The organism is Hyphomonas sp. L-53-1-40 (assembly GCF_000682775.1).
Taxonomy (GTDB): domain Bacteria; phylum Pseudomonadota; class Alphaproteobacteria; order Caulobacterales; family Hyphomonadaceae; genus Hyphomonas.
The window spans coordinates 342,468-455,119 of the sequence record NZ_AWFI01000001.1 but is presented as its reverse complement, the minus strand read 5'-3'; the positions used below and the strand labels follow the sequence as shown (position 1 = coordinate 455,119).

116 protein-coding genes, 3 tRNA genes and 1 pseudogene (2 of these 120 cut by a window edge) are annotated in these 112,652 nt (G+C 59.5%); 57 read left to right on the top strand and 63 right to left on the bottom strand.

Translation table 11 applies throughout. From position 1 onward, the window contains the following. The 3 genes from L53_RS02215 to L53_RS02200 all read right to left on the bottom strand — a co-directional run. Nucleotides 1-623, bottom strand: the 5' portion of a protein-coding gene (locus L53_RS02215) for an integrase arm-type DNA-binding domain-containing protein (protein ID WP_034811120.1). Its footprint begins 574 nt before the window's first position; the window shows 623 of its 1,197 coding nt (coding positions 1-623); the start codon lies at nt 621-623; its stop codon lies off the left edge, out of view. A 512-nt stretch (nt 624-1,135) separates the two neighbouring features. Beyond that, nucleotides 1,136-1,209: transfer RNA gene (locus L53_RS02205), tRNA-Gly, on the bottom strand. A 44-nt stretch (nt 1,210-1,253) separates the two neighbouring features. Beyond that, nucleotides 1,254-1,338, bottom strand: a tRNA-Tyr gene (locus tag L53_RS02200). 107 nt (nt 1,339-1,445) lie between these two features. Between L53_RS02200 and L53_RS02195 the strand changes: the two genes are divergently transcribed. The 3 genes from L53_RS02195 (at nt 1,446) to L53_RS02185 (ending at nt 6,125) form a co-directional block, all read left to right on the top strand. Continuing rightward, nucleotides 1,446-2,279 carry an RNA methyltransferase gene (locus L53_RS02195; protein ID WP_034811118.1) on the top strand — a complete coding sequence of 278 codons (834 nt, stop codon included), beginning with the start codon at nt 1,446-1,448 and terminating at the stop codon, nt 2,277-2,279. Nucleotides 2,280-2,334: 55 nt separating this feature from the next. After that, nucleotides 2,335-3,237, top strand: a complete 903-nt coding sequence (locus L53_RS02190; protein ID WP_034811116.1) for a hypothetical protein — start codon at nt 2,335-2,337, stop codon at nt 3,235-3,237. Between the two features lie 86 nt (nt 3,238-3,323). Then, nucleotides 3,324-6,125, top strand: coding sequence for a phosphoenolpyruvate carboxylase (locus L53_RS02185; protein WP_034811114.1), 2,802 nt, complete (start codon nt 3,324-3,326; stop codon nt 6,123-6,125). Between the two features lie 7 nt (nt 6,126-6,132). On the opposite strand, the gene L53_RS02180 is transcribed toward L53_RS02185, so the two are convergent. The 3 genes from L53_RS02180 to L53_RS02170 form a co-directional block, all read right to left on the bottom strand. After that, nucleotides 6,133-7,125 (bottom strand): aspartyl protease family protein, encoded by a 993-nt coding sequence (locus tag L53_RS02180; RefSeq protein ID WP_034811112.1) that lies wholly within the window; start codon nt 7,123-7,125, stop codon nt 6,133-6,135. 73 nt (nt 7,126-7,198) lie between these two features. After that, complete coding sequence (locus tag L53_RS02175; RefSeq protein ID WP_233347491.1) at nt 7,199-8,002, bottom strand: hypothetical protein; 804 nt, start codon at nt 8,000-8,002, stop codon at nt 7,199-7,201. Next, on the bottom strand, nt 7,999-9,135 hold the full coding sequence (locus tag L53_RS02170; protein ID WP_034811107.1) for a hypothetical protein: 1,137 nt from the start codon (nt 9,133-9,135) through the stop codon (nt 7,999-8,001). Before L53_RS02170 ends, L53_RS02175 begins: the two co-directional genes overlap by 4 nt. Nucleotides 9,136-9,302: 167 nt before the next feature. Between L53_RS02170 and L53_RS02165 the strand changes: the two genes are divergently transcribed. Both L53_RS02165 and L53_RS02160 read left to right on the top strand, forming a co-directional pair. Continuing rightward, nucleotides 9,303-10,547 (top strand): acetyl-CoA C-acetyltransferase, encoded by a 1,245-nt coding sequence (locus L53_RS02165; protein WP_034811105.1) that lies wholly within the window; start codon nt 9,303-9,305, stop codon nt 10,545-10,547. A gap of 160 nt (nt 10,548-10,707) precedes the next feature. Then, nucleotides 10,708-11,100 (top strand): STAS/SEC14 domain-containing protein, encoded by a 393-nt coding sequence (locus L53_RS02160; RefSeq protein ID WP_034811103.1) that lies wholly within the window; start codon nt 10,708-10,710, stop codon nt 11,098-11,100. Between the two features lie 2 nt (nt 11,101-11,102). Here the strand turns inward: L53_RS02160 and arsC are convergent, their stop codons facing one another. Continuing rightward, on the bottom strand, nt 11,103-11,510 hold the full coding sequence (arsC, locus tag L53_RS02155; RefSeq protein ID WP_034811101.1) for an arsenate reductase (glutaredoxin): 408 nt from the start codon (nt 11,508-11,510) through the stop codon (nt 11,103-11,105). A gap of 152 nt (nt 11,511-11,662) precedes the next feature. On the opposite strand from arsC, the gene L53_RS02150 reads away from it, so the two are divergent. Then, the gene (locus tag L53_RS02150) at nt 11,663-12,715 is read left to right on the top strand and encodes a YHYH protein (protein WP_051607468.1); all 1,053 of its coding nucleotides are present in this window, start codon (nt 11,663-11,665) and stop codon (nt 12,713-12,715) included. Between the two features lie 32 nt (nt 12,716-12,747). Here the strand turns inward: L53_RS02150 and L53_RS02145 are convergent, their stop codons facing one another. The 3 genes from L53_RS02145 to L53_RS02135 all read right to left on the bottom strand — a co-directional run bounded on the left by L53_RS02145 (nt 12,748) and on the right by L53_RS02135 (nt 16,081). Continuing rightward, nucleotides 12,748-13,905 (bottom strand): winged helix-turn-helix domain-containing protein, encoded by a 1,158-nt coding sequence (locus L53_RS02145; RefSeq protein ID WP_051607563.1) that lies wholly within the window; start codon nt 13,903-13,905, stop codon nt 12,748-12,750. 21 nt (nt 13,906-13,926) lie between these two features. After that, entirely contained in the window at nt 13,927-15,006 is a 1,080-nt protein-coding gene (locus tag L53_RS02140; protein WP_034811097.1) for a PLP-dependent cysteine synthase family protein, read from the bottom strand. A 79-nt stretch (nt 15,007-15,085) separates the two neighbouring features. Next, nucleotides 15,086-16,081 (bottom strand): DNA topoisomerase IB, encoded by a 996-nt coding sequence (locus L53_RS02135; protein ID WP_051607467.1) that lies wholly within the window; start codon nt 16,079-16,081, stop codon nt 15,086-15,088. 118 nt (nt 16,082-16,199) lie between these two features. Here L53_RS02135 and L53_RS16140 point away from each other — a divergent pair, with 118 nt between their 5' ends. Together L53_RS16140 and L53_RS16135 are read left to right on the top strand one after the other, a co-directional pair. Then, nucleotides 16,200-16,649 (top strand): S9 family peptidase, encoded by a 450-nt coding sequence (locus L53_RS16140; protein ID WP_156947786.1) that lies wholly within the window; start codon nt 16,200-16,202, stop codon nt 16,647-16,649. Continuing rightward, the gene (locus L53_RS16135) at nt 16,618-17,058 is read left to right on the top strand and encodes a hypothetical protein (protein WP_051607465.1); all 441 of its coding nucleotides are present in this window, start codon (nt 16,618-16,620) and stop codon (nt 17,056-17,058) included. Before L53_RS16140 ends, L53_RS16135 begins: the two co-directional genes overlap by 32 nt. On the opposite strand, the gene dnaJ is transcribed toward L53_RS16135, so the two are convergent. Together dnaJ and L53_RS02120 are read right to left on the bottom strand one after the other, a co-directional pair. Further along, the gene (gene dnaJ / locus L53_RS02125) at nt 17,055-18,215 is read right to left on the bottom strand and encodes a molecular chaperone DnaJ (RefSeq protein WP_034811095.1); all 1,161 of its coding nucleotides are present in this window, start codon (nt 18,213-18,215) and stop codon (nt 17,055-17,057) included. The genes L53_RS16135 and dnaJ overlap by 4 nt on opposite strands. A 107-nt stretch (nt 18,216-18,322) precedes the next feature. Next, nucleotides 18,323-19,651 carry a penicillin-binding protein activator gene (locus tag L53_RS02120; RefSeq protein ID WP_084332980.1) on the bottom strand — a complete coding sequence of 443 codons (1,329 nt, stop codon included), beginning with the start codon at nt 19,649-19,651 and terminating at the stop codon, nt 18,323-18,325. 101 nt (nt 19,652-19,752) lie between these two features. On the opposite strand from L53_RS02120, the gene rsmI reads away from it, so the two are divergent. Then, nucleotides 19,753-20,565 (top strand): 16S rRNA (cytidine(1402)-2'-O)-methyltransferase, encoded by an 813-nt coding sequence (rsmI, locus tag L53_RS02115; RefSeq protein WP_233347489.1) that lies wholly within the window; start codon nt 19,753-19,755, stop codon nt 20,563-20,565. After that, nucleotides 20,558-20,944, top strand: a complete 387-nt coding sequence (locus L53_RS02110; protein WP_034811091.1) for a YraN family protein — start codon at nt 20,558-20,560, stop codon at nt 20,942-20,944. The genes rsmI and L53_RS02110 overlap by 8 nt, the downstream gene beginning before the upstream one ends. On the opposite strand, the gene L53_RS02105 is transcribed toward L53_RS02110, so the two are convergent. Both L53_RS02105 and L53_RS02100 read right to left on the bottom strand, forming a co-directional pair. Further along, nucleotides 20,941-22,176 (bottom strand): MFS transporter, encoded by a 1,236-nt coding sequence (locus L53_RS02105; RefSeq protein ID WP_034811089.1) that lies wholly within the window; start codon nt 22,174-22,176, stop codon nt 20,941-20,943. The two genes, L53_RS02110 and L53_RS02105, sit on opposite strands and share 4 nt — an antisense overlap. A 155-nt stretch (nt 22,177-22,331) precedes the next feature. Further along, on the bottom strand, nt 22,332-24,425 hold the full coding sequence (locus L53_RS02100) for an amidohydrolase family protein (protein ID WP_084332978.1): 2,094 nt from the start codon (nt 24,423-24,425) through the stop codon (nt 22,332-22,334). 60 nt (nt 24,426-24,485) lie between these two features. Here L53_RS02100 and L53_RS02095 point away from each other — a divergent pair, with 60 nt between their 5' ends. Next, entirely contained in the window at nt 24,486-25,700 is a 1,215-nt protein-coding gene (locus L53_RS02095) for an acyl-CoA dehydrogenase family protein (protein WP_084332976.1), read from the top strand. Here the strand turns inward: L53_RS02095 and L53_RS16130 are convergent. Both L53_RS16130 and L53_RS02085 read right to left on the bottom strand, forming a co-directional pair. Beyond that, on the bottom strand, nt 25,697-26,182 hold the full coding sequence (locus L53_RS16130; protein WP_051607463.1) for a heme-binding protein: 486 nt from the start codon (nt 26,180-26,182) through the stop codon (nt 25,697-25,699). The two genes, L53_RS02095 and L53_RS16130, sit on opposite strands and share 4 nt — an antisense overlap. A gap of 64 nt (nt 26,183-26,246) precedes the next feature. Beyond that, on the bottom strand, nt 26,247-27,776 hold the full coding sequence (locus L53_RS02085) for an NAD(P)/FAD-dependent oxidoreductase (RefSeq protein WP_034811087.1): 1,530 nt from the start codon (nt 27,774-27,776) through the stop codon (nt 26,247-26,249). Between the two features lie 209 nt (nt 27,777-27,985). Here L53_RS02085 and L53_RS02080 point away from each other — a divergent pair, with 209 nt between their 5' ends. From L53_RS02080 to L53_RS02070, 3 genes are read left to right on the top strand one after another with little or no spacing between them, the layout of a single operon-like run. After that, complete coding sequence (locus L53_RS02080; RefSeq protein WP_051607462.1) at nt 27,986-30,079, top strand: transglycosylase domain-containing protein; 2,094 nt, start codon at nt 27,986-27,988, stop codon at nt 30,077-30,079. Then, nucleotides 30,049-31,089 (top strand): class I SAM-dependent methyltransferase, encoded by a 1,041-nt coding sequence (locus L53_RS02075; protein WP_034811085.1) that lies wholly within the window; start codon nt 30,049-30,051, stop codon nt 31,087-31,089. Before L53_RS02080 ends, L53_RS02075 begins: the two co-directional genes overlap by 31 nt. Beyond that, entirely contained in the window at nt 31,086-31,760 is a 675-nt protein-coding gene (locus L53_RS02070; RefSeq protein ID WP_034811083.1) for a pseudouridine synthase, read from the top strand. The genes L53_RS02075 and L53_RS02070 overlap by 4 nt, the downstream gene beginning before the upstream one ends. Nucleotides 31,761-31,811: 51 nt before the next feature. On the opposite strand, the gene L53_RS02065 is transcribed toward L53_RS02070, so the two are convergent. Further along, nucleotides 31,812-32,774 carry a peptidoglycan-binding protein gene (locus L53_RS02065; protein WP_233347487.1) on the bottom strand — a complete coding sequence of 321 codons (963 nt, stop codon included), beginning with the start codon at nt 32,772-32,774 and terminating at the stop codon, nt 31,812-31,814. 406 nt (nt 32,775-33,180) lie between these two features. Here L53_RS02065 and L53_RS02060 point away from each other — a divergent pair, with 406 nt between their 5' ends. After that, nucleotides 33,181-35,010: an ABC-F family ATP-binding cassette domain-containing protein gene (locus L53_RS02060; protein WP_034811933.1), complete on the top strand. Its 1,830-nt coding sequence runs from the start codon at nt 33,181-33,183 to the stop codon at nt 35,008-35,010. A gap of 60 nt (nt 35,011-35,070) precedes the next feature. Continuing rightward, on the top strand, nt 35,071-35,511 hold the full coding sequence (locus L53_RS02055) for a PAN domain-containing protein (RefSeq protein ID WP_034811081.1): 441 nt from the start codon (nt 35,071-35,073) through the stop codon (nt 35,509-35,511). On the opposite strand, the gene L53_RS02050 is transcribed toward L53_RS02055, so the two are convergent. The 6 genes from L53_RS02050 to L53_RS02030 all read right to left on the bottom strand — a co-directional run bounded on the left by L53_RS02050 (nt 35,508) and on the right by L53_RS02030 (nt 39,690). Beyond that, nucleotides 35,508-37,106, bottom strand: coding sequence for a peptide chain release factor 3 (locus L53_RS02050; RefSeq protein ID WP_034811078.1), 1,599 nt, complete (start codon nt 37,104-37,106; stop codon nt 35,508-35,510). The genes L53_RS02055 and L53_RS02050 overlap by 4 nt on opposite strands. A gap of 68 nt (nt 37,107-37,174) precedes the next feature. Further along, complete coding sequence (locus L53_RS02045; RefSeq protein ID WP_034811071.1) at nt 37,175-37,549, bottom strand: hypothetical protein; 375 nt, start codon at nt 37,547-37,549, stop codon at nt 37,175-37,177. Between the two features lie 107 nt (nt 37,550-37,656). Next, nucleotides 37,657-38,007, bottom strand: coding sequence for a DUF1491 family protein (locus L53_RS02040; protein WP_233347485.1), 351 nt, complete (start codon nt 38,005-38,007; stop codon nt 37,657-37,659). Nucleotides 38,008-38,097: 90 nt separating this feature from the next. After that, nucleotides 38,098-38,454, bottom strand: coding sequence for a HAMP domain-containing sensor histidine kinase (locus tag L53_RS16125; protein WP_198019714.1), 357 nt, complete (start codon nt 38,452-38,454; stop codon nt 38,098-38,100). A gap of 67 nt (nt 38,455-38,521) precedes the next feature. Continuing rightward, nucleotides 38,522-39,304, bottom strand: a complete 783-nt coding sequence (locus L53_RS16120) for a histidine kinase dimerization/phospho-acceptor domain-containing protein (RefSeq protein WP_051607460.1) — start codon at nt 39,302-39,304, stop codon at nt 38,522-38,524. Next, nucleotides 39,301-39,690 (bottom strand): hypothetical protein, encoded by a 390-nt coding sequence (locus L53_RS02030; protein ID WP_034811069.1) that lies wholly within the window; start codon nt 39,688-39,690, stop codon nt 39,301-39,303. The genes L53_RS16120 and L53_RS02030 overlap by 4 nt, the downstream gene beginning before the upstream one ends. Before the next feature lie 119 nt (nt 39,691-39,809). Between L53_RS02030 and L53_RS02025 the strand changes: the two genes are divergently transcribed. Together L53_RS02025 and L53_RS02020 are read left to right on the top strand one after the other, a co-directional pair. Beyond that, complete coding sequence (locus L53_RS02025) at nt 39,810-40,787, top strand: hypothetical protein (protein WP_034811067.1); 978 nt, start codon at nt 39,810-39,812, stop codon at nt 40,785-40,787. Nucleotides 40,788-40,858: 71 nt separating this feature from the next. Further along, nucleotides 40,859-41,311, top strand: coding sequence for a SufE family protein (locus L53_RS02020; RefSeq protein ID WP_233347484.1), 453 nt, complete (start codon nt 40,859-40,861; stop codon nt 41,309-41,311). Here the strand turns inward: L53_RS02020 and L53_RS02015 are convergent. Together L53_RS02015 and L53_RS02010 are read right to left on the bottom strand one after the other, a co-directional pair. Beyond that, on the bottom strand, nt 41,275-41,934 hold the full coding sequence (locus L53_RS02015) for a hypothetical protein (protein ID WP_034811065.1): 660 nt from the start codon (nt 41,932-41,934) through the stop codon (nt 41,275-41,277). The genes L53_RS02020 and L53_RS02015 overlap by 37 nt on opposite strands. Before the next feature lie 3 nt (nt 41,935-41,937). Continuing rightward, nucleotides 41,938-42,282, bottom strand: a complete 345-nt coding sequence (locus L53_RS02010; RefSeq protein ID WP_051607459.1) for a helix-turn-helix domain-containing protein — start codon at nt 42,280-42,282, stop codon at nt 41,938-41,940. A gap of 122 nt (nt 42,283-42,404) precedes the next feature. Between L53_RS02010 and L53_RS02005 the strand changes: the two genes are divergently transcribed. The 3 genes from L53_RS02005 to L53_RS16935 all read left to right on the top strand — a co-directional run bounded on the left by L53_RS02005 (nt 42,405) and on the right by L53_RS16935 (nt 44,121). Continuing rightward, the gene (locus tag L53_RS02005) at nt 42,405-43,403 is read left to right on the top strand and encodes an IS1595 family transposase (RefSeq protein WP_034811063.1); all 999 of its coding nucleotides are present in this window, start codon (nt 42,405-42,407) and stop codon (nt 43,401-43,403) included. 264 nt (nt 43,404-43,667) lie between these two features. Further along, nucleotides 43,668-43,799 carry a hypothetical protein gene (locus L53_RS17500; protein ID WP_255341989.1) on the top strand — a complete coding sequence of 44 codons (132 nt, stop codon included), beginning with the start codon at nt 43,668-43,670 and terminating at the stop codon, nt 43,797-43,799. A 58-nt stretch (nt 43,800-43,857) separates the two neighbouring features. Continuing rightward, complete coding sequence (locus tag L53_RS16935; protein ID WP_156947785.1) at nt 43,858-44,121, top strand: hypothetical protein; 264 nt, start codon at nt 43,858-43,860, stop codon at nt 44,119-44,121. Between the two features lie 11 nt (nt 44,122-44,132). Here L53_RS16935 and L53_RS16930 read toward each other — a convergent pair whose 3' ends face one another. Then, on the bottom strand, nt 44,133-44,291 hold the full coding sequence (locus tag L53_RS16930) for a hypothetical protein (protein WP_156947784.1): 159 nt from the start codon (nt 44,289-44,291) through the stop codon (nt 44,133-44,135). Between L53_RS16930 and L53_RS02000 the strand changes: the two genes are divergently transcribed. Next, the gene (locus tag L53_RS02000; protein WP_034811061.1) at nt 44,290-44,937 is read left to right on the top strand and encodes a hypothetical protein; all 648 of its coding nucleotides are present in this window, start codon (nt 44,290-44,292) and stop codon (nt 44,935-44,937) included. The genes L53_RS16930 and L53_RS02000 overlap by 2 nt on opposite strands. A gap of 262 nt (nt 44,938-45,199) precedes the next feature. Here the strand turns inward: L53_RS02000 and L53_RS01995 are convergent, their stop codons facing one another. The 14 genes from L53_RS01995 to L53_RS01930 form a co-directional block, all read right to left on the bottom strand. Next, a complete protein-coding gene (locus L53_RS01995) occupies nt 45,200-45,703 on the bottom strand; it encodes a PAS domain-containing protein (RefSeq protein ID WP_034811060.1) in 504 nt (167 codons plus the stop codon). A 142-nt stretch (nt 45,704-45,845) separates the two neighbouring features. Further along, the gene (locus L53_RS01990) at nt 45,846-46,262 is read right to left on the bottom strand and encodes a MucR family transcriptional regulator (RefSeq protein WP_051607458.1); all 417 of its coding nucleotides are present in this window, start codon (nt 46,260-46,262) and stop codon (nt 45,846-45,848) included. Nucleotides 46,263-46,402: 140 nt separating this feature from the next. Continuing rightward, a complete protein-coding gene (locus tag L53_RS01985) occupies nt 46,403-48,166 on the bottom strand; it encodes a Na(+)/H(+) antiporter subunit D (RefSeq protein ID WP_034811058.1) in 1,764 nt (587 codons plus the stop codon). Beyond that, nucleotides 48,166-48,612, bottom strand: a complete 447-nt coding sequence (locus tag L53_RS16115) for a hypothetical protein (RefSeq protein ID WP_051607457.1) — start codon at nt 48,610-48,612, stop codon at nt 48,166-48,168. Before L53_RS16115 ends, L53_RS01985 begins: the two co-directional genes overlap by 1 nt. After that, nucleotides 48,609-50,117 carry a proton-conducting transporter membrane subunit gene (locus L53_RS01975; RefSeq protein WP_034811056.1) on the bottom strand — a complete coding sequence of 503 codons (1,509 nt, stop codon included), beginning with the start codon at nt 50,115-50,117 and terminating at the stop codon, nt 48,609-48,611. Before L53_RS01975 ends, L53_RS16115 begins: the two co-directional genes overlap by 4 nt. Then, nucleotides 50,117-51,646, bottom strand: coding sequence for a monovalent cation/H+ antiporter subunit D family protein (locus L53_RS01970; protein WP_051607456.1), 1,530 nt, complete (start codon nt 51,644-51,646; stop codon nt 50,117-50,119). The genes L53_RS01975 and L53_RS01970 overlap by 1 nt, the downstream gene beginning before the upstream one ends. Next, nucleotides 51,643-52,158 carry a cation:proton antiporter subunit C gene (locus L53_RS01965; protein WP_034811054.1) on the bottom strand — a complete coding sequence of 172 codons (516 nt, stop codon included), beginning with the start codon at nt 52,156-52,158 and terminating at the stop codon, nt 51,643-51,645. Before L53_RS01965 ends, L53_RS01970 begins: the two co-directional genes overlap by 4 nt. 4 nt (nt 52,159-52,162) lie before the next feature. Continuing rightward, nucleotides 52,163-52,615, bottom strand: a complete 453-nt coding sequence (locus tag L53_RS01960; protein ID WP_034811052.1) for a Na(+)/H(+) antiporter subunit B — start codon at nt 52,613-52,615, stop codon at nt 52,163-52,165. Beyond that, nucleotides 52,612-53,244, bottom strand: a complete 633-nt coding sequence (locus tag L53_RS01955; protein WP_034811916.1) for a DUF4040 domain-containing protein — start codon at nt 53,242-53,244, stop codon at nt 52,612-52,614. The genes L53_RS01960 and L53_RS01955 overlap by 4 nt, the downstream gene beginning before the upstream one ends. 5 nt (nt 53,245-53,249) lie before the next feature. Further along, on the bottom strand, nt 53,250-53,621 hold the full coding sequence (mnhG, locus tag L53_RS01950; protein ID WP_034811051.1) for a monovalent cation/H(+) antiporter subunit G: 372 nt from the start codon (nt 53,619-53,621) through the stop codon (nt 53,250-53,252). Continuing rightward, nucleotides 53,614-53,907: a monovalent cation/H+ antiporter complex subunit F gene (locus L53_RS01945; protein WP_034811049.1), complete on the bottom strand. Its 294-nt coding sequence runs from the start codon at nt 53,905-53,907 to the stop codon at nt 53,614-53,616. The genes mnhG and L53_RS01945 overlap by 8 nt, the downstream gene beginning before the upstream one ends. Continuing rightward, on the bottom strand, nt 53,904-54,407 hold the full coding sequence (locus L53_RS01940; protein WP_034811047.1) for a Na+/H+ antiporter subunit E: 504 nt from the start codon (nt 54,405-54,407) through the stop codon (nt 53,904-53,906). The genes L53_RS01945 and L53_RS01940 overlap by 4 nt, the downstream gene beginning before the upstream one ends. A gap of 80 nt (nt 54,408-54,487) precedes the next feature. After that, a complete protein-coding gene (locus L53_RS01935; protein ID WP_034811046.1) occupies nt 54,488-55,687 on the bottom strand; it encodes a DUF2336 domain-containing protein in 1,200 nt (399 codons plus the stop codon). A 74-nt stretch (nt 55,688-55,761) separates the two neighbouring features. Then, nucleotides 55,762-56,223, bottom strand: a complete 462-nt coding sequence (locus tag L53_RS01930; RefSeq protein WP_034811043.1) for a hypothetical protein — start codon at nt 56,221-56,223, stop codon at nt 55,762-55,764. A 297-nt stretch (nt 56,224-56,520) separates the two neighbouring features. Here L53_RS01930 and L53_RS01925 point away from each other — a divergent pair, with 297 nt between their 5' ends. The 5 genes from L53_RS01925 (at nt 56,521) to L53_RS01905 (ending at nt 61,306) form a co-directional block, all read left to right on the top strand. Then, nucleotides 56,521-57,972 (top strand): MFS transporter, encoded by a 1,452-nt coding sequence (locus tag L53_RS01925; protein ID WP_034811041.1) that lies wholly within the window; start codon nt 56,521-56,523, stop codon nt 57,970-57,972. A gap of 49 nt (nt 57,973-58,021) precedes the next feature. Further along, on the top strand, nt 58,022-59,077 hold the full coding sequence (alr, locus tag L53_RS01920) for an alanine racemase (protein ID WP_198019712.1): 1,056 nt from the start codon (nt 58,022-58,024) through the stop codon (nt 59,075-59,077). After that, a complete protein-coding gene (locus L53_RS01915) occupies nt 59,055-59,867 on the top strand; it encodes an ABC transporter permease (protein WP_233347482.1) in 813 nt (270 codons plus the stop codon). Before alr ends, L53_RS01915 begins: the two co-directional genes overlap by 23 nt. Then, nucleotides 59,864-60,628, top strand: a complete 765-nt coding sequence (locus tag L53_RS01910) for an ABC transporter ATP-binding protein (protein WP_034811035.1) — start codon at nt 59,864-59,866, stop codon at nt 60,626-60,628. The genes L53_RS01915 and L53_RS01910 overlap by 4 nt, the downstream gene beginning before the upstream one ends. 72 nt (nt 60,629-60,700) lie before the next feature. After that, complete coding sequence (locus tag L53_RS01905; protein ID WP_034811033.1) at nt 60,701-61,306, top strand: hypothetical protein; 606 nt, start codon at nt 60,701-60,703, stop codon at nt 61,304-61,306. A gap of 10 nt (nt 61,307-61,316) precedes the next feature. On the opposite strand, the gene L53_RS01900 is transcribed toward L53_RS01905, so the two are convergent. Beyond that, nucleotides 61,317-62,930, bottom strand: coding sequence for a sulfotransferase (locus tag L53_RS01900; RefSeq protein WP_198019711.1), 1,614 nt, complete (start codon nt 62,928-62,930; stop codon nt 61,317-61,319). A gap of 155 nt (nt 62,931-63,085) precedes the next feature. Here L53_RS01900 and radA point away from each other — a divergent pair, with 155 nt between their 5' ends. From radA to L53_RS01875, 5 genes are read left to right on the top strand one after another with little or no spacing between them, the layout of a single operon-like run. Beyond that, on the top strand, nt 63,086-64,468 hold the full coding sequence (gene radA, locus L53_RS01895) for a DNA repair protein RadA (RefSeq protein WP_034811031.1): 1,383 nt from the start codon (nt 63,086-63,088) through the stop codon (nt 64,466-64,468). Further along, on the top strand, nt 64,461-65,006 hold the full coding sequence (locus tag L53_RS01890; protein ID WP_034811029.1) for a CvpA family protein: 546 nt from the start codon (nt 64,461-64,463) through the stop codon (nt 65,004-65,006). The genes radA and L53_RS01890 overlap by 8 nt, the downstream gene beginning before the upstream one ends. Before the next feature lie 40 nt (nt 65,007-65,046). Further along, complete coding sequence (gene purF / locus L53_RS01885) at nt 65,047-66,498, top strand: amidophosphoribosyltransferase (RefSeq protein WP_034811027.1); 1,452 nt, start codon at nt 65,047-65,049, stop codon at nt 66,496-66,498. 21 nt (nt 66,499-66,519) lie between these two features. After that, the gene (locus L53_RS01880; protein ID WP_034811025.1) at nt 66,520-67,254 is read left to right on the top strand and encodes an SDR family NAD(P)-dependent oxidoreductase; all 735 of its coding nucleotides are present in this window, start codon (nt 66,520-66,522) and stop codon (nt 67,252-67,254) included. Nucleotides 67,255-67,258: 4 nt separating this feature from the next. After that, the gene (locus L53_RS01875; protein WP_034811023.1) at nt 67,259-67,732 is read left to right on the top strand and encodes a GNAT family N-acetyltransferase; all 474 of its coding nucleotides are present in this window, start codon (nt 67,259-67,261) and stop codon (nt 67,730-67,732) included. Between the two features lie 2 nt (nt 67,733-67,734). On the opposite strand, the gene L53_RS01870 is transcribed toward L53_RS01875, so the two are convergent. Beyond that, nucleotides 67,735-68,337 (bottom strand): glutathione S-transferase N-terminal domain-containing protein, encoded by a 603-nt coding sequence (locus tag L53_RS01870; RefSeq protein ID WP_034811020.1) that lies wholly within the window; start codon nt 68,335-68,337, stop codon nt 67,735-67,737. 11 nt (nt 68,338-68,348) lie between these two features. Then, nucleotides 68,349-69,365 carry a 2'-deoxycytidine 5'-triphosphate deaminase gene (locus tag L53_RS01865; RefSeq protein WP_034811018.1) on the bottom strand — a complete coding sequence of 339 codons (1,017 nt, stop codon included), beginning with the start codon at nt 69,363-69,365 and terminating at the stop codon, nt 68,349-68,351. 65 nt (nt 69,366-69,430) lie between these two features. Between L53_RS01865 and metZ the strand changes: the two genes are divergently transcribed. Then, on the top strand, nt 69,431-70,633 hold the full coding sequence (gene metZ, locus L53_RS01860; RefSeq protein ID WP_034811016.1) for an O-succinylhomoserine sulfhydrylase: 1,203 nt from the start codon (nt 69,431-69,433) through the stop codon (nt 70,631-70,633). Between the two features lie 21 nt (nt 70,634-70,654). Beyond that, on the top strand, nt 70,655-71,074 hold the full coding sequence (apaG, locus tag L53_RS01855; protein WP_233347478.1) for a Co2+/Mg2+ efflux protein ApaG: 420 nt from the start codon (nt 70,655-70,657) through the stop codon (nt 71,072-71,074). Between the two features lie 17 nt (nt 71,075-71,091). Here apaG and L53_RS01850 read toward each other — a convergent pair whose 3' ends face one another. The 5 genes from L53_RS01850 to L53_RS01830 all read right to left on the bottom strand — a co-directional run bounded on the left by L53_RS01850 (nt 71,092) and on the right by L53_RS01830 (nt 77,103). Next, nucleotides 71,092-71,838 carry a DsbA family protein gene (locus tag L53_RS01850; RefSeq protein ID WP_051607453.1) on the bottom strand — a complete coding sequence of 249 codons (747 nt, stop codon included), beginning with the start codon at nt 71,836-71,838 and terminating at the stop codon, nt 71,092-71,094. Between the two features lie 98 nt (nt 71,839-71,936). Beyond that, nucleotides 71,937-73,319: a M48 family metalloprotease gene (locus tag L53_RS01845; protein WP_034811014.1), complete on the bottom strand. Its 1,383-nt coding sequence runs from the start codon at nt 73,317-73,319 to the stop codon at nt 71,937-71,939. Between the two features lie 92 nt (nt 73,320-73,411). After that, nucleotides 73,412-74,422, bottom strand: a complete 1,011-nt coding sequence (locus L53_RS01840; protein ID WP_034811012.1) for an ABC transporter ATP-binding protein — start codon at nt 74,420-74,422, stop codon at nt 73,412-73,414. After that, nucleotides 74,419-75,963, bottom strand: coding sequence for an iron ABC transporter permease (locus tag L53_RS01835; protein ID WP_233347476.1), 1,545 nt, complete (start codon nt 75,961-75,963; stop codon nt 74,419-74,421). The genes L53_RS01840 and L53_RS01835 overlap by 4 nt, the downstream gene beginning before the upstream one ends. 75 nt (nt 75,964-76,038) lie before the next feature. Continuing rightward, nucleotides 76,039-77,103: an extracellular solute-binding protein gene (locus L53_RS01830; protein WP_034811006.1), complete on the bottom strand. Its 1,065-nt coding sequence runs from the start codon at nt 77,101-77,103 to the stop codon at nt 76,039-76,041. 228 nt (nt 77,104-77,331) lie between these two features. Here L53_RS01830 and L53_RS16925 point away from each other — a divergent pair, with 228 nt between their 5' ends. The 5 genes from L53_RS16925 (at nt 77,332) to L53_RS01805 (ending at nt 82,225) form a co-directional block, all read left to right on the top strand. Continuing rightward, complete coding sequence (locus L53_RS16925) at nt 77,332-77,580, top strand: hypothetical protein (protein WP_156947783.1); 249 nt, start codon at nt 77,332-77,334, stop codon at nt 77,578-77,580. 38 nt (nt 77,581-77,618) lie between these two features. After that, the gene (gene thiO, locus L53_RS01820) at nt 77,619-78,779 is read left to right on the top strand and encodes a glycine oxidase ThiO (RefSeq protein ID WP_034811002.1); all 1,161 of its coding nucleotides are present in this window, start codon (nt 77,619-77,621) and stop codon (nt 78,777-78,779) included. Between the two features lie 132 nt (nt 78,780-78,911). Continuing rightward, entirely contained in the window at nt 78,912-80,489 is a 1,578-nt protein-coding gene (locus L53_RS01815; protein ID WP_034811000.1) for an ABC-F family ATP-binding cassette domain-containing protein, read from the top strand. A gap of 67 nt (nt 80,490-80,556) precedes the next feature. Then, the gene (locus L53_RS01810) at nt 80,557-81,729 is read left to right on the top strand and encodes an acyl-CoA dehydrogenase family protein (RefSeq protein ID WP_156947782.1); all 1,173 of its coding nucleotides are present in this window, start codon (nt 80,557-80,559) and stop codon (nt 81,727-81,729) included. A gap of 127 nt (nt 81,730-81,856) precedes the next feature. Then, nucleotides 81,857-82,225, top strand: a complete 369-nt coding sequence (locus L53_RS01805) for a hypothetical protein (protein ID WP_034810998.1) — start codon at nt 81,857-81,859, stop codon at nt 82,223-82,225. 75 nt (nt 82,226-82,300) lie between these two features. Here the strand turns inward: L53_RS01805 and L53_RS01800 are convergent, their stop codons facing one another. Then, complete coding sequence (locus tag L53_RS01800) at nt 82,301-82,927, bottom strand: sulfotransferase family protein (RefSeq protein ID WP_034810995.1); 627 nt, start codon at nt 82,925-82,927, stop codon at nt 82,301-82,303. Between the two features lie 147 nt (nt 82,928-83,074). Continuing rightward, nucleotides 83,075-85,087: a bifunctional diguanylate cyclase/phosphodiesterase gene (locus L53_RS01795; RefSeq protein ID WP_034810993.1), complete on the bottom strand. Its 2,013-nt coding sequence runs from the start codon at nt 85,085-85,087 to the stop codon at nt 83,075-83,077. 169 nt (nt 85,088-85,256) lie between these two features. Here L53_RS01795 and L53_RS01790 point away from each other — a divergent pair, with 169 nt between their 5' ends. From L53_RS01790 to der, 8 genes are all read left to right on the top strand, one after another. Next, nucleotides 85,257-85,505, top strand: a complete 249-nt coding sequence (locus tag L53_RS01790; RefSeq protein ID WP_034810991.1) for a DUF3297 family protein — start codon at nt 85,257-85,259, stop codon at nt 85,503-85,505. A gap of 71 nt (nt 85,506-85,576) precedes the next feature. Then, nucleotides 85,577-86,161, top strand: a complete 585-nt coding sequence (locus L53_RS01785) for an NnrU family protein (RefSeq protein ID WP_034810989.1) — start codon at nt 85,577-85,579, stop codon at nt 86,159-86,161. 4 nt (nt 86,162-86,165) lie between these two features. Next, entirely contained in the window at nt 86,166-86,567 is a 402-nt protein-coding gene (locus L53_RS17690; RefSeq protein WP_034810987.1) for a GFA family protein, read from the top strand. Between the two features lie 69 nt (nt 86,568-86,636). Then, nucleotides 86,637-87,473: a 3-methyl-2-oxobutanoate hydroxymethyltransferase gene (panB, locus tag L53_RS01775; RefSeq protein WP_034810985.1), complete on the top strand. Its 837-nt coding sequence runs from the start codon at nt 86,637-86,639 to the stop codon at nt 87,471-87,473. A 69-nt stretch (nt 87,474-87,542) separates the two neighbouring features. Next, on the top strand, nt 87,543-87,965 hold the full coding sequence (locus L53_RS16110; RefSeq protein ID WP_051607451.1) for a hypothetical protein: 423 nt from the start codon (nt 87,543-87,545) through the stop codon (nt 87,963-87,965). Next, the gene (locus tag L53_RS01765; RefSeq protein WP_034810982.1) at nt 87,952-88,254 is read left to right on the top strand and encodes a hypothetical protein; all 303 of its coding nucleotides are present in this window, start codon (nt 87,952-87,954) and stop codon (nt 88,252-88,254) included. Before L53_RS16110 ends, L53_RS01765 begins: the two co-directional genes overlap by 14 nt. Further along, on the top strand, nt 88,251-89,600 hold the full coding sequence (locus L53_RS01760) for a PQQ-like beta-propeller repeat protein (RefSeq protein WP_034810981.1): 1,350 nt from the start codon (nt 88,251-88,253) through the stop codon (nt 89,598-89,600). Before L53_RS01765 ends, L53_RS01760 begins: the two co-directional genes overlap by 4 nt. A 54-nt stretch (nt 89,601-89,654) precedes the next feature. Beyond that, the gene (der, locus tag L53_RS01755) at nt 89,655-91,202 is read left to right on the top strand and encodes a ribosome biogenesis GTPase Der (RefSeq protein WP_051607450.1); all 1,548 of its coding nucleotides are present in this window, start codon (nt 89,655-89,657) and stop codon (nt 91,200-91,202) included. A gap of 12 nt (nt 91,203-91,214) precedes the next feature. On the opposite strand, the gene arfB is transcribed toward der, so the two are convergent. Beyond that, nucleotides 91,215-91,649: an alternative ribosome rescue aminoacyl-tRNA hydrolase ArfB gene (gene arfB / locus L53_RS01750; RefSeq protein WP_034810979.1), complete on the bottom strand. Its 435-nt coding sequence runs from the start codon at nt 91,647-91,649 to the stop codon at nt 91,215-91,217. Between the two features lie 137 nt (nt 91,650-91,786). On the opposite strand from arfB, the gene L53_RS16105 reads away from it, so the two are divergent. The 5 genes from L53_RS16105 (at nt 91,787) to L53_RS01725 (ending at nt 96,039) form a co-directional block, all read left to right on the top strand. Further along, complete coding sequence (locus L53_RS16105; RefSeq protein ID WP_051607449.1) at nt 91,787-92,389, top strand: RcnB family protein; 603 nt, start codon at nt 91,787-91,789, stop codon at nt 92,387-92,389. A gap of 445 nt (nt 92,390-92,834) precedes the next feature. Next, nucleotides 92,835-93,683, top strand: coding sequence for a 3-deoxy-8-phosphooctulonate synthase (gene kdsA / locus L53_RS01740; RefSeq protein WP_034811886.1), 849 nt, complete (start codon nt 92,835-92,837; stop codon nt 93,681-93,683). Then, nucleotides 93,680-94,150, top strand: coding sequence for a GNAT family N-acetyltransferase (locus tag L53_RS16100; protein WP_051607448.1), 471 nt, complete (start codon nt 93,680-93,682; stop codon nt 94,148-94,150). Before kdsA ends, L53_RS16100 begins: the two co-directional genes overlap by 4 nt. Then, nucleotides 94,147-94,701, top strand: a complete 555-nt coding sequence (locus L53_RS01730) for a pseudouridine synthase (RefSeq protein ID WP_034810976.1) — start codon at nt 94,147-94,149, stop codon at nt 94,699-94,701. The genes L53_RS16100 and L53_RS01730 overlap by 4 nt, the downstream gene beginning before the upstream one ends. Nucleotides 94,702-94,791: 90 nt before the next feature. Next, on the top strand, nt 94,792-96,039 hold the full coding sequence (locus tag L53_RS01725; protein WP_051607556.1) for a mechanosensitive ion channel family protein: 1,248 nt from the start codon (nt 94,792-94,794) through the stop codon (nt 96,037-96,039). 12 nt (nt 96,040-96,051) lie between these two features. Here L53_RS01725 and L53_RS01720 read toward each other — a convergent pair whose 3' ends face one another. From L53_RS01720 to L53_RS01695, 6 genes are all read right to left on the bottom strand, one after another. Continuing rightward, nucleotides 96,052-97,254: a serine hydrolase domain-containing protein gene (locus L53_RS01720; RefSeq protein ID WP_034810973.1), complete on the bottom strand. Its 1,203-nt coding sequence runs from the start codon at nt 97,252-97,254 to the stop codon at nt 96,052-96,054. A gap of 64 nt (nt 97,255-97,318) precedes the next feature. Further along, nucleotides 97,319-98,524, bottom strand: coding sequence for an OpgC domain-containing protein (gene opgC / locus L53_RS01715; protein ID WP_034810970.1), 1,206 nt, complete (start codon nt 98,522-98,524; stop codon nt 97,319-97,321). A 204-nt stretch (nt 98,525-98,728) separates the two neighbouring features. Further along, nucleotides 98,729-101,047, bottom strand: a complete 2,319-nt coding sequence (gene clpA, locus L53_RS01710; RefSeq protein ID WP_034810967.1) for an ATP-dependent Clp protease ATP-binding subunit ClpA — start codon at nt 101,045-101,047, stop codon at nt 98,729-98,731. A gap of 27 nt (nt 101,048-101,074) precedes the next feature. After that, entirely contained in the window at nt 101,075-101,473 is a 399-nt protein-coding gene (clpS, locus tag L53_RS01705) for an ATP-dependent Clp protease adapter ClpS (protein ID WP_084332968.1), read from the bottom strand. A 71-nt stretch (nt 101,474-101,544) separates the two neighbouring features. Next, nucleotides 101,545-101,937 carry a DUF1499 domain-containing protein gene (locus L53_RS16095; RefSeq protein WP_198019710.1) on the bottom strand — a complete coding sequence of 131 codons (393 nt, stop codon included), beginning with the start codon at nt 101,935-101,937 and terminating at the stop codon, nt 101,545-101,547. A 162-nt stretch (nt 101,938-102,099) separates the two neighbouring features. Then, a complete protein-coding gene (locus L53_RS01695; RefSeq protein ID WP_034810963.1) occupies nt 102,100-102,528 on the bottom strand; it encodes a phasin family protein in 429 nt (142 codons plus the stop codon). Nucleotides 102,529-102,752: 224 nt separating this feature from the next. Between L53_RS01695 and L53_RS01690 the strand changes: the two genes are divergently transcribed. Together L53_RS01690 and L53_RS01685 are read left to right on the top strand one after the other, a co-directional pair. Continuing rightward, nucleotides 102,753-103,868, top strand: a complete 1,116-nt coding sequence (locus L53_RS01690) for a D-alanyl-D-alanine carboxypeptidase family protein (protein ID WP_233347474.1) — start codon at nt 102,753-102,755, stop codon at nt 103,866-103,868. A 93-nt stretch (nt 103,869-103,961) separates the two neighbouring features. Continuing rightward, on the top strand, nt 103,962-104,924 hold the full coding sequence (locus L53_RS01685) for an SIS domain-containing protein (RefSeq protein WP_034810960.1): 963 nt from the start codon (nt 103,962-103,964) through the stop codon (nt 104,922-104,924). A gap of 5 nt (nt 104,925-104,929) precedes the next feature. Here the strand turns inward: L53_RS01685 and L53_RS01680 are convergent, their stop codons facing one another. After that, a complete protein-coding gene (locus tag L53_RS01680) occupies nt 104,930-105,727 on the bottom strand; it encodes an SIMPL domain-containing protein (RefSeq protein WP_034810958.1) in 798 nt (265 codons plus the stop codon). A 61-nt stretch (nt 105,728-105,788) separates the two neighbouring features. Next, nucleotides 105,789-106,805 (bottom strand): annotated as a pseudogene (gene galE, locus L53_RS01675) (UDP-glucose 4-epimerase GalE); the annotation flags it as partial. A gap of 187 nt (nt 106,806-106,992) precedes the next feature. Here galE and L53_RS01670 point away from each other — a divergent pair. Next, nucleotides 106,993-107,069: transfer RNA gene (locus L53_RS01670), tRNA-Ile, on the top strand. An 87-nt stretch (nt 107,070-107,156) separates the two neighbouring features. Here the strand turns inward: L53_RS01670 and L53_RS01665 are convergent. Beyond that, nucleotides 107,157-108,113 carry a UDP-glucuronic acid decarboxylase family protein gene (locus L53_RS01665; RefSeq protein ID WP_034810955.1) on the bottom strand — a complete coding sequence of 319 codons (957 nt, stop codon included), beginning with the start codon at nt 108,111-108,113 and terminating at the stop codon, nt 107,157-107,159. An 89-nt stretch (nt 108,114-108,202) separates the two neighbouring features. On the opposite strand from L53_RS01665, the gene L53_RS01660 reads away from it, so the two are divergent. After that, entirely contained in the window at nt 108,203-108,874 is a 672-nt protein-coding gene (locus L53_RS01660; RefSeq protein ID WP_034810952.1) for a DNA-3-methyladenine glycosylase I, read from the top strand. Here the strand turns inward: L53_RS01660 and phhA are convergent. Continuing rightward, nucleotides 108,871-109,776 (bottom strand): phenylalanine 4-monooxygenase, encoded by a 906-nt coding sequence (phhA, locus tag L53_RS01655; protein WP_233347470.1) that lies wholly within the window; start codon nt 109,774-109,776, stop codon nt 108,871-108,873. The genes L53_RS01660 and phhA overlap by 4 nt on opposite strands. Nucleotides 109,777-109,888: 112 nt before the next feature. Here phhA and L53_RS01650 point away from each other — a divergent pair, with 112 nt between their 5' ends. Continuing rightward, nucleotides 109,889-110,968 (top strand): glycosyltransferase family 2 protein, encoded by a 1,080-nt coding sequence (locus tag L53_RS01650; RefSeq protein ID WP_051607446.1) that lies wholly within the window; start codon nt 109,889-109,891, stop codon nt 110,966-110,968. Between the two features lie 18 nt (nt 110,969-110,986). Here L53_RS01650 and L53_RS01645 read toward each other — a convergent pair whose 3' ends face one another. Continuing rightward, nucleotides 110,987-111,673, bottom strand: coding sequence for a cytidylyltransferase domain-containing protein (locus L53_RS01645; protein ID WP_034810949.1), 687 nt, complete (start codon nt 111,671-111,673; stop codon nt 110,987-110,989). A 20-nt stretch (nt 111,674-111,693) separates the two neighbouring features. Continuing rightward, on the bottom strand, nt 111,694-112,652 hold the 3' portion of the coding sequence (locus tag L53_RS01640) for a phosphoglycerate dehydrogenase (RefSeq protein ID WP_034810946.1). The gene runs 1 nt beyond the window's last position; the window shows 959 of its 960 coding nt (coding positions 2-960); only part of the start codon is in view: it crosses the right edge, with 2 bases visible at nt 112,651-112,652; it ends in the stop codon at nt 111,694-111,696.

The window sequence follows — 112,652 nt, the reverse complement described above, 5'->3', positions numbered from 1 at the left end:
GTTGCCGCCGCCATATGGGTGACCTTCGGCGCAATCAGCGCGCCGCGTAGTGCGTACGTTGGGTCATCGTCGGCGCGGGCGGTGGCAACCGCGTAACGGCAAACTTGGCCAATGGTAGAGCGTAGCCTTTTGGCGCTCTCATATTTGCCCAGCGCCTCAACCTTTCGAAGCGTCACAAGCACGGTGGCAGGCTTTAGCTGTGTGATTGGAAGGTCACCAAAATCAGCAATCGCCTTGTCCAGGAGCCATTGCTTCTTCTTGAGGGTGGTATCGGCCTTCCCTTCCTTTCGCAGCTTTTCCATCAATTCGGCGGCAATGTTTGCGAAAGTGTGTTCGTTCAGCGCAGCGGCTTCTTCCTTGTTCGCTTTGGCGGTCTCGGCCGGATCCTTTCCATCAGCCAGTAACGTCTTTGCATCGTTTCGCCGCGCTCGGGCTCGCGCCAGACTCGTATCTGGGTACCCCCCGAATGCCAGCACCTTTTCCTTGCCATTGTACCGATATTTGAGCCGCCAAAGCTTGGATCCATTCGGAGTCACAAGCACATAAAGGCCGCCGCTATCCGACACCTTGTATTGCTTGGCTTTCGGTTTGAGTTGGCGAAGCTGTGTGTCTGTCAGGGGCATGGCAGTTTTGGGGGTATCGATCACTCAGGATTGGGACAGGAAATGCCACCATACCCCCTAATCTACCCCCAATAAAGCCGGATGCGAGCGCATACCCCCGCACGGCATCGGACAAAGAAACCGCTCGCCGGGCGAAAATATCTATATTTTTCAAGGGTTTTTGGAGCTTTTCGGACTGTCTCGGAGAAGCCGCTGGTGCCCAGAAGAGGACTCGAACCTCCACTCCCTTGCGAGAACTACGACCTGAACGTAGCGCGTCTACCAATTCCGCCATCTGGGTACGGGGTAGGAAGGCGCCGATGTATAGGCTGATCCGCGAGCCGTCAACGGTAAAACTGTCGTATTTGCGCACGCAACTGCGCCCTCGCGCGCCCTGCTCCCGGCATGGCAAAATCCAGGACCAGCGGCGCTTGGCGCAGCCCTTTTGCGGGCGCCGCCGCGGCGTGGACTGACGCGCAGTAATCACCTGCCTGAACAAGCGCTAGTTCGTTGTAAATCATGATAATTTTGTCTGGAGCGGGTAGACGGAATCGAACCGACATACACAGCTTGGAAGGCTGGTGCATTACCATTATGCTATACCCGCCCAGTCAGGGCCTTGCGAAGACACCTTACACCATCTGGTGCGGGTGGTGGAGGGGACAGGATTCGAACCTGTGTACGCTATGCGGGCAGATTTACAGTCTGCTGCCTTTAACCACTCGGCCACCCCTCCACGGGACCCGCGACCACACGCCGTTTGACGCCGTCGCAGCAGCGCTTCACATAGGCGCCGAAGCACCGCCGATCCACACCGGAAGCGGCCTTATAAGGAAACCCGAAATGGCGCGCAACCATTCTAAACCGCGAAAAGCACACGCTGGCGCAGATAATCCACGCCGCGGCCCTGCCCGGCCGCCGCGTCGAGCCGGAGCCGGACGCGATGGCAGCGGCGCAGATGGCGGCCCGCTCTGGATCTGGGGCACGCATGCAGTGGCTGCCGCCCTGGCCAATCCCGCGCGCAAATGTCACGAATTGCTGGCCACCGAAAACGCCGCCCAGCGCCTGCCTGCCACCGGGCCCATTGCGCCAGTTCTGGTGACGGCGCGCGACATTGATGCCCGCCTGCCCGATGGCGCGGTCCATCAAGGCATCGCCGTGAAGGTTGATCCGCTGGAAGCGGGCGCCCTTGAAGACCTGATCGATGCCGGAATCAGCCACATTGCCGTGCTGGATCAGGTATCCGACCCGCACAATCTGGGCGCAGTCTATCGCTCGGCCGCCGCCTTTGGCTTTGGTGGACTGGTGTTGCAGACGCGCAATGCACCGAATGTGACCGGTGTCGCGGCAAAGGCCGCCGTGGGCGCGATCGAAACCGTTCGCGAGGCGCGCGTGGTGAACATTGCCCGCGCGCTGGAGCAGCTGGGGGACGCCGGATACCACACGGTAGGTCTGGCTGGCGAAGGCGAGCGCCTGATCGCGGATGCGGTCGAAGGGGCACAGAAACTCGCCATCGTGCTGGGTGCCGAAGGCCCGGGCATTCGACCCGCCGTGGCCAAGGCCTGCGCCGAACTCGCACGCATCCCGATAGCCCCTGAAATGGAGAGCCTGAACGTCTCCAACGCAGCCGCGGTCGCCTTTTATGAAAGCAGCCGTAAACGTTTCCCCCTGTCATAAAGCTCTGCTAGGGATTAACCACGCTGTGGGGAAAACTGACGGAGCGCGAACCGCCATGCTGAGACTGCTGTCCATTATCCTTCTGCTCTGCGGCCTCGTGGCTGCGGGCTATGCCGGGTCTGTCCTGATGGACACCTATGCGCCACGCGACGAGATGGTCGAAGCCGCCACACCTCAGGAGATGGCGACCGAGGAAGCTTTTGAAGAGGCGTATGCAGAGACGGCCATGCCGCCCGCCCTGGAAGAGGAAATGGCTGAGTTGGAGCCCCTGCAGAGCGAAGAGATGATGATGGAGGCGCCGGACAGCGCGCCCGCAGCCGGCCCGGCCCGCAGCCTCGGCTCTAGCCTGCCGGGCGATGTGTTCCCGGAATCTGCCGGCTCCTCGCCGGGCTTTGACGCGCCCCCCATGACCAGCCGGTCGGCGAATGTGATGCCTCAAGCCAATGAATCCTTTGTCGAGACGCTTAAAAGCGTGCCGGTAGCGCACGAAACACCCAGTTCTGCCGAATACAAGCGCGCTTTTGATGTGACTCTGGCCATCGACTCCACTGGCGATGACACCGCGGTCGACGCACTGCCCGGCCGCGGCAATGTGATTGAAGGCGAAGCGCTGGTGTCCGATCGTGTTGAAGCGCGTCTCAGTGGCGCGAATTTCGAGATCGTGTCCATGTCGCCGGAAGTTCAGGCATTGTCCCCGCTGACCGAGAATGTCTGGCGCTGGTCGGTGCTGCCATTGACGGCCGGCAGCCATGATCTCGTCTTTGAGATCTATGCGATTGATGAGGACGCGGTCGTGCCGCTGCGCACTTTCCGGGACACGGTGACCGTACAGGTCTCGGGGATCAATCGCGCCATCGCCTTTGCTGACCAGGCTAATCCCCTGTTTGTGTTGCTTGGCGGGCTTGGCTCGGCGATTGCGGGACTGATCGGCGTCGTCCGCTTTTTCGGGCGCAGATAGGCCTCCGGCGAGGCGATCCGCAGATTTATTTCAAGTCGCGGTCAGCAGGGCTTTGACTTTACGTCAATTTCCGTCTTTTTGGCGGCATGACAACGACAACATCCCCTACGACCCTCGAGACCGCCCAATCCTTCCTGCGTGCACAGGCCGCCCGGATTGAGATCGATCCGCTGACCAATTCGGTCTTCGCGCTGGCGCAGACCTTGTTACGCGACCTTGAAACCGGAAAGGCCAAGCTGGCCGATCTGTCGAAGCTGGCCGATGAGGTGCATCTGGACCTGATTGAGGAGCGCGCTGACCGCTTTCGCAACCAACATGCTGGCGGCAAGGCGAAGAATGCCTGGGCGAGCCTCACCGAAGAATTGGAAACACTGGCCGCTCAAGGATTTGACGCCTTCAAGGCACGCGTCGAACAGGCAACCGGCGGCATCGTGTTTACCGGTCACCCGACCTTTGCCCTGTCGAAGGATCTGCGCACGGCGCTGGCCGACCATGTGGTGAGCGCGACAAAGACCAGCCGCAACATGCTGATGCGCCAGATCCGTGCCGACTCCCGTGCGTGGAACCAGCAGATCAGCCTTCAGGGCGAACATGATGAGGTGCAGGGCGCGATTGCTCACGCGGCCAATGCACAACTGGCCTACGCAACCGTGCTGATTTCGGTTGCCCGCAAGGCCTTCCCGAATGAGTGGCGGTCGCTGAAAATCTTCGTACCGACGCTCGCCTGTTGGGTCGGATATGACCTTGATGGCCGCGCCGATATCCACTGGTCCCAATCGCTTACCTTCCGCCTGACGGAAAAGGCGGTCCAGCTTGATCGCTATGCAGCGCAGCTGGAATCCATCAGCGGCAGCCAGAAGATCGGCCCCATCGCCAAGCTGACCCAGCGCCTCAAGACCGCGTCGGAAGATACCGCACGCCATGCGGCCCTGTTTGCAGCGGATCTGACCGATCCGGACAATCTGGTGCCGGCGGCAAATGCGCTGACCGAGCATTCCAAGCGAAACGTGCTGGACGCGTCTGAAATCCTCGACGTGCTGGACAGCGTCATTCCCGAAGCCGAAGACAGCCTTGCTGCAGACCTGATGGCGGTCAGGGCGCAGGTCGAAGCGCTGCAATTGGGCACGGCGCGCATTCACTTGCGGGTGAACGCAGCGCAGGTGCGCACGGTGATCAACCGCGATCTGGGCCTGCAGACTGAAGACCGGGAACTTGGTCGTCTTGCCCTGGCTGAACTGGCGCAAAAGGCCCGCAAGTCCAAACCGGTTCAGGTGAACTTTGCCGACCTGTTCCTGGAACAATCCACGGCGCGACGTCAGTTCATGATGTGCGCACAGATCCTGAAACATATCGATTCCGGCTCGGTCATCCGCTTCCTGATCGCCGAGAGTGAGAATCCGGCCACCGTGATGGGCGCGCTGTACCTTGCGCGGCAATATGGTGTCGATGACAAGCTCGATATCTCTCCGCTATTCGAAACGCCGGAAGCGCTGGAGACCGGCGGCCGCTTCATCGAGCGCTTGCTGGAAGAGCCGGAATTCCTCGCCTATGTGCAACAGCGCGGCTATCTTTCGATCCAGTTGGGTTTCTCCGATGCCGGACGGTTCATCGGACAAGTCGCCGCCGACATGGCCATCGAGCGCATCCACAACCTGATCGCCCGGGCGCTGGCCGCCAAGGGCGTAAATGTCGACCTCCTGATTTTCAACACGCATGGCGAAAGCATGGGCCGCGGCGCATGGCCGGGTACGTTCGAGCAGCGCTTTGATCATCTGCTGACACCATGGACCCGTGGCGGTGCCCGCGCACGGGGCCTGCAGCTCCGTCATGAGGTCAGTTTTCAGGGCGGTGATGGCTTCCTTCACTTCGCCAACCCGGCGCTGGCCGAAACGACGATGGCCGCCTGGTGCAGCCACACACTGTCTGACCCGGCCGACCGCACCAAGGATCCATTCTATACGCGCACGGACCTTGTCTGGGACTTCTACCGGTCGCTGCGAGCCTGGCAGGAACGCCTGTTCGACAATGCAGACTATGGTCGATTGCTGGGCGCCTTTTCCAGCGGCTTGACGGTAAAGGCGGGCTCGCGACCGAAACGCCGCGCCGCTGGACCAGTCGGCCCGCGCTCCCTGCGCGCGATCTCTCACAATGCGACGCTGCAACAGCTCAGCATGCCAGTGAATGTGGCCGCTGGCATCGGCTCCTCCCTGCAGCGCGAAATGGAGCGGCTGGTTGACCTGATTGATGACAGCCCACGCATGAAGGGCCTGATCCTGCTGGCGACCCGCGCGCGGCTTTTGACCAGCCTGCCCGCGCTACGCGCCTATGCCCGCGTTTATGATCCGGGCGTCTGGGTGGCACACTCGAAACTGGCCGACCCTGACAAGGCGAATGCCTATCGCGGGGTTTATTACGCGCTGCGCAACAATGAGACGTCCGTTTCGATGAACCAGATCGCGAACTATTTGTCCGTGGACCTTGGAAAGTTTGACCGTCTTCTGGCCCAACTCAAGACCTCTCCTTCACTGGAAGAACGCCATGAGGGCAGATTGGACCTGCACGTCCTGCATGCCGTGCGTCAGGCGCTGATCATGAAAGTGCCCCGCCTGTCGGAACGTCACGATGCGAGCAGCCGCGACCTGGTCGAGATGGTTGCGGAATTGCGGATCAAGGAAGCGGTGGAATTGCTGCGTGAGATCTTCCCGCACTCCCGCGATCAGGATACGCCGCTGAAAGCCCTGACCGAGGCCGGAAATGATACCAAGAGCCAAGCTGGCTACGGGTATGATCGCATTCACAAGGATATCATTGCGCCGCTGGATGACATCGACCGGATTCTGCACGGGATCAGCCTGTCGGTGACGCATGCCTATGGTGCGTTCGGCTAGGGGTACATTACCGCCTGCGATAGGACTGCACTTCCATGCAGACCAGGCATTTCTTGGCTGTGCTATGACGAATTCGCAAATAGAGCAGATTATGCTCGCGATCTATCTGTACACGGAATTGTGACAGAAAGTCCATACCAAGGATCATGACCGGTTCGTCAGCCATGCCCAGATGTTCGAACAGGGCGGGGTCTGATACGATCATGTTGAACCCCGTCATGTCGACGTCATCCAGTTCAAAACGGGAAACGTGGGCAACGTGCATATTGTAGTCGTCGCCGGTTATCCCAAGCAGGCGCTTGGTTTCATCCTCATTGACTTTGGTGCCTGCATGGCTCGCAAATTTCGAATTCATGTAAGTAATGGTCGAACCTGTATCTATGAGGGCGAGCCCCCGCCGGCCATTGATCGTAACCTGCACGAAATAGAGCCCGTTGCGAACAACGAGGGGCCGTTTGCAGAGGACTTCTCGCATTCGCCCGGCCGGGCGCCGATCATAGGCGGTCACATGTCCCTGGTCGAAATCGAAATCCACGACATTGCCCGTCAGCGCACTGATGGGCAGTACATTGCGCACGCCGCTGACGGCGATCTTGCTATCAAGGGCGGCAGGCACCTGGCTCAGGGCAATCGAGCCTGTCCTTAGACTTGGCAAATCGATCAAGGGGAACGTTTCCTTGCCGCCAAGGCCAAGTATCTCGACAAATTGCTCCTGTCCCTCGATCACCCCGACATTGGCCGAGCGCGCTGTGGCCCCGCCAATCATCGGCAAAGTGGCGGCCGTATCGATAAGCGCCGTAGCGGTTGACCCGTTTTCAAATGAGATTTCGGCCATCAACCGGTCTTGGGAATCCATCTCGAACGGGATGATTTGCTGCTCATTGGTATTCGACCAGGCTGGCGGGCCAAGAAACAACAAGAGGCCGAGCAACAGGCTGAGCAAAACAGCGTGCTGAACGAGACGAGGCTCGTCGGTCCGGGTTGTTGGCAATCCTCCCATGGATGCATCCTTTTCCCACATTATGCCACAAGCGGGCGTGCGGACAAAATGCAGGGAAGAATGGCCGTGGGCGCTACAGGTCTCGCCAGTCGGCTTGCAGGCCCAGTTCCGAAAATACCTCGCTCCAGTATTCCTTCAGAGCGCCGCGTTGCATGTCGGTATAGCGTCCGCGCGGAATCAAGCGAATCTCCAGCTCCACGCCGGATAGGGACCGCCCATAACGTCGCTCGACCGCCTCAGCCACATCACGCGCGCGCGGCATGTTGGCAGGAAGCACGCCTCCGCCGCCATAGGCGGAGAACAAATCGGAATTCTGGAGCATATCAGATACGATCACGATCCGGCGGGCGGGCGCGTCGGGTGAGAAGTTCTCCGTCTGGCCGAGCCGTGCCATTGCTTCGAGGATCGGGCTGGAGGGCGCTTCCTTTGGCACGACAAGATCTTCGATCACGGCATCCATCGGCGTTTCGAAAAGGGTCGCATAGCGCTCTTCGATCATCCGGGGATTGCGAAAGAGTGGGTTCACCTGCCCGCCCCGGCCCGGATTGCACAGCGAGAATTCGCCGCGCGGATCGAACTGGCCTTCAGCGTCGAGCTCGAACATGGAAAGGCGCTCGCCCACTTCGAGGCGGTCACGCGAGCGGCGGATCAGGTCGGCAATGAGATCGGCCTGGCTCTCATCATACTCATCCGTCTTGTCTAGGATAATGGCGGTGTGGGGCGGCAACTCGTCGCTCAGCAGACAGAGCGTTTGCTCGTCATAGGGGACGGGCTTGAGGAACTGGAACGCCGCCACGCCGCCGGCGATCAGCAGGGCGATTATCGCGAAATTGATATAGGCCATCCGGCGCTGGCGTTGTCTGCGCCTGCGGCTCATGCGTCATTCTCCGCGCGCGGCATGATTTTTGGTTTCTTGCCGGAAATATGCTCGACAACCTCTTCCGGCACGTCGAATTCATCACGCATGATGTCAGGGTCTGTCTCAAGCAGGCGGCGGAAGGGCGACACCCGCGCATCCATCGCTCTACGGAGCCCCACCTTCTGTTTCGGGCTCAGCTTGCCAAAATCCTTCTCGGCATCCTCAAGCGCGTCTTCATAGCTGTCATAGTAGTCGTCCAGCGCATCCTGAAGGTCTCTGCGAGAGCGCTCGATGCCACGGGCAGCGTCGCTGAAGCCGGGGAAAGATGCATCCGCCTTGCGCCCCTCGAAGGCGGCGATGGCCGATATGGCAAGGCCGAGGGCAAACAGGACCATCGCATCCAGAGAATGCAGAGCGAACGGGCGGCACATGGCATTCGTGGCGGCGCTGCCTATGGACTCGCCCATGGGCGATTGCAGGATGGATTGGCAAATATCTGAATCTATGAAGAAGCGCGGGAGCGTAGATGTGTGCTGATTGAAGGCTTTGAAAGCACCTGGAGTATCCCCAAGCGTGGCCTTGAGATCGAGCAGGTTGCGATAGTGCGCAGCTGATAAATTCACCAGCAGCACAATAACGATCCCTATCATCACGGCGAGAACGCCGAAGGCCTTGATGACGTTCCGGTTGTCGAAACCGAGCAAGGACTTGTTTGGATCCAGTCCGATCGAGGCATGGCGCAGGCCCCAGAAACCGATAATGAAATAGCTGGTGGCGACATTGGCGAGCGAGACCGCCGCAGCCTGGAAGATGCCGCCGGAGATGCCGAACTCGCTCTGCTGCGCAAAGAAGTACGCATTGGCCGCGCTTTCAAACAGGATGAGCAATGCGATGACCGACAAGTTCAAAATACGGACCTGCGGATGATCGGAGACATAGTGGATGCCCCGTCCTGTCGATTTGCCGAATTTCATTTTGGTCTCGGGCGTTGTGCCGTTGCGACCACCGCCCAGCTGGCGGAACCGATAGAAGCTGATTGCTGCGCGCGCGGCATAATCGGCCTGCAATACCACTTCGTCGTATTCGGGTGACGGGCGGTTCGCGAAATAGGCGATGTCATCCTGAGACAGGTCGTTCGCGTCGTCGGCCATGCAGATCTCCCCGTTTGTTCCCGATTACCCGATAGTTAATGAAATACAAACTGGACCGTTCCGAACAGCCCCAAAAACAGTTGACCTGCATAACCCGACGTCACGGCTGGATTTACGCTTACGTGCGCGTAAACTTGGGAAAATCATAAACCCAAGGGAGAGATCAGATGGCTGAGGCCTATATCATCGACGCCGTGCGCACACCGCGAGGCATTGGCAAGGTTGGAAAAGGGTCGCTCGCGCACCTGCACCCCCAGCATCTGGGCGCAACCGTGCTGAGCGCGATCCGAGACCGCAATAATCTTGATACGGCCACCGTAGATGATGTCATCTGGGGCACATCCAGCCAGCGCGGCGCACAAGGCGCCGATATGGGCCGTATGTCTGCCCTCGATGCCGGCTTCGACGTGAAAGCCTCCGGCGTTACGCTGGACCGCTTCTGCGGCTCTGGCATTACGACCGTTTCCCTTGCTGCCGCGCAGATCATGTCCGGTATGGAAGACTGCGTTGTCGCGGGCGGCTGTGAGATGATGAGCTACACCGCATCGACGGCTGATCCAAAAAATCCACCAATGATGGACGCCGGTAACCTTCACTTGCGCGAGATGCACCCACAATCCCAGCAAGGCGTCTGCGCCGATGCGATCGCCACGCTGGAAGGCATCGACCGCGAAGCCGTTGACCAGCTGGCCGTGACCTCCCAGCAGCGCGCCAAGCGCGCCATGGATGAAGGGCGTTTCGACAAGTCCCTGATCCCTGTTTACAATCGCGACGGCACACTGGCGCTCGACAAGGACGAGTTTCCGCGTCCCAGCACAACCATGGAAAGCCTGTCCGGCCTGAAAACCGTCTTCAACATGTTCATGGAAATTCCGGTCGACGATCAGGGAAACACCTATGGCGCGATGGTCACCAAGAAATATCCACAACTCGAAGGCAAGATGAACCATGTCCATCATGCCGGTAACTCTTCCGGTGTTGTGGACGGCGCAGCCGCCATCCTCGTCACCTCGAAAGAGTATGCCGACAAGAACGGCCTGAAGCCACGTGCCCGCATCGTGGCCACGGCAAATATGGGCGACGATCCAACCCTGATGCTGAACGCGCCGGTTCCGGCGGCCAAGAAAGTGCTGGAAAAAGCTGGCCTGACCACAGACGACATCGACGTTTATGAAATCAACGAAGCCTTCTCGGTGGTGGCCGAAAAGTTCATCCGCGATCTCAAGCTCGACCGGGAAAAAGTGAACATCAATGGCGGCGCTATGGCGCTTGGCCACCCGATTGGTGCCACTGGCTCCATCCTGATCGGCACCGCACTCGACGAACTCGAACGTTCTGGCGGTCGCTATGGCCTGGTCACCATGTGCGCTGCTGGCGGCATGGCTCCGGCAATCATCATTGAACGGATTTAAACTTCCTCCCAGAAGCTTACTCCAATCTGTTCAATCCTCTCCCGGTCCAGGCTTGCCTGGGCCGGGCTTTTTTTTCGCGCTTCCGCCGATATGCAATTGGGCGGGAACGCCTCCCTCCTCAAAGCGTTGCTTATGAAGAAGCAACCCCATCAGGAGACTCATGCCTTATACAATCCAAGCTGAAACCAATCACCTCACCACCATCGACGCGCAGGGCGAACTGAACCCCGACACCATGCCGGAAGCTGTTGATGAAATCATGGAGCAGACTGACGCGGAGGATCCCGGCAGCCTGCTGGTGCGATTGCAGCATATGGATCTGGGCACGCTCCACAATGTCGCCAGCGACTGGTCACGCAAGGCTGAGTTCTTTGCCCTACAGAAACGCTTTGGCAAGGTCGCTGTTCTCACCGACCAGGCATGGGTACGCCAGTCGGCGAAGATGCAGGCGGTGGCCCTGCCCGACACCGAGTTGAAAGTCTATGAGCTTGCCGATGAAGCCGACGCACGTGTCTGGCTGGAACAGGCAAAGGCCGAAACCGAAATGGCCTAGGTTCAAACCGGACCAGACTGGATCGTCTCGCCGTCTTCCTTTGTGAAGCTGGCAGGCGGGTTATCCAACAGATCGAACACTTTCTCAGAGGGACGGCACAGAGCCGTCCCTTTTTTGGTAACAACAATGGGTCGGTTCACGAGAATGGGATGTTTCAGCATGGCTTCGAAAAGTATGGAATCATCCACCGCCGGATCTGTCAGACCAAGCTCCTCAGCCGGGCTCTTGGATGTTCGCAAAGCCTCGCGCGGTGTCAGACCCGCTGCGGCCAGCAAACCCGCCAGCAGTTCTCGCGTCCAACCGCGCTGAAGGTATTGAACGACATCCGGCTCAACGCCACTTTGGCGGATAATTTCAAGCACATTGCGAGACGTGCCGCAGTCTGCATTGTGATAGATCGTAATGCTCATGATAAACTCGCTATTCGGGCGGTTGGTCGCTGCTCTTTTAGACTATGCTGACAAAGTGTGACAACATTTCAACGAGAATAGACACGATCACAGGCCCTTCACCCTTCGTTCGGTGTGGCTCTGAATATCTTACCATTCCGGGAGCCTTCACCGTGCGCATTTATTTCACCCTGAAAGTCGCGGGCGCTTATTCGGCAGCCTGCTTGTTGGCTGGTTGCGCCGAACCCACGAAAGCGACAGGTCAACAGGATCAGCCCGATGTCGCTCACGCCGTCGCCCCCACCGAACTGCCCCCAATTGCCGCCTTGTTCGACCCGGCGGCACTTTCAAAAGGCCCAAGTGTCGTCGATTGTACATTATCAGAAGGCACTGAGACCCAATGCCTTTCACTGACCCTGAATCCTGAACCATCAGAATTCGATATTGGCCCCTGGTGCCCGCGCAATATTTCCGACGGTCCGGACATGGCTGGCATCTGGCTGGACGGCGGTAAAGTCTATGACGCCGATGGCAGCTTCATCCAGAATTTGCCGGAATTCTACAAGGACGATGTCTGGCAGATGTTCGACCCGGAGACCGGAAAGATAAATGTCACCGACAACAAAATTGCTTGCGAGGCCGCGGCAAGGTCCGATGTCGACTTGGCCTATGAAAATCATTGCGTCGAATGCCAGATTTCATACCTCGATGAAGGCTTGACCCAGACATTTGTGATCCCCTTGGAGAGCACTGCGGCCTCACGTATCGCCCCTCGCGTGGATCACGGTGGCGTCGGGGTCGCCTTCAGCGGCGCAAAAATGGATGCGTCCGCGCCTACAGACGCGATCCTGTCCGCGCACACACTGGCGCCATTTGACGATTGCGGCGGACATGTAAACCCATTCGCGGGTTACCATTTGCACGCGGCGACAGACTGCCTCAAAGGCGTGGAAAGCCCCGATGGGCACGCCCCCATGATCGGACTGGCGATGGATGGCTACGCAATCCATGAGCGTTTGAATACGGATGGTACCGAGCCCACGGATCTGGATACCTGTCGTGGACATGATATTTCGGGGCTGGGCTATCACTATCACGTCGACACGCCCGGCAGTAACGCCATCATTGGCTGTCACACTGGCCAGACCGGATGCGTACTGGATTCCCCTTCGGCCAGCTGCGACGCCAGCCAGCGACGTGGTCCGCCACCACCCCACCCGGAATAAACCGCAGCGTATGTCTGGTGTCCCGTTGTGACTCAGATGGCCCATCTAACATCCGCAATCCCGGCGAGGCGGGCAAATCGGGTAAGCTCGGCGTTCAGTTTATCGTGGCGAGCCGGGGTCCATTTGACGTTCGGCTCGGGCCAAAAGCCGGTCACGCTCATCCACCCCTTCGCCCGATCTGCCTTGATTTCGATACGCCCCGTGAAACGGTACCCTTCGAGAAGCGGGTAGACATAGTACCCCCAGCGCCGCTTGGCGGCGGGAACAAACATTTCATTGCGATAATCAAACCCAAAGAGCCGTTCGAGGCGGTTTCGATCTCGCACCGCCGGATCAAATGGATTGAGGATGCGCAAGCGACTCGTCGGCGCCGCAGCGGTCGCCAGCCGGGCTTCGATCTCCGGGACTGCATAGGCGAGAAACGTTCGCCGATTTGCGCACTCGATCTCGACCGGAACCAGATGCTTGGCGCTCATCACCCATGACTTTGCCTCTGCCGAACTCATCGCTTCCCAGAAGCGCTGGATTTCGCCGGTTGTGCCAAAGCTGAGCCGATCGATCGCGTTCTGGCAGAGCCAGTCTATCTGCTCGTGATCCGGCGGCCCATCGCGAAGATGGGCAGGAAAAACACGATCTGGAAGATTGTAGTATTTGACGAAATTCTGTCGGTAACAGGTGGCGAGGTCTCCCGCATACCACATCTGGTCGAGTGCTCTCTTGTGCGGTGGCCGGGCCCACATTTCGCGACTGGTGGCCTTGGTGTCGAAGGCGTGCGTCGACAAAGCGCCTTCAGCTTCGATCCGGGCGCGGATCTGGGCAATCTGTTCTTGCGCAAGGCCGGATTGGAACCATTCATGCCGGGCCACTTTGGCACCGAGGCGACGGAATTGCCGCTGCCAGTATGGCAAATACGCCATGGGAATGAGCGAGGCATCATGGGTGAAATGTTCAAAGATCTGACGATCTCTGCCCAAAAGCGGCCAAAGCATCTCTTCTCGATAGTTCTGGTTTCGGCTCCACAGGATGTGGTGGTGGGCACGGGTCACATTGCGAATTGTATCAATCTGCACGAAGCCAAGGGCGTGGAGCATGCCCATCACATCGAGCTGTCCGGTAGGCGTTTCGGCTAGCCCATTGGTCCATAACCAAAGGCGGCGAGCGTCTCGGTTGGAAATGCGAAGCGGCGTCATGTTGCCCATCCGATGGAGCAATCAATCTCGCGTGAATTCTTGCAGGCTGGCGAGGTGTGGCGTGAGGTCCAACCCCTGAGAGGCGATCCAGGCATCATCATAATAGGTATCAAGATAGCGCTCGCCACCATCGCAAATGAGGGTCGCGACGCTGCCCGCCTGTCCGGCGGCGCGCATTTCGCGCATCAGAGTTAGTGCTGCCCAGACATTGGTGCCGGTCGAACCGCCACAACGTCGGCCAAGAATATCCTGCAGCCAGTGGATCGTGGCGATGGACGCCGCATCCGGCACGCGCATCATTCGGTCTATCACATCTGGCTGGAATGAAGCTTCAACGCGCGGGCGCCCAATACCTTCAATACGAGACTTCGTCCCGATACGGATATCCGGGTCGCCCGTCTCATAATGATCATAAAAGACCGAGTTTTCCGGGTCCGCGACGCAGAGCGACGTCTTCGCGGCGATGTCACAGCGATAGCGGATAAACCGGCCGATCGTGGCCGATGTGCCGCCCGTACCAGCGCTCATCACCACCCAGTCCGGCAGGGCATGGGCCTCCATCGACAATTGCGAGAACAGGCTTTCGGCAATGTTGTTGTTGCCACGCCAGTCAGTAACCCGCTCGGCATAAGTGAACTGGTCCATATAGTGGCCGCCAAGTTCAGTCGTGATGCGCTGCGCCTCGGCATAGATGTCCGCAGGCGGCACGGCGCGGGTCTCGCCGCCATAGAAGGCGATCTGGTCGATCTTGCTGCGCGAGACGCCTTCTTGAACCACCGCGATGAAACGCAGGCCCAGCAAGCGCGCAAAATAGGCCTCCGAGACGGCGGTGGAGCCGGACGAGCTTTCCACGATAACCGTGTCTGGCCCGATCCAACCATTGCAGAGGGCGAACAGGTAGAGCGAGCGCGCAAGTCTGTGTTTCAGACTGCCGGTCGGATGCGTGGACTCATCCTTCAAATAGAGAGTCTGCTCCGGAAAACCGGGCAGATCCACCTTGATCAAATGAGTGTCAGCCGAGCGATTGAAATCCGCATTGATGCGCTGCACCGCCTCGCGTACCCAGCGCCGCCTGTCCCAATCAAGATGTGAAATATCCAAATCTGCCCCCTGCTCCAGCCGCCTTCGCCGTCACCATAGAGGCTTGGCCCATCAGGGCAATTGCAGCGCGCAGCCTTTGTCAGGCCAAGGGCTGCACGGCCTCCAGCACGGCGAGCAACAGGTCTTCCCCGGCAAGAGACTCTGCCTCGTCGCAAACCTGATCCGGGCGGCATTTATCGCGGGCCAGATCAAGCAGAACGGGATGGATATAGGACGATTTGGCAATTGCAGGTGTGTTGCCGAGTACGTTGGCCGCGGCCTGCGTGATCGCCTTGATGGTGATGTCCTCTGCCTTGGTCAGGGCATCGATCGCGGCAACGCTGCCCTTCCATGTCCTGAAATCCTTGGCGGTAAAGGACAGGCCCAGTGTTTCCTGGATGTACGCGTTTACATCTTGCGCAGCGGGCCGGACCTTGCGCGAGCGGAAGAGGAACGCGCCGCGCTCGGCCATCAGACCATCCAGGGTCTTCGCCAACAATTTATCTTTCACAATGACGCGACGAGGCGTGCCGCCCTTGCCCTTGTAGGCGCACATGATCTTGTGGCCGTCGATCTGGACATGCGACTTGCGCAGGCTGACCGCGCCATAGGTCTTGCGGCCCGACCGGCCGATGCGCAGTGCGCCCCGGTCCAGCAGGCGGACAATGGCAGCGAGGCGCAACTCACGCGGGCAATCCGAATAGGTGAGATCATGACGCACGCGGCGGCGCAGTTCCGGCAAGGCATGCCCAAAGGCGATCAGGTCATCGAACTTGGCCGAGTTGCGCGCGGCCGACCATGTGGGGTGATAGCGATACTGCAGTCGCCCCGCTTCGTCGCGTCCGGTGGCCTGGATGTGACCGCGTGGATGGGGACAGATCCATATCTCGTCCCAGGCCGGCGGCAGGACCAGCGCGCGGCATCGTTCGGCCCGCGCACCCTTCAGGGTCTGGCCCTTGTCGTCCTTGTAGGTAAAGCCTGTGCCGCACCGCCGCCGCGTCCAGCCGGGCTTGGATGGGTCTGACCGGACAAGGCCAATGGCCTCTGCCGTCACGCCTTCGCGGCAGAGCGTCTCCGGGTCTGAACTGAAGGGCATGGCGTGTCTCTCGGGTGATGAATGCCCCGATCAACGATCCATCTGTCGCGACGGTTCCCGCGCGAGCATGTTTGGGCTGAGGCAGATTTCAGGTAGGGTGGTTGGAGGGGAGAACACTATGAGAAGTTTGTTTCTGATCGCCGCAGTGCTCGCGCTCATGTCAGGTTGCACCAGTCTGAAAGAGGCAACTGAAACTTCGCCGACATACGATACCGAGTTTCCGCCAGCACTGAACGAGTTGAACTTTCGGAGCCATGGGCAACGGCTCAACGGGCTGATCTATGTCGCTGAAGGACCCGGCCCCCATCCCACCGTTCTGTTGCTGCATGGATTTCCCGGCAACGAAAAAAATCTCGACTTGGCGCAGGATCTGCGCGCGGACGGGTTCAACGTCTTGTTCTTTCACTATCGCGGCGCATGGGGCAGTGAGGGAACATTCTCATTCACGCATGTGATCGAAGACGTGGCCGCCGCGACGGACTTCCTGCGAGCCAATGCGGAGACCTACCGGACCGATTCTGAAAGGCTGATCCTGATTGGCAGCCCTCGCCGCGGGCGCGAAGGATGAAACCATTGCCTGCACCGCCGGGCTGGCTCCTGCGAATTTTGGCGTCGTGGCGAATGTTCTCGCGGCAGATCCGGATAGGAAAGCGGGCTTTATCGCCTATGGCGATTCCTTGCAGATGCTGGCAGGCACAAATGGCACGACCATGGTCAGCGAACTGATCGATAATCGCGAGGCTTTTGATGCTCTGACCTATGCGCCAAATTATGCCGGACGGTCGGTCCTGATTGTTGGAGCAGACAAGGATGAAGCCGTGCCGTTGGACGCCATCATCAAGCCGCTAATCGCAGCCTACGAAGCAGAGCCGGGTGTCGATGCAACCAGTGCAATCCTGTCGGGCGATCATTCGTTCTCGTGGTCACGAGATGCGCTGATCGACACGGTGCTGAACTGGGCGGAAGGCTGCCGCTAATTCGGGCGGTGGTGCTCGTCGGCGTCGCCGCTCCAGAAGCGTTTGATGCGGCCGAGGAAGCCTTCGCTTTCCGGGTGGCAATCGGCGCCGGTGCAGTCGCAGAATTCGCGCAGCAGTTCTTTCTGGCGGGCGGTCATGTTGCGCGGGGTTTCCACGAACATTTCCACGAACAGGTCGCCGGTATGGCCTGACTGGCGCACCGAGGGCATGCCCTTGCCACGCAGACGCAGTTTGCGGCCGGTCTGGGCGCCTTCCGGCACCACGACGCGGGCACGGCCGCCATCAATGGTCGGGATTTCGATTTCGCCGCCAAGTGCAGCCGTCGCCATCGGCACGGGCGCGCGGCAATAGAGGTTTGGTCCGTCGCGTTCGAAGATGTCATGCTCGACGACATCGACGAAGATGTAGAGGTCGCCGCTCGGCCCGCCCTGATCGCCAGGCTCACCTTCGCCGGACAGGCGGATGCGCATACCGCTTTCGACGCCTGCCGGGATTTTCACCTGGAGCTTGCGCTCCTCGCGAACCTGCCCTGCGCCGCCACATTCCTTACAGGGCTTCTTGATGATCTTTCCCTTGCCGGAACACCGCACACAGGTGCGCTCCATCGTGAAGAAGCCTTGCTGGGCGCGCACGCGGCCATGGCCGTCACACGTCTCGCAGGTTTCCGGCTTGGTGCCGGGCGCTGCGCCGGAGCCGTCACAGCCTGTACATGGCACGGCCTGGGGCACGTGAATGGTTTCTTCCTTGCCGGCCCACGCTTCAGCCAGAGTGATTTCCAGATCATAGCGCAAATCTGCACCGCGCTGTGGCCCGCCACGGCGACGTCCACCACCAAAGCCACCTGCGCCGAAAACCTGGCTGAACAGGTCGGAGAAAATATCGTCCGGATTGCCGCCCTGGCCAAACGGGTTGCCCCCGCCCCCACCGCCATTTTCAAAGGCGGCATGGCCAAACCGGTCATAGGCACCACGCTTCTGAGCATCGCTCAGAACCGCATAGGCTTCGCCCACTTCCTTGAATTTCTCTTCGGCTTCAGGATTCCCGGCATTCTGGTCCGGATGATACTTCATCGCCAGCTTGCGGTAGGCGGACTTGAGTTGCTTCTCGTCCGCATCCTTGGATACGCCCAAAATCTCGTAATAGTCGCGCTTGCTCATGGAATGGCTATCGTCTTCCAGAATTGTCTCAGATCAGCCGCACATGTGGGGGACGTGACCGGCCGGTGCAAGGGAATGTCACAGGTCGCGCCACGTAATGATCAGGCTCAGCTTGGGCCGGTCTGGCCTGTGGGAAAGGACTGAACGCCCCCTTCGACGAGTTCAGGGCCACCGGGCTGGATCTGCATGACCGCCAAGCCGCGCTCGGACGTGCCGTCAATGCGGAAGCGGAACAGGCCATTTACTCCGAAAAAGCCGTCCGGATCGGTCACGCCGCCATAGGTCAGACTGTCATCTGCGGCGAGGCGAACGGTCAATGCGGCTGCATCATAGGCCAGTGCAGCCAGATCGGTTGGCGCGCGGCCATAGATCCGACGATAGGTTTCGGTGAAGGCGCTCTTGTTGCCGGGGTCTGTGGCAGCATAATAGCCGCCGCGCAGGGTCGGTTCGCGCCAGATGCTGGAATCATCCCAATAAGAGGTGCCGATCAGCTTCACTTGGCGCATATCGACGCCGTTGTAAGGCAGCAACGGCGCTACCGAGAGCAATTTGACGCCTCGTTCAGGGATCATCACGGCCACGCGACCGGGACGGCCGGCCAGTTCGGATTTGAGGACGCTGGCGATCTGGCGCGCTTCGGCACCTGCGCCGCTATCCTCGCCATAGAAGGCTGAGGCGGCCATGACGGCGCCAAGCCGGGAGGCTTCAAACCGCATTGCGGCCTCAACCTGACGCCCGTAATCCGAGCGTGGGCCCAGAAAAACAAACGTGTCTACGCCGCGCGCGGCCACATATTCCATGACCCGGCGGACTTCCTCGTCCGGTGAGATGGAAGCGAGATAGGCTCCGCCACCTGCCGCAGACCGGTCGTTGGAGAAGGCAATGACGGGAATATCTTCCTCGCGCGCCATTTCCCGCACGGTTTTCACGTTTGCGCCAAAGAGCGGGCCAAGGATCACATCCACTTTGTCTTCAAAGGCTTCGTCCGTGCGCGCCTCGGCCACGGAGGTCTTGCCGGCGGTATCCTTCGGGATAATCAGGAAATCCTTGTCGGCATATTCAAACAAGGCAAGTTCAATCCCTGCCAGCATGCTTTCGGCCTCGGCGCGGACATTGGCGTTCGGATGAGAAAAGGGCAGCAGCACGGCTGCCCGCTTGATCTCACGTCCCTGCATGAAGGGTGGGGTCAGGCCACGGTCGCCTCGGCCGCGCGTTGCGTCGCCCAAATCTTCCATGTCGCCGATTTCGATTTCTTCGCCCGGTATGTCGCCCAAGTCGCGCGGCACGCCCGTAACAGGCTCCTCGCGGGGCTGTCCGGTGCCGATGGGCACTGGCTGGCGAGCAGGCGCTGTGGCACAGGCGGTGGCCAGAAGCAGCGATGCCAACAGAAGACTTGGCGCGGGAAGCTTCCTGAGCAATGGTTGAAGCAATGTCATCTCCTGATCCTTCTGACTCCGGGGCGATTCCCGCCGGTGGCGACTCTAGGCGCGGTCTCCCCAAGGGGCAACCGGCTGTATCTCTGGATCCGGGCCTGTATGTGGTCTCCACCCCGATCGGCAATCTGCGCGACATCACCCTGCGCGCGCTGGACGTGCTGGCCGCTGCCGATGAAGTGCTGGCAGAGGACACACGCGTCGCTGGAAAGCTGATGTCTGCCTATGGCCTTAAGGCTCGCCTCAGCCCCTATCATGACCATAATGGGGCGGAACGGAGACCGGGCTTGATACGGGCACTACAAGGCGGCGCGAAGATCGCACTGATTTCCGACGCTGGCACGCCGCTTGTTTCCGATCCGGGCTGGAAACTGGCGCATGAAGCCCTGGAGGCTGGCGTAAAGGTCATCCCCATTCCGGGCGCCTCGGCCATGCTGGCGGGATTGGTCGCCAGCGGCCTGCCAAGTGACAAATTCCTTTTCGCAGGCTTCCTGCCGCCAAAATCCGGCGCGCGGAAATCTGCCGCCGAAGCGCTAAAGGCGGTGCCGGGCACGTTGATCTTCTATGAGAGCGGGCCGCGCCTCGCCGATGCGCTGGCAGACCTTGCCTCTGTGCTGGGGGACCGTGACGCGGCGGTGGCGCGGGAATTGACCAAGATGTTCGAGGAAACCCGCCGAGGCACGCTTGCTGATTTGGCCACGCATTATGCCGAGTCCGGCCCGCCACGTGGCGAAATTGTATTGCTGGTCGGCCCGCCGGGCGAACATGAAGTCACGCCCCAACGCCTCGATGCGGCCCTGCGCGACGCACTGGATGGCCAGCCGACCAAGGCCGCAGCCAATGCCGTAGCCGAAGCGCTGGGTCTGCCGAAGCGCGACGTTTACCAGCGGGCGCTGCAACTGAAAGCCGATGGCTGAAGGGCGCGCCCCCAGCGCCAAGCGCACGGCTGCCGAAAAACGTGGCCGCGCGGGCGAGACACTTGCCGCCTTGTACCTCCGCCTCAAGGGCTATCGCATCCTCGCGCAACGCGTGCGCACGCCGGTTGGCGAGATTGATCTGATTGCGGAGAAATCCGGCATAGTTGCTTTTGTCGAAGTGAAGGCACGTCGGCGAGCAAACGCAGCGCTCGGCGCCGTGACACTTCATGCCTGGAATCGAATTTCCCGCGCGGCCGACCATTGGATGGCCAAGCATCCCAGCTATTCAGACCATGGCTGGCGATACGACATCATTGCCATCGCGCCGAGTCGCCTGCCCGTTCATCTGCGCGATGCGTGGCGGCCGGGGCTGGCCTAGGCTTTGGGCTGGGGCTTCGCACGCTTGCGATAGACGCGCGTTAGCGGGCTTTTCGCCATCGGAATGAAGCGAGTTTTCTTGCCGACGATGCTTGGGCGGTTGATGCCTATGCGCAGAAGACTGAACACGGCCAAAACGAGATATACACCCGAGATATACCAGAACAGTGCGGCCGGATGAAATGCGCTCATCACGAGAGCGCCAACCAGGGCGCCAATCACCGATCCAACCCCATAGAGCAGGAGCAGGCCGCCACTCGTGGCGACGGCCTTGCCGAGCGCGGAATGGTCATTGGCATGCGCAGCGCAAATGCCGAAGACGGGTATGATGAAAGCGCCAAACAGGAAGCTGAAGCCAAGCAAGGCGTTTTGGGACAGGCCAGCAAAGCTTGCCAACAATGCCGAAGCCCCAGCGCCGAGCAGCGAGCTGCCCACGATCACGAAACGCCGGTCTACCTTGTCAGAGAGCGAGCCCATGGGGAACTGGAACAAGCCTGCTCCGATGATCGCGGCACTCATGAAGGCCGCGATCATGGCCGAGCCATACCCGATTTCCTGAACATAGACCGGTGCCATGCCCCAGAAAGCGGCATTGGCGAGTCCGGCGGCAGCTGCACCGACGGCGCCGACGGGCGAGACGCGATAAAGCTGAACAATGTCGAGCTTCGCCGTCTCCAGCGGTGCAGGCGAATCCGAGCGCGTCAGCGCCACCGGGACGAGTGCGATGGAGATCAGGATGGAAACCAGAACGAACAGCTGGAAGCCCGACGGCGGCGCAATCGCGAGCAGGCCGTTGCCGATGGTCACGGCGCCAAGATCGACAATGCGATAGACTGACAGCACCTTGCCGCGGTTCTCGTTCGTCGCGCGCTCATTGATCCAGCTTTCCAGCACCATGGTCAGCCCCGCAAAGCTGAAGCCTGTAATGAAGCGCAACACGGCCCATGGCGTGGCATCGACGAACAGGATATGCGCCAGCGCACTGGACGATGCGATCGAGGCGAGTGCCACAAAGGCCCGGATATGCCCTACGCCCTTGATCATGCCAGGCACAAAGCGGCAACCGAGGATGAAGCCGGCATAATAGGCTGAGGCCAGAAGACCGATAACTGCGGTCGGGAAGCCTTCCAGGTCGCCGCGCACAGACAGGAGCGTGCTCTGCAAGCCGTTGCCGGCATAGAGGATGGCAGCAGCAAACAGCAGGGCAGCGATGGCGGAGATAGACTTGAACATTCCAGCCTCCAGGGCGTGCTGGGATTTCAGGGAGGGCGAGCCGTCTTCAGGCTAACCCGATGCGGAAAAGTGTGTTCCGATCGCGCCTGTAGAAACCTCCACTGCTACTGTCAACCAAGCCTGAGCCGCGCATCTGCGCAAGGGGAATCCCCCGCCTACTCGGTCAAAGTCGGCGCCGCTGCGAAGGGCTCGATTCCAAATGAAGGATATATTTCGCTCGGGAAATAGACCGTGCCATCCTTCACAACCATGGAGATGGTCTTGATCGCTTTCAGGTCCGCTGTCGGGTCACCTGGAACAAGAAAGAAATCGGCCAGTTTGCCGGGCGCGATAGACCCAAGCTCGTCCGACTGCCCCACATATTCGGCCATACCATGGCTGGCCCAGGCGAGGATTTCAGGCGCTGTCATGCCGACCTGCTGATAAAGCTCAAGCTCGCGGTGATAGACGAAGGATCCGCCCATATCCGTTCCCGGAACGAGCAGTATGCCCGCCTCATGCATTGCGGTGACCGTTGCAATGATCTTGTCGAAAGCCTGCCAGTAGGCCGCGTCATCCTCGGGAGAGGAAATATCGGCCCATGCTGTCTTGGCCGAGCGCTGCTCGCCAACCGGCATGTGATCGATATAGTCGACCACACCCGCCCGGAGCTGGCCATTGCGAGACCTGAGCAGAGCTTCATGGATGGCGAGGGTCGGATCAATCGCGGTTTCATGCTCCGCCATGGCATTGATCGTTGCCTGTACCTTTGGATCACTGATCTCCAAGGATGGGAGACGCTTCAACGCGGTCAGGCGCAGCAAGGTGCGTGTGTCTTCTCCCTCATCCAGCACCCAGCCCAGCATGACCTGATTGATATGGGTCATCTCGTCATAACCCGCAGCAATCATCTGGTCGGCATTGGAGAAGGCCGGCACATGCCCGGCCACTTTCAAGCCGAGGCGTCGTGCTTCTGCAACCATGGCCGGCACCCATTCGCCTTTCATGGAATTGTAGATCTTGATCTGATGGAATTCTCCACCGCCATACTTGCGAACGGCTTCGAGCGCCTCCTCCTCACTCGATACGAGAGTCCCATTGTTGGAGCTGAACGGGCTCTTTCCTTCGATGAACCCGCTGCGGATGATACGCGGACCGGCGAGACGCCCGGACTGTATGTTTTCATTCAACTCACTGAGCACGTCGTTGTTGTTGCCCATGTCCCGGACGGACGTCACCCCCGCAGCGATGTTGAGCAGCGCGCTATTCTGACCGAGATGCCCGTGCATTTCATAAAGGCCCGCCACCAGCGTGCCGCCATCTCCATCAATCAGCACTTCGCCTTCATGGTGCGTATCCGGGGCGTCGATCGACCGGATCCGATTGCCTTCGAACATGACCGAGACCGGATACGTCAGGGCCCGTGTCTCCGGATCGAACACGCGGACATCCGAAATGCGGACGGGCGCGTCGTAATTGTGCGCCGTTTCAGCCTGGATATTCTCAAACCGCTTGGCGGAATACTCGACCGACCGGGCGCGCAGCATTTCATCATGCGCTTCCAGACTGTCCCGCAAGATGGCAAAGCGCGGCGAAATAACGCCCACAAACGCATCACTCGAATCCATCAGAATGTAAGTCGGGTTCAACTCGATCCCGGACAGCGCATAGGCGCTGATCGCCACATCTCCTTCCGGCCCGGCGACGGTCAGGTCCTCCATCTTTTCAAGCCGAAGTGTACCGCCAGGCAAAACACCAACGGATTGATCGGCATCCGCCATCAGGATCCGGGCATAAAGCCAAAGGGCGTAAGGGCTGGCATTCTGGGCCACGTAGAGCGTCGCCGAATCGAGCGTGCGGGAATCGCTGCCGGTCGCATCTGTCCACCTCGCCTCAAGGCCATCCTGTGTGAAGGACTCCTCTACCTTGTTCCCAAACGTCGTTGCGCCAGCAATATCCCACCCCATCGGCAGGCCGGATGAGTCCAGCGTCACCGTCTCAAGAATGGTCGGGCCGCGACCATTGTTGCGATACTCATAGTCCACCTTGGTCACCCCGTCGGAATGGTCGACATTCAGGTGGCCAATCTCAGTTCCTGAAACGAACACTTTGAACGCTTCTGTCCCGGTCAAGGCTGGTAACGGCGCGGCGGTGGACACAACTTCTGGCGTGGCCGCGACGACGGGCGCCGTCTCAGCCACCGGCTTTGCACAGCCGACCGCCAACAGGCCGAGAATTGATGATGCCAATAGTGTTGTCCTGATACCCATGTCGCGCTCCCTTTTGTCCAGTCCTAGCCGGGGAACACCGGGCCCTACAAGGTTCATTCAATGGCGGCGCACGTGCCGCACCCCGTATTTCCCCTGATTGCGGCCTGCGCCGCTGCCCCAGACACTGGCCATACGCTCGAAACACAGGAGAGCGACATGGACGGAAATTTTCCAGCTCCCGACCTTGTGGAAGGTCAGGCCGACGCCGCCTTCCGCGCCGAGGTGGATGCCTTTCTCGACGCTGAACTGACCGAGGAACTGCGCGCAGCCGGTCGGGAAACCACCGGGCTGAAATCGCCGCGCTGGGCCTGCGAGGCTTGGCGCAAGCGGCTAAACGCGCGGGGCTGGTTTGCTCCCTCATGGCCTGTTGAATATGGCGGCGCAGGCTGGAGCGCCGAACAACGGCTCTATTTCGAAAATGCCTCAGCGGCCCGCGATGCGCCCATTGTTATGAATTCCGGTGTACGCACGATTGGCCCGCTGATCATTGCCGAAGGCTCGGACGAACAGAAAGCGCACTACCTGCCCGCCATCCTGAATGGCGAGCACGAATGGTGCCAAGGCTTTTCCGAGCCCCAAGCCGGGTCAGACTTGAGCGCGCTTGCCCTGCGTGCGACCCGTGACGGTGAGGAATTTGTGTTGAACGGCACCAAGGTCTGGACGAGCTTTGCCCAATACGCCACCCACATGTTCCTGTTGGCGCGATGCAAGCCGGGCAGCACAGGCCGTGGTGGACTTGTCTTCCTATTGGTGGAAATGAATCGACCCGGAATCCGTATACGTCCGATCGAATTCATTAGCGGCGAACAAGAGACAAATGAAGTTTTCTTCGACGATGTCCGCACTCCAGTCGCTGATCGGGTGGGCGAGATCGATGAGGGCTGGCCGGCAGCAAAAGCCTTGATGGCGATTGCCCGCTCCAACAACACAACGACCGGCCTGCTGAGACGGGCCTTGCGAGCAGCAGCGCGCGGGGTGGCTGGAAACGCGTCATCACAGCAGTTGCTGGAACTGGCCATGAGAGTTGATGCCTTCGAAGCCCTTGAGGCGCGCGCCGCCGACGGCGAGATACCCATCAGCGCCGCGGCGACATCGTCGGTCCTGAAACTGCTCGCGACGGAATTGCATCAGGCCATCACCAAAGTCGGGCTCGACCTGTCACCGAACAGCCAGTTCGCGCAGGCGAAATATCTCTCCACGCGCGCCGCGACGATCTATTCCGGTACGAGCGAAGTGCACCGAAACATTCTGGCCCATGCCATTGGCTGTCCCTAGTCCTCGGCGTTCACTTCCATGATGTCTGCCATTGGGAGGCCGGCCGCAGCTATGCCGACATTGCCACATTCTTCATCGAACACCGATGGCGCACCGGACACACCAACGCCGCCGATCAGTTCACCGCCTTCCAGATGGATCGGTAGCCCGCCACGCCAGTTGGCAACGTCTCCCGGGCCCGGGCCCCAATCGGCGCTCATAGCGGTGGCGTATCCATATTTACCAGCTGACTTGCCCTTCCACATGGCAATGTCAGACACACCTGCGCTGGCATCGTCCATGCGCGCAAAGGCACGCAAGTTGCCATGCTGGTCATAGACCGCGATCGCGACGGACTCGGCCTGTGCTTCGGCATGGTCGAGACAGGCTTTGACAATCGTGCCAGCTGTTTCCAGCCCCATTGTCGGTTTCGCCTCTTGCCCGTGCGCGACCAGTCCAGTGGTCATCAGCAGCGTTGCGGAAATCAGTATTCGGCGCATCATGCGTCCCTCCCTTATGTATGAGAGGAAACGCTAGACGGTGATATCGGGCTTGGCCAGACCAAACTCAGACGAGCGCATCATCCTTTGATTTGGCGCGCGCCGCAATCCCATCATAGACAAACTCCTCGCCGTCCAGATCTATGAGCGGCATCTCGTCTTTCTCGCGCCAGTAGTCCTGCGAGTGTTGCCAGATGTCATGCGAGCCTCGCTTGGGCATCATGTGAAGCGAGCGCATCATGTAGCCAGGATTGAAATTGTCCGTATCCATCCAGGGCAGGATATCCATCCCCTTGTCTTCCTCGCGCAATTCGACACGCACTTCCTTTGCACCGATATCATCCATATGCTTCAGCATGCGGCTGATAAAATCCCCCATAAGATCTACACGCAACGTCCAGCTGGCGCGGAAATAGCCAAACACCCATGCCATGTTGGGCACGCCGGTGAACATCATACCGCGATAGGTAACCGTCTGGCTGAAATCGATGGGCGCTCCATCTTTGGAAAACGGGATGTCTCCCAACACCGACAGGTTGAAGCCCGTCGCCGTGATGATGATGTCAGCCTCAAGCTCTTCGCCCGATTTCAGCAGGATGCCCTTTTCAGTGAAGTGATCGATATGATCGGTGACGACGCTGGCCTTGCCGCTTGCGATGCCCTGGAACAGGTCACCATCGGGCACAAAGGCGATGCGCTGTTGCCACGGGCGATAGTGTGGCGTGAAGTGCGGATCGATCGGGTAGTGAGGCCCAAGGAATTCGCGCACACCCTTGAGCAACTCGGCTCGCACAAGATCCGGCTGTTCCTCAGCCAGGTTCATGAACTTCGTCTGATCAAACAGGACCCGGCGGCGGATGATCTGGTGGATCCATGCCGGATCAACATTTTGCTCGCGCAGGGCATCCGCCAGCTCATTCACATTGCGGCCGGGCGTGAAATAGGTCGGCGAGCGCTGCAATAGCGTGACATGTTCGCAATCCTCGGCGATGGCAGGCACGATTGTCGCTGCCGTGGCGCCGGAACCGATACAGATAACTTTCTTGCCTTTGAGATCGACATCTTCTGGCCAGGTCTGGGGGTGAATGATCTGCCCCCGGAAATCCTCCATGCCGTCCCATTCAGGCGTGTAGCCCTTCTGATGATTGTAGTAGCCTTGGCACATCCAGAGAAAGTTTGCGGTGAAAGTCTGCGTGTCGCCCGTATCTTCGCGCTTGGCGGTTACCATCCAGAGCTTGTCACGGGATGACCAGTCGGCACCGATGATCCGGTGATTATACCGGATGTGGCGATCCAGACCGTTCTCCTCGATCACTTCGCCCATATACGTCATGATCTCTTGCGCCGCCGCGATGGGCGCACCGGTCCACGGCTTGAAACGGTAGCCGAACGTGTAGAGGTCACTGTCTGAGCGGATACCGGGATAGGTATGCGTGCGCCATGTACCACCGAAGCCGCCCTGGGCTTCAAGCACGCAGAAACTCTTGTCCGGGCTCTGGTGTTGCATGTGCCATGCTGCGCCGACGCCCGAAATCCCTGCGCCTATGATCAGCACGTCAAAATGATCTGCGGGCATGGCGGCGGGCGATGTGGGCATGATTTCCTCCGGAGTGCCGGGCCTTTTTGTCTAGCCCTGATCTTGCTGACTTCATTGAACCAGCTTGTTGATCCCATATCACTCAGGAATAGCCCCTATTGTAAGGCGTGACCTCGCGGCAGGGCGCGCGCTGCAAGCGGTGCCTTCACCTCGCCCAATTCCTTCGGCATTTAGCTTGCTGGAAACCCGAATTCAGGTATCTGGAAAACATGGCGAAAACACCACGCAACACGCCCAAAAAGGCGGCCAAGGCGGGCGGAACGCGGGCGATTAAGGTGCCGCGGTCACGCTTTGGCTTTCTCGGCACACGTGCGGGCCGCTACCTGATGCTGTTCATCCTTGTCGTGATGCTGGTTGGCGCTGGGTGGGCTTTCTGGAAGTGGCGCTCGCTCTATTTCGGCATGCCGAGCCTGCCGCCGGTCGCTGAGCTGTGGGACGCCAAGCGTGAAGCCGCGATCGAATTCGTTGACCGCGATGGCAACACACTGGACGTGCGTGGGCCGCGCTATGGCCGCGCGACTGACATCAACCGCCTGCCCCCGCATGTGCCGCAAGCCTTCATCGCCGCCGAAGACAAGCGCTTCTACGAACATGATGGGGCAGACGATGCCGCCATCGCACGTGCAGCCTGGTCGAACATGCGCGCCGGGGAGACCGTGTCCGGTGCGTCCACGATCACCCAACAGCTCATCAAGAATCTTGTTCTGGACAGCCGTCAGACCATGTCCCGCAAAGCGCAGGAAATGAAACTGGCGCGCGAACTCGAAAAGAAGCTCGGCAAGGACGAAATTCTCACGCTCTATCTGAACCGAGTCTATTTCGGCGCGGGTCTGTATGGGATCGATGCGGCCTCGCGCTACTATTTCGGCAAGCCACCGGAAGACTTGTCCATACCGGAAGCCGCCATTCTGGCTGCGCTGCCAAAAGCACCGTCGAAGCTGAACTTGCGGGAGAACCTGGAAGGCGCCAAGTCACGCCAGCTCTATGTTCTGGAACAAATGGCCGATCTTGGCTTTATCACGGCCGATGAAGTGACCGACGCCATTGAGACAGACATCACCATCATCGACGCGCCCGCCTATGATCCCCAACTTGGCTATGTGATGGACACGGTTGCCGACCGGGTGAAGCTTATGCTGCCGCGGCCGCCGGGTGATATGGTGGTGACCCTGTCGCTCGATATCGAGATGCAGGACAAGATACGCGCAAAGCTGGACGCGCGCATGGAGAAAGATGGCAAGGACGCAAATGCGAGCCAGGCCTCTGCCCTCGTTATCGACCGCGAGGGTCGCGTTGTGGCGCTGGTCGGCGGGCGCGATTTCACAGAGTCAGAATTCAACCGTGTGACGCAAGCCAAGCGTCAGCCGGGTTCCAGTTTCAAGCCCTTTGTCTATGCCGCGGCGCTGGAGAATGGTTATTCACCCTATGACGTATTCGAGGATGCCCCGCTCGCCATTGGCAAATGGCAACCCGAAAACTATGGCGGCGGCTTCCTGGGGCCCATGACATTGAGCGAGGCCATGGCGCGCTCAACCAATACGATTGCCGCTGAACTGACGCAGGAAGCCAGCGAAGAAAGCGTCATCAATATTGCGCGTCGCTTTGGCATCACGACGCCGCTGCAGCCCTTCCCCTCCATTGCGCTGGGCAGCCAGGAAGTCTCCCTGTGGGAAATCACCCGCGCATTTGGCACGTTCCAGTCGGGCGGGCTGCGCATGGATCCGTGGCTGATCGAGAAAATCGAAAATTCGCGCGGCGATGTGCTCTACACGCGTCCCGATTATAATCGCGACCGGGTCTATGATCATGAACTCGCCAAGGAAATGAACGGCATGCTCGCCCGTGTCGTCAATGCCAGGTTTGGTACCGGCCGCCGTGCGCGGTTTGGCAACTGGATGGTCGCCGGCAAGACCGGCACCAGCCAGGACTGGCGCGATGCCTGGTTCATCGGGTTTACCAACGCATATGTCGGTGGCGTTTGGGTCGGCAATGATGATGACAGCCCCAGGCCTGCCGGCCGATCTCTGGTCGGATATCATGGAAATTGCGCATGCGGGTATGCCGCCAGAGCCCCTGCTTGGCGCAGAAGCAGGCATCGAAATGAGCGAAGCCGCCGAAGAACGCGTGACGTTCTATCGCGGCATGGCACAGGCGTTTGGTACAGCGTCCAGCTCGCGCAGCGGAACCAGCAATGGCGTGCGGATCATCCGCCAGTAGTGCGGTATGATGGCCGGGACTTTCCCGCGCCGGACAAACCCATTAAAGACCGCGCATGTTTGATACCCCTGTCTACGAAACCCTGATGCTGGCCCTTGATGAGGGGGCCGTAACCTTGCCCGATGAGGGGCCGATCCTGTTCCTGCGCGCAGAGCTGTCGCCGCACCTCGCGCGCCTCCCGAAAGAGCGCCTTGTCTGCCAGAACAGTTTCAAACCCGATCATGAAGCGTTGAAAGCGGCCGGGTTTGATGTCCTGCCACCTGAAACCGAAACATTCCCGGCGAGCCAGCTCACCCTGCTCTTGCCACCGCGCCAGAAGGATGAGACGCGCGCCCTTTTTGCTCGCGCGCTGCGTGATGCGCCCGAGGGCGGTGTGATCCTCGCCTGCCTGCCCAACACGCTCGGGTCGAAGACGATTGAGAAACTGCTGCGCGAGATCGCTGGCGAGACAGAGGCGCTGTCAAAGAACAAATGTCGCGCCTTCTGGACGGTCAAGAACAGCTCACAGATCAACAAAGACCTGATGGAAGAATGGATCGCACGCGATGCCCCGCTGGAAATGGAAGCCGGTGTGTGGAGCCGCCCCGGCCTGTTCTCGTGGAACCGGATTGATGCGGGGTCTGAACTGCTTGCGGACAGCGTACCGGAAAACATTCGCGGACGCGGCGCAGATTTTGGCGCAGGCCAGGGATTCCTTTCCCGCGAGATCCTCCAGCATTGCCGTCACGTCGAGCACATGACCCTGCTGGAAGCTGAAAATCGCGCCCTACCCTGTATCGCGCAAACACTCTCCGGCTTTGAGAACTGGGACATGAAATGGGCTGATGCGACCAAAGAAGGTGGCAGCACACTGTACGATTTCATCGTGATGAATCCACCCTTCCATGTTGGCCGCGCCGATGCCGCATCGCTGGGTCAGGATTTCATACGTTCTGCGGCAAAGGCGCTACGCGGTAGCGGGCAACTCTGGCTGGTTGCCAATCGCCATCTGCCGTATGAGGAAGTTCTTGGCGAATGCTTCAAGACGTTCGAAATGCTGGAAGACTCAGGCGGCTACAAGATTCTCCGCGCAGAGAAGCCGAAACGGAAGCGATGAAACAGGACCGTCAGCTGGCGAAATACCTGGCTAACCTCGGATATGGCAGCCGCAAGGAGATGGAGGCCGCGATCCGCGCGGGCCGCGTGACCGGCACAGGCAACGATCTTCGCTTCAACGGCGAACCGCTCGACCCGGCGCCCGGCATGGTGCTGATAATGAACAAGCCGGCGGGCTTTACCTGCTCGCGGGCGGACCAGGGCCGACTGGTCTATGAATTGCTGCCATCACGCTTCCTCCAACGCAGCCCGCCCCTCTCAACGATCGGGCGACTGGATGCAGATACGACAGGACTTTTGCTGTTCACGGATGATGGTAAACTGCTTCACAAACTGATCTCACCAAAATCAGCAACCGAGAAAACCTATGAGGCAGCTCTGGCGCGCCCGCTGGAGGGTCATGAGGCCGACCTGTTTGCCAGCGGCACGCTAATGTTGCGAGGTGAAGAAAAACCTCTATTGCCAGCGCGTCTCGAAGTCACCGGCGAGCGCTCGGCTCGCCTGACCATTACGGAAGGCCGATACCATCAGGTCCGCCGCATGTTTGCTGCCGCAGGCAATCACGTAGAGGCTCTACACCGCGCCGGCTTTGGCGCGCTGGAGCTTGGCAGTCTTCCGGAAGGCGAGTGGCGCGTGCTGGATGAAGACGACCTTACACGGCTTGGTGCATGAAAAACCCCGCACGTCCGAAGACGCGCGGGGCAAGTCGCCGGGGTCAGGGGCCTAGTTCTTGGTCAGACCCAGCGACTCGACCGTAGAGATGGTCAGGTAGCCAACCGGCAAATTGTTGGACCGCTGGTAGGATTCCATTGCGGTAAGCGTGGCCGGGCCGAATTCGCCATCGACCGGGTTCGAATAGCCCGCATCGGAGAGCGCCTGCTGAACGCTGCGGATCTTGGACGAGGTAGCGTTCGTATCACAGAGGACTTCACGCCACTCCAGAGCGCCACCGCCGCTGACGACGCGCTTGTCGATCGCCTTGTATGTGGCGGGAACAACGAGGGTTTCCTCGCTGGCTGGCGTGACCAGTTTCTCGACAGTCACAGTATTGTAGACAGCCGGCACGATCTCTTCTACCACTTGTGCTTCTTCAACCACGACTTCCTTGGTCACGGTTTCGTAGGTGGACGGAATGGTGCGGGTCTCCGTGCGCTCTGGCGAAAGGAGACGTGTGCGCGTCACGGTTTCGTACTCGGCTGGCACTTCGACACGGCACAGCAATTCGCCGGTGGACACACCATTGGATGACGCCGATGCGTCCGTCGCGCGACCATACAAGCCATTGCCAGGCTTCCAGGTCGTGTAAGCTTCGCGGATGAGAACCTGTTCTGTATAGGTTTCATATTCTGCCGGAACGACGGTCGTCTCGACGCGCTCAGGTGCCACGAGAACTTGTTCGGTCACTGTCTCGTATGTGGCCGGAATGACGCGGATATTCTTGGTCTCCTCCTTGACCAGGACCTGCTCGGTCACGGTTTCATAAGTTGCAGGAACCAGCTTGATTTCGGTGCTCTCCGGACGGTCCACAACCTGCTCTGTCTGAACATTGATCTGCTCAGGAATCAGGACCCGCGCATAGCATGTACCCGGATCGGATGCCGGCGGATAATCGCTGGATTCAGCAGCAGATGCGGCGCCTACAAGCGTGGCAACAGCAACGGTAGCGATGAGAATTTTCTTTGACATAATTTGTCCCCTATTCAACACGCATAATTCGTTCTCGAATTAACGTGCACCAAGATAAAGCTGGAGGAACAGTTGTATTGTCATGTATCCCCCCAACACTTCGTCATCCGTCAGCCTAGCGATTAAAACGCCGGTGCTGAGGCAACGGGGAAAGAGATGAAAGTTTCGCAATGAACGCTACCTGAACGCGGACCGGATTCACTGCAATCGTCTGCATTTCGGATCACGCAACGCATACGGAAGGTAGAATTTCGCGGGCGCATGGCGTACCTCCCGGCTCGCTCGAAGCCTAGATTCAAACTTGCCCAATAGCGTTTTCGCGCGTCGGTTCTGGCCCAAAATTCTGCGGCCCGGTGTGCCCAGACACCGCATGCGCCCCCTAGCGCGAACCTGTAGCACACGCTACATCGCGCCTATGGCACAGCCCCCATTGATCACCCTGAACGACCTTCGCCTCACCTTTGGGGGCAAGCCCCTGTTTACGGGGGTCAGCTTCTCCCTATCCAAGGGCGAACGAGTCGCTTTGGTCGGGCGAAATGGCGCCGGCAAGTCGACATTGATGAAAATTATCTCCGAAAGTGTCGAATCCGACAGCGGAGACGTCTGGCGTCAGCCTGGCATCACCTATGCCATTGTTTCCCAAGAACCCAGTCTGGCAGGGTTCGAGACGGTTCTGGACTATGTATCGGAAGGCCTTGAGGCCAGCTACATGGCCGAAGCGGAACTGATGGAATTCGGCGTTGATGGCGCGGCAGACCCAACCACCCTGTCGGGAGGACAACAGCGCCGCGCGGCCCTTGCCAAAGCATTTGCGCGCGAGCCTGATGTCCTGTTGCTGGATGAGCCGACCAACCATCTCGATGTGCCCATGATCGAAACGCTGGAGCGTCGCCTCAAGGGCTTCCATGGCGTCGTCCTTCTGGTCAGCCACGACCGACGTTTCCTGGAGAATGTCTCGACCAACACACTCTGGCTGCGTCAGGGCAAGGTACTGAAAAGCCCGGAAGGCTATTCCAAGTTCGATGAATGGGCCGAACAGGTCGAACAGGAAGAGGAACGTCAGCTTCGCCGCATGACGACACAGCTGAAAGACGAGCATCATTGGCTGGCACGCGGCGTGACCGGGCGCCGCAAGCGCAACCAAGGCCGCCTCGCCCGACTGAAACAGATGCGCGTGCAGCATGCCGAAATGCGTGGCGCGCTACAGGACCGCAAGAATACGGCCGACCTGTCAGTCTCCAGCGGTGATTCAATGAGCAAGAAGGTGATCGAGGCCAAGGATCTGTCGAAGACCTTCGATACGCCGAACGGCCCGCTCATGATTGCTGAAGACCTTTCCCTGCGCATCCTGCGCGGCGACCGGATCGGCATCATCGGCCCTAACGGCGCGGGCAAGACAACGCTGGTACGCCTGCTGCTGGGCGAAATCGAACCCGATGCGGGCAGTGTGCGCCAGTCCAAGACGCTGGAAGTGACCTATCAGGACCAGACACGCGACACGCTGAATCCGAAAGATACCGTCTGGGAAGCACTGGCCCCCGCTGGCGGCGACTCGATCATGGTTCAGGGCAACCAGCGCCATGTTGCCGCCTATGCCAAGGACTTCCTGTTCAAACCGGAACAACTGCGCCAGCCCGTCGGCGCCCTCTCCGGCGGTGAACGCAACCGGCTCGCCCTTGCGATTGGCCTCGCCAAATCATCGAATTTGATGGTGATGGATGAACCCACCAATGATCTCGACATGCAGACGCTGGAATTGCTGGAGGATATGCTGCTCTCCTATGACGGCACGCTGATCCTGGTCAGCCACGACCGGGCCTTCCTGGATGCCACCGTGACGAGCTGCCTCTGCCCTGTGGGCGATGGCAGATGGGTGGTCACTGCCGGCGGTTGGACCGATGCGCAGGACCAACTGAAACATTTTCGCCAACAGGACGAGACCGCCCAGAAATCCGAAAAGAGCAAAACTGAGACGTCATCCCGTCCGAAACCTCAGAAGAAATTGTCCTACAAGGATGAGCATCGCCAGAAAGAGATCAATGATCTGATCCCGAAACTCCAGGCGGAGATCAAGATCCTCGAAGCCAAGATGGGCGATCCAGAACTCTACACGCGAGACCCAGACGCCTTCGCGAAGGCATCTGCCAGAATCGGATCAGCACGCGACGAACTCGACATGATCGAAATGGAATGGCTAGAGATCGAGGAAAAGCGCGAAAGCCTGTCAGGTGCCTGAACAACCTTTCCTTAAGACAGGCTGCCTAGGATTCGCCGATGATTGAGGGAGTCCTTCGAAATGCGCCTTTTTCCAGCCCTTTTGCTCGCCGCCTGTTTCAGCCTGCCTGTCATGGCCGATAGTCTTGAGGCAGAGTCGGCATCGGCTGAAGCGATACAGGCCGCTCCGGGGCAGCAATCTGGCATATACCGCTTTGGCGCGACGTATGAATTTACAAACACCGCGACCGTCGATGACTGCCAACAGCTCTGCAATACGCGGCCTGCCTGTCTTGCCTGGAGCTACATAGAAGCACTCGATGAAGGCGCGTCGCGCTGTGAGCTTAAACGCGGCGCAGGTAAGGTAGAGCACAATCCGCTCGCCACGTCAGGTCTGTCTTCCCAGCATGAAGATCGCCATCAGCCCGTGCTTGAAGTTCAGGAAGAATTGCAAGGCGGATCAAACCTCGCCTCGCCACCGAGTGACAAGCCGGAACCTCTGGTCGCGACCGACCCAGCCTAGACCAGACGTTCCTTGGTGGCCGTGAAGCGAATGTCCGGGTTCTTTTCCTGAGCATAGCCCACATCCCAGGCATTCTTTGCCAGATAGACCGGCGCGCCATCCAAATCTGTTCCGCTGGCGGACTTGTTCCTGTCCAGAAAGTCTTCAAGCTTCTTGTCGTCATCTGAACTCATCCAGCGTGCGACATTGTAGGGTGCAGGCTCGAAGACGACTTCGAGATTGTATTCTGCTGCTACTCGCTCCGTCATCACCTCAAACTGTAGCTGGCCAACCGCGCCGACAATCATGTCAGAACCGATGGCCGGCTTGAAGAGTTGGGTCACCCCTTCTTCGGCAAGGCTTTCGAGTGCCTTGCGCAAATGCTTGGCTTTCATCGGGTCTTTCACCCGCGCGCGGCGGAGCAGTTCGGGCGCAAAGTTCGGAATGCCACCAAACTGAATATCTCCGCTCTCAGAGAGGCTGTCACCAACACGTAGTTGGCCGTGGTTCGGCACACCAATGACATCGCCCGCATAAGCCGTCTCCGCAATCTCGCGGTCTTGGGCCAGGAACATCATTGGATTGTGGATGTTCAACTGTTTGCCAGCTGTCGTCTTCAGGCGCATGCCACGCTTGAACTCGCCGGAGCACAGTCGCAAGAAAGCCACCCGGTCACGATGGTTCGGATCCATGTTCGCCTGAATCTTGAAGACAAAGCCGGAGACCGGCTTGTCGCCCGCATGGATCATCACGGACTCACCTTTTTTCTCGGCCTTCTGATCACGCGGCGCGGGCGCATAGGAATGCAGTGTACGCAGCAATTCCAAAACGCCGAAATGGCGCAGCGCCGAACCGAACACGACCGGCGTCATGTGTCCGCCGAGAAAGGCTTCAATGTCAAATTCCGGCAACAGGGTCGTCGCCATTTCTGCGCCTTCGCTAAGCTCGTCAAAGACGCTTTCATCCAACGCCCCCTTCAGGGTGGCATCATCGCCCTGGATTCGCTCAGCTGCGCCAATGCGGGGCGCTTCTCCGGGTTTGCGTTCAAAGACGCAGAATTCCTGCTTCTGGAGGTCCATCATGCCTGAGAAACGCTGGCCACTGGCCGCGGGCCAATAGAGGGGTGCGGTATCCAGCTGCAGCTTGTCCTGGATTTCGTCCAGCAAGGCGATCGGATCCTGTGCTTCGCGGTCCATCTTGTTGATGAAGGTCACGATGGGAATGTCGCGCAGGCGGCACACTTCGAACAGTTTCAGCGTCTGTGGCTCGATGCCCTTTGCGGCATCCAGCACCATCACGGCACAGTCGGCCGCGGTGAGCGTGCGGTAAGTATCTTCGGAGAAGTCTTCGTGGCCTGGCGTATCGAGCAGATTGAATACCAGACCGTCGAACTCAAACGTCATGACCGAGGCAGAGACCGAGATGCCGCGATCCCGCTCGATCTTCATCCAGTCCGACGTCGTGCGGCGAGCCTGCCCACGCGCAGCAACTTCACCGGCGGCGCGGATGGCACCGCCAGCAAGCAGCAGATTCTCCGTCAGCGTCGTCTTACCGGCGTCCGGGTGGGAGATGATGGCAAAGGTGCGCCGGCGGGCGGCTTCCTGTTCATGGGACATGTGATCTGGGCTCTTTCGTGCTGGGCAGAGGCCCTAGCCCATTTGAACCGCCGAATGAAGCACCAGTATCAGGCTGCGTTCGGCCAGATCTCTCGCACGTCGGGGGCTTTTCCCTCGCGATGGTGCCGGTCCCGCAGGGATTCCAGGATGGTTTCTGGCAAAATGGTCAGGCGAGGTTCGCCGACAACGTCCCCGAAAATCGGGAAAAGCACAGCATTGGCGCCGGTCTTGGCGATGATCAGGGACCCAAGATCCTGCAGGAGGGAGTCTTCGAGGGGAATGTGCTCTTTCAGATGCTCGCCAACGACCCGGCTGGCGAAATTCAGCGCTTCGCGTGCCCGCATGCCGTAAGGGTCTCCGCAGCCAAGCGACTGCCACCGTTTGGCAAGGTGCATCTCGGGTATTTCGATCTCGGTGATCTGATCATTTATCAGAAACAGCATGACTTGGCGCGCCCCAACTAGAATTCAGGCCGAAGCTGCCCTCTCACGGTTAATAAAGACCTACTGCCGGTTAAAGAGTTCTGTGAATCTGCGGCCTTGGTCAGCGCCTATTCGGGACTGTCCACATGCTCGGTCAGGAAGTGCCTGCCGTCCCGGTCCTCGATCTCGATAGCCCAAAGATCGGGGTCGCGATCCTGCGCCTTGCGCACATGGGCGTCCACAGTCGCTTCCTCAGGCCCGATCCCCTGCACACGCAGGTCAATAAAGATGCGTTCGCCCTCCATATTCATGCTGGGCACATAGACAGCCGCAGTGCCATCCAGACGCGCGACCTTGATCAGAACATCACCACGTTCGGCGTCGCCCTTTTGCAGAACAAATGCTGCGGCGCCCGCAACCTGTGCCCGCCGGACCAGCGCTTCAACCCAGAGCTTCGTGGGCAATCTTTCCATCATCATGGTCCGAAATCCTGTTAAGGGCCGCCTGCCCGGTTATTGCGGATGGGAAACTCCATAGACGCGTTCAGGCCAATCCGGAAAGCGGTTAGCTTATTGCGCGGCATCTTCCATTGGCTGGATGTCGGCCGGGTTGGCGCGTGGCAGGCTCACTTCGACCTTGGTGCCCTTGCCGGGCGCGGAGTCGATCACGACCTGACCGCCATGCAACTGGGCGAAGGAATTCACCACGGCAAGACCCAGCCCGGTGCCCTGACGACCTTTGGAATTGCTGCCTTGAGAGAATGGCTCAAGCACACGGCGTACATCTTCCGATGACATACCTGCGCCCTTGTCGGTGACGCTCAGCACGGTCGCATTTCCTTCGTCGCGCGCATCCAGCGTGACCGTGCCGCCGGAAGAGGAATACTTGATCGCATTGGAAACGAGGTTCTGCCAGATCTGTCGCACGGCGCGCGCATCAGCTTCGGCCCAGACCTCGCTGGTTGCCTTCAGTTTCAGTTTGACGCCAGCACGTTCAGCCTGGTTGTCGAGCTGTCTCAGGATGGATTGCGCACTCCAGCCGCTGACGGTCGGCCTCGGCCTTCGCGAGGTCCAGAATATCATCGACCAGCAAGAGCAGGTCCTGTCCGCTCTCATGAATGATTTCTGGATAGTCCTTGTAGGGCTCAGGCATCGGGCCGCGAATGCCGGCCCGCATCATGTCGGCATAGCCAAGAATGGCATTGAGCGGGGTTTTCAGTTCATGGCCAAGGGACGCGAAAAAGGCCGTCCGACCTTTCAGGCGCGCTTCAGCCTCTTCCAGTCTGGCACGTGTATCCAGCGTCATCGCCCGCGCCTCAGTCAGGTCCCGCAGCACCAGCACCGCACCGGCCTCATGCGCCTCGGCAACAAACGCAGCCTCGCGGCCATTGCTCAGAGTTACTTCGCCATGCGTGCGGCCATTGGCGGGCTTCAGCAGGCTGACTTCGTTCTCATCCTGCAGCAGATTTGCGAGCAAGCCGCCTGCCCTCACATTGTCCAGGCCCAACAAGTCGCCGCTGAGCGTTCGGATACGACCAAACTCAGACACATCCAGCAGCAACAGGCCGGACTCTTCCGGCAGGCCCACATCCTGTCGGATTGTCACCATCTCCGTCGTCGTCTCTGCTGGCATTGCAGCTTCTTCCTCGCGAGCCTTCAGGAACGTCCAAGCCAGCAATCCGATCATGACCAGACCTGCAAAAGCCAGCAACATGGCCGGCACCTGATACGCTGCCAGCCGTCCCATGAGGCCGTCCAGCGCATCGATCTCTCTCACGAGGTGACCCTTGCCGAGGCCGCCATGCCGGGCTTACCCAGATTCATCGCCGTCAGCGGTGCGATGGCAAACAATATGGTCAAAGGCGACAAGGCCGCACCGGTCGAGGCGATACCGAGCATGGCCAACAGTGTCCAACCGATCACCAGAAATGGCCCGATGAGATCCTCAGCGCGTATTTTGGAATGCAACAGCGCTGCCCCCACCACGCCCGGAAGCGCAGCGAGGCCGAGTCCGGCCAGGAGCGCGTTATCGGCAAGCCCGCCTATTAACGCTGAGATCCCCAGTGCCACTGTCAGGACGAGCCAGACAAGATGGATGAACTGTAATCTCTTTCGCATCAGTTCGGGCAAGTCGTTAACACCCCGGTGAGATTCCTTAGGCATTCTGCCTGTGTCACGCATACTTTGCTGTATTTGTAATGTGTGCAGCAGGCAAGGTGAGGTTCCCCATGGGGGGAAGTTCATGCAACACTGTCGCGTGACGCGTGAGGGAGAAGTAGCACATGAAATCCATCAGAATGATCGGTACTGCAGTGGTTGCCCTTGGCTTGGCCATGGGGGCATCAGCGCAGTCAGGCGACCCGATTTCGGAATCGGCCGCCGTATATGGGACATACCAGTCCGATGTAACGGATGTGAAAGAGAAGCCTTTCGCCTCCGCCAAAGACATCGACCACGCCCTGAACTCTCTGGGCGGGCACAATCCCGACCAATTGTCGAAGGGGTGGATCTCCTATTCCGCCTTGATCGCCTCACAGGACCCTGAATACCGGGCCGCTGTTCGCGACATTGCAAGTTTCTACGGCAACGACGCGCTGCTGACCGGCCTGAAGAATGATGTGCGCTATGCACGCCAGCTCAGTGGCGGCGACAATGCGGTCAGCTCATCGCTCGCCGCAACAGAAGCCGACAGCCAGCGCCTCAGCGCCACGGCGGCCTATGTGAAAGAACAAGCCTACAGCCTGCAAGGCTCCGGCTGGGCGAAAGCCAAGATCGGAAACTCCGGCGCAAAAGCGACACGACTGAACAGCATCCAGACGGTCGGCACGCCCGCCCGCGGCCAGCTGATCTCCGCCTTCTCGGCCTCTGACATAGACAGCATCCTGGCCGGTGCCGGACGCTCGGGCGCGCCATCACTGTGGGACAACGTCTCCGGCGCAGCTGACGCAATTCGCTTCCCGGCCGCCGTCACCAGCGGCCTTGGCCTGTCCAAGAAAAAGCGTGTGCAGTACGGCAAGGAGCCTGTGGCCGACCAGATCGCCACGCTTGCCGCCTACCGCATCCTCGGCCAGACGGCCGCCTCGTCCAGCCAGGTAAACTCCGCCATGGCTGAGCGCGAAACCCGCGGTTGCCTGAACATGGCAAACCTGAACCTGCAGCAATGTGTTGCTGCAGCGAACCAGCAATATGAAGTTCCGTTCTGCATTGGGGAGCACGCGCTCGCCGACGTCGGACAATGCATTGGCGGCGTCTACCAATAAGCCCCAGCAAACAAGTCTCTCTCTCGCCCCCGGCACCACAATCGGTACCGGGGGTTTCTTTTTTAGAGAAGATGCCCCATCTGGCGGTCATGACCATTGCTGAAACTGCTGATGAAATCCGCGAAGAGTTTTCCTGGCTCGACGATTGGGAAGCGCGCTATGCGCACATCATTGATCTGGGTAAGGCGAACCCCGCGCTAGGGCCGGAAGAGCGCACCGAAGAGACGCGGGTGCGTGGCTGTGCGTCACAGGTCTGGATGGTAACCGATCTTGAGGACGGTCGCATGAAGGTGCGGGCAGAATCCGACGCGATGATCGTATCCGGTCTGATCGCCTTGCTGGTCCGGCTCTATTCCGGCGCGCAGCTGGAAGAAATCAACGGATTTGACGCCAAGGCCCTGCTGGACGAGATCGGCGTCAGCGGCGCGCTCACGGCTCAACGCTCGAACGGCCTCGCCTCCATGCTGGAACGTATTCGCCATGATGCTCAGGCCGGGCTGTCGACCACTCGCGAAAGCTCGTAGGCCACGGCCAATCGGGCAAGCGCCTCCTGCGCAACCTGTTTCACATGTTCGGCTTTCATGCGCCACCGCGCCGTCAGCGCTGTGACAGTTGCCCGGTCGATCAGCAAATCCTCCAGCTGTCGCATGGCCAGCACACCCATCTCTGTTTCCAGCTCGGCCAAACGATCCGACGCGCGCTGGTGTGTGGATTTGTCGAAGACCGGGCGTGCGCGAGCGGAAGCCGGTTGGCTGGCGCGAATGAACTCATCCCGGTAGCGCCCCGCCGCCGCACTTTGTCGGATCACTTCCGGCGCATGCGTGTCGGCAACCAACTCAACCATCAATCCATGTCGACAATCCGCGCGCACATTCAGCCAGTCTGACGGCCGGGAGGTTGCACGCGAATCCAACTCAAGCATCAGCGTCGGCCCGGCGGCCAATCTGTCCGGAAACGCGACCTGCGCCCGAAGGCACGCGTCCGCCTTCAACCGCGCGACGATGTGCGGCGACACCCAACCGGCGACTTGTCGTCGAGTGTCCGGACCGCGATAGGCCAAATATATCTGCCGCACTGGCGCAACCATGCCACCATGCGTCAGCACCGTCCGCAACCGATACTCGGTCAGGACCCGCCGCATCGCCATTCCCTAGACCGCCATCGCAGCACCGTCGAGCACGACGACGCTCGACAGGCCGACGGCCAATTGCTCGATCCAGACATCGAAATCCGGATCATCGCGGCAATCCTCGATGAGGTTGCAGCCATAAGCGACCGTGGTGCGATCGCGATTGAAGGCGCGGGCCACGCGGCTGAGGCTCATACCCAGCGCCGTGCGCAACAGATACATGGCAATCTGGCGACCACGGGCTTCTGCGGGCGAACGGCGCTGGCGGCTGAGGATCGCCTCGGTCTTCAGGCCCAGCGCGTATGCCGTCAGCGCAGCGGCGAGATAGGCCCTGTCCTCGTCTTTCTGGGGATCGAAATCCTGCATGTCTTTCTCCTGTGATGACAGGCATCAGACTACCCGCTTTCTTGAGATGTAGGATAACTTTCCTAATTATATACTTGACAAAGCATCGTTGAAATCATACATATTTCTCAACGGAGCCAGTCATGACCAATCTAAATTCCCCAATTTTTCAATCCGAAGACGCCGCCAGAGAGCATCTGGAAGCCCAGCGCTGGCCTGATGGCGCGGTCTGCCCACACTGCGGATGCGTGGGGGATAAGCACGTCACGGCCATCAAGGGCGCTCGATCCCGCCCGTCTGCCGCGCACCCGGAAGGCAAGGAGCGTAAGGGCCTGTACCAGTGCAATGCCTGCCGCAAGCAATTCACGGTCACGGTCGGCACCGTCTTCGAGCGCTCCAAGGTTCCGCTTCATAAGTGGCTTCTGGCAACCTACCTGCTGACCTCCTCCAAGAAGGGCATGTCAGCCCACCAGTTGCACCGCACGATTGGCGTTACCTACAAGACTGCGTGGTTCATGTTCCATCGCATCCGCGAAGCCATGAAAGAGGATGGCACGTCCGGCCCTCTGGGTGGCAAAGGCAAGGTGATCGAGGCTGACGAAATGTACCACGGCAAGCGTGACGTGCCTTACAAGTCGCCCAACCGCAGAACGCCTTACACCAAGTCCGGTAAATCAGGCGGCGCACAGAAGCGCGTTATCGTTGGCCTTATCGAGCGCGGCGGCCAGACCCGCACCTTTCATGTGAACGTGGCCACCAAGAAAACCGTTCGTGAGATCCTCGTGAAGAATGCAGACCGCAAGTCGCGCCTGCACACCGATGAATCTCGCCTCTACACGACGACAGGCCAAGAGTTCGCCCGTCACCAGACTACCAATCACTCCGCTGGCGAGTATGCCCGTGGCGACGTGAACTCGAACTCAATCGAGAATGTGTTCTCCATCTTCAAGCGCGGCATGATCGGCGTGTACCAGCACTGTGGGGAAGCCCACCTGCAACGCTACCTGACTGAGTTTGACTTCCGTTATAACCGTCGCACCAAGCTTGGCTTTACGGATGAGGATCGCCACAACGCGCTTCTCAAAATGGTTGCAGGCAAGCGCCTAACCTATCGGCGGACTGGTGAAGCCGCGCTCGCATAAGCAGCGAGTGAGGCGCTTTAAGCGCTGGCGTGCTTCGCGGAACAAATAGGGGGCATCGTCGGCCTCAGGGACTCGACTCCCGATCCGAACATCATCAGTATGGTAAACGATTGCGCTGATTCGGGTTCGTCACAAACCCGAATCAGCAATCGGCAAACCCATTTGAGGGGCCGTGCCGACGTGTGCTTTCGTGAAGCGATTCCATTGAATCGCAAAGGCGCTCTGCAGTCAACGGCCCCTCGCTTTAAAGTGAAGGAGCCAAAAATGGCTACCAAAAAGACGACTACCGTAAAGATTGGCCGCGACGCCAAGACTGGTGAGTTCATCCCGGTAAAGGAGGCTAAGCGCCGCCCGAATACCACTGTGGTGGAGACCATCAAGAAGCCGAAAAAGTAGGCTTTGATTTGGGGGCGCGGGCTTCGGCTCGCGCCCCTCTATACGATAGGAGGCAGCAATGACGGACAGAACGGGCGCTACGGCTAAAGTATCATCGTTTGCACTTCTGACGGGCGGCCCGGATGGTCCGGTTGAGATTGTGCTGAGTGATCAGCCGGATCTGGACCAATCAGAAACATGGTTGAAGGGCCGTGTTGTAGTTTCGTGCACTGAACGGGTGACGTTTGCAGCACTTCGGATAGCAGCCCTTCGCGAACTGCGAACTCTAGTAGGCGACGAAATTCAGCGCCTAGAACGTCTTCGAGACGACAGTGCTGAATGAAGGCGTCTGTGTCATGATCGTTGGTCATGGTCTTTTTTACTATCATCCGGGTGTGCGCTGGGTGAACGCCCATCCTTGCCCTTCTTCATCTCCTCATGCGGCTTTGGCTTCTTCTCCATCATCCGCTTGAGGGTTTCGTTGAACTGTTTGTCTTCTTTGGAGCCGGTCATGGCAGGTATCATACTAAATAATATCCCTTTTGACCCTAACAATCTTGCTGATGACGAGCGCAATGCTGCGCTTGGTCGCTTCATGACTGCATGGAGTGAAGTGGAAGTTGTTTGCGGGTTTCTCTTCAGAGGGTTCGCCAATCTGGAAGCAGATATTGGCGGAGCTATCTTCGATCGTGTCGGTGTGAGGGAGCAGATCGATATCTTAGGCGCCCTGGTTGAGCTTTCGGATGACCCAGCCGCCGCAGCGCTTCCGGGACTACTCGACGAGGCCAACAATCTTTCAAAAGCAAGAAACAAGTTAGTGCATGCGAGCTGGGGCTTATTTAATGGCCAGCCCGCTCGGTTTTGGCAGGGCCTTACATCTTCCCACCTCAGCAGAATATCAGAGGAAACCGCTAAAGGAAAATCCGAACGAGTCAAATTCATCTTCACTCTTTCCGACTTGGGGGACCTGACTCGAAGATGCACTGCCGTCCGAAGCAAACTTGAGGGTTGCCTTCACGCGGTTAAACGCGGGCGCGGTCGGTATTCCGAAGAGATTCAATCATTGCTCGATAGACTGACGCAGCTAACAACTGAAAACCGCGATCTGAATAACGCGCTTCTGCTGGAAAAATCCCGCCAACCTCCTCGGCAAGAATAGATGCGCCCGCCTCAAGCATCTCTGGCGTAATCTCAATCTCTTCTAAAAGCACCGGCCTGTCGGCCATGAGGGTTATCCTGTCTCCCGACTCAGCGCAAGCTTTGTCAGGTATATAATTGGGATAACTTTCCTATTACAACAAGTTGAATGCCCGCAATGTCTGGGGATTACGGCGCAGCCACCGTCAGGAATTCGAGGGATAGAGCCCACTTGCGGGCCGCGCCGTTTCTGCGTTTTATTGAACCTGGTTCGCTTCGCCTGCCTAGGCGGCGGCGCGATCATGGTTGCCGGTTATATCCTTGCCGGCCGGGTCCGGACGGCCCTTTTTTGGTCGGGCGCGCACCAGTTCATCATGGCAGAGTACTTGAGTCAGCTGACCGTCAGGTCCGGCCAAGGGCAAACGCGTCCATGCGTGCATGCGACCATCTTCCTGTTCGATCATCCCGCCAACAGGCGCGCCACGTTCCAGCGCTGCAGCCAGACCGAGGCAATAGGCTTCGCCATGTTCGCCCAGGACATCCTCGATCTGGCGGCCACGGGCCTCCATACCGAAAATCTCACGCAGACGGGAGCCAGCGATTCGAAACCGCCCGGTACCGAATCGGTCGAACTCCACAATGGAGATACTGGCGAGCATGGCACGGAACTGGCCCGGATCCATTGATTCGCGCCGCACAAGACCGTGCGAATCGCGCAAGCCACACCAATACTCGATCAGCTTCTGCTGCGAATCGGTTACGCCTTTGAAGACATTCTGTTTGGTCATTTCAGTCACCCCCAGGTGATTCGATAGAATCACCTATCGCGCGAGTTGAGTCGCGGATCAAGAGTCCTGGTGAGTTTTTCTTAACCATTCCTACCAAATGCTTTCATTTCGATATCGAAACAAAAGTATTCGATTTTGAATACTAGTCGCGCTCGGACTTACCGAGCCCCATTTGCTTGGCGAGCATTGAGCGTTGCTTTGAATAGCCTGGTGCAACCATCGGATAATCGCCGGGAAGCCCCCACTTCTCGCGGTATTCTTCGGGCGTCATATCGTATTTGGTGCGCAGGTGGCGTTTTAGCGATTTGAACTTCAATCCATCTTCCAGACAGATCAGATACTCCTCGCCAATGGATTTCCGGATAGACACAGCGGGCTTGGGTGGTTCCGACATTTCGTCGGTGCCACGCACACCCTCCAGCGAAGAATGGACCAGCTGGATGAGCTGCGGCAGCTCATCGGCTTGCAGCGCATTATTGCTCACATAGGCCGCAACTATTCTTGTTGTCATCTCCAGGAACTCAATCCTGTCGGTCACTGCACTCTCAGTATCAGTCATCTCGCATCCCCGTCATTGCGATTAACCAATCGGGATTAGCTTAAGATTGAGAATGACTCACGTATAAATCGCAGTATTTACTACACGATCCGGATTTTGCTCGCATACCATCGGTATGTTAAATTTCGCCGTAAGGCTGATTATCCGGTCGTTATGAAGGATAGAAGCAGGACAAAACCAAGCAGGATTGCGGTCCAGATCGCCATGCCGCTGGCAAGACCTCCACGGGCCAATTCGCCCCTTGGACTGAACGTATTCTCGATCCGCTCATAGGCCCGGCCGGTCAGCTTGAAGAAGATAGCGGACATGGCTGGTCCCACCTTCTGCCAAACCGTACCAGTCCATGTCGCCATACCATAGCCTGCCTTGCGGTAGAGCCAGTCGCTGTCGAGCACGACGCCCGGCTTCTCCGGTGGGTACCAGCCAAGGCGCTTCAGCATCACGAAGGCAAAGATGGCCAGCACGAGCAATTGCATCTGGGTCAATACATGATCCAGCGTGAACGGATGATACGCCATCGCCTCCTCGCGATACGGCAGCAGATTGTAGAGCCACTCATAGCCGAAGCCCGGAACAATGGCTGGCACACCCACAGCAATACAGATGAAGGAGGCAAGCCCCATGGCGAGTAGCATGTTGAAGGGCGCTTCTTTCACCCGCTTGCCGCTGTCATGGCCGAAGAAGGCAAAATACGGAATCTTGATGCCCGAATGCTCCAGCACACCGGCTGACGCGAACAACAGCATCAGCCAAACAATCGTGTAGCCCTCCTTGCCCACCGCGCTCATGGTCAGCGACTTGGCCGCAAAGCCCGAGAAGAGCGGGAACGCCGAGATCGACATTGCTCCAATGATGCAGAAGATCGTCGTCCACGGCATGGACTTGTAGAGCCCGCCCAGTTCAGACGCCTTGGTCGTTCCGGTGCGATAGAGCACGGCGCCCATGCTCATGAACAGCAGGCCCTTGTAGATGATGTGGCAGAAGGCATGCGCCGATGCGCCGTTGAGCGCGAGCGCATTGCCGACCCCCGCCGTGCCGAGGCCGATGGCACAGATCATGAAGCCGACCTGATTGTTCAGCGAATAGGCCAACACCTTGCGCAGGTCGTTTTCGATAACGGCGAAGAAGACCGGGAACACGGTCATCACGGCGCCGATCCAGATCAACGCGTCATGGCCAGGGAACATCCGCGCGAAAGCGTAGACGGCCAGCTTTGTCGTAAAGGCCGACAGGACAACCGCGCCGACCACCGTGGCCTTCGGATAGGAATCCTGCAGCCAGTTGTGCAGGAAGGGAAAGGCTGCCTTGATGCCCAGCGCAATGAAGACAAGCAGTGCGCCCGGTTCATTCAGACTGGTAAAGGCCGAGATCGATAGGTCACCGCGCGATTGGTAGACATAGCCGATACCGGCCAGCAGCAGTACGCCGGACAGGATCTGGACGCCCAGATATCGCATGGAGGCGAAATAAGCGGCGCGCGTCCCTGCCCTCAAAATCAGGAAGACAGATGTAATGGCCGTCAGTTCCCAGAACACGAACAGGGTCATCATGTCGCCCGAGAAGGTCGCCGCAACAGCGGCACCAGCATAGGCAATCGACATGCCATCCTGCAGCCGGTCGTCAGTGTGCCACGCATAGATCGCGTTCAGCAGCGCCGCGAGCAGGAAAGCGAGGCCGAAAATGTAGCTGAGATTGTCGACCCGATAGAGGATCATCTCGATACCCAGCGCGTGGCCGGTCAACAGATTCACGTTCCGATCCGCGACCGAAATCAACAGTATCGCAATGATGGGCGCGGCAATGGTCAGCCCCTGACGCACGCGGCGAACAGGCAGGAAAAGAGCCCCAAGTCCTACAGCGATCAGGAGCCAGCCGGGATTCAGCATGGAGAGCAAACCAGTCATCAGTGCTCTTCTCCTTCGTCAGGATAGGTCGGGACAGCGTCAGGCACAGCGGGTATATCCGGGTCGATATCCGACGGCGGGCCGCCCGGATCTCCGTAATAGGTTTCACTGCGACGCAGCAGCCGGCCCAGCGGCCAGCCCATCAGCACAACGAAAGCAAAGGCGGCAAAGCCCCACAGCGCATAGAATCCGGTCGCTTCGGCCATGTGAACATATTCGTGCCGATCAACGGCCAGATCGATGACAATCAGGAAGGCCGAGAGCAGGCCGATGCCCCAGAAGATCGCCGTTCCAGCGACTTTTGCCTCGGTCCATCCGAACAGGATCTTGGCCACAGGATGCACCCCGTCTTCTGACGGCGTGTGCAGCCGATGCGCCTTCTCTGCGGCGCGCTTCACGAAGCGTCCGCTGGTATCGCGGGTATCATTCGGCGTTTCGTCGCTCATGGCTGACCTCCAGCGAAGGCAGGGGATGACGGGGCTTCAAACGCAGGCGACAGGAAGTCCGCCAGCGGCCCGACGAGGAAGAACAAGACCACACAGAGGCCCGCCGTCACGACCGGGGCTGCCACAGTGAAGAATGGCGCGCCGTCCGGTCGCTTGAACGGTTTCGGCTCTGGTGTGCCCGGCGTCGGCATCAGCGCCAAGATCGGGATCGGCAACAGATAAGCGATGTTCAGCAAAGATGAGCCAATCAGCACGTAAGGTACGAAGCCCGTGCCGCGATCAATGGCCCCCTGCATCAGCTCATACTTGGCCCAAGCCCCTGCCATCGGTGGAATGCCAATGATCGAGAGGGTCGCAATGAAGAAGGCGATGAAGACAATCGGCATCTTCCGGCCAAGGCCCTTCATGTCGGATATATTCGTCAGCCCGGTGGCGACATAGATGGCACCAGCACACATGAACAATGTCATCTTGCCAACTGCGTGCGCGGCGATCTGCAACGCCCCGCCCATGAAACCGGCCTGCGTGGCCAGCATCGCCCCAAGCGTGATGTAGGACAGCTGTGCAATCGTCGAATAGGCCAGACGTGCCTTGAGATTGTCTTTTGTCATTGCGACGAGCGACGCAACGATGATGGTGAAGCACGCTACCCAGAGCACGAATTCGCGGCCCGGCGTCGCGTTCAGCAAGTCCTCGCCGAAAATGTAGATCGACACTTTCATCACGGTGAAGACGCCCGCCTTCACAACCGCGACGGCGTGCAACAGGGCGGAAACCGGCGTTGGTGCGACCATCGCATTGGGCAGCCAGAAATGGAACGGCATCAATGCCGCCTTGCCGATGCCGAAAGCAAACAGGATGAGCAAGGCACTGGCCACGGCCGGATCGAGATTGCGTCCGGCAAGCAGGCCACCCTGAACAAAATCCAGGTTCTGGCCAGCCAGGGCCCAGGTCCACATGACCGCCATCAGGAACAGGCCGATGGATGTGCCTAACAGGGTCAGCAAATAGATGCGCCCGCCGCGCTTGGCCGCCGCATCGCCTTTGTGCGCCACCAGTGGATAGGTCGACAGGGTCAGCACTTCATAAAACACAAACAGCGTGAACAGGTTCGCCGACATGGCGACGCCCATCGCGCCGAATATGGCGATGGCGAAACAGATGTAGAAGCGCGTCTGATTGCGTTCGCGGTTTCCACGCATATAGCCGATGGAATAGAACGAGTTGACGATCCACAGGCCGCTGGCGACCAGTGCGAACAAAGCACCCAGCGGTTCCAGCTTGAACGCGAAATCGAGTCCCGGCGCAGCCTGCCCCACATAGAGTTCAGGCACCTCGCCGCCTGCCACTTTCATGGCAAGCGCGATGACCACACCGAACAGCACGGTCGCGCCGACCAGTGTAACGCCTTCACGGACGTTCGAGAACGCTCCCGTCACGGCAATGCCGATCGCAATCAGCAATGGCAGGCACAGGGCGGCCCAGATCAACAGCTCAGAGTTCATCAGAAGGCCTCCAGTCCGAACGCGGCCGCAGCGGCGTCACGCGCCAGTCCGAGCGGCAGTTCGGTCGTGATACCGAAATAGATGTTTGCAAGGGCCAGTATCCAGAGCGGCACAAGCAACAGGATCGGCGCTTCCTTGCGCGATTTGCGCGGATTGATCGGCGGCCGGAAGAAGATCGCCTCCAGAATGCGGCCCATATAGATCACCGCCAGGAAACTGGAGAACACGACAAAAACGACGCCCCACCACATACCTTGGTCGAACAGGGCGTAGCCGAGCTGGAGCTTTGACTGGAAGCCTGCGGTCAGCGGCACACCGATCAAAGACAGCCCCGCGATCGCGAAGCCGGTCATTGTCCAGGGCGCCGTGCGGCCCAAGCCGGCGAAATCGCGAATGGTCGTGCCCTGGAACGTCAGGACTACGCCAGCGACTGCCATGAAGAGTGCACCCTTGATCATCGCATGGTTCAGCAAGTGGAACAGGCCCGCACTGACGCCTGCAACTGTGCCAATGGACACGCCGAGGATCATGTAACCGACTTGCGCAACAGAGGAGTAAGCCAGCGTCCGGCGCACATCGGTCTGGAAGACTGCCTGGAAGCTGCAGGTTATCATCGCGGCGAGGCCCAGCGGCATCAGCAAGTAGGTGAAAGTCGCCTGCTCGAATGCGAATTCCGGACGGAACACGGTGAACAAGAACCGGATCAGCGCATAGAGCGCAACCTTCGTCGCCGTAGCCGACAGGAACATGGTCACGAAGCTTGGTGAGTAGGCATAGGCGTTTGGCAGCCATTGATGCAGCGGCCAGACCGCTGCTTTCAGGCCGAGCCCGACAATGATGAACGCAAAGCCCGCCTCAACACTGCGATTGCCCGCCAGCGAAGGCAGCATTTCGGCAATTTGGGCGATGTTCAACGTACCCGTGGCGGAATAGAGGAAGCCCACACCAATAATGTAGAAGCTGGCGCCGAGCGTACCCATGATGAGGTAGTTGAACGCGGCCGGAAGAGCGCGGCGATCCCGGCCCGCCCCCAGCGCGACCAGCACATAGGTGGAAATCGACGAAATCTCGAGGAAGACGAAGAGGTTAAACGCATCTCCCGTGATCGCAACGCCGCTGAGGCCCGCAAAGCAGACGAGAAAGGCGGAGTAGAACAGCGGGTGCTTGCGCTCAGGGATCTCTGCCTTGACCGTCGGCCATGAAAAGATCGTGGACAGCACACCAATGGCAGCCACCAGCAACAGGATCATGGAATTGAGCGCATCAACCCGAAGCGTGATACCGATGGGCATGGGCCAGTTGCCAACGTCATAGCCGACGACGCCAACCGGAGAGGCCTGCACCTGTCCCACGAGGATCAGCGCGCAGAACAGCGAAAACACTGTGGCCGCAATACTGATCAGCCAGGACAGCCGACCACTTGGCAGGATCGCCAGCAGAGGCGCCAGGAACAACGGCACCATGATCAATAGTGCGGGTGCGTGAAGCAACGCCCAGCGGGGCGCGGTATCCAGAAGCAGGTCGATCATGCCAGTGCCTCTTTTTCAGCTGCTTCCTGTTCGGCTTCCTGAGCGATGGCGGTCTGCATGTCGATCTCGCGCACTTCATCTGCCTCGATTGTGCCATAGGCTTCGCGAATGCGGACGATCAGGGCGAGCCCGACCGACAGGGTCGCGACGCCCACCACAATCGCGGTCAGCATCAGGACGTGCGGCAAGGGGTTGGAATAGGTATGCACCAGATCGGCCACGCGGTCGCCACCAGCAGACGCCGTGAGTACGGCATCGACGGCAGCGTGAGGAACTTCTTCGCCATGACCACCGCCATGCCCCCCAGATGTATCAGGATCCATCAGGATTGGCGCGGTTCCGCCGGCCACGATGCCAAGGGTCACGTAAAACAGGCAGATCGATGTCTGAAACAGAGACAGGCCCACCAGCCGCTTGATCAGATTTCCGGACGCAAAAGTGATGTACAGGCCGATCATCATCAGCCCGATGACCGCCCAATAGTTTGCGCGCTCTAGAATGAATAGCAGCATCGGCCTACCAGTCCTCGTCGCGAATTTCGGCCACGCGGCCAGCGAAAGCGTAAAAAATGGTCAACATCGCACCGGACACACCAAACAGAACGCCCAGTTCGATCAGGATAATCCCGACATGCTGGCCATGATGACCACCCGGCTCCTCGCCGAAAAGCGCCTGATATTCAAGGTACTGACCACCTTGGAGCAATGCCCAAAAGCCAACGCCAGCATAGAGCAGCACCCCAACAGCCGCGACTGAGCGGGTGAAGGCGGGTGGCACGGCCCGCATGGCAGACGGCACACCAAAGACAAGCGCGTAGAGAATGATGGCGACGGCCAGAATCACGCCGGCCTGGAAGCCGCCGCCCGGCCCGAAATCACCATGGAACTGAACATACAGACCGAACAGAACGATGACCGGAATCAACGTTTTGGTGATCACCCGCAAGATGACGTGATGGTCGCTCTTCATGAGTCCGTCTCCCCATCTTCTGCCTCAGGTTTCTTGTTGGCCTTGGGCAGGCTCTTGTCTTCGTTGCGGATTGTCTCGGCCAGCGAGCGCTCGCCGAAGCCGAGCAAGAGCGCAACAGCAATACCGGCTACAAACACAACCGTCGTCTCGCCCAGCGTATCAAACCCGCGATAGCTGCCGAGGACGGGGGTCACGACGTTCTCGATGCCGGTGTCATACCAGGCCACCCGCAGATAGGTGAGGCCGACGCCAGTATTGGCAGGTGAGTTCGGATCGCCCACGGCTGGCAAATCGACCGTCGCATAGATCAGCATGATGCCGGTGGCGACGCAGACGAGCAGAGGCCCGAGCTGGCGCAGGGATTTCTCCGGCTTCGCGGTGCGTGATGTGAGCAGCATGGCACCCAGCAGGACCGCGGTGGACATGCCCGCACCGACGGCTGCCTCAGTGAAGCCGACATCCACCGCATCCACGGCGACATACCAAGCCGCCGAAACCAGCGAATAGATGCCCGACAGCATCACGATGGCAAACAGGCTGCGCAAGCGCGCAATCGCGATCGCCACAACAAACAAGAGGCCGAGCAGGACGATGTTGACCAGCGCTAGGCCGATATCTGGTTCACTCATGGCCATCAGGAATCCTGCCCTTCCTTGTCATGTGTATCGACCGGCCCGATCAGGGGCTGAAGGCCGGCTGTATGCGCCGCATTCGCAGCAGCATGCGACGATGCCGGGCTGGTCAGATAGATGAAGATGAAGATCGCCCCCAGTTTGCTGACGACCATCCAGTCGGGCGCCATCATGGCCATGCCGAGCAATAGTAGCGTCGCGCCAGACGTGTCTGTGATACTGGCCGCATGAAGGCGGGTGTAGAAATCCGGAAAGCGCAGCATGCCTACGGTCCCGATTACACACAGCAGCGCACCTGCGAGGCACAGTGCGGCGCCGAGCGGGAACCGGATGACTTCCCATCCTGTTGCAAGCGTTGCGAGGAAATCAGCCATTGCCACCTCCCTGTCCGCGACGCACCAGTGGAACCTGGAATGACCGGTAGCGGAAGAATTTCAGGATCGCGATCGTCGAAACGAAATTGATCAATGCGTAGAGAATGGCGATGTCGAGGAATTGTGGGCGCCCCATCACGAAGCCAAGCAGGCCGAGAGCCAGCACGGTCTTGGTGCCGAATGAGTTCACGGCCAGCACGCGGTCATACAGCGTAGGACCGGCAATAGCGCGTATCAGCAGCAGGAGCATGCCGAACAGGACGGCGATAAGGGCAGCAGCGGTCATGCGGGGCCTCCCTTGCCATCGGCAGCGCGGCGAGACCGGCGATCCATCTCGGCGAATGCTTCGGGCTGGGCTTCCTGTTCGTAAAGGGCATGCACCAGCATCTTGTCACCTTCAATCTCAACGGTGACGGTGCCCGGAGTCAGCGTGATCGAGTTTGCGAAAGTGACTTTTGCGAGATCTGATTCACAGGCGGTCTTAACCTTCACCAAGGCCGGAGCTATGTCCATTTCGGCTTTCAGACAGGCCTTGACCACGGTCCAGTTGGCTTTCGCAATTTCTTTCATCAGCCAAGGAAAGTAGAGCGCAAACCCAACGATGCGCACATAAGGCGAGCCCTCACGATCAATAATGTCGAGCCGGTATGCCAGGATTAGACAGACAGCCACTGACACAGCGCCCAGCGACAGCAACAATGGTGTGTAGTGGCCGGACATGCCCAGCCAGAAGCCGACCAGCGCAACCAGCAACCCCAGAAAGTACGGCACATGCGCCCCTTTCATGATTGACCCAATACAATGAACGCCCTGACCTAAAGGCCTGCGCGCGTCTTGGAAAGTGCTTTTCGGATGGTTTTGTGTCGCTACCTGCCAAAAACGAGTCGTGCGGTACGTTGCGGCGAGGAAAAGCTGGCTTCCTCATTGGCCGGCACATCGTCGATGGCGGATGACAGAGCGTTCGGCGAGAAGGCCGAAGACAGCGACCAGTTCCAGTAGCGCAGCGTGGTCTGCGCCTTGGCGACGGTCATGATTTCATAGATCTCGGCCACACGGGCAAAATCGGGATCGATCTCTCCCATTTCGGTTTCCAGATCGCGTTTCAAGCCCGCCCACAGGACGGGGAGAAAGTCGCGCTTGACCCCGGTGCCCTTGCACAGCACCGCGATCCCCTCCCCGCCCTTGTCCGTCAAGATCTTTGCCGCCGTCACGGGCTTCAGGCCCGCGAGGTACCCGATTTCCTGCGCGAGTTCGGAATCCAGTCCCTCCAGCGCGGATGCGTTGATTGCGTCCTCGAGACTGTCATAGGGACTCTTGTCGATCGCCGCGCGATTGCGCTGGCGCCGTTCGATCAGTTGAATCGCCTTGCGCGTAACCGGATCGGCCCAATTCTCTTCTGCGGCAAGTTCAAACACGTCGCGGCAAGTGTCGATTACTTCCAGGCGGTCGGCGGCATGGCGCTGCAGGATTTTCTTCCGGGTCGCGCTGTCGCTCCACCAGAACATGGCCATGGCTTGAGACGGTTTGGTTTCCAGTCGCTCAACCAAGAGCGCGCAGAGGGACTCATCCCCGCGCGACCGGGCCACCAGCTTGTCGATCGCCTGTTCAGGCATGATCGCACCATTATTGGCCAGCATCGCCTTCACGACAGGAATTTCGGCGAATTCCGCCAGATACTCACAGACGGAATCCGGCACAAGCTTGCGCTCGGCGATGACCCTTCGGTGTTCCTGGGTCCCGGACATGCAGATTTCCCGCAGGTCGCAGGCGTCAAAGCCCTCATTCTCCTCAAGCACATGCTGCGCAACGCGGAATGAGCACTGGCCGAGATAGCGCAAGACACGCTTTGGAGCTTCGCGGTGGTTCGACAGGCGACGGGCGCACATTTCCCGATCGGTTTCTTCGGCGTGAAACAACACTTCCAACAGGATATCGCCCACCATATGGCGGTCCTGATGGGCCAATCGGGACGCTGGCATGGCAACAAGGTCCAGCAATCGCCGGAACAATGCGTTCCGCGCGCGACCGATCGGTGGCATCTGCAGCGGTTCCAAGGGATCTTCCATACGTGTGGCCGTTTTCGCAATGACGAAAACTGTTGCAGCAAACGGTTAACGGTCTGTGGAGATGGTGCTGAGCACTAGTTCCGCTCTTGAGAACCGGGGTGCACAACCATCAGCAACAGGCTGCACACCAGCATGACGATCGCGAGCATGAACAGCATGCCGCCATCGGTGGCGGTGTTCTGCGGATCCAGCGACACCGGCACTTCCCGGCCCAGCCAAGGCGACAGATGCATCGCAACTGCCCCGCCGAGCACGCCCGCAGACATGAACGCCCCGAACCGGCGCGTCATCGGCAGAATCAGGAACAGCACCGCAATCAGTTCCAGCAAGCCCACAACAACACGGCCGGCCGGTTCATAAAGACTGATGCCTGATTTCGCTGCGATGGTCTGGAATACAATATTCTCGCCCGGCAGGTCGAAGAATTTCACCATACCTTCCGGCGGGTTGGGCAGCGGGTGAATGGTCGCCTGAACGAACATCGCGATCAGGAACAGGGCCAGGGCCCAACTCACAATATGCCGGAACAGACGCATTCTACATACCTTTTACCGGGGGCCAGTAGATGGAAGCTAACCATACCTCGGCGTCGTGGCAACTGAACTATGCGCGAAGATCCGGTGACACCAGCTCCAGCGGGCCTTGCCGCGGGCTGTTTGTGAAATCATGTCCTGCTCTCCTTGGTGCCAGCAAGGATCAGCACATGTGCGTATGGCGTCCCACCCGTTTCTTGCGCATCGGTCATGGACATCAGTCTTCATGTGTCGCAAGGCCGGGGGCTTTCCTTCTCGGGGCCGCCTTCATACAGTCCCGCCAATTGCTCCGGAGCGCGCATGCCAGACAAGATGGACGACTTCATCGACGAGATGGCCGAAGACGCGGCCGAGGACATCACGTCCCCCGTCAGCGGCGTCAGCGAAGCGATTGGGGCTGGTGCCTCCCTGCTGGCAACGGCGAACCATTGGCGCGCCCGCCAGCTACGCCGTGGCGTGAAAATCGAACTGCCCGCCTATCTGATGGTCCAACTCAGCTGGTTCATGGCCTTTGGCCTCCAGATGGTCCTGTTCCCCTATCTGATCACGGGCAAGGAGCACCTCCACATGGACGGCCTGGCCCTTGGCCTCGCCAATATGGCTCTGTCGGCACCGTCGGTCATCTTCCTGCTGATCGGCGGCGTGGTGGCCGAGCGCGCAGATGGCAAACGTCTGCTCATTATTCTGCACCTGCTGGCCGCTACACCTGCCTTGTTCCTCGCATTGGCTGTTGCGCGTGGCGAACTCTCCTATCCCGCAATGATCATCTACGGCCTGACCATCGGCACGGTTGGCGCTTTCATGATGCCCGCGCGCGATTCCATCGTAAACGAGGTCGTGGAGCGGCGCATGCGTGTTGGCTCCGGTGTCACCCTGCAACTCGGTGTAACGCTCGCGACAATGGCGCAATTCCTGGCACAGATCGGCGGACTCATCGTGGGCGGCTATGCTGACAAGCGTACACTGATGCCCGACTGGCTCGGCGGGTTTGGCATCGGCCCGATTCCGGCAGAACAGCTGCTCGCCATTCAGGGCATCATCCTGGCGCTTGGCGCAGGCTTCGCCCTCTGGCTGGGCCGGGGCCGCCAGATCGCGACCAGCGGCAAGGGCATCAAATCCGCTCTGGGCGATATCGCCGAGGGCTTCCATGCCGTGCGCTCAGACGGAAAGCTGTGGGCAATGACTGCGCTGATGTTCGGCGTCGGGATCTTTGTGATCGGTGCGTTCCTGGTCGTGCTGCCGATCGTGAACCGCGACGTCTACGGCTTCGGCTCGGATGGCATCCGGGACATGTTCGTCACTTTCTGGATGGGCGCGTTTGTTTCGTCCGTCGTGCTATCGATCTTCAAGCGCATCAAGCGTCAGGGCCGCCTGTTGCTGATCGCGCAATTCCTCGCCTCAGTCAGCATCCTCGCCATGATGTGGCAGGTGCCGCACTATGTCTTCCTCGGCATCGTCTTCATCTGGGGCCTCGCCGCCGGCATCTCCATCGCGATGAGCCGCTCGATCGTGCAAGACGCCGCGCCAAAGGAAAAGCTCGCCCGCGTCCTGTCTATCTATCAGCTCGGCTTCATGGCCGGTGCGCCGTTCGGTGCCGCCATCATGGGCGCACTGGTCGACCTGTTCGGCCCCCAGAAGATCGCTATCGTCCCGGCAGGCGGCATGATCGCGCTGATCATCTGGATGGTCTTTTTCACGCCCGTCTGGAACATGAAGGGCTCCGCCTGGCTGGAGCATCAGGAGCGAAGCTGACGGCTTTGTGTAGATGACACGGGGGCCAAACGCTTCTATCGAAACCTTCATGACTTCCCGCCCGCGCGCCACTATTCACCTGTCGAACATTGCCGCCAATTGGCAGGCCATTGACCGGTTGAATCCGACCGCCACCACGGCCGCCGTGGTCAAGGCAGATGGCTATGGGCTTGGCGCGGCAAAAGTGTCCCAGACGCTGGCCAAGGCAGGCTGCAGCACATTCTTTGTCGCCCATCTCGAAGAAGGCACGGCCCTGCGCAAAGCGCTGGGCTTTGGTCCGCGCATCTTTGTCTTGAACGGACCGACCGGCAGCCATCTTCGAACCTATCGCGAGGCAGACCTGACGCCGGTCTTGTCCAGCGAGGAACAGGTAGAACTCTGGGCCCGCACGCCGCGCGGGGCCTGCGCGCTGCATTTTGATACCGGCATGAACCGGCTCGGCCTTGCCTCCAGTGTGCTGACGCATCGGCGCGACGAGCTACACAAGCTGCAACCTGTCCTGGTGATGAGCCATCTGGCCTGCGGCGACACGCCGGACCATGCCCTCAATCGTGTCCAGCTCGACCGGTTCACAGAGATTTCCTCCGCCTTCCCCGACACGCCCGCCAGCCTCGCCAACTCCGCCGGGTGCTATCTGGGCCCGAAATATGCGTTCGACCTGACCCGTCCGGGCATCGCACTCTATGGCGGCTCGACGCCACCTGACGCGGTGGATCTGGAGCCTGTGGTGACACTGGACGCGCGCATCCTCAGCGTCTTTCATGCCAAAGCAGGCGAAACCGTGGGCTATGGGGCAACCCATACGCTGGATGGCAACACAGCGCTGGCCACGGTTGCGCTGGGCTATGCCGACGGCATTCCGCGATCCGGTAGCGACACGCTGATTGCCTATCTTGATGGCACGCCTTGCCCAGTGCTCGGTCGCATCTCTATGGACCTCATCACAATTGATGTCTCAAAAGCACAGGGCGTCGCTAAATCCGGGGCGCGCGTTGAATTCCTCGGCGCGCATGCCAAACTTGAAGATCAAGCGGCCCGCGCTGGTACGCTTGGGTATGAATTACTTACAGGACTCAGCAATCGTGTCGAACGTGTCTACCCGTAAGCGCGGGATTCCCAATCCCCTTCAATGGATCGGCGCTGCCGTGCTTGGCTTCTTCGCGGAGATTGGCCGACTGACGGTATTTTCCGCTCGCGTGAAATTCGCCGCGTTCACGCCTCGCTGGTATGCCGGACAGATCTGGCGGCAGATCATCAATATTGGCTTCTATTCCCTGCCTGTGGTTGGGCTGTCAGCAGTCTTCATCGGGGCGGCACTGGCGCTCAACATCTACGAGGGCGGAAGCCGATACGGCGCGGAGCAATTCGTGCCAAACATTGTTGTGCTTGGTATTACGCGTGAGCTGGGCGTCACGATCACCGGCCTGATGCTGGCCGGACGGGTTTCCGCTGGCATCTCCGCCGAAATCGGTGCCATGCGGGTGACCGAACAGATTGACGCGCTGGAGACGCTTTCTGCGTCGCCCTATCGTTATCTATACGCGCCGCGCTTCCTTGCCGCGATCGTGTCATTGCCCCTTCTGGTATTGGTGGCCGACACAATCGGCGTAATGGGGGGCTGGCTGGTCAGCGTCTATGGCCTTGATTTCGACTCCACGACCTATCTGCGCAACACGCTGGATTTCATGACGACTGAAGACGTGCTTGTCGGCGTCATCAAGGCGGTCGTATTCGGCGCGGTGATTGCCATCATGGGCTGTTACCAGGGTGATCGCTCCGAAGCCGGCGCGACCGGCGTCGGCCGGGCGGCCACGCTCTCCATGGTTGGCGCGGCCGTACTGGTCCTCGCCACCAACTACCTCCTGTCCACCTTGTTCGTGGAGATTGGCCTGTGAGTACACCCATTCTGAAACTCGAAAACGTCAAGAAGTCCTTCGGCTCCAAGGAAGTGCTCAAGGGCGTCGACATCGAAGTCCAGAAGGGTGAGAGCCTCGTCGTGCTGGGCGGCTCAGGCTCGGGCAAGTCCGTGATGCTGAAAAATGCGCTTGGCCTCATGACACCAACGGCTGGCACGATCTGGTTTGATGGGCAGGACGTGACCAAGGCGACCGGCAGGACACGCGAGAAGATGCGCGCCCGCATTGGCATGCTGTTCCAATCCGGCGCGCTGTTCGACTCGCTCACAGTCTGGGAGAATGTCGGCTTCCGCCTGCTGCAGGTCGACAAGATGCGGCGCAAGGATGCACGAGAGCTTGCCATCGAGACGCTGAAAAAGGTCCGCTTAGGCTCAGACGTTGCCGACCTCTACCCGGCTGAGATTTCCGGCGGCATGCAGAAGCGCGTCTCGCTTGCCCGCTCGATCATCTCCAAGCCGGACCTGATCTTCTTCGATGAGCCGACCACGGGTCTCGACCCGATCACCGCTGATGCGATCAATGACCTCATCCTCGAGCAGGTACGCGGCCTTGGCGCAGCCGCCGTCTCGATCACGCATGACATGGCCTCGGCGCGCAAGATCGCGGATAACATCGCCATGCTCTATGAAGGCAAGATCATCTGGCACGGCCCGGCTGACATCATCGACAATAGCGGAAGCGAATATGTCGACCAGTTCGTCCACGGACGCGCCGAAGGCCCAATCCAGCCGGCGATCTAGCTTGGTTTCTGCTACTTGACCCGCACCTGATCTTCAGGCGCAGTCCTTTCCGGGAACACGGGGAGACCGGTCATGATGGACTTCATCAAATATATTTCGGTGGCCTTCACGGCGCTGTCGCTCGCCTTTACGGGCTGGCTGCAATACGAGAAATTCCGTCTCGACGGGGAATGGCACATCGATACCTGCACCGAAGAAGCCGACTTCACACGCTATGAGGGCTTGCACCTGGCCTGGCGGGTTTTCCTGTCAGATGATCCCCTGTCTGCCCCGGTGGTGGGCGATGGCGAGAAGATCCAGGAAGCCTTCAAACCGATCCCTGCCACCGCGCGTTTCCCGGTCCGTCTGGTCGGCACGAAAGAGATCAACTCTGTCACTTTGACGGGCCGGTTCGAGGGCTCCCGCCGTGCGTCTACCGGGCGGTTCGAATTTGCGCCCAGCCTCTCCAAACGTCTCTGCTCGGGATACATCCCGTTTTACCAGCGCAATGTCGACGTGTTGGATGGACGCTTTGCCTTTACCGCGGGCAATGCCCGAGGACCGGCCCGCGCCGTGCGTCTGACAGACGGGAAAATGCCGGAAGGGCTTGCCGCTTTCACCTGTGGCGACAGCGCGGCGACCGAGACGTCTCCTCCCGAAACGGACACCCCTGATGCGTCTCCCCCGGCACAGCTCTGAGACGCGACGCCTAGAGTCGTCCAGCCTTCCGAAGTATCTCAAGGGCTGGCTCAAGCTGGGGCTGATAGCGTTTCCAACGGTCCACAGATGATCGATACATGGGCTGGCGCACCTGGGCGACGCTGGCGGTGGCCACGGGCGCGCTATTCTCCTGAAAGTCCAGACATGCCTGCTCGAAGTCGAGACCGCAAAATTCCAGAAGCCGCCGGGTTTCCGCCTCCGGTTCCTCCACCAGGGTCTCATAGTCAACCAGAGTGAACCGCGAGGACGGGAGCGCGCCCGTGTAAGTCTCAACAAGACCATGAAAGCGCGCCACATAATCCGCCAAGTCTTCAAGACTATGCGCGCAACGATAGTGCAATGCCGACAGGGCAAGCAGCTGGCGATAGATGCTCAACACACTATCGGCAGGCTGTCGCCGCAAACAGATCACGCGCGCATTCGGCAAGGCGGCAAGTATGGCCGGAACAAGTAAGGCATTGATCGGCATCTTGTCGGTGAAGCGCTGCGCGCCGTTCAGTATTCCCTGCACACTTTCGATATAGTTTTTTCCGACCGCCAACAGGTCGGTTCCGGCCGCCCCCTTGATCGTACCAGCGTCCAGCATGTCCGCGCTGTCATTGCCGACCGCGCGCTTCAGGAAAGCCCCGAACTCTGGGCGTTCTCCCGCAGACACGATGCCGGAGTGGCTGGAAATGATACGGTCGACAAGTGTGGTGCCGGTGCGCGGCAGGCCGACAATGAAAATCGGGCCGCCAGTTTGAACCTCACTGTTCACGCCGAGCTTATGGCACAGCGCTTCGGCGGCCTCAAAACTGGCCTGATTCTGCATTCGCTGACTGGGAATATTCTGACGCACCAGGGCTTTGCCCTTGTCCAGCCAGTCCATGGCTGCTGCCGGGTCGGCCAGGTCCTCATGCACTTTTGCAATGGCATGGGCGAGTTGAAGCCCGCCTTCAATGTCTCGCGGGTGCCGCTGCTGCCAAGCGGCCTCAAGCTCCGCGACTGCGTTCTGCTCTGGGCTCTGTTTCGTGATCAGCGCGAGATAGGCGCGCGCCGGAATGTACTGAGGCGCCAATTGGAGGCAGGTTCGGTACGCTTTCCTTGCACCCTCAAAATCACCAATGAATTGCAGGGACGAACCAAGATTGAAGAAGACGATCGGGTCATTTGAAGAGGCGGTCGCGGCCTGCCTGTGAAAGGCGACCGCTTCCTCATGCCGATCCAGTGCGCTCAACGTGGCGCCGATAGATGCCAGCGTGAAACCGTCCGATGGCTGTAGTTTTATGGCGGCTTCAATATGTATGAGCGCCTGCTTCGGCAAAGTCAGCTTGGCGTAGCATCGCGCGGCCTGAACGTGCGCTCCCGGCTCGGGATGGCCTTTCTCAAGCGCGCGTTCGAACAGCTTCAGGGCGCGCTCGAACTGTTTGTGTTCATAATTGATGATACCAAGCACAAAAAAAGCATCGGCGCAGTCTGGGTCCTGCTCCAGCGCGTTCCGGCAATAAGCATGGGCCTCCCGGTAACGCTTCTCTCCCAGCAATTGCCGCGCAGGCTGCAGCGGCACGAACGGTCGGCCTGAACTGCGGCCGTCGTTTCCGGGATTTTGATTATCAGTCGACATGCGGCCGATGTTTGCCGCCCCCGGCGTGCGAACACAAGAGACTGCGAACCTGACCGTCTGCAGCAATGCAACCAGCATCCCGCGTCCTCACTTTTGCAGCCCGGACCGAAAGCGAACCCTTTCCCCTGCCCGCAAACCCTCATATCTCTCTGACCATGGCCAAGACCGCGACGACTGCCTTTGTGTGCCAATCCTGTGGCGAGGTTCACTCCAAGTGGAGTGGCAAATGCGCAGGCTGTGGCGAGTGGAATACATTGGTCGAGGAGACGGTGGGCGGCACGCCGGGCGGCCTCGCTGCGCCCAAGGCTGGCACCAAGCGGTCCAGCAAGACCGAATTCGTCGCGCTGAACGCCGAGACCGAAACGCCTGCCCGCATCGTGATGGGCGTGGAGGAACTCGACCGCGTGTTCGGCGGCGGCATCGTGCCCTCATCCGCCACGCTGATTGGTGGCGATCCCGGTATCGGCAAATCGACCCTCCTGTTGCAGGTCGCCGCGCGGCTCGCCCGCAATGGCGTGAAAACGGTCTATGTATCTGGCGAGGAAGCTGCCGCGCAAATCCAGGAGCGCGCCAAGCGTCTGAAGGTTGCTGAAAGCCCGGTCGACCTCGCCACCGAAACCGACCTCCGCAAGATCCTTTCTGCGCTGAAAGCGGCCAAACCGGATTTCGTGGTGATCGACTCCATCCAGACCATGTGGTCTGACAGTCTCGAGGCCGCGCCCGGCTCGGTCAGCCAAGTCCGGGCCTGCTCGCAGGAACTGACCCGCTGGGCCAAGAAATCCGGCGCCGCGCTGGTGCTCGTCGGGCACGTCACAAAGGAGGGCAACATTGCCGGGCCGCGCGTGGTTGAGCACATGGTCGATGCCGTCTTCTATTTCGAGGGTGAGCGCGGACACCAGTTTCGCATCCTGCGCGCTGTGAAGAATCGCTTCGGCCCGACTGACGAGATCGGCATCTTCGAAATGCACCAATATGGCCTTGCCCCGGCCAAGGAACCCTCTGCCCTTTTCCTGTCGGCCGATGGTGATGGCGAAGGTGGCGCAGCCGTCTATGCCGCCATGGAGGGCTCGCGTCCTGTGCTCGCCGAAGTGCAGGCATTGGTCGCAAAGAGCGCCTATGGCACGCCCCGGCGCAGTGTCGTGGGCTGGGATGGCGGGCGTCTTGCCATGCTGCTCGCCGTACTGGAAGCGCGCTGCGGGATCAGCTTGTCGGGCATGGATGTCTATCTCTCGGTCGCAGGCGGCTATCGCATTGGCGAGCCAGCCGGAGACCTTGGCGCGGCAGCGGCCCTGCTGACCTCCCTTGCCGATACGCCTGTACCCGAACGGACTGTGTTCTTCGGCGAAGTGGCCCTGTCGGGCGCGGTACGCCCGGTGGCCCGCATGGAGCAACGTCTCAAGGAAGCCGTCCGGCTTGGCTTCACCCATGCCTATGTGCCCGAAGGCAGTCCGACTTCAGTGGATGGCTTGACGATCACCCCAATTAAACGGCTTATCGATCTCGCCCACCTTCTCGCTCCGGACGCCCAAAATGCTTGAGTCCATTACAGCTTTCGACGCCATTGCCGTCGCGGTCATCGTGATCTCCGCGATCATGGCATTCGCAAGAGGCTTTCTGCGCGAGATTGCGACACTCGGATCATTCATCGCCGCCTTGGCCGCCGCCTTCTATGCGCGCCGCTTCTTTGCAGACGGCGTGCGCACGCTGGTGCCGGAAGGCGTCGATCCGTTACTGGGCGATCTTGCCCTGGTCGTCGTCGCGTTCATCATCGTTTATGTTCTGGTCGCATGGTTTGGCCAGCGCCTGTCCAAGAATATTCAGGGCGCCGACGGCATTGGTATGTTCGACCATTTCGCCGGTCTGTTTTTTGGCATCGCACGCGGTGCCATCGCCCTCGTTTTCTTTGCCGTACTTCTTAATCTGGCCCTCGATGAAAGCCGCATCCCGGACTTCATCCGGAACTCGATGACGTACCCACCGCTTGCCGAGATGGCGAACTATGTGAACGACAATGCGTCAAAAGTCGGAAAAGATGTGCAAGCCGCCCTTCCCTCAGAGGGCAAAACAGGGCAATAGGCCCGTGTCGCAATACCGTCACTCAGGAGGTGCGTCTCAAATGGTCCTTTTCGATCATGATGACGACAAGCCCCGCGAGGAATGTGGCGTCTTCGGTATCTTTGGAAATCATGAAGCCAGCCTGCTGACAGCGCTTGGCTTGCATGCCCTCCAGCATCGCGGGCAGGAAGCCTGCGGGATGATTACCTTTGACGGCAAGCGATTCCCCTCGGAACGTCATTTGGGCATGGTAGGAGAGCATTTCGGGGGTGATCTCCGAACGCGCCTGCCGGGCCATGCCGCCATCGGCCACAACCGATACTCAACGCAGGGCCGCACCATATTGCGGAACGTGCAGCCGATCTTCGCCGACCTCGCCGGGGGCGGGTTCGCCGTGGCGCACAATGGGAACCTCACCAACTCCCGCAAGCTGCGCCATGACCTCGTCAAGGACGGCGCCATCTTCCAGTCTACCATGGACACGGAAGTCATCCTTCACCTCGTCGCGCGCAGCACGGGCAAGGATTTCCTCGCCCGTCTGGTGGACGCTCTTCAGAGAATCGAAGGCGGCTACGCGCTGGTCGGCCTGACCGGCAAGAAGCTGGTCGGCGCACGTGATCCGGTTGGACTGCGTCCATTGATCCTTGGAAAATTGGGCGACGCTTATGTACTGGCGTCTGAAACCTGCGCGCTGGACATTATCGGCGCCGAGTTCGTGCGCGAAGTCGAGAATGGCGAAATCGTCATCATCAGCGACAAGGGTGTCGAGTCCTACCGCTTTGCTCCGCAGCGCCCGACCAGCCCCTGTGTATTCGAGTACGTCTATTTCGCCCGGCCGGACAGCATCGTTCAGGGCCGCTCGATTTATGAAGTACGCCGCCGCATGGGACACCAGCTGGCCGCCGAAACACCCGCCGATGCGGATGTCATCGTACCGGTGCCGGATTCGGGCGTGCCCGCTGCACTCGGATTTTCCGAAGCGTCCGGCATCCCGTTCCAGATGGGTATCATCCGGAACCACTATGTCGGCCGAACCTTCATCCAGCCGACCCAGACAGGACGTCAGAGCGCGGTCTCCAAGAAGCACAGCCCCAATCGCGCCGTTCTGGAAGGCAAACGTGTCATTCTCGTCGACGATTCCATCGTGCGGGGCAACACGTCGAAAAAGATCGTCCAGATGGTGCGTGATGCCGGCGCCAAGGAAATTCATTTCCGTTCGGCCAGCCCACCCATCCTGAACCCGGACTTTTACGGCATCGACATGGCCGCCAAGTCCGAACTGTTCGCGGCGATCCATACGCACGAGGAAATGGTCAGGGAACTGAACGTCGACTCGCTCGGCTTCCTGTCGGTACCGGGGCTCTACACCGCCATTGGAGAGCCACAGCGCAATCCGATGCAACCACAATTCTCCGACCATTGCTTCACGGGTGACTATCCAACGCCGCTGGTCGATAACGAACATGCCGAATCCGACAAGGAGCGTCAGCTCTCCCTGCTGGACGACGCTTGATCGCCTTTCCTGAGCCGCGCCATGACAGATACCCCTTCCGCTTCCCCGAGGCTCGTCCTTGTCACCGGCGCCTCGCGTGGCATTGGCCGCGCCGCCGCGCTGGAGCTTGCCCGTCAAGGCAACATCGTCATTGCGGTTGCCCGCTCCAAGGCCGCGCTGCAGAAGCTTGACGACGAGATCCGCGCGTTTGGCAGCGAAGCTGTTCTTGTGCCGATGGACATTAAAGACACCAAGGGCATCGAGACGCTCGGCAAGGTGATCGGCGAACGCTTTGGTCGTCTGGATGGTCTCGTTGCCAATGCCGGCATTCTTGGCACGCTTGGCCCGGTCGAGACGTGTGGTCCCCGCAGCTTTGAAGAGACGATTGCGGTGAACCTCACTTCCAACTTCCACCTGATCCGGTCGCTGTCGCCATGGATGCACCAGTCCGATGCACCTCGCGCCGTCTTTGTCACGTCCAGCGTTGCCCGCAAGCCGCGTGCATTCTGGGGCCCTTACCAGGCCGCCAAGGCAGGGATGGAAGCACTCGTCATCGGCTGGGCCGACGAGAATGAGAATATGAAACTGCGCGCCAATATTTTCGATCCGGGCGGCACACGCACCGGCATGCGCGCCGAGGCCATGCCCGGCGAAGATCCGCTGACCCTTCCGACCCCGGAAGAGGTTGCCGCCGAACTGGTCAAACTGGTCAGCCCGAGCGAGACGCGCACCGGCCAATTGGTCACCTATCGCGAACTGGCCAAGGCGAAAGGCTGATCGCGTGAGTGATCGGGACTATCCTGTTCGATCCGCCACACTGGACGACTTGCCCGCCTTGAAAGAATGCGAACAGGGAATCATCGCCGCCGAGCGGCCCTACGACCATACGCTGAAGCCGGATCCGATCAGCTATTATGATCTTGGCGAACGCGTCCGGTCCGAGGATGCAGAAGTCGCCGTGATTGAGCTGGACGGCACCATCATTGCGACGGGCTATGCAGAAAAGCGGGCGTCAAAACCCTACATTGCCTCTGACTATCACGCCTTTCTGGGATTCATGTTCGTGCACCCTGATCATCGCGGCAAGGGACTGAACCGTATCCTGACGGACTATTTGCTCGACTGGGCCCGCATGCGCGGCCTTACCGAGATACGGCTGACCGTCTATAGCGGCAATGATCCCGCCATCCGCGCGTACGAGAAGGCAGGTTTCAAACCCTACATAACCGAGATGCGACTCAATCTGGACGAATGAATCTATTCCGGCGGCGTGGTGAGAGCAAAGCTCTCGCGCGCCGACATATCTTCATACCAGGCCAGCAGGTTCGGATGCGGGCCACGCCAGTCGAGGTCGGGCAAGCGAAAGTCGAGATAGCCAAGCGCGCAGGCATAGGCGATCCGCCCAAGGTCGAATGTTTCCCGGTCTGACGCAACATCTTCGGCGATCTGATCCACGCCGCGATGAATTGCTGCCGTCCACCGATCTTGCCAGTAGGCGGAGCGCTCGGTTTCAGGACGTCGCGATTCCATGACGAGACTGAGCGCAGCATCCAGAATGCCATCACCAAGCGCCTGGGCCGTCAGCACCGTCCAGCGAGCGGTGCCTTCGCGCGCCAGCAAGGGCTCTCCCGCCGCCTGATGATCGAGATACTCGCAGATCACCGGACTATCGAACAGGTGAGCGCCGTCATCCAGCTCAAGCGCGGGGACCTTGCTCAGGGGGTTCCCAATTTTCGACGTAGCATTCTCCGCCATAGGATCAGCTCGTACCAATTCCACCGCCTCCTGCAATCCATGCTCAATGATCAGCACCCGCACCTTGCGGGCATAAGGAGACGTTGCGGAATAGTAGAGCTTCATGACATGCACCTTCAGGTATTGAAATGCTTGGACAATTTCAGGCCCTGCCCCTGATAGTTGGAGCCCTTGCCGCCATAGAGACCCTTGGGCTTCGAAGCCATGCTTTCATACACCAGCTTGGCGACGGGCTGGCCGTGTTCGAGGATAAAGGGGACATCCCGCGACCGCACTTCCAGCACAGCGCGGCTACCGCCACTATTCATGCCGAAGCCGGGATCGAAAAAGCCTGCATAGTGCGCGCGGAATTCGCCGAGTTCCGGAGCGATCGGTGCCATCTCGGCGGCCTCCATCGCGCCCACTTTCACCGTTTCGCGGCTGACCAGAATGTAGAACTCCTCCGGGTTCAGAACAATTCGACCATCGCGCGGCCAGATCGGCTCCCAGAACTGGCTCGCTTCATGCGCGCCAATGCCGCGCAGGTCGACAATGCCCGAATGATGCTTGGCACGATAGCCAACTGGCTGGTCGCCCGTGGACTCGAGATCGATCGAGACCACTTTTTCCTTCAGCGTCTCAGGCTTCTTGCGCTTGAACCGTATCTGCGCGAGCCGGTCACCAGGGCGCACCATGATCGGGAAAGTGCGCGGGCTGACTTCCAGGTAGAGCGGACCGGAATAGCCCGTCGGCACTTCGTCAAAGGCGCGGGAGCGATTGGTGACGAGCCGCGTAAACACATCAATCCGACCCGTCGAGCTTTTCGGATTGGCCCGCGCCGCAATGCCGGCAGGCAGGCGCAGGGATTCCATCAATGGCACAAGATAGACACAACCGGTCTCAAGCACCGCGCCTTCCTTGGTCAAATCGATCCGATGCATATGGATGCCCGGCTCCTGCAACATCTCGGCGACTGTACGATCCTTGCCCGGCAGGAAGCTCGCCCTCAGCCGATAAGCATCTTCGGCCAGGCGGAGATCAAGGCTTGCCGGCTGCACCTGCCCCTCATCCAGCGGCAGGTCCGTCCGGATCGCATCAGCGCCGAGAAGCGCTTCAATCTCATGATCAGACAATACACCAGAATCGACGGCCATCACTTGCACCCCTTACCCTCTCAGGCATAAGACCCGTTACAGGAAACACAAGGGACTATCGTGTCATGGCAGATGCACCGGGCGACGACGGAAAAAAGGGCTGGAAGCCCGCGACCAAAGCGGTGCGCGGCGGCCTTATGCGTTCCGAACATGGCGAGATTTCCGAAGCGATCTACCTGACATCCGGCTTTTCCTATGACAGCGCTGAACAGGCCATGCGCCGTATGGCGGGTGAAGAGGATGGCTTTGTCTATTCCCGCTATGGCAGCCCGACATGTGAGATGTTGCAACAGCGACTCGCCCTGATCGAAAATGCCGAGGCCTGCCGCGTTGCTGCCTCCGGCATGGGCGCCATCTCAACCGCGATCCTGGCACCGCTGAAAGCGGGGGACCGCGTCGTGGCCGCGACGGCCCTGTTCGGCTCCTGCCGCTGGATCATCGCCAATCAGATGCCCAAATTTGGCATCGAGACGGTTTTCGTGGATGGCGCTGACCTTGAGGCCTGGGAGCGGGAGATCGCCAAGGGCTGCCAGCTCGTCCTGATCGAGAGCCCGGCCAACCCGCTGCTGGACGGCGTCGACATCGAGGCGGTCGCCAAGCTCTGCAAGGCCGCCGGCGCGATTCTGGTGGTCGACAATGTGTTCGCGACGCCAATCCTTCAGAAGCCTCTGGAGCTTGGCGCGGATGTCGTCGTCTATTCCACCACCAAGCATATGGACGGCCAGGGCCGCGTCATGGGCGGGGCAATCCTGTGCGATTCGGCGCGGATGGAGGAAATCTACGATCCGTGGCTGCGCCATCTCGGCCCGGCTGCGTCGCCGTTCAACGCCTGGGTTGTGCTGAAGGGACTCGAAACACTTAAATTGCGCGTCGACCAGCAAACAAAAAATGCTGCCCGCCTGGCAGACATTATTGCGGATCATCCGGCGATAGCCGCCGTGCGCTACCCCCATCGCGAGGACCATCCACACTACGACATCCACAAGCGCCAGATGAGCGCAGGCGGCACCATGATCGCCTTTTCGGTGAAAGGTGGACAGGAAGAAGCCTTCAAGCTTCTGAATTCATTGGAGCTTGTCGATATCTGCAACAATCTCGGCGACACCAAGTCGCTGGCCTGTCATCCCTCCTCCACCACGCACCGCGCGCTCAGCGATGAGGAGCAGGCCTCGATGGGACTCGACCGCAGCTGGATACGGATGTCGGTCGGTCTGGAAGATTCTGACGATCTTGTAATGGATTTGACGCGCGCCCTTAACAGTGTGTGAACGAATTGGATTGAATTTCACATGATGGGCAGACGGGTTCCTCCTCCACAATACGAACAGATCACCGATGGTGTGCGCATTCGTGTGCGTCCGAAGTTCATGCATGACGAATCCGAACCGGCGCGCGCCCGGTTCATGTGGTCCTACACGGTCGACGTTGAGAATGAGAGCGAGCAGACCTGGACCATCGTGCGCCGTCACTGGCGCATCGTGGATGCCGAAGGCCGTCGTCAGGAAGTCGAAGGTGAAGGCGTGATCGGCCAGACCCCAACCCTCGGGCCGGGCGAACGCTTCAGCTACACGTCTGGCGCGCCACTGGCGGCCCCGTCCGGAATCATGGGTGGCACCTATGATCTCAAAGGGGATGATGGCCGCGTATTGATCGCGACCATTCCGATGTTCTCACTGGACAGCCCGTACGAGACGTCACTGCCCTGCTGAGATTCGTCTGGTTCTGATCAGCCCTTGATCTCGGCCTTGATCGCCTCATTCAGCCGGTCGCGATTTGCGCCTTCGATGAACTCATTGCCAATCAGGAAGCTCGGCGTGGCCTCGACACCTACGGCGCGGGCAAGTTGCTTGGACTCAGACAGTTTGCGCTGAATGTCGATCGAGCCCATATCGGCGCGCATTTTCTGGACGTTCATGCCCACATCCCTGGCCACTTCGTCGAGCTTGGCTTCAGTCAGGTCGTCATTGTTCTTGATGGCCATCAAAGCCAGATGGAATTCGCGATACTTGCCTTGCTTGCCGGCGGCGAGCGCCGCAAGCGAAGCGGTCTCACTGATGCCGCCAAAGATTGGCAGTTCCTTGAAGACGACCCGGACATTACCGTCATAGTCTTCCGGCAATGCCTGAATCCATTCGACCGACCGTTTGCACCAGCCGCAGCGATAGTCGAAGAATTCGACCACGGTGATCTCTGCATCGGCCGGGCCGATGAAATAATCATTCTCATTATTGTAGATCGCGTCGAAATTGCTCGCGATGGCTTTCTGCGCCTCTTGAGAGGCTGCAGCCTGTTGCTTCGCGGACAGCTTGATCAGCGCCTCCTCGATGATTTCCGGGTTCTCGAGAATGTACTCCCGCACAACTTGCTCCATGGCTTCGCGATCGGCGACCGGCGCCGCCTTGCTCTCGGCACAGGCGGGCGTCAGGGCGAGCGCAGCCATGGCGGCCGTCATCGTGGTCAGTCTGAAAGTCATGCGTGGTTTCCTGTCATATTCAGGTCAAAGTCGGTTCAGGCCAGATATACGGCCTGAATTCCGCACGTCTATCCAGCCTAACACAAAGTTGATCAGGACTATTCGACCGTGAGCGAGAAACGCCGATTGCGGCGATACATGTCGCGATTGTCCGGATTGTTGGCATCGGTCACCAACAGGATGTCGTCAGCGCGGCGATAATCCGGCGTGCCAGGCTCCAGGCTCTGGACAGCAAAATGGGCAAACCGGTTGGCTCGCACAATGTCGCCAACAGCATAGGCAGACTCGGCTGTGGCCAGCTGGGCATCGGCGCGGCGCCCCTGCTTTTCATATGTGATGGCCAGCTGAGCCCAGGCGAACGCATTGTTCGGCTCGGCAATCAACGCATCATGCAAAGCCTTTTCGGCGGCTTCGACATCGCCTGCTTCGTCACGCGCATTCAACGACCGGGCAAGGTTGATCAGCAGCAGGGGCTGGCCCGGCTTCAATTCGAGCGATTTCTCGTGCGGCGCAACAGATTCGGCCGCACGGCCGCTCTCGAACAGGATCTGGCCTTTAAGCTCCCAGAAAAAGGGATTCTCCGGATCGTCTTCAAGCAATGAGTTCACCTCGATCAGCGCGCGATCAATATCAGAAACCTGCATGGCGGCGATGGAACGCGCATATCGTGCTGGCTGGCTCTGGTCACTGGCCGGGTACTCCCGCGCCACCTTGTTCGGTGTGTCGAGGAAGCCGATGAGCTTGGCACGCATCATCTGGTATTGGTGCAGCTCACGATCGGTTTGCGGCGTGTCCATCATGCCGGAATCTTCGGCCAACTGGCGCACGGTGCGAATCCGGTCCGATGCGAGCGGGTGAGCCCGGAAATACGGATACCGGCGCGCGCTGGAGAGCACTTCCTGATAGCGGAAATTCTCGAAGAATTCGACGATCCCGCGGGGCGATTGCCCCAGCTGCGTGAGGTATTCGACTGCCGCGGCATCGGCTGTGGCCTCTTCCGAACGCGTGTGGGTGAAGAAGTTCAGCGCAGCAAATTGTTGTGATGAACCGATCAGGGCTGCACCTGCCCCCCCTTCACCGGCGGCCATGGCCAGAATACCAAGACCGATAGAGAGCAGCGCCGGGCGCATGGCGACCCCGGCCGCGCGCGAACGGCTGACCGAGTGGCCACAGGCGATGTGACAGGTCTCATGCCCGATCACGCCCTTGATCTGCAGCGAGGAATCCGCAGCGATTATAAGGCCGGTATGAAGGTGTATGTTCTGGCCGTTCGCCACGAACGCGTTCAATGAAGGATCATTGATCAGGTACAGGCCGACATCGTTCGGCTTCAGCCCAGCCACTTCGAGAATGGGATTGGTCCATTCGCGCAGCGTCTCCTCGATCTCCGCATCGCGGATCAGGCTTTGGGCCGTGGCGCTTGCTGCCATCATTGCGGCGAGCGCTGCGGTCGCGGCCAGTTTCAGGAAATTTCGCGCCATGCAAAGCGCCTCCTGTTGATTGCATCTACATCCCTGATTTTATGGGATGCCTTACCGATTGGCGAGGGCTTCCTCGCACTATAACGGATTTGTCAGGAATCGGCTGACTGGAAGATGAATGTCAGGGTTGGATCGAGCCGAATACCAATCTCCGTTCCTGCTTTGGGTGCCGTCATGCGCGGCACGAGCGCGGTAAGGGATTGTCCCTGGCACTCCAGCAACAAACGACAAAGAGGTCCGGTCAGCTGGCTGGCTGTTACGCTCGCCCTTACCGTTGAACTCTCATCCTGCAACACGCCTTCCGGGCGTACGATCAGTTCCGCTCCGACTGGTACATCCTGCCCGACAAGTCCGGTCGGCAGGTCTGCGGCCCGTATGCGGCTGACTGGACCGAGAGCGGCGGCAATCGCCGCGCTTTGCGGTCTCTGGTAGATTTCAGCCGCTTCACCCTGCTGCAACAAGTGCCCGCCCTGAAGAATGGCAATGCAATCGGCGCTTTCGAGCGCCTCGGTCGGGTCATGCGTCACCAGCAGTGCCGGAATGCCAGCCTCCCGGATCGCGGCAAGCGCCGTATCCCGCACACTGCCACGCAATGCCGGGTCGAGACCGGAAAATGGCTCATCCATCAGGATCGCGGCAGGCTCCGGCGCAAGTGCGCGGGCAATGGCCACGCGCTGTTGTTCGCCGCCCGAGAGTTCGTGCGGGTATGCGCCGGCCCGATCTGTCAGACCAAGCCGCTCCAGCCATTCGGCCGCCAGCAGGCGGGCCGCTTCCTTGCCGCGCGATTTGAGCCCGAAGGCCACATTCTGCGCGGCGGTCAAATGCGGGAACAAGGCGAAATCCTGAAAGATCAGCCCGATGCGGCGTTTCTCGGCCGGGACCGTCTTGCCCGGCGCAGAGAGCAACTCATCTCCCAGCCGGATCTCACCACCATCGAGCGGTTCAAGTCCGGCGAACAAGCGCAACAAAGTCGATTTTCCCGCGCCGGACCCACCGAGCAATGCTGTGATGTTGCCGGGTTCCAGAGTGAGGCTTACGCCCTCCACTACAGCGGTTGGCCCATAGCGGCGGGTTACGTTCGTCGCGGTCAAATGCACGCTCATTGCGTGTCCCCCGGACGCGAATGGCTGAGCCGCCACGATAGCAGGATCACGGGCAGCAAGCCTGCCAGCGTGATGAGCAGGGACGGCAAGGCCGCCGCCGCCAGACGCTCATCCGTGGCATAGGCATTCGCCCGAACAGACAGTGTGTCCCAATTGAAAGGTCGCAGCATCAAGGTAGCCGGCAGCTCTTTCAGGGATTCAACGAACAGGATCAGTGCACCAGCCATGGCGCCTGATAGCGCGACCGGCAGGTCAACGGAAACCGCGCGGCGCAGCGGCGAAGCCCCAAGGCTCTCGGCGGCATAGCCCATGGAGGCCGGAGCGCGACCGAGCGCTGCCACCATCGGCTCTGCGCCCGACGTGGTGAACCGGCTGGCATAGACCCATGCCAAGGCCACGATTGCTCCCGCCCCGGTCAGCGTGATGTCAAGATATCCCATCACCAACAGCGCGCCGAGCGCGAGAACAGCACCCGGAATGGCGTAGCCGGTCGAGGCCATCAGACGCGCAAAGCCGGCGATCAGTCCGCTCTGCCGGGCCGTCAGCGCGATGACCATCGCCAGCACGAACGCCAGCGCCGCACCTGACCCGGCAAGGATCAGCGTGTTCACCAACGCCCGCCCGATTGGCGCGATCTGGTCTTGCGATTCCATGACAAGCCAGACCAGGCGCGACATTGGCAAAACGAAAGTAGTAAGGAACAGGAGCGCACAGGCCGCCATTGCGCCCAGGCCGGCCCAACGTGGCAGGCGCGCACGTGACACGCTACGCCACCGGGTCGAACTTTGCTGGCTGCCGGCGCGGCCCCGCGTATGACGTTCGGTCAGGATCAACGCGATCACGATCACGACCAGAACCAAAGCAAGCCGCGCCGCTGCCGCGGGTTCGCCAAAGCTCTGCCAGGCGCGCACAATGCCGAAGGTCAGAGTGGGCACACCGAGAAACTCCGCTGCGCCATAATCGGCCGCCGCTTCCATCAGGGTCAGGGCAAGGCCGGCTGCGATGGCCGGTCGGGCGGCCGGAAGGGCGACCTGCCAGAACCGCCGGGCACTGCTGGCACCCAGACTGCGCGCCGCCTCCAGAGCGCAGACAGATTGCGAGACGAAGGCCGCTCGGGCCGTCAGATAGACATAAGGATAAAGCGCGCAGGTCAGCACGAAGGCGAGCCCCGGCAGGCTGCGCATGTCCGGAAACCAATAGTCCCGCGCGGTCCAGCCGGTAACATCCCGGATCGCTGTCTGGAACGGCCCCATCAGGCCCATCAGATCGGCATAGGCATAGGCAAGCACGTAGCCGGGCGCCGCCAGAGGCAGGATCAGCAACCATTCGAACAGGCCCCGTCCCGGAAACTGGTACATCGTCACCAGCCAAGCCGCCGGAACCGCAACGGCGAGCGTCATGAGCGCGGTTAACAGCAGCGTGCCGAGCGTGCCGGTCGTGTAGCCGGTCAGCAGCGTGTCGCGGATATGGGTCCACGCTTCACCGCCACCATTCATCAGGCCCGCAAACAGGGTCACGACGACAGGTACAGCAATGATCAAGCCCGCCAATAAGGCGGGCCCGTCAATGCTCCTGAATCGGAAGCGGCGTATGGCGGCCAGAGCGCTCAAGCGAGATCAGTTCCATCCAGCCCGGTCGTAGATGGCCTGTGCCTCAGCCTGATTCTCTCCAAGCTGGTTGAGCGGGAATATGCTCTCCTTGAAATCAGGCGGCAGGCGGTCGAGCCCTTCCGGCATCTCGGCGCCAGCGACCAGCGGGATTTCCTTGGTCTCGGTGGTCAGCAGGAACTGGCCCTCCTCACCGGCCAGCCATTCAATGAACTGGATGGCAGCCTCCTTGTGCGGTGCATGGGCCGCAACCCCCGCGCCGGTGACATTCACATGCGCGCCCCAGCTATCCTGCTGCGGGAAGGACAGCATGGTCTTTTCGACCGATTTGCGCTGGGCGTCGGAGCCTTGCGTCATGCGCACCCAGTAATAATGGTTCACCAGCGCGACCGAGCATTGGCCAGCGGCAATTGCCTCAATCTGCCCGGTGTCGCCGCCCTGGGGCGGACGTGCGAAGTTCGCCACCACGCTGCGCGCCCAAGCCTCGGCCGTATCCTTGCCAAGTCGATCAATCAATTCCCCCATCAGGGAGAGATTGTAGATGTTCGTGCTGGACCGCATGCAGACATCGCCCTCGAGATTGGCGCTGGCGAGGTCGGCATATTCATCCACTTGCTCCGGCTCGACACGGGCAGGATCATACACGATCACGCGCAGCCGTTTGGCCAGACCGTACCAATGATTGTCCGGATCGCGGAAATGCTCGGGAATGCGCGTCGCTAGCAATTCGGACTCGACGGGCTGCATCAGGCCCGCATCCTTGAATCGGTAAAGTGTGCCAGCATCGGACGAGATAATGACATCCGCCGGACTATTGTCGCCTTCGGCCTTCATCGCCTCAAGCAGTTCGGCCGCGCCGGATTCGCGAAACCGAACGCGGATGCCGGTCTCATCCTCGAAGCGTTTGTAGAGCTCCTTGTCGGAATCATAGTGCCGGGCCGAATACACATTCAGCAGGCCGGTGGGCTCAGCCACAGATTCTGCAGCGGCTTCGGGCTCCCCGGAATCTCCAGAGGGTGCCCCGCAAGCGGCAAGAAAAACGCAGGCGGTGGCCAGGGATGCATACCATTTCATGGAACAAACTCTCTTTGAGGGGCATTGATGATCTGTTCAATCACATTTGAGAATGGATCGCAACGAACGACATGCGCGACCTTTTTGCCCGAAATTTGCACAGACCCCCGGATTGGGACGGTCAAAAGCAAGAATCTTATGCTGCATCGCACAAAATGCGATATTGATCTGAAGATACAAAATGAGTCCGGAAAACCGGACGCAACAATCAGGTGCTTGGGGATGACAATGAAAGATATCGTAGTGGATCTCGATTTAGGGTCACCGGAAGAGGACGCGCTTTTGTCAGCGACGCTCGACGCGTTCGTCATCGAACAGCTTGAGCGCGACGCCGATGAAGGCCCCGAAATGATGGTACGCACCGCATTCCGTCCGACCGGCGAGATGTGCAAGGAAATCGTGTTCCAGAGCCAGAAATGGGCCGAAGCTTTCCAATCCTATTGGGAAAGCCAGAAAATGCAGGTCTCCGCCGCCTGAGCGTTCAATTCCCTTGCAGAATGGCATAGATAGCGCAGATGACCTGCGCCGCCCGCCCCGAATCATCTTCCCCCCACATTGCCATCGCTGGCGCGGGCATTATCGGCCTCAGCTGCGCGCTCGAACTCGCCCGGCGCGGCGCGGCCATCACGCTCTACGATCCCAACACACCCGGTCGCGGCGCCAGCTGGGCTGCTGCTGGCATGATTGCCCCCGCCTTCGAGGCCGCCTCAGAGCCGGGCGTTCACCCCCAACTTTTTGATCTCTGTCTTGAAAGCGCGCGGCTCTGGCCGGAATTTGCAGCGCACCTTGAAACCGAAAGCGGAGAAACTGTCGGATATGCGGCCGGACCATCCCTGGCGGTCGCCGCGAGTGAAGCAATGGCAGCCCACCTCGACGGAATCCTCGACACGCTGACCAATCGCGGCCTGCCTGGCCAGCGGCTGGACATGGATACCGCACGCCGGATCGAACCGGCCCTGTCGCCTGACCTGCGCGGCGTCCTGCAGCTCACCACGGATGGCCAAGTGAACAATCGCGCCGTCGTCTCGGCGCTGCTCGCACTGTGTGAACGCCACCCACGCATCATGCTGGAACGCACGCCCGCACCGTTGCAGTCACACGGCGACGCGCTGGATGTGGAAGGCCATGATGTCATTCTGATCACAGCCGGCTGGCAGAGCGGCGAGTTGAAAGTGACCGAACATGGCAAGCAATTCAGCCTGGCAAACTGGGACTCGTCGCTGGATGAGATCGACACTTATGGCGGCCAGATGCTGTCAGTTGAGCGCCGGGCAGACCACCCCGCCACCACACTGCGCGCCGGTCCGATCTACATGGTGCCGCGCGGCGACCAGCTTGTCATCGGCGCCACGATGGAGCCCGGCCGCACGACAGGTATGCCGAATACGGATGATGTTGCCAACCTTCTGCAAAACGCCTCCCACATCGTGCCCTCGCTGACGGATGCCCGCATCACCTCCGCATGGTCCGGTATACGTCCCGGCACGCCGGACTTCGCGCCCTTTCTCGGTCGCACGCGCCAGCCCAACATGTTCGTCGCCGCAGGCCATTATCGCAATGGCATCCTTTTGACTCCCATCACAGCAAGGATCGTGGCTGACCTGATACTGGGTGGCGACTCCAGCGACCTTGCCGCTGCCTTCGCGCCATCTCGCGCGCTTCCGGCCCAAGCCTGATTTTCCTTGAACTGCGTGCAGGAATGCGTATGTAGGCGCTTCGATCCGCAGAGAAACCTATGGAGGCCAAAGACATGGATTACGCAAAGCCCAATGCTTCGCTGACCCTTTCCATGATTGCACGGCCTGTCCATGTCTTCCTTTCTCACGCTCGATTCCCTTTCCCTCACCACGCCTGACGGCACGCCGCTCTTTGACGGCCTGACCTTGTCGCTCAGTCGCGAACGCATCGGCCTTGTCGGCCGCAATGGCTGTGGCAAGTCCACCCTGTTGCGCGCCATAGCCGGCGATGTGGAGCCTGCACGTGGCAGCCTGTCCGTGCGCGGCCGCCTGGGCCGCCTCGCCCAGATCGCGGACGAAGCCCAGACCATCTCCGAAGCGCTCGGTGCGGCAGACGGCCTTGCCCGACTTGCGCGCCTGGCCGCTGGTGAAGGTTCACTGGAAGATGCCGATTTGGCCGACTGGACGCTGGAGTCCCGGCTCGAATCCGCTCTGGCATCGACCGGTCTCCGCGACATGCCATGGGACACCCGCCTGTCCCGGCTCAGCGGCGGCGAACGCACACGAATCATGATCGCCCGGCTCCTGTTGGAACAGCCCGACATATTGCTGCTGGACGAACCCACCAACAATCTTGACACGGATGGCCGTGCCGCCATCGCGAAGCTCCTGCGCGATTGGCGCGGTGGCGCAATCATTGCCAGCCATGACCGCGACTTGCTGGAACACATGGACCGGATTGTGGAACTCTCGCCTGTAGGCGTCACGGTGTTCGGTGGCGGGTGGAGCGACTTCCGCGAAGCCCGCGACGCGGCGCGCGCACAGGCCGAAGCTGATCTCGCCAGATCCCAGACCACCCTGCGTCGCACACAGGCAGACGCCCAGCGCGCAAAGGAAAAACAGGACCGGCGCGACAAGGCGGGCCGCACCGCCCGCGCAAAGGGTGATGCCCCCAAGATGCTGCTCGACAAACGACAGGAACGCGCCGAGGCTACCGCCGCACGGGGCGGCGACCTTGCCAGCCGCCAGACCAATGAAAGCGCTGCCGTACTGGAAGCCGCCCGCGCCAGGGTCGAAGTTACCGCGCCCGTCACGATGGACCTGCCGCACGTCCACCTGCCCCGGTCAAAGGACATCCTGCGCGTGACCGAGGCCGTCGCCGCCTTCGGCAACCGCCGCCTGTTCGGTCCGCTCAGCTTCGACATAAGGGGGCCGGAGCGGATCGCCATTGCCGGCCAGAATGGCGCCGGCAAGTCGACCTTGATGCGCATGATCCTTGGCGAAATCGCCCCCGCTTCCGGCACGGTCGAGATGCTGACGCCCCGGATCGCCCGGCTCGACCAGCATGTCAGCCTGCTGCCCTCGGGCGGCTCGATTCTCGAGGCCATCCGCGCCGTCCAGCCGCACCTGACAAAGAATGAAACCCATGCCGCCCTCGCCCGCTTCGCCTTCCGAAATGAGGCTGCCCACCAGTCCGTGGCGACGCTCAGCGGCGGCGAACGCCTGCGCGCGGGCCTCGCCGCCATCTTTGCCGCGCCCGAGCCGCCCGAACTCCTCTTGCTGGACGAGCCGACCAACCATCTCGACATGGCCACGATTGAAGCATTGGAAACCGCCCTCAAAGCCTATGATGGCGCCCTCCTCGTCATCAGCCACGACCCGGCCTTTCTCGCAGCCATCGGCATCAGGCGCACAATTGTGCTCCCCTGACGCAGGGCAATCGCTGGACGGGCCTGCATGGCCGCCTTAAGTCTGGCCCTCAGGAGGATTACGTCACATGCATCAGATCGCGCCGATGAGTGAAGATCAGGCCGCCATCAAGGCCGCCGTCGAAAAAACGCTCGAACCCTTTGGGGATGATTATTGGGCGAAGACGGACGAGACCGGCGACTGGCCGGAGGAATTCTGTGACGCCATGGCCGCGGGCGGCTGGCTCGGCATTGCCTTCCCGGAGGAATATGGCGGCGCGGGCCTTGGCCTGACCGAAGCGGCGCTGATGATGCAGACCGTCACGCGCACCGGCGCGGGCTATTCCGGCGCCTCGGCCATCCATCTCAACATTTTCGGGCCGAAGCCCCTGGAGCGCTTCGGCAATCCGGAACAGAAGCGCGAAAACCTGCCCAAGATCATCTCTGGCGAGGAGAAGATGTGCTTTGCCGTGACCGAGCCGAATTCCGGCCTCGACACGTCCAGCCTCGAAACCAAGGCCGAGCGCACCAATACCGGCTACACGATCAATGGCCGCAAGATCTGGACGACTGGCGCCCAGCGCGCCGACAAGATCCTGATCATCGCGCGCACCACCCCCAAGGACCAGTGCGCCAAGCCCTATCTGGGCCTCTCCCTGTTCTACACCGATCTCGACCCAAACAAGATCGAGCGCCAGCCGATCCCGAAAATGGGCCGCAAGGCGGTGGAGTGCAACATGCTCTATATTGACGGGCTCGAAGTGCCGAAAGACCACCTGATCGGCGAGGAAGGCGAAGGCTTCAAATACCTGCTTCAGGGCCTGAACCCCGAGCGTGTCCTGTTCGCCGTCGAATCCATCGGGCTTGGCTTTTCCGCGCTGGAGCGGGCCGCGACCTATGCGAAAGAGCGCGTCGTCTTCGGCCGTCCGATTGGTCAGAATCAGGGCATCCAGCATCCGCTGGCAAAATCCTGGGCCGAACTCTCCGCCGCCGAACTGCTCGCCTACAAGGCGGCAGGACTCTACGATGCCGGACAGGATTGCGGCGCCGAGGCCAATTCCGCGAAATATCTCGGCACCGAAGCTGGCTTCCGCGCTTGCGAGACCGCTGTGCTGACACATGGCGGCATGGGCTATGCGAAAGAGTACCATGTCGAGCGCATGATGCGCGAAGCCATGCTCGCCCGCATCGCCCCGGTCAGCCGCGAAATGATCCTCAACTTCATCGCCGAACGGGTCCTCGGCCTGCCGAAGAGTTACTAATTGATCCGGGGAGACCACCCGGCCTGTCCCCGGCCCTTTAACGTCAAAACCCCTGACCTGCCGCTCAGGTCAGGGTTTTTTCTACGCCCTATCCAACCGGACTTGGCGCCGTGGCAGGATTGGCTGCATGGACTCGCTGTTTCGGCCCCTTGCAACACCGCTGCCAGCACATCTGGAACCCTATCGGTTCTGGATCTGGCTGCAGACGGTGGCCCTGCGCCTGTATGTGCGGGCGCTGAAGGGCCGGGGCGTTCCGTTCATGACGGTCATCGACCATCGCGGCACCGTGTATCTTCAATGGATCGGCGACGCGCCGCATGAGCGCGAACCGGACCCGCTGGCCTTCACATGGTCAAAGGCTTTCCGCCTGGCAATTGGCGAACTGAAGTCCGCTCATCCGGGCGAACACCGGAACCGTGTGCGACTTGATGCGGGCGAACCAAGCTGCCAGATGCCGTTCAGCCAGAACTACGCCCTGCCTGGTCCGGACCCCTGACCGCACCACCTTTCACGAAAATTCAAACTCCCCCGAAGCGCCCTCACAGGCGTCGCACCTGCTGGCGCGGCCAGCCTACAGGTCGTCGGCCTTGGTCATGTGCTGGAAGAATTCTTCCTTGCTGTTGGTACGCGGATAAGGCTCGGCGGGCACGGGCACGCCGAGGAAGGCGCAGAGCGGTTCCCAGCCATCCTTGGCCGAATGGACCAGAAGGCGCTCGGCGGGAATGGTGGCCTTCACCTTGGCTTCGTGCGCGTTGAATGCGGCGATCAGGCTGTCTTTGTCTTTCGCCCCGCCAAAGCTGCGCTCGAGCACCTTTGTCACCATCTTGAACCATTCGGTGGCTTGCGGCGGCCAGGTCTCCGGCGCCCAGACGGTTGCCAGAATGGTCTCGGAAATACTGCTGTACCAACTCTCGGCGGAACGCGTCGAAAGGATGATCTTCGCCTCAGGATAGGCATCGGCCGTCTCCTGCCAGAAGGCCGCGGTTGGCCAGTCCACGGCGGAATTGTACCCGTCATAGATGGCGGCAAAGTCGGGCTTGCCCGCCAGCGCATCATTCCAGAGCGGAACCTGCGCCTCACCATTCTCGATGACCTCGATCATGTGATGGCACGGCCCCCGGCCGAGTTGCTCAAGCGCCAGTTTAAGCGACATTGTGCCTGTACGCCCGAAGCCGGCGCTGATTACGGATAGTGTCATTGTGTTGTTCCCTCACCCGCCAGAACGGCGTCCTTGCTTCATCTTAGCACGGCTTTGAATGGTGAGAACCGGAAATCCACCCCGCAGGGCGAGGAGGCGATCAAGGAAATCGTCCAGAAGAACCGGGTAAGATCAACCCAAACCCGGTCAGGCCACATCCTTGGTCGGCACGGACAGCATGACGCCCATGCCATCAAATTTCAGCTCGCCGGTCAGGTAAGGCAGCATCTTCTCAGCCATCAGGGGCTTGGTGAAGATATAGCCCTGGACCAGATGACACCCGGCCGTGCGAACATGGTCCAGTTCTTCGCGGGTCTCCACGCCTTCTGCCACACAGGCAATCGACAGGGAGCGACACAAACGACTGATCGTCCGGACAAGGCCAAAGCTTTTTTGATTGTGCTCGATTGACGAAATGAAGCTTCGGTCGATCTTCACAATGTCGAATTCCAATTCCTGCAAGTATCGCAGAGAGGAAAATCCTGTGCCGAAATCATCCAGCGCGATCTTCACACCCAGTTCCCGGAATTTCAGCAGGTTGTTGTGAACCTCGGTGAAATCCGTCAGCAAAGAGGATTCCGTCACCTCAATCGAAATGCGCTGGCGCAGGCTCGGCGGTTGGCGGATTAGCATCGAAGCAAGCAGGTCCGTACACTGCCGGCTGTTCACGTCCTGTGCGGACAGGTTGACCGCAATGCGTGCCGTTTCCGGCCAAACCTTCAGCTGGGCAATCACTTTGCGGAAGACTGCCAGAGTCATTTCCTGGGTCATGCCAGCTTTCTCGGCAATCGGCACAAACTCTCCCGGCGGCACCATACCAATTTCCGGACTGTCCCAGCGCGCCAATGCCTCACAACGTCGAATGGCACCATCGCGTGTGTCGATGATCGGCTGGAAAACCAGATGAATTTCCTTGTCGAGATCCGCATTCTTGAACGCTTGGTGCACAAGCACTTCGCGGCGTTTGCTGGCGGCATGATGAGACGAAAACTCGACCACGGGGCCGGAGGTCGCTTCCTTGGCGCGGAACAGGGCGAAATCTGCCTGCTCAAGCAGGTCTTTTGCCGAGGCGACGTCGAAGCCGCGCGAAGACATGCCGACCGACGCTGATACGCGGCTGATATCTCCACTCGGCAGAACAACCGGGTGACTGATCGAAGCGACCAGTTCCAGCGAGAACTTCATGGCTTCCTCGCGCGATGTATTCCACGGCAGGACATAGGCGAACTCATCCCCGCCAAGACGCGCTACTGAGCCACCATATCGGGCCGCTGCCGCCTTCATTCGGTTCGCTGTTTCCACCAGCATGGCATCGCCTGCCGAATGTCCGAACACGTCATTCAAGGGCTTGAAGCCGTCCAGGTCAACCAGTCCGACAATCGGCAATTCCCCATCCGGGCTTCGTTCGAAGAAAAGGTTGATCTGTTCAAAGAACCGGCGCCGGTTTGGCAGGCCGGTCAGAGTGTCTGACAAGGCCAGGAAGCGATTGGATTCCGCCAGGCCCGAAGCCCGCTCATTCTCGGAGACCAGCTCATTGTGCAGCATCACCGATTCCGCGATGCGTTGCTTGTAAGTCAGGGACACTTTCAGGAATGCTGCATACGACACGGCCATCGGCAGGGCCATATAGCCGTAGTAAAACGGATCATGGCGTACGAAGATCATGCAGAATATCAGCAACGTCCCCGACAAGCCAGCTGCGACAATACGCGGCCGCGGCATCGAGCACATCATGCCAACCGGGCCGATCAGGCCGGTAAACAGGGCCAGTTGCGCTTCCTGTCGACCGATCGCGTACGGCCACAATAGAGCAATCCAGCCGCCCATGACGGCAAAGATGATCAGCGAGCCAATTTCTATCACCGCGAAATCACGCTGAGCGCGCAGCGGATCTGTAAATTCAGCCTGCGAATCGCGCCAATGATTGATCCGCAGTATACTTCCCACGATGAACAGGCATGGCAGGCCGAGTGTCAGATATAGCGGCGCATGGTTCAGGAAGCTCATCCCCAGCGAAAGCGACGCGACACACAACATCGCATAGAGAGCGGACAAATTCTTTGCGGTCGCGCGCATTTGCTCCATGACGACCGCTTCTTCGAGCGTACGTGCATTCTGGAGCATTGTGCGGTAATGCTTGATGTCGGATATACTTCGCATATCAGCCCGTTCTGTTCTGCGGTAACCAATAGCGACAGTTCCATAAAGCCCGGTTTAGTGGGGAAATAATTCCACTACTTTCCATTAACCATGTCTTCATTCCCACCTTGGGCCATCAAGTTGCGTCTGGGCTCTTGCAATTCCCTCATTCGCTGGCAAACAGCATCGCATGACCGACACACTTCCAGACCGCCTCGCCCTCGATCCAGACAGCAAGTTTCACGATGCAGATTTGCTGCAACGCGAGATCGGCGTCCGCTTCAATGGAACCGAGAAAACCAATGTCGAGGAATATTGTGTGTCTGAAGGCTGGATCCGCGTCGCGGCTGGCAAGGCGCTCGACCGCAAGGGCAAGCCCCTCACGCTGAAGCTGAAAGGCAATGTCGAAGTCTGGCTCAAGGATCAGCCCGAGGGCTGAGGCCGCCTTCAGGCTTTCCACTTTCCCACATCCCGGACTCCGCATAGACTCCCGCTCGGGAGGAAATCGTCATGCCGTATCTGATTGCCGGGCTGGTCGTGTTCTTTGGGGTCCATCTGTTTTCCGCGTTTCGAAGCCGAAAACCGGGAGAGGATCTGAAACAACGTATAGGCTACGGCCCCTATATGGGGCTCTACAGCCTGATTTCGTTGATCGGATTGGTCCTGATCATCTATGGCTATGACGCAGCGCGCTGGATGGGATCGCTCTATTTCGCGCCCAGTTGGGGCTCACACGTCAACATGGCGCTGATGCTGCCAGCCTTGATCTTCCTCGTCGCTGCCAACCTGCCGACAGGCCGGATCAAGAAAGCCCTGAAGCACCCCATGTTGGTGGCGGTGAAGCTCTGGGCGCTTGGTCACCTTCTGGCCAATGGCGAGTGGAACTCGATCATCCTGTTCGGCAGCTTCCTCGCCTATGCCGTGATCGACCGGATCGCAGTGAAGAAGCGCGGCGACAATGGCCCGCCGGCTGATGTGGCGGTGTCCAATATGGGAGACATTGGCGCGCTGGTGATCGGAACCGGCGTGTATGTCGCGTTCGTCTTCCACCTGCATCAATGGCTGATCGGCGTGCCTGTCGTGCCGGGAGTGTAGTCACATGGATGCGCAATGCGCTTGCGGCGCCGTGAAAGTCACGCTGCCTGACGATATCACGCCGGCCGTCGTCGCCTGTCACTGTACCGCGTGCCAGCGTCGCACCGGCTCCCCCTTCGGAGTGGGTGCATATTACCTGCTCACTGCTTTGACCATTGCAGGCAAGGCTACCTCGTGGACACGCGAAGCTGACAGCGGGGGCACCTTCACGACCTACTTTTGTCCCACCTGCGGGTCTACCGTCTACTGGGTCACCGAGAAGCACCCGGAAGCAGCGGGTATAGCCGTAGGGGCGATCGCGAATCCGCGCTTTCCCGGGCCGATACGCTCGGTCTGGGAAGAGACCCGGCATGAGTGGGTGGACATACCCACCGCCCTGCAGCACTTTCCCAAAGGTCGCAGCTGATCCGAAGGTGCCGGAGCGACCGTTCACATGCGCTTGCCCGCCGGTCTGAGGCAGGCTAAGTCGCTGACCATGTCGAAACAAACCCGTATTTCCCGCAAAACCGTCAAGGATATCGCCGCCGCCAAAGGGGGTGAGCCGCTGGTTTGCCTGACCGCCTATGACGCGCCAATGGCCGAGATCATGGACCCGCATGCCGACCTTATCCTCGTTGGCGACAGCGTCGGCATGGTGGTGCATGGCCTGCCCTCGACCGTAGGCGTGACGATGGAGATGATGATCCTGCACGGGCAGGCCGTGATGCGCGGCAGCCAGCAGGCCTTCGTCGTCGTCGATATGCCCTTTGGCAGCTACGAGACGAGTGAAGATCAGGCCTTTTTGAATGCCGCCCGCATCATGAAGGAAACCGGCTGTCAGGCGGTCAAGATCGAGAGCGGCGCCTATGCCGCTACCCAGATCGCCCATCTTGTGGAGCGTGGCATTCCGGTCATGGGCCATGTCGGCCTGCGCCCGCAGGCGGTGAATGTCGATGGTGGTTTCCGCGCCAAGGGCCGCACCGAATCCGAACGCGACATCGTGCTGAACGAGGCGCGCGCTGCAGACGACGCGGGCGCATTTGCCATTGTCATCGAAGGCGTTGCGCGCGATCTCGCCGACGAGATTACCAAGGCCGTCAGCTGCCCCACAATCGGCATCGGCGCGTCCGCCAGCTGCGATGGCCAGGTACTGGTCACACAGGACATGTTGGGCCTGTTCGACTGGGCGCCGAAATTCGTGCGCCGTTACGCCGACCTCCGCAGCGAGATCGACACCGCCCTCGGCCAGTTTGCTGTTGACGTCCGGTCCCGCGAATTCCCCGGCGAAGCCGAGACCTATTCCCTGCGAAAACCTGAGGCGAAACAGCCCTGACACGTTGCAGCTGGGCGCAGGCGCGTCTAGGTTCCCCCCGAAGTCAGATTACCCGATCGGAGCGCCACGTTGAGCGACATTTTTGACGAAGTCGATGAAAGCCTGCGCCAGGACAAGATGGAAGGCCTGTGGACACGCTACAGGCCCTTTATCTATGGCGCGGCGGCGCTGCTCATCGGGGCGGTGGCCCTGAATGAATTCGTGTTGCGTCCACAGGCTGAACAGGCCCGCGCCGAACGCGCGCTCGCCTTCGAGAACGCCCTGACCCTGCTGGAAGAAGACAACTATGTCGAAGCCGAAGCCGCGTTCCGTGAATTGGCCGAAGGCAACGGCAGGATCGCGCCTTTGGCAGCGCAATATCTGGCGCAGACCCAATATGAGGGCGGCGGCGACGCCAACCGTGGCTGCCGTGGAAGGCAGCCCCTACGAGCGCCTGTCCATCCTGAAGACCGCGTATTTCTCGGTCGATACCCAATCCATGGCAGACCTTGAAGCTACGTTGGGCAGCCTCGTTCAGGATGAAGGCCCGCTCGGCGCGCTTGCCCGTGAACTGATCGCGGCGAAAGCTTTCGAGAGCGGTGACATTGCCCGCGCCCGAACCGAGTTCAACCGTCTCCGCTTTGACGCGGCTGCGCCCGAAGGCGTGAAGCGCCGCGCCGAGATCGCCCTTGCTGCGATCCCGCCAGCGCCAGCTGAAGAAGCGGCCGCAAGCGACACTGAGACACCAGTTGAGGGCGAAGCGCCCGCTGAAACTGCCGATATCGAGGAGACCGGCCAATGAGGCTTTCACGCCCACTCAAGCTGACCGCAACCGCAACGGCGTTCGTCGCCCTGACGGCCTGCAGCAGCATTCCGTTCTTCGGCAATTCCGGCAATGACGACAAGGAACAGCTCGACAAGGCTGGCCGTGTCACGATGGTGCTCGCGGAGGAAGCGGTTGAGGCCAAGCCTGAGCTGGCCACGGAATCCATCGAACTGTTGCCTCCCACGGATATGGCATCCTGGCCGGAAGCAGGCGGGACCCCCGCCAAGGCACCAGGCCACGTCAACGCAGCGCCTGACCTGAAAATCGCCTGGCGCAATTCGGTCGGCAAAGGCTCCAGCAACAAGTCTGCCGTGACCACGCCACCGGTCGCCAGCGAGACGGCCATTTACACATTGGATGCAGACCAGACGATCTATTCGACGGAAATCTCCAGCGGCCGCACGCTCTGGAAAAAGGAACTCAAAGGCCTGACCAAGCGCGACAAGACCGCGCTCGGCGGCGGTCTTGCCGTGACAGATGGTACGCTGATCGTCGCAAGTGGCTTTGGCTATGTCACACGCGTCAGCGCCGAAGACGGGACCGAATTGTGGAAGCGCGAGCTTGGCGTGCCCATGACGGGTGCCCCCACCGTCAAGGACGGCACGATCTTTGTCGCCTCCAACAATAATGAAGTGTTCGCGCTGGACCTCGAGACCGGCGAGACCGATTGGAGCGATCAGGCAATTGCGGAATCCGCCCGCGTCCTCGGCAGCCCAAGCCCGGCCGCCATCGAAGACTTTGTGATCGCGCCTTACTCCTCCGGCGAGATCATTGCCTATCTTGCCAATAATGGCCGTCGACTCTGGACGGATGCCATTTCGCAGGCTGGCCGCTTCACCCCGATTTCCGAGATCAACGATATCGGCTCACGTCCGGTTCTGGCCGGTGGCCTCGTCTTCGCGTCCAGCCAGTCCGGCATCACGGTCGCCATTGACGGGCGCAGCGGCAATCGCGTCTGGGCGCGCCCCATCGGCTCGACCCAAGCCCCAGCGCTCAGCGGGAAATTCCTGTTTGTCATCGGCACCAATGCCACTCTGGCGGCGCTGGATGCTGGCTCAGGCGACGCCTATTGGGTCACCGAGCTGCCGCAGTACAAGAACGAGAGGAAAAAGAAGAAACGGATCAGCTATTCCGGTCCGCTTCTCGCGTCAGGACGCATCCTGATCGTTTCGTCCTATGGCGAGCTGCTCGCGTTTGATCCGCAGACGGGCGAACAGACCGCGTCTCTGGATATCAAGGACACGACTTATATCGAACCCATCGCCGTGCAGGGAAAAGTCTTCCTGCTGACCGATGAAGCAAAACTGGTTGCGATTCAGTAGCAGGCTGCGCCGGGCTGGCGCGCCTCGCCTGAACGCATAGGAGCGGGCCCCGCCATGCCTTTGAAACTCGCCATCGTCGGACGCCCCAATGTGGGCAAGTCGACCCTGTTCAACCGCCTCGTCGGCAAGAAGATCGCGCTGGTCGATGACCAGCCGGGCGTGACGCGGGACCGCAAACAGGCGGAAGGGCGCCTCGCCTCCCTGCCATTGGTCCTGATCGACACAGCGGGCTATGAGACGTCCTATGACGACAGTCTCGAATCCCGCATGCGCCAACAGACCGAGGCGGCGATTGCCGAGGCTGAACTGGCCCTCTTCCTGATTGATGCCCGCGTTGGCGTCACCCCGGAAGACGAGAACTTTGCCGCCCTGCTGCGCAAGGCCAATATCCCGATCGTTCTGGCGGCCAACAAGGCTGAAGGCAAACAGGGCACGGTCGGCGTGATGGATGCCTGGTCGCTGGGCCTGGGTGAACCGATTGGCTTGTCTGCCGAGCATGGCGAGGGCATGGCCGAACTTTACGAAGCCATTCGTCAGGCACTGGGCGAGGAAGCATTTGAGCTCGCCCTGCAGGAAGCCGAACTGGATTATGATCCCCGCGCCGCCGAGGACATCATCGAGAAGCTGGCCCATATCGATATCGACGATTTCTCTGTGTCCGACGATGATCTCGTCGCCGCTATTGAAGCGGCGGACGTAGACGTCGAACCCGAGCCGCAAAAAGACGACAAGCCGATCAAACTGGCCATTGTCGGCCGCCCGAATGCCGGCAAGTCCACGCTGATCAACCAACTGCTACAATCGGACCGCCTGCTAACTGGGCCCGAAGCTGGCATCACGCGCGACTCCATCTCTATTGACTGGGAATGGGAAGGCCGCCGCATTCGCCTGGTCGACACGGCAGGCCTGCGCCGCAAAAACAAGGTGCAGGAGCGTCTTGAACGTATGTCGACCGGCGAGACCATCCGCTCGCTGAAATATGCCGATATCATTGCCCTTGTCATGGACGCCCACGAGGCGATGGAAAAGCAGGACCTGCTGATTGCCGACCTCGCCCTGCGCGAAGGCCGCGGCGTCGTACTGGTCATTTCCAAATGGGACACGGTGAAAAAGCCGGATGAAGCCGCCAAACATATCCGGGATCTTGCCAACCGGCTGATGCCGAATGCTGGCGGTGCACCCGTCGTGTTCCTGTCCGGCCTGACAGGTCGGCATACGGACAGGCTGATGCCAGCCGTGGTCAAGGTGTATCAGGATTGGACCGCGCGCGTGAAGACGGGTGATCTGAACCGCTGGCTGCGCCACACGGTTGAGCGTCATCCGCCGCCAAGTGTTCAGGGCAAGCGCATCAAGCCACGCTACATGGCCCAGATGAAAGCCCGCCCACCGACCTTCGTGCTCATCGCCTCGCGCGGTGACCAGATGCCGGAAACCTACAAGCGCTATCTGATCAACAATCTGCGCGATGCCTTCGACATGCATGGCGTGCCGATCCGTCTGTTCGTCCGGCAGGGCAAGAACCCCTATGCTGACAAGGCCGACGGCGCGCGCAAGCCCCAAGGCAAGGGCCCTTATCGCGGCAAGCCGAACAAGAAGGGCTAGCTGCAGCGGCGTCTATTCCGTCGGATCGACGGACCCGCGCAGCGATTTGATCTCGCCACGGCGTTTTTTTGTGGCGATGCGACGTTTGACGCTGCCATAGGTCGGCTTGGTCTTGATGCGCCGTTTCGGACGACGGCTGGCACGAAGGATCATCTCGGCAAGCCGCTTGCGTGCAGATTCCCGGTTGAGCGCCTGGCTCCGATGCTCCGAAGCCTCCAGCATCAGCCGGCCATCCTTGGTTATCCGGTTGGCATACAGTTTGGCGAAGCGCGCCTTCACATCAGGTGGCAGAGATGACGCTTCGACGTGCCAGGTCAGCTGCACCGCAGTCGACACCTTGTTCACGTTCTGCCCACCTGGCCCGGACGCGCGCACGAATGCCTCTGACACTTCCCATGCGGGCAGTGTCAGTTCGTCATTGATACGGATGTCGCCGAATTCAGCCATGGAGTTTCCTTAACACGGTGTTCAGCCAGAGTTCAGCCCCGCAGGCCTAGCCTGACTGTCATAAGCCCGCAGGATGCGGGAAATGGCTGCCCCGGAAACGGTTTCCAAGGGGCCAATCTTCGGAGGCTTTGCCCGATATGAAGCTGTTCAAGACACTCACCACATTGGTGGCCACGACGGCCACGATCGGACTTCTTGCCGCTCCCGCTGCCTATGCAGAACGGGGACGCGGCGATCACAATCGCGGCGGCGGTTATCATGATGGCGGCCATCGCGGTGGAGACCGGGGACACCGGGACAATGGTCGACGCGACAATGGTCACCGCGGTGACCATAATCGTGGCAATCGAGGCTATAATAATGGCCACAATAATAGAGGCCATTACAATCGCGGCCACCATGCCCCGCGCCGCGACTACCGCCCCGCGCCGCGCCATGTCTATCGCGCGCCCGCGCGTTCGCATCGCCATTATGCACCGCCCCGTCACAATTATGTGCGCTACAGCCGGGCTTATGGACCCTATTATCGTCACGGCTACCAACCGCGCTACCATGTCGGTGGCTGGTATCGCCCCCACCAGCATACGGTCTATATCCGCGACTATCACACCTACGGCCTCTATGCGCCGCCACCGGGACACTACTGGGCGCGGGACCATCATAGCGGAGACGCGATTCTCGCCTCCGTCGCAACGGGGGCCATCATCGGACTGGTTGTCGGCGCGCTGGCCTATGATTGACACATGATCAGCGTATGAAAACTGACTGCGCCCGGGCCCAAGGTCCGGGCGTTTTTTGTGCGTCATGAAACAGTCATTCAAAAAAGCCGCGAAGTTAACTTTGTAATGGCGCAAATCATGCTTAACTTTGATTCGTCCGGAACGGTTCTGGACAAAGTTCGTGCCTGTTGCACGCTTGAAAGGAGGTGATTCATGTCGAGTGAGAAAACCAGAGGGATCAACAAGTTTATATCCTGTGGTGCCCGGCCGGAGCAGCCTCCTGTCGGCGCATAGAGATATTTGAAGGCACGCTGAAACGCTGCCAGACTTGTTGGGTCCCGAGGACTCACGGAAGCCGCCCCTGAGGGCGGCTTCTTTGTTTGTGGAAACGGCATGAACGCTCCGACTTACCTTTTGCCTGAAACAACGCTATTTGCTGGAAAAACACCTGAGCGGAGAGACCCAGATGAACGTGCTGACCCACAAGACTTCCGGCTGGACGATCGGCACCGGCAAACCGCTTTCAGTGATTGCGGGCCTCAACGTCCTCGAAGACGAGGGCCTTTCCCTTGAAGTTGGCACCGAGTTGAAGCGCGTTTGCGAACAATTGGGTCTGCCCTATGTCTTCAAGGCCAGCTTCGACAAGGCGAACCGTTCCTCGATCAAGTCATTTCGCGGCCCCGGCCTTGAGAATGGCCTGAAAATGCTGGCCAGCGTGAAGGCCAAGCTCGGCGTGCCGATCTGCACCGATCTGCATGAAGCCGGTCAGGCCGAAGCCGTCGCAGACGTGGCCGACATCGTCCAGATCCCGGCTTTCCTGTGCCGCCAGACTGATCTGGTTGTCGCCACCGCCAAGGCCACTGCCGCAGCGGGCGGGATCATCCAGGTCAAGAAAGCTCAGTTCATCGCACCGTGGGATACAAAGAACATCGTCTCCAAGATCGGTGAAGCCGCAGATGTCGGCGTGATCCTGTGCGAGCGCGGCTCCAGCTTTGGCTACAACAATCTCGTCGTCGACATGCTCGGCATTCCCGAGATGCAGAAGCTCGGCTGCCCGGTGACTATCGACGCGACCCATGCTGTCCAGCTTCCAGGCGCAGACCCGCGCACGGGCGGCGCGTCCACCGGCGGGCGACGCGACGGCGTGGCCATCATCGCCAAGTCGGCCATTGCCGCCGGCGCTGATGGCGTCTTCCTCGAATTCCATACCGACCCGGACAAGGCCCTGTGCGATGGACCGAGCTGCCTGCCGATCTCGTCAGCCGAAGGCCTGCTCAGCACGTTGAAATCCCTGCATGAGGTCGTGAACGCGTGATCAGGGAGGCTGTAGCATCAGACCGGGAGGCTCTTGCTACCATCCTCTATCGGGCGAGCCGTGACGTATTCCCGCTGGCTGGCATCGAACGCGTTGATGCCGCCGAGTTTGACCGCCAAACGGCTGGCGAGAGCATTCTGGTTGCAGAAAAGGATGACCGACCGGTCGGCTTTTCCAGCGTCTGGGACCCCGACCACTTCCTGCATCATTTCTTCATCGACCCGGCCTATCACCGCCACGGCATTGGGCGGTCGCTGATGGTTGCTACAATGATGCGCTATGGCAGCGCGCTCTCACTGAAGTGCAATACATCCAACACCACTGCCCGCACGTTTTACCGTGCAATGGGCTGGATCGAGACGGACGAACCTGGCGGCACCAGCGAAGGGATTGGTGACTGGATCTGGATCCGAACACCCGCCGCCGCATCCGCGCTCGGCCTGTTGCCCGAAGGCCCTGACGCATGACCCGCCTTATCGCCTTCAACAAACCGTTCAATGTGCTCTCCCAATTCACCGACAAGAGCACACTGGCAAGTTCGCGCGAGACGCTGTCGGACTATATGGACGTCCCACGCGTCTATCCCGCTGGCCGGCTCGACCGGGATAGCGAGGGCCTGCTGCTCCTCACCGATGATGGCAAGTTGCAGGCCCGCATTTCCGATCCGAAAGCCAAGATGGCCAAGGTCTACTGGGCCCAGATCGAGGGTATTCCGGATGACACGGCATTGCAGGCCCTCCGCTCCGGCGTAGACCTGAATGATGGTCGCACCGCTCCTGCAAAGGTGAGACGGATGGACGAGCCAGAAGATCTCTGGCCGCGCGACCCGCCAATCCGGTTTCGAAAATCGGTACCAGATTGCTGGATCGAACTGACCATTACCGAAGGCCGCAACCGACAGGTCCGGCGCATGACCGCCGCAGTCGGGCATCCAACCTTGCGCCTTGTGCGCGCGCAAATCGGCGATTGGACCCTGAATGGCCTTGCCCCCGGCGAGTGGCGCGACATAAAGGGCTGACCCCCAACCCTTCACAGGCCGCATAACACAGATTAGCAAACGGCACTCCACAGGCCCGGTCGCAACCGGATGAAACAGATGGAGCGCCGCATGGCCCTAACACAATCTTCGAGCTGGTTTGACCAGAATGCCCCCGACTGGGCGCGCGAGTCCGCAACCTTCATCGGAAACATCTGGAATGATGGCGCTTATGGTCTGACCTATGGCGAGATCACCATCGCTGTTGTGATCATCATGATCGCACTGATGATCCGCGGCCTGTTCGCACGGCTGATCGTGAAGACCATCATGCGCCTGGCGTCCGGCACCAAGTCGGGCTTTGATGACGCGCTCGTTCAATCCATCGCGACGCCGCTCAAGATCGTCCCGGTCATCATCGGCATCTATATCGCGCTGCAGGTGACCAATATTTCCGGCGAGGCGGAAATCTACGCGACTCGCATTCTGCGCTCGATCATCACGCTTGCCGTATTCTGGACGCTGTCTCGCGCGGTGCATGCCTTCGAATATCTGTTCGCGGGTCTGAGAGACGCGTTGTCGCCAGCTGCTGTCGACTGGATGGTCAAGGCGTTGCAGATCATCTTGATCGTACTGGGTCTCGGCGCCGTGGCGGAGCAATGGGGAATCCAGATCGCGCCTCTGCTGGCCGGCCTTGGCGTGCTCGGCATCGCCGTCGGCCTCGGCGCGCAGGACTTGTTCAAGAACCTTATCTCCGGCTTGCTGATCATTTCAGAGAAGCGTTTCATTCCCGGCGAGTGGGTCAAGGCAGACGGTGTGGTCGAAGGAACGGTCGAGAAGATCAATTTCCGTTCGACCCTTATCCGTCGGTTCGACAAAAGCCCGGTCTATGTTCCCAACAGCGCACTGTCAGATGCGGCCGTGACCAATTTCTCGCGCATGACGCACCGGCGCATCAAATGGGTGGTCGGCGTGGAATATCGCACGACCGTGGACCAGCTGAAATATATCCGCGACGAAATCGAGGCCTGGCTCTGGAATGATGACCGGTTCGCCAAGCCGCCGGAAGCCGCATTGTTCGTGCGTGTGGACAGCTTTAATGCCAGCTCCATCGACTTCCTGATCTACACTTTCACCCACACGAAGAATTGGGGCGAGTGGCTGGAGATCAAGGAAGAGTTCGCCGTCGCCGTGATGGACATTATCGAAAAGGCGGGCACGGGCTTCGCCTTTCCGAGCCGCACCATCTATCTACAGGAAACCGACCCGCCGGAAATCATGGCCCCGCCCGCGCGCAGCGAAGGCGTCGCACGGGCGCAAGCCGCCAAGGAAGGCATGCTCCAGGTAGGCGGGATTGGCGAAGCCAGCGACGATGGCTGATCAGGTCGCAGCCTATTTCACCCAGACACCCGGGGCATTGGTGCGATACCCCAACGAGCGATAGGCCGCATCAATCAGGCTTTGCGCGCGGTCATTCACGAGGATGCCACTGCCCATCTGGTTCATCGTGTAGCTGAAGGCGAGGCCCGCTTCGGGGTCGGCGAAGCCAATTGATCCGCCCGCCCCGACATGGCCAAAGGCCTGCTCGCCCATGATGACGCTGGTGCCGGGGCCGAGGTTCAGCGCGCGATTGTCCATGGACTTCATGAAACCCGGCCCGAACCGGGTCGGGACCAGGAGGGTTGCATCGCGTTGCGTCGCCGTCGTCACCATGCTCATGGCCTTCAGACGGTCAGACGAGACGAGCGTGCCGTCGTCGGTCGCCAGTGGCGTATACATTGCCACCTGCCCGCGCGCATTCGACAGGCCGCCCCCACCGCCTATTTCAGCGGCTTGCGATTTGCGGTCGTTGAAGTCCCAGCCGCCATTATTCATGAAGCTCTTGTGCTGGATGGATTCCGGCTCGGTCATCAGCTTGATGGCAAACTCGGTCGGAACATCATCGGGCTTCGGCGCGTACGGAATGATCGGCGCGATATGAACGTCTTCAGTTTCGGGCAGGCCTAGCCAGAAGCGCGCGCCGGTCTTGTCAGCCACTTCCTCGCGGAAGAAGGTGCCGAGCGACTTGCCAGACACGCGGCGGACCAGTTCGCCAACCGTCCAGCCAAAATTGATCATGTGATAGCCATTGCGGGTGCCCGGCTCCCAGAAGGCTTCCTCATCTTCCAGCCGCTGGATCATGTAGTCCCAGTCCTCGAATCCGCCAGGCCGGACCGGATCGCGCAGGGTTGGCAGCGCGCTTTCATGGTTCAGCATCATGCGAACTGTGGTCTTCTCTTTGCCGTTCTTGGCAAATTCCGGCCAGTAGTCAGCGACCAGCGCCTCGGGATTCAGCTCACCCCGGTCGATTAGGATATGGGCGCACAGCGCGGTGGCGGCCTTGGAGCAGGAAAAGACGATGGAGATCGTATCCTCACGCCAGGCATCATCGGTTTCCGGATTTGCCATGCCGCCCCAGAGGTCCACCTGCGTCTCGCCATTCACTGACAGGCAGACTGAGGCGCCAACCTCTCCACGCTCTGCAAAATTGCGTTCGAACTCTTCCTTCACGGCGGCGAATTTTGACTCGCACGCCCCGACAATGGATCCTGACATATGTTCCCTCCCGAGGATTTTATTGATGCCAGTGTGATGTGCCCTCCCCACGGGAAGGCAAGCCCTATGGCAGGGCCGGGAGGTAGCGTTTCTTCAGGCTTGCCGCGCCAAGCAAAACCGCCAGAGCACAGATCTGGACAACCATAACCGCAATCCGATTGTCTTCAAACCCGTTGGAGAGAATGAAGTAACTGGCCATAAAGACCGCCACGACATGGCCGCTATACACAAACAGGGAATTTCGGCCGACCGTTACCAGAGGCGGGAATCTCAACACAGAATCCACCACAGCCCGTGCCCACTTAAGGGGCCTTGGCAAGTCTTCCCTGTTCAGCAGGAAGTAGAAGACATATGAGATCGCAGCGAGACTGATCAGGCCGATGCCAGACACATTCCGGCGCTTTGGTTCAATCAGCCATTCAGGCGACCCAAGCATGCCTCGCCCGGCTTCCGCAGCTGCAAAGGCCACTGTGATGGCAAGCGCCGCATAAAAGACCGGATAGCTGGCGGGCAGTATGCTGGATTTGAAATAGTCCCAGCCTTCCGTCTTGTACCGGTAGCCGAGATAGAATCCGCCATAGAAAATAACCGCATAAGACAAAGGATTGAAGATACCCGTCAGAGACAGGAAAGGCCGCGTGTCGAAGACATGCGCGAAGATCCAGCCCAACACGGCTTGATCGAGACGAGCTGCGGCAACCAGCCAGCAGGCCGCAAGAATTCCGAAGAACAGGCGCGTCCGCTTTGTCTCCAGAAACCAAAACCCGACCGGAATGAACAGCATCAGCATCATGTAGAGGATCAGAATGCCGAGATAGAGCGGCTGCTTGGCGAAGGTGAAAACCTGAAGACTCTGCAAGAACAGCGGTGTTTCGAGGTCTGGCACATATTGGGAATCCAGCCGCATCGGCCATGCTGACACGAACAGATACAGCATCGAGAGCGCGACGATGATCTGATAGAGATAGACCCATCGTAGCCGCTTCAAAACGGCCAGTTCGCAGGCGACCATACCGCCTTTGGAGAAGGGCCGAAGATAGCTCAGCGCGCAGACAAAACCGGACAAGAGAACAAAAAACTCGCCATCCCAAACAGGCGAGAAATTCCCGTGATGAAACCGGATCACAGGCGTCCAGTGCGTGAAATTGAAGTGTGCGATGAACATGGCGATGAGCAGATAGCCCCGCGCCCCATCAATATGCACCAATCGCGACGCCTTCTGCGTTGGCGCCGTCATGGCCGAACCTGTCGTCAAAATTGCATCGGTCATCTCGTCACCTCTAGACCATGCTTGCCGTAGCGTTACTCCTAGTGAACCATTGTGACAATCCAAACGCGATCAGCGAATTTCCTTCGAAAACAGCATGTTCCTGCACAAGGTTGATGCGACTTCAGCCACCGTCTCCAGATCGCAGGCAAACAAATGCCCGCAACAGGACGTTGCGGGCATTTCTGAAATCATACTGCCAGTATTCTAGGCTGGCTCTTCAGCAGAGCCTTTCTTGGCGACAGGCTTCTTCTTCGGCTTCTCGGCAACATATTTGAAGGCGAGCTTCTCCTCGTCCTTTTTGTCGATGTCGATCTTGACCACGCCGCCCTTCTGGAGTGAGCCGAACAGGAGTTCTTCCGCCATCGGCTTCTTGACGTGCTCCTGGATCGTCCGCGCCAGCGGCCTGGCACCCATGTCGGCATCGAAGCCGCGCTTGGCGAGCCAGTCGCGTGCAGGCTTGGTGATCTCGATGGAGACGTTGCGATCTTCCAGCTGCACTTCGAGCTGAAGAATGAACTTCTCGACCACACGATCAATGATCTCTGGCGTCAGGCCGCCGAAAGTGATCGTCGCATCAAGACGATTACGGAATTCCGGCGTGAACAGACGCTTGAGCGCCTCTTCCTGCTCGTCGTCCTTCTTGCCGCGGCCAAAGCCGATCGAATTCTTGGACGCATCAGACGCCCCAGCATTCGTTGTCATGATCAGGATGACATTCCGGAAATCGACCTTGCGGCCATTGGCGTCCGTCAGTGTGCCATTGTCCATGACCTGAAGCAGGATGTTGAACAGGTCCGGATGGGCCTTCTCGATTTCATCGAGGAGCAGCACGCAGTGCGGATGCTGGTCCACGCCATCGGTCAGCAGGCCACCCTCATCATAGCCGACATAGCCCGGAGGCGCGCCGATCAGACGGGAAACGGTGTGGCGCTCCATATATTCCGACATGTCGAAGCGCAGCATCTCGACGCCCATGATGGAGGCAAGCTGTTTGGCAACTTCGGTCTTGCCGACGCCGGTTGGACCGGTGAACAGGTACGAGCCAATTGGCTTGTTCGGTTCACGCAAGCCGGCACGCGCGAGTTTGATGGCTGCCGAAAGCGCCGTGATGGCATCGTTCTGGCCAAACACGACTCGCTGCAAATCTGTCTCCAGCGATTTGAGCGCGGCTGCATCGTCGGTCGAAACCTGTTTGGGGGGGATGCGGGCAATCTTGGCGACGACAGCCTCGATATCCTTCTGCCCCACCGTCTTCTTGCGTTTCGACGTAGGCAACAACCACTGCGCGGCGCCGGCCTCGTCGATCACGTCAATCGCCTTGTCCGGCAATTTGCGGTCGGTGATGTAGCGATCTGCGAGTTCAACAGCTGACTTGATGGCGTCATTTGTGTAGCGCAGGCCGTGGAAATCCTCGAAGCGCGATTTAAGACCCGTGAGAATCTTGATCGTATCCGGAACAGTCGGCTCAACCACATCGATCTTCCGGAACCGGCGCGACAGGGCCCGGTCCTTTTCGAAATGCTGCTTGTATTCCTTGAAGGTTGTGGACCCCATGCACCGTAAGCCACCGGACTGAAGCGCAGGCTTCAGCAAATTTGACGCATCCATCGCGCCGCCGGAGGTCGCCCCGGCGCCAATGATGGTGTGGATCTCATCAATGAACAGGATGGCTTTTTCCTGCTGCTCCAATTCCTTCATCACGGATTTGAGGCGTTCCTCGAAATCACCGCGATAGCGCGTACCTGCCAACAGGGCGCCCATGTCGAGCGACCAGATGACAGCCTCATCCAGGATCTCAGGGGCTTCACCATCGACAATCTTCTTGGCCAGGCCTTCGGCAATCGCCGTCTTGCCCACACCGGGATCGCCGACGAGGATCGGATTGTTCTTGCTGCGACGGCAGAGCACCTCAATGCAACGGTTCACTTCCATGTCCCGGCCGATCAGCGGATCGATCTTGCCGGAGCGCGCCTTGTCATTCAGGTTCACACAGTAAGCGTCGAGCGCCTCATGACCCTGCTTGACCGGCTCTTCTTCCGAGGCCTCCGCACCGCGTGGACTGGATGGGCGCGACATGCCCGGTTGTTTGGCAACGCCATGCGAGATGAAATTCACCGCATCATAACGAGTCATGTCCTGCTCTTGCAGGAAGTAGGCAGCGTGACTTTCACGTTCAGAGAAGATCGAGACCAGCACATTCGCGCCGGTAACTTCATCGCGGCCCGAGCTCTCAACGTGAAGGATGGCGCGTTGGACAACACGCTGGAACGCAGCGGTCGGCTGAACGCGGCCTTCGCCTTCATCCACTGTCAGGCTGGAAAGCTCTTCATCAATGTATCGGCTGAGGTCGGCGCTGAGGGCGTCAATGTTGACCTTGCAGGCGCCCATCACTTCGCGGGCATGCTCATCTTCCGTCAGCGCCAGAAGCAAATGTTCCAGTGTGGCATATTCATGATCACGCTCTGATGCGAACGTCAGGGCCTTTTCGAGTGCGGTCTCTAGGGAGGGGGACAAACGTGGCAAGTGACTGGCCTTCCGGAGTGAGTGTTTCTAGTCGTCTTTCTCCATGACACATTGGAGAGGATGTTCATGGCGTTTGGCAAGGTCCAATACCTGCGCGACCTTTGTTTCGGCCACTTCGTAAGTATAGACACCGCACAACCCCACGCCCTTTTGGTGGACATGAAGCATGATGCGCGTGGCCTGTTCCCGGGAACGATTGAAGAAATGTTCCAGGACGTAGACGACAAACTCCATCGGCGTGTAATCGTCATTCAACAGAAGCACACGGTAGAGCGACGGCTTCTTGGTCCGTACGCGCGTTTGCGTGGACAGACCAAAATTCGTCCCATCATCATCGCCAGTCTGCCCGCCCCCTGGTGGGTCGCCGGGTCCGGGCCGATTTAGCCGTATTGGATCCGTGCTGGAATGGTTCAGGTCACCGCTCATAGTTACCAAGATATACGTTCTTGCCCGACTTTGAAGAGCGGATACGCGGCAAAAGCACAATCTGCCTGAATTCAGGTCACTTGGAGACTGGCGAGGAGATCATTCACGCGCTTAGCATTCGCCCCCATATCGCTATAGCCCACGCGGGATGCAGAATAGACTGCGAGCGTGGATTTCCCGTCTGAAGGCAGGATGGCAATATCCACATCATCCTTGAATTTGAACAGTTTCGATACCGCGATGAAGCTGATGCGACCCGCCTGGGCGTCGAGCGCCTTCAGCCTCCAGTCCTTGCGCATGGCCACAAGGGCCTCGACCTGGCTGAACAGACTGTCTGTGCTGCAGAAGAAAATCGGGCCTTCTTCGTCCGGGCTAGCCTGGTCAGCAAAGCCGGCTGGTGCGACTAGATACGTATTCGGCGACTTGGGTCGCTTAAGGGTTTGGAAATCGAGAAAATCGCTCATGCACAACTGTAGAAGCATGCGCAGCGGTTTCGCCAGAGCATTCTGCATCTAAACTTGAAAGAAGTCGTGGCAAAAAAGAACCGGGCCAAACAGGCCCGGCTCAAAACTATCTACGCCACTCTACGCCCCAGCCCGCTAGCTTGGCCGGGAAACAGGAAGAGCTTACTTGGGTGCGAACGCCATGAACGGCTTCGTCGCGTCGCGCCAAGCAGACATGCAGAGTTCAGCCTGCGCGCTGACTTCGGACGTGTAAGCCGAGAGAAGGTTCTTGGCGAAGCCGGACTGTATTTCCATTGCTTCGCGTGGATCTTTTGCACCGGTCAGCGACTGCGTGGCTTCAACACCCTGTTCGAGCGTGCGAGCAAAGAAGTCCATGTTGCGGGCCCCAATGGTGCGCATCATTTCCGAAGAAGATGCTGCTTGTTCTGCGAGGGCCTTCATGCCGCCTTCAGCATAACCACCGAACTTGCCTGCGAAACCTGTCATTTGTTCCATGCCTTCATCAATCATTTTGGTTGCCGAATCTGCCACACGCGCTTCCGCTTTGGCTTTCGGAGAAGACTTGGGAGTGGTCTTTTTTGTTGTCGCCATGGGGAGGATCCTTTTCACGCTGGATGCCCTAACGTAGCGTAAAATATGAGCAATTGCAACAATTATTGTGCGGCGCAGCATTTTTAAATTCGCATGAAAATTGCAAAGCTTGAAACCTGATTACAGATTTGTGAGGCTGGGGCCTGCGTTAAGATGTGGTCAACCGATTTGACGGACTCTAGTTTAATCTCCGGGTGCCGGGGTTAACTCATTTTGGAGAGAACATGATGCGGCTCGCACTACCACCTGTCCTGAAAGCACTCACTATAGCGGTGGCGCTGATGGCGGCAGGCCTGTTTGCCCAATCTGCTCACGCCGAGAAGTACGCCTCCATCGTGATCGATGCGGATACTCATGAAGTGCTTCATGCCCGCAATGCCGATGAAGCGCGCTACCCGGCCTCCCTCACCAAGGTGATGACCCTCTACATGCTGTTTGACGCGCTGAAGACAGGCGAGGTCACTCTGGACGAACGCCTCGTTGTCTCGCGCCACGCGGCCAGCCAACCCCCTTCAAACCTCAAGCTTCGCACCGGCTCGACCATGACAGTTCGCGACGCAATCGGCGCGCTGGTCAGCAAATCAGCCAATGATGTCGCTGTGGTTGTGGCTGAGCGTCTCGGGCGCACCGAAAGCCGCTTTGCCCAATTGATGACTGTGAAGGCCAAATCGCTCGGAATGAACCATACCCGCTTCATGAACGCGTCGGGCCTGCCCAACACACAGCAGCTGACGACCGCGCGTGACCTGGCCATCCTGGCCGATGCGATGCTCACCGATCATGCTGACTATTATCATTACTTCTCGTCCAGCAGCTTCCAGTGGGCTGGACGCACCTACAAGAACCACAATGAGCTGCTCGGCAAAGTAGACGGCGTGGACGGCATCAAGACCGGCTATACCCGCGCCTCCGGTTTCAACCTGATGACCTCTGCCAAGCGCGACGATAGCCGTATCATTGCGATCATGCTGGGCGGGAACACGTCCCGATCTCGCAACGCACATGTCGAGGATCTTGTTGAAGCTGCCTTTACGACGCTCACCGATCCTGCTCACGACACCCAACTCGCCTTTGCGGGCGTTCTGCAGCCAGTACACCCGAACGATGCGGCAGAACCGATGCTGAATGGAAAACGCATCAGCGTTATCATCGCTGAAGGTGGTGGTGAAACAGATGACGACAAACTGGTCGTGGCTGAAACGGCACCTGTTGCAGCGCCAACACCAGAGGTTGCCGAACACACTAAAATGGAAACTCCGGTTGAGCCGTTTGTGCAGCCCAAGACCCACATCATGAGCGTTTCGGAATACGAAGCGCGCCAGATGCAGAACGCGAAATAACGCCCGAGTTCAAGTTTCCAATCTGAAACGCAACCCTTGCAAGCCCAAGCGGGCTGACCCAGAAGGCTTTCCAGCCATCAGGAGCGAACAGACGTGACCCGTGAAAGCGACATCGATATTGCGCGCAATGTAATTCGCATTGAGCGCGAAGCCCTTGAACAACTTGAGGCCGGTCTGGACGCGGCCATCGAAAAGGCCGCAGACCTCATCATGGCCACGGACCGGCACATCATCGTGGCGGGTGTGGGCAAGTCTGGACATATCGGCCAGAAGATCGCGGCCAGTCTCGCATCGACGGGCACGCCCTCATTCTTCCTCCATCCGACCGAAGCCAGTCATGGTGACCTTGGAATGATCGTTCCAGGCTCCGTCGTGATCGCGATATCCTATTCGGGCGAGAGCCGCGAACTGGTCGATTTGATCCGCTATTGCCGCACCAATTCGGTACCCCTGATCGGCATGTCACGCGCGGCAGAGTCGACGCTTGGTCGCGGGTCGGATGTGTTGCTGACGCTGCCAACTGTTGCGGAAGCCTGCCCCAACGGGCTCGCGCCAACCTCCTCAACGACAATGGCACTCGCGCTGGGCGATGCGTTGACCATAGTCCTGATGGCGCGACGGGGCTTCTCACGGGAAGAGTTCGGGTTTCGCCACCCGGGGGGGAAACTTGGCCGCTCCCTCCAGACTGCCGGCGACTATGTGGCCGGCCGCACGGACGATATGCCATCGGTCAGCGAAACCGCGGCAGTCGAAGAGGTTATCTTGGCCATCTCGGAAGGCCGCAAGGGATGCGTGGCCGTGCTGGATGCGACTGGCGTGATCGTGGGAATGGTCACCGACGGCGACTTGCGACGTGCCATGCTGGCAGGAAAGCTGACGGGAAATGCCGCCGCGATCATGACACCATCACCCCGCACGATTTCACTCGACGAGCGCATGTCCGCAGTCATCAAGAGATTGACCGAGCATCGCATCTCCAACGCATTCGTTGTGGAAGATGGACGCCCGGTGGGAATTGTCGACATGAAAGACCTTCTCGCCGAAGGCTATGTCTGATCGGCCTATTTGGTCAGTTCGAACCGGATGTTCACTTGGGCCGAATAGCCAATTTCACCGCCTGAAATCGGCGTGGATGCCATATCGGCAGACTCGCTCATGGCCATCATCCTGCCCATCGGCGCAGGCGAAGGTTCATACCCGCCGCTTTCGGAGATGTTGACGATGCGCGACACCCGCATGCCGACAGCTTCAGCATAGAGCTCAGCGCGCGCAGTTGCGTCCGCAACGGCCTTGCGCCGCGCTTCGTCACGGGCATCACTGGCATCTTCTAGAGCGAAATTCAGGCCCGAGAACGTGTTACCGCCTGCGGCAACGAGGCTATCAAGCGTTTCACCCAAACCATCCAGATTGGTCACTTTGACGGTTAGCTGGTTTGATGCCGAATAGCCGCGCAGAACCTGTTTGCCGTTGCGACGCCCATTGGCATCGGTTTCCTCGACATAGTCGTAGACCGGATTGAGAGAAATATTCGACGTCTGCATGTCCTTGTCGGCGACGCCTGCGGACTTCAGCGCGTTCATCATGCTTGTCATCGCCTCAGCCTGCGCCGCCATTGCAGCAACTGCGGTCTTGGCTTCCTCGTTTACACCGGCCGTGATGTAGGCAATGTCCGGCGCGCGCTTCACATTGGCGGTCGCGGAAATGTCCAATGTGGTTTCGGGCTGGATCGAATTGGGGTGGTAGGTCATCTGGCTCGTCCCGGTTGGAACCGATTGGGACGGCATCTGCGCACAGGCAGACAGGGTTCCTGCCAGGGCGATGGCGCTGGATGCGATGAACAGATTCCGGAAAGTGCGCATGTTGTCTCCTCGGTTTATTGATCGAGACCGATGGCTACCAGCGCATTGTGTCAAACTCGCGTCAGGCGGCTCCGACTTCGCGTTGCGGATACCCTTCCGGATTGCCGCTTTGCCAGGCCCATTGATCTCGGCACATGTCTTCCAACGTCAAACGAGTCTTCCAGCCAAGAAGTTCCATCGCATAGGAGGGATCAGCCCAATAGGCCGGCAAATCGCCAGCGCGGCGCTCGGCGAAGTTGAGCGGGATCTCCCGACCGCTTGCCTGTTCAAACGCTTTCACCACATCCAGGACCGAATAGCCGTTCCCGGACCCGAGATTGACTGTGAAACTGTCCGGACTTTCCAGCAGCTTCTCAAGCGCAACGATGTGCGCTTCGGCGAGGTCGACGACGTGGATATAGTCGCGCACACCCGTGCCGTCCGGCGTATCGTAGTCGTTGCCGAACACGTTGAGATGGGGGCGACGCCCCACCGCCACCTGGGCAACGAACGGCATCAGATTATTCGGCACCCCGTTCGGATCCTCTCCAATCAGACCGGTAGGATGCGCACCAATCGGGTTGAAGTAGCGCAGGATGCCTGCATTAATGCCTGCGCCCGATGCGACGAGGTCATTCAGCATCAGCTCAACCGCATATTTGGTCATGCCATAGGGATTGGTGGGCGCCAGCGGATGGTCTTCGGTGTAGGGCAGCGAAACCGGTGTGCCATAGACAGTGGCAGACGACGAAAACACGATATGGCCCACACCCGCCTGTTTCATGGCGTCGAGCAGGCTGAGTGAGCCCTGAACATTATTGCTGTAATAATCGAGCGGGTTGGCGGTCGATTCCCCAACGGCCTTCAGGCCGGCGAAGTGAATCACGGCCCCGCATTCGTGCTCGCGCAGAGCACATATCATGGCGTCGGTGTCGCGAATGTCTGCTTCGATGACTGGCACATCATTCGCGCCCGTAATCTGACAAATCCGATCGATGGCGGCCATGCTGGAATTGACGAAATTGTCTACAATTACCGGCGTATATCCTCGGTTCAGCAACTCGACACATGTGTGCGAGCCGATATATCCAGCCCCCCCCCGGCACGAGAATCCGCTTTGAGTTGCCTTGCATGAATTTTGACATCCCTGACTTGTCCCCAACTCCATCGTGTAGGTCGTGTCCAATGATCATGCAAACGATCTGCCACATTTACGCACGTAATTCGCAAGAGCGTGGCAGACAGCACATTGCCTTGCCAAAGAAGCACGCTAAAACGGGCCGCTGGGGCCTGTAGCTCAGTTGGTTAGAGCGGACCGCTCATAACGGTTTGGTCGCGGGTTCAAATCCTGCCGGGCCCACCATTTTCCTGTGAAAGCGCCTTTGCGCACAACCTGCTTCGGCGGAGCAGATTGAAGCTGGAAATTCTCAAAGCGCCCGCAAATGCGGGATCAGCCCAGCATCGCCCGGACTTCTTCGTCAAAATACGCAATCGTCGGCTTCAAGCCTTCCTCCAGCGCAATCGTCGGTTCCCAGTCGAGCGTATCGCGCGCACGGGTGATGTCCGGCTGGCGCTGACGGGGGTCATCTTGCGGTAGTGGCTTGTGCACCAGCTTGGATCGCGCACCGGTCATCTCGATGATTTTCTCGGCGAGTTGGCGGATCGTGAACTCGCCCGGATTGCCGAGATTGATCGGACCGGTCACGTCGTCGCTCGTATTCATCAGCCGGATCAGACCTTCAACAAGATCCGAAACATAGCAGAAGCTGCGGGTTTGTTCGCCATCGCCGTAAAGCGTGATGTCTTCGCCCTTCAGCGCCTGAACGATGAAGTTGGAAACCACACGCCCGTCATTCGGATGCATGCGCGGCCCATACGTGTTGAAGATACGCGCGACTTTGATCTGGACCTTGTGCTGTCGATAATAATCGAAGAACAGCGTCTCCGCACAGCGTTTGCCTTCGTCATAACAGGCACGCGGCCCCAGCGGGTTCACATTGCCCCAATAATCTTCGGTCTGGGGATGGATCTCCGGATCGCCGTACACTTCGGACGTCGAGGCTTGAAGAATTTTGGCCCGTGTTCGCTTGGCCAAGCCCAGCATGTTGATCGCGCCATGCACGCTGGTCTTGGTCGTCTGAACCGGATCGAACTGGTAATGCACCGGACTGGCCGGGCAGGCCATGTTGTAGATCTGGTCCACTTCTACAAAGAGCGGCACGGTCACGTCATGGCGCATCACTTCGAAACGGGGATTGTCGAGCAGATGCGCTACGTTGGTGCGCCGACCGGTGAAGAAGTTGTCCACGCAGAGCACTTCAGCCCCGGTATCCAGCAGGCGCTCGCACAAGAAGGAGCCGATAAAGCCGGCACCGCCGGTGACGAGAATTCGGGGGACATAATGCATCCCCCAGCGATCCCTGCTTTTCCCTATGGGGTCAAGACTCTTAGACATTTCCGGGCCTTGTGACAGACTGCTCATGGGAGGCCTGACAGATGAACCCTTTTGACCGCATCGTGGATTTCGCCGCGCAGCATCATGGAGATCGCGCCGCTGTTCTTGAGATGTCGCAGAATGCCCATCAGGCAAAATCCCTGAAGAAAATACCCGACGACCGGTATCTCGCCACGATGTCGCGCTGCGTGTTCAATGCCGGCTTCAACTGGAAAGTCATTGATGCGAAATGGGACGGGTTTGAACTGGCCTTCGAGGGCTTCGATCCAAACAGGCTCGCCTTCTTTGGCGACGAGATGCTGGGTCAGCTCGTGTCGGACACGCGCATCGTGCGCAATGGCCAGAAGATCAAGGCGACGCTTGAGAATGCGAAATTCGTGGCGGACACCGCCAAAGCGCATGGCAGCTTCGGCGCGTTCCTCTCTGCCTGGCCCGCTGACGACCAGGCCGGACTTCTCGGCTACCTGAACGAAAAGGGCTCACGCCTTGGCGGAGCGACGGGGCAGTATTTCCTGCGCTTCTCGGGCTGGGATGCCTGGATCATGTCTGGGGATGTCTGCCGCGCCCTGGTACAGGAGGAGGTGCTGGATAAGCCAGAGGCCAAATCCAAATCCGCGATGAAGAAAGTACAGGTAGCCTTCAATCACTGGCATGCCGAGAGCGGCCTGCCTTATGCCCAGATCAGCCGCATTCTGGCGCTCAGCGTCGGCTAGACCTGCGCCTTCTGGCGAAAATAGTCGAGCGATCCACGATGGATCAGCGCATCGCCTGGCAGGGTTTCATGGGCCTCGATGTCGGGCTTGTTTTTCACCTCATCATAGACGCCGCCGAAATCCTGATAGCAGGCGTCCAGCAAGGCGTCGAAGCTGTCGATGACGAAATAGGTCTGCTGGAAGTCGTCGATGATGTATTTGGTGCGCATGATACGCTGCAGGTCGAAGGCGACCCGGTTGGGGCTGTCATTCTCAAGCGCAAACACGGTTTCGTTGGGACTTGAGAGAATACCGGCACCATAGATGCGCAGACCGCCCGCTTCGCGGATGAGGCCGAACTCGACCGTGTACCAGTAGAGTCGCGCGAGGTTGTGCAGCTGGCCGAGTTGCATGGCCCGCTGTCCGCCCTTTCCATAGGCTTCCATGAAGTCAGCAAATACAGGATCAGCCAGCATCGGCACATGACCGAAAATGTCGTGAAAAATATCCGGCTCCTGGAGGTAGTCAAACTCCGCCTCGGGTCGAATGAAGGCCCCGGCCGGAAACCGGCGATTGGCGAGATGGTCAAAGAAAATCTCATCCGGCACCAATTCCGCCACAGGCACGACGCGCCAGCCCGTGATCTTCTCAAGCTTGTCCGACAGTTCAGCCATGTTCGGAATACCCGACGCGGACAGCTCAAGCTCTGCCATTGCTTTCAGGGCCACTTCCGAGGCCCGGCCTTTCGCAATCTCTCGCTGACGCAGGAACAACCGATCCCAGCGATCATGCTCTGCCGCACTGTAGGTATCCCACGCCTGATCGATCGTGAAATCAGCGGCGCGCGGAGCGTCATGGTAGCGGTTCTTGGCAGGTGAAGTTGTCATGGCCGGACTGTACAGCAAATCGACATATAGTTCCATATGAAACTATATGTCCCTCTCTTGAGCGGCTTCCAGCACTCGGGTCGACGGCGTTACGCGAACATGTCAGTAAGGTTTCGGGAATTAAGTGGGGCGTACAATTGTAATCGGTATGACAGAATCAATTTCCCCCGCGAGCGCCGCGCCCAAGCCCTTCAAGTCTTCAGCGATAAGCTTCTCTGTGATCATTGTGAACTACAATGGGGGCGCGTATTTGCAGGCCGCCGTCGATTCGCTGAAGACTCAGACATTTCAGGACTTTGAGCTGATTGTCATCGACAATGCATCGACCGACGGGTCGCCAGATACGTTGGATCTCTCTGGTATCGCACAAGCCAGGCTCATAAGGAACTCCGACAATGTCGGCTTTGCGGTGGCCAACAACCAAGCCGCAAATCTGGCGCGCGGACAATGGCTCGCATTGCTCAATCCGGACGCCACAGCGTCCGCCAACTGGCTGGAGAAGCTTCAAGCCGCCTCCCGGCACCATGCGGGCTGCCGTGTGTTCGCCTCGACCCAATACTGCCTCGACGACCCGGATATGCTGGACGGCGTGGGCGATGCGTATTTGATCTTCGGTATCCCTTGGCGGGGTGGCTTCGGCCACCCGGTTTCCCGGCTACCCGAAACGGGTCTCTGCTTCAGTCCATGCGGCGCTGCGGCAATGTATGACCGGGAACTTTTCCTGCGTATCGGCGGCTTTGACGAACGCTTTTTCTGTTATTGCGAAGATGTCGACATCGGCTTCCGCCTGCAGCTTGAAGGGGAGCCGTGCGTCTTCCTCAAGGATGCGGTTGTGCACCATGCGGGCAGTGCCATTTCTGGTCGCCACAGCGCCTTTTCATCCTATCACGGAACACGCAACCGCATCTGGACCTATGCGAAGAATATGCCGACTCCTTTGCTGGTCCTAACTGCTCCGGTTCATCTCGTTCTGTCGGTGTATCTCATTTTCCGGAGTGCCATGATCGGATGTTTCAAACCCACACTACGTGGAACCTGGCACGGCGTGCGAGATCTACCGGCGATCCTGTCAGACCCACGCTGGCGTGTTCGGAAGAGAAAGCGTTCGATGATCGACCTTCTACGCACGATGACGTGGAATCCACTACGCATGAACCAGAGACTGCCTCATGTCCGGCCCCTGCCTTCTGACGCGGATCAGCCCCTGATCGCCCGAGAAGCACACTAGGACAGGCGACAGACTCCGTCAGTCACCCTCAACCGAACCGCCTTGATGGACGAAATCATACAAGGCTTCTGCAATCCGCAAATCTTCCTCAGTCTTGATGACATGCCCTGCCATCTTGTTGACGGTAAACACGCCTCGTCGGCCCGCATATGTCGCGCAGCCGCCGGACTCTTTTGCGGCGAGGAATGTCGCAGAGCGCCACCCTGTGATTGACCAGGAAACCTTCCGAACAGGATCGAGATCCTGCGAGTTCGTCTTCTCGGAAAACGTGAAGTTCACAGGTTCATCATGGTAGAGGCATTCCAGCTGATCATCGACCACGCTGAGCAGCACGTCGACATCGGTTTCAATCATTGCACTTACAAAGTCGCGCACCTCAGCGGTTGTCAGCAATGGCGCAATCGAGTGTACTTGGAACACGCGATCACAGGGATTGGCCTTCAGGAACTCTGTCACGAAGTCTTCACTCGTTGCGTTGTTGGATCCAAGCTCCTCCGGGCGCTGATGGAACTCAACACCCTCGGCTTGCGCAATCGGCCCGAAGTCCGGATGTTCGGAATTCACGATGATGCGGTCGAAGACACCCGCCTCGCGGCATTTCCGGATCGCGTGCACGATCAACGGAACGCCTTTCAACGGCGCCAGGTTCTTCTTTTGCAGACGCTGGCTGCCCATGCGGGCGGGGATCATCGCGATATTGGTCATGCGGCAACAAGCCTTTCGGTTTAGCGCAAATAGTCTGGAATATGGCTCAATGCAGGTTGGGCGTTTTCCAGCCCTTCAATCGCAGCCATGCCCATCATGAAAATGGCTTCTTCAGCGCTACCGCCAATATGGCCTGTAGCGATGAAGTTCGGCAGTCGCAGCAGATCCATGTCCGTCGGGGGTTCCGGTTCAAACACGTCAAACGCAGCCGCCGCAATGTTCTCATTGTGCAACGCACGCTTCAGCGCTGCCTCGTCCACCAATCCGCCACGCGCCGTATTGACCAGTACCGCATCAGTCCGCATGCGAGCCAGGCGATCAGCATTGATGATCATCGACGTGGCAGGTGTGAACGGCACGTGCAGCGAAAGGACTTCACTGGTCTCGACTAGTTCATCCAGTGAAACGCTTTTCACGCCAGTTTCCTCACAGAACTCCGACAGGTCGCGAATATCATGCGCCTGGACTTCGCAGCCAAGCGCCAGCATGAGCCGCGCCACTTCCTTGCCGACATGTCCGCACCCCAGCAGGCCCACTTTGCGGCCTTGCAACTGACGACCCTTGATCTGACGAAATTCACCACCCACGATTTCCATATGTGACCTCACAACATGGCGCAGGCTGGCGATACTGAGTGCAATCACAAGCTCCGCGACAGACCGGCGATTCACGCCGCCTGTCCAGCCAACGTGGACTCCGCGGGCTTCACACGCATGCAGGTCCACATTGTTCAGGCCTACGCCATATTTGCCGATGACTTTCAAATCAGGCAGCCGCGCAAGGATGTCATCGGTGATCTTCTCGAGCGCGACTACGACGTGGGACTTGCCCTGCAGAAAGGCGACGAGTTCGTCACCTGCCAAGGTGCGACCGGTGTCGTTCAAAGTGACGTCGCTATAGCGGCGATTGAGTTCAGCGGCCAACTTTTCATGCGCGGAAAAGGAACGCGATAGCACGGCGACGGAGGCTGTGTTGTTCA

Coding starts and splice junctions, on each gene's coding strand:
- L53_RS02195 (WP_034811118.1), top strand. CDS start 1,446: ATGGCGCGCAACCATTCTAAACCGCGAAAAGCACACGCTGGCGCAGAT.
- L53_RS02190 (WP_034811116.1), top strand. CDS start 2,335: ATGCTGAGACTGCTGTCCATTATCCTTCTGCTCTGCGGCCTCGTGGCT.
- L53_RS02185 (WP_034811114.1), top strand. CDS start 3,324: ATGACAACGACAACATCCCCTACGACCCTCGAGACCGCCCAATCCTTC.
- L53_RS02180 (WP_034811112.1), bottom strand. CDS start 7,125: ATGGGAGGATTGCCAACAACCCGGACCGACGAGCCTCGTCTCGTTCAG.
- L53_RS02175 (WP_233347491.1), bottom strand. CDS start 8,002: ATGAGCCGCAGGCGCAGACAACGCCAGCGCCGGATGGCCTATATCAAT.
- L53_RS02170 (WP_034811107.1), bottom strand. CDS start 9,135: ATGGCCGACGACGCGAACGACCTGTCTCAGGATGACATCGCCTATTTC.
- L53_RS02165 (WP_034811105.1), top strand. CDS start 9,303: ATGGCTGAGGCCTATATCATCGACGCCGTGCGCACACCGCGAGGCATT.
- L53_RS02160 (WP_034811103.1), top strand. CDS start 10,708: ATGCCTTATACAATCCAAGCTGAAACCAATCACCTCACCACCATCGAC.
- arsC (WP_034811101.1), bottom strand. CDS start 11,510: ATGAGCATTACGATCTATCACAATGCAGACTGCGGCACGTCTCGCAAT.
- L53_RS02145 (WP_051607563.1), bottom strand. CDS start 13,905: ATGACGCCGCTTCGCATTTCCAACCGAGACGCTCGCCGCCTTTGGTTA.
- L53_RS02135 (WP_051607467.1), bottom strand. CDS start 16,081: ATGCCCTTCAGTTCAGACCCGGAGACGCTCTGCCGCGAAGGCGTGACG.
- L53_RS16140 (WP_156947786.1), top strand. CDS start 16,200: ATGAGAAGTTTGTTTCTGATCGCCGCAGTGCTCGCGCTCATGTCAGGT.
- dnaJ (WP_034811095.1), bottom strand. CDS start 18,215: ATGAGCAAGCGCGACTATTACGAGATTTTGGGCGTATCCAAGGATGCG.
- L53_RS02120 (WP_084332980.1), bottom strand. CDS start 19,651: ATGACATTGCTTCAACCATTGCTCAGGAAGCTTCCCGCGCCAAGTCTT.
- L53_RS02110 (WP_034811091.1), top strand. CDS start 20,558: ATGGCTGAAGGGCGCGCCCCCAGCGCCAAGCGCACGGCTGCCGAAAAA.
- L53_RS02105 (WP_034811089.1), bottom strand. CDS start 22,176: ATGTTCAAGTCTATCTCCGCCATCGCTGCCCTGCTGTTTGCTGCTGCC.
- L53_RS02100 (WP_084332978.1), bottom strand. CDS start 24,425: ATGGGTATCAGGACAACACTATTGGCATCATCAATTCTCGGCCTGTTG.
- L53_RS02095 (WP_084332976.1), top strand. CDS start 24,486: ATGGCGGCGCACGTGCCGCACCCCGTATTTCCCCTGATTGCGGCCTGC.
- L53_RS16130 (WP_051607463.1), bottom strand. CDS start 26,182: ATGATGCGCCGAATACTGATTTCCGCAACGCTGCTGATGACCACTGGA.
- L53_RS02085 (WP_034811087.1), bottom strand. CDS start 27,776: ATGCCCACATCGCCCGCCGCCATGCCCGCAGATCATTTTGACGTGCTG.
- L53_RS02080 (WP_051607462.1), top strand. CDS start 27,986: ATGGCGAAAACACCACGCAACACGCCCAAAAAGGCGGCCAAGGCGGGC.
- L53_RS02075 (WP_034811085.1), top strand. CDS start 30,049: ATGTTTGATACCCCTGTCTACGAAACCCTGATGCTGGCCCTTGATGAG.
- L53_RS02070 (WP_034811083.1), top strand. CDS start 31,086: ATGAAACAGGACCGTCAGCTGGCGAAATACCTGGCTAACCTCGGATAT.
- L53_RS02065 (WP_233347487.1), bottom strand. CDS start 32,774: ATGTCAAAGAAAATTCTCATCGCTACCGTTGCTGTTGCCACGCTTGTA.
- L53_RS02055 (WP_034811081.1), top strand. CDS start 35,071: ATGCGCCTTTTTCCAGCCCTTTTGCTCGCCGCCTGTTTCAGCCTGCCT.
- L53_RS02050 (WP_034811078.1), bottom strand. CDS start 37,106: ATGTCCCATGAACAGGAAGCCGCCCGCCGGCGCACCTTTGCCATCATC.
- L53_RS02045 (WP_034811071.1), bottom strand. CDS start 37,549: ATGCTGTTTCTGATAAATGATCAGATCACCGAGATCGAAATACCCGAG.
- L53_RS02040 (WP_233347485.1), bottom strand. CDS start 38,007: ATGATGATGGAAAGATTGCCCACGAAGCTCTGGGTTGAAGCGCTGGTC.
- L53_RS02030 (WP_034811069.1), bottom strand. CDS start 39,690: ATGCCTAAGGAATCTCACCGGGGTGTTAACGACTTGCCCGAACTGATG.
- L53_RS02025 (WP_034811067.1), top strand. CDS start 39,810: ATGAAATCCATCAGAATGATCGGTACTGCAGTGGTTGCCCTTGGCTTG.
- L53_RS02020 (WP_233347484.1), top strand. CDS start 40,859: ATGCCCCATCTGGCGGTCATGACCATTGCTGAAACTGCTGATGAAATC.
- L53_RS02015 (WP_034811065.1), bottom strand. CDS start 41,934: ATGGCGATGCGGCGGGTCCTGACCGAGTATCGGTTGCGGACGGTGCTG.
- L53_RS02010 (WP_051607459.1), bottom strand. CDS start 42,282: ATGCAGGATTTCGATCCCCAGAAAGACGAGGACAGGGCCTATCTCGCC.
- L53_RS02005 (WP_034811063.1), top strand. CDS start 42,405: ATGACCAATCTAAATTCCCCAATTTTTCAATCCGAAGACGCCGCCAGA.
- L53_RS17500 (WP_255341989.1), top strand. CDS start 43,668: ATGGCTACCAAAAAGACGACTACCGTAAAGATTGGCCGCGACGCCAAG.
- L53_RS16935 (WP_156947785.1), top strand. CDS start 43,858: ATGACGGACAGAACGGGCGCTACGGCTAAAGTATCATCGTTTGCACTT.
- L53_RS02000 (WP_034811061.1), top strand. CDS start 44,290: ATGGCAGGTATCATACTAAATAATATCCCTTTTGACCCTAACAATCTT.
- L53_RS16930 (WP_156947784.1), bottom strand. CDS start 44,291: ATGACCGGCTCCAAAGAAGACAAACAGTTCAACGAAACCCTCAAGCGG.
- L53_RS01995 (WP_034811060.1), bottom strand. CDS start 45,703: ATGACCAAACAGAATGTCTTCAAAGGCGTAACCGATTCGCAGCAGAAG.
- L53_RS01990 (WP_051607458.1), bottom strand. CDS start 46,262: ATGACTGATACTGAGAGTGCAGTGACCGACAGGATTGAGTTCCTGGAG.
- L53_RS01985 (WP_034811058.1), bottom strand. CDS start 48,166: ATGACTGGTTTGCTCTCCATGCTGAATCCCGGCTGGCTCCTGATCGCT.
- L53_RS16115 (WP_051607457.1), bottom strand. CDS start 48,612: ATGAGCGACGAAACGCCGAATGATACCCGCGATACCAGCGGACGCTTC.
- L53_RS01975 (WP_034811056.1), bottom strand. CDS start 50,117: ATGAACTCTGAGCTGTTGATCTGGGCCGCCCTGTGCCTGCCATTGCTG.
- L53_RS01970 (WP_051607456.1), bottom strand. CDS start 51,646: ATGATCGACCTGCTTCTGGATACCGCGCCCCGCTGGGCGTTGCTTCAC.
- L53_RS01965 (WP_034811054.1), bottom strand. CDS start 52,158: ATGCTGCTATTCATTCTAGAGCGCGCAAACTATTGGGCGGTCATCGGG.
- L53_RS01960 (WP_034811052.1), bottom strand. CDS start 52,615: ATGAAGAGCGACCATCACGTCATCTTGCGGGTGATCACCAAAACGTTG.
- L53_RS01955 (WP_034811916.1), bottom strand. CDS start 53,244: ATGAGTGAACCAGATATCGGCCTAGCGCTGGTCAACATCGTCCTGCTC.
- mnhG (WP_034811051.1), bottom strand. CDS start 53,621: ATGGCTGATTTCCTCGCAACGCTTGCAACAGGATGGGAAGTCATCCGG.
- L53_RS01945 (WP_034811049.1), bottom strand. CDS start 53,907: ATGACCGCTGCTGCCCTTATCGCCGTCCTGTTCGGCATGCTCCTGCTG.
- L53_RS01940 (WP_034811047.1), bottom strand. CDS start 54,407: ATGAAAGGGGCGCATGTGCCGTACTTTCTGGGGTTGCTGGTTGCGCTG.
- L53_RS01935 (WP_034811046.1), bottom strand. CDS start 55,687: ATGGAAGATCCCTTGGAACCGCTGCAGATGCCACCGATCGGTCGCGCG.
- L53_RS01930 (WP_034811043.1), bottom strand. CDS start 56,223: ATGCGTCTGTTCCGGCATATTGTGAGTTGGGCCCTGGCCCTGTTCCTG.
- L53_RS01925 (WP_034811041.1), top strand. CDS start 56,521: ATGCCAGACAAGATGGACGACTTCATCGACGAGATGGCCGAAGACGCG.
- alr (WP_198019712.1), top strand. CDS start 58,022: ATGACTTCCCGCCCGCGCGCCACTATTCACCTGTCGAACATTGCCGCC.
- L53_RS01905 (WP_034811033.1), top strand. CDS start 60,701: ATGATGGACTTCATCAAATATATTTCGGTGGCCTTCACGGCGCTGTCG.
- L53_RS01900 (WP_198019711.1), bottom strand. CDS start 62,930: ATGTCGACTGATAATCAAAATCCCGGAAACGACGGCCGCAGTTCAGGC.
- radA (WP_034811031.1), top strand. CDS start 63,086: ATGGCCAAGACCGCGACGACTGCCTTTGTGTGCCAATCCTGTGGCGAG.
- L53_RS01890 (WP_034811029.1), top strand. CDS start 64,461: ATGCTTGAGTCCATTACAGCTTTCGACGCCATTGCCGTCGCGGTCATC.
- purF (WP_034811027.1), top strand. CDS start 65,047: ATGGTCCTTTTCGATCATGATGACGACAAGCCCCGCGAGGAATGTGGC.
- L53_RS01880 (WP_034811025.1), top strand. CDS start 66,520: ATGACAGATACCCCTTCCGCTTCCCCGAGGCTCGTCCTTGTCACCGGC.
- L53_RS01870 (WP_034811020.1), bottom strand. CDS start 68,337: ATGAAGCTCTACTATTCCGCAACGTCTCCTTATGCCCGCAAGGTGCGG.
- L53_RS01865 (WP_034811018.1), bottom strand. CDS start 69,365: ATGGCCGTCGATTCTGGTGTATTGTCTGATCATGAGATTGAAGCGCTT.
- metZ (WP_034811016.1), top strand. CDS start 69,431: ATGGCAGATGCACCGGGCGACGACGGAAAAAAGGGCTGGAAGCCCGCG.
- apaG (WP_233347478.1), top strand. CDS start 70,655: ATGATGGGCAGACGGGTTCCTCCTCCACAATACGAACAGATCACCGAT.
- L53_RS01850 (WP_051607453.1), bottom strand. CDS start 71,838: ATGACTTTCAGACTGACCACGATGACGGCCGCCATGGCTGCGCTCGCC.
- L53_RS01845 (WP_034811014.1), bottom strand. CDS start 73,319: ATGGCGCGAAATTTCCTGAAACTGGCCGCGACCGCAGCGCTCGCCGCA.
- L53_RS01840 (WP_034811012.1), bottom strand. CDS start 74,422: ATGAGCGTGCATTTGACCGCGACGAACGTAACCCGCCGCTATGGGCCA.
- L53_RS01830 (WP_034811006.1), bottom strand. CDS start 77,103: ATGAAATGGTATGCATCCCTGGCCACCGCCTGCGTTTTTCTTGCCGCT.
- L53_RS16925 (WP_156947783.1), top strand. CDS start 77,332: ATGAAAGATATCGTAGTGGATCTCGATTTAGGGTCACCGGAAGAGGAC.
- thiO (WP_034811002.1), top strand. CDS start 77,619: ATGACCTGCGCCGCCCGCCCCGAATCATCTTCCCCCCACATTGCCATC.
- L53_RS01815 (WP_034811000.1), top strand. CDS start 78,912: ATGTCTTCCTTTCTCACGCTCGATTCCCTTTCCCTCACCACGCCTGAC.
- L53_RS01810 (WP_156947782.1), top strand. CDS start 80,557: ATGCATCAGATCGCGCCGATGAGTGAAGATCAGGCCGCCATCAAGGCC.
- L53_RS01805 (WP_034810998.1), top strand. CDS start 81,857: ATGGACTCGCTGTTTCGGCCCCTTGCAACACCGCTGCCAGCACATCTG.
- L53_RS01800 (WP_034810995.1), bottom strand. CDS start 82,927: ATGACACTATCCGTAATCAGCGCCGGCTTCGGGCGTACAGGCACAATG.
- L53_RS01795 (WP_034810993.1), bottom strand. CDS start 85,087: ATGCGAAGTATATCCGACATCAAGCATTACCGCACAATGCTCCAGAAT.
- L53_RS01790 (WP_034810991.1), top strand. CDS start 85,257: ATGACCGACACACTTCCAGACCGCCTCGCCCTCGATCCAGACAGCAAG.
- L53_RS01785 (WP_034810989.1), top strand. CDS start 85,577: ATGCCGTATCTGATTGCCGGGCTGGTCGTGTTCTTTGGGGTCCATCTG.
- L53_RS17690 (WP_034810987.1), top strand. CDS start 86,166: ATGGATGCGCAATGCGCTTGCGGCGCCGTGAAAGTCACGCTGCCTGAC.
- panB (WP_034810985.1), top strand. CDS start 86,637: ATGTCGAAACAAACCCGTATTTCCCGCAAAACCGTCAAGGATATCGCC.
- L53_RS01765 (WP_034810982.1), top strand. CDS start 87,952: ATGGCAGACCTTGAAGCTACGTTGGGCAGCCTCGTTCAGGATGAAGGC.
- L53_RS01760 (WP_034810981.1), top strand. CDS start 88,251: ATGAGGCTTTCACGCCCACTCAAGCTGACCGCAACCGCAACGGCGTTC.
- der (WP_051607450.1), top strand. CDS start 89,655: ATGCCTTTGAAACTCGCCATCGTCGGACGCCCCAATGTGGGCAAGTCG.
- arfB (WP_034810979.1), bottom strand. CDS start 91,649: ATGGCTGAATTCGGCGACATCCGTATCAATGACGAACTGACACTGCCC.
- L53_RS16105 (WP_051607449.1), top strand. CDS start 91,787: ATGAAGCTGTTCAAGACACTCACCACATTGGTGGCCACGACGGCCACG.
- kdsA (WP_034811886.1), top strand. CDS start 92,835: ATGAACGTGCTGACCCACAAGACTTCCGGCTGGACGATCGGCACCGGC.
- L53_RS01730 (WP_034810976.1), top strand. CDS start 94,147: ATGACCCGCCTTATCGCCTTCAACAAACCGTTCAATGTGCTCTCCCAA.
- L53_RS01725 (WP_051607556.1), top strand. CDS start 94,792: ATGGCCCTAACACAATCTTCGAGCTGGTTTGACCAGAATGCCCCCGAC.
- L53_RS01720 (WP_034810973.1), bottom strand. CDS start 97,254: ATGTCAGGATCCATTGTCGGGGCGTGCGAGTCAAAATTCGCCGCCGTG.
- opgC (WP_034810970.1), bottom strand. CDS start 98,524: ATGACCGATGCAATTTTGACGACAGGTTCGGCCATGACGGCGCCAACG.
- clpS (WP_084332968.1), bottom strand. CDS start 101,473: ATGAGCGGTGACCTGAACCATTCCAGCACGGATCCAATACGGCTAAAT.
- L53_RS16095 (WP_198019710.1), bottom strand. CDS start 101,937: ATGAGCGATTTTCTCGATTTCCAAACCCTTAAGCGACCCAAGTCGCCG.
- L53_RS01695 (WP_034810963.1), bottom strand. CDS start 102,528: ATGGCGACAACAAAAAAGACCACTCCCAAGTCTTCTCCGAAAGCCAAA.
- L53_RS01690 (WP_233347474.1), top strand. CDS start 102,753: ATGATGCGGCTCGCACTACCACCTGTCCTGAAAGCACTCACTATAGCG.
- L53_RS01680 (WP_034810958.1), bottom strand. CDS start 105,727: ATGCGCACTTTCCGGAATCTGTTCATCGCATCCAGCGCCATCGCCCTG.
- L53_RS01665 (WP_034810955.1), bottom strand. CDS start 108,113: ATGCATTATGTCCCCCGAATTCTCGTCACCGGCGGTGCCGGCTTTATC.
- L53_RS01660 (WP_034810952.1), top strand. CDS start 108,203: ATGAACCCTTTTGACCGCATCGTGGATTTCGCCGCGCAGCATCATGGA.
- phhA (WP_233347470.1), bottom strand. CDS start 109,776: ATGGAACTATATGTCGATTTGCTGTACAGTCCGGCCATGACAACTTCA.
- L53_RS01650 (WP_051607446.1), top strand. CDS start 109,889: ATGACAGAATCAATTTCCCCCGCGAGCGCCGCGCCCAAGCCCTTCAAG.
- L53_RS01645 (WP_034810949.1), bottom strand. CDS start 111,673: ATGACCAATATCGCGATGATCCCCGCCCGCATGGGCAGCCAGCGTCTG.